The sequence below is a fragment of the Paenibacillus sp. J22R3 genome (assembly GCF_056269305.1).
Genome location: NZ_JBWDNS010000006.1, coordinates 403,701 through 519,043, shown reverse-complemented (window position 1 = coordinate 519,043; position 115,343 = coordinate 403,701). Strand labels below are relative to the sequence as shown.

General features: G+C 48.1%; 117 protein-coding genes and 1 tRNA gene (2 of these 118 cut by a window edge). 92 read left to right on the top strand and 26 right to left on the bottom strand.

Features of this window, described 5'->3' with window-relative positions; all coding sequences use genetic code 11:
* The 12 genes from rpmH to AC0YN4_RS25825 all read left to right on the top strand — a co-directional run.
* Positions 1-49, top strand: the 3' portion of a protein-coding gene (rpmH, locus tag AC0YN4_RS25880) for a 50S ribosomal protein L34 (RefSeq protein WP_090574515.1). The gene continues 86 nt to the left of window position 1, outside the view; the window shows 49 of its 135 coding nt (coding positions 87-135); the start codon falls outside the window, past its left edge; its stop codon occupies positions 47-49.
* Positions 50-235: 186 nt separating this feature from the next.
* On the top strand, positions 236-583 hold the full coding sequence (rnpA, locus tag AC0YN4_RS25875) for a ribonuclease P protein component (protein ID WP_091224661.1): 348 nt from the start codon (positions 236-238) through the stop codon (positions 581-583).
* A 140-nt stretch (positions 584-723) separates the two neighbouring features.
* Positions 724-1,500: a YidC/Oxa1 family membrane protein insertase gene (locus AC0YN4_RS25870; protein ID WP_090980636.1), complete on the top strand. Its 777-nt coding sequence runs from the start codon at positions 724-726 to the stop codon at positions 1,498-1,500.
* On the top strand, positions 1,497-2,168 hold the full coding sequence (gene jag / locus AC0YN4_RS25865; RefSeq protein ID WP_475837143.1) for an RNA-binding cell elongation regulator Jag/EloR: 672 nt from the start codon (positions 1,497-1,499) through the stop codon (positions 2,166-2,168). Before AC0YN4_RS25870 ends, jag begins: the two co-directional genes overlap by 4 nt.
* 78 nt (positions 2,169-2,246) lie before the next feature.
* Positions 2,247-3,626 (top strand): tRNA uridine-5-carboxymethylaminomethyl(34) synthesis GTPase MnmE, encoded by a 1,380-nt coding sequence (mnmE, locus tag AC0YN4_RS25860; protein ID WP_475837156.1) that lies wholly within the window; start codon positions 2,247-2,249, stop codon positions 3,624-3,626.
* Positions 3,627-3,658: 32 nt separating this feature from the next.
* Positions 3,659-5,548 (top strand): tRNA uridine-5-carboxymethylaminomethyl(34) synthesis enzyme MnmG, encoded by a 1,890-nt coding sequence (gene mnmG, locus AC0YN4_RS25855; protein WP_475837142.1) that lies wholly within the window; start codon positions 3,659-3,661, stop codon positions 5,546-5,548.
* 2 nt (positions 5,549-5,550) lie between these two features.
* On the top strand, positions 5,551-6,273 hold the full coding sequence (rsmG, locus tag AC0YN4_RS25850; protein WP_475783336.1) for a 16S rRNA (guanine(527)-N(7))-methyltransferase RsmG: 723 nt from the start codon (positions 5,551-5,553) through the stop codon (positions 6,271-6,273).
* Positions 6,274-6,431: 158 nt separating this feature from the next.
* Positions 6,432-7,253 (top strand): nucleoid occlusion protein, encoded by an 822-nt coding sequence (noc, locus tag AC0YN4_RS25845; RefSeq protein ID WP_475783306.1) that lies wholly within the window; start codon positions 6,432-6,434, stop codon positions 7,251-7,253.
* 94 nt (positions 7,254-7,347) lie between these two features.
* Complete coding sequence (locus tag AC0YN4_RS25840; protein ID WP_475837141.1) at positions 7,348-8,121, top strand: ParA family protein; 774 nt, start codon at positions 7,348-7,350, stop codon at positions 8,119-8,121.
* The gene (locus tag AC0YN4_RS25835; protein ID WP_475783305.1) at positions 8,102-8,953 is read left to right on the top strand and encodes a ParB/RepB/Spo0J family partition protein; all 852 of its coding nucleotides are present in this window, start codon (positions 8,102-8,104) and stop codon (positions 8,951-8,953) included. The genes AC0YN4_RS25840 and AC0YN4_RS25835 overlap by 20 nt, the downstream gene beginning before the upstream one ends.
* Before the next feature lie 118 nt (positions 8,954-9,071).
* Positions 9,072-10,244 (top strand): aminotransferase class V-fold PLP-dependent enzyme, encoded by a 1,173-nt coding sequence (locus AC0YN4_RS25830; protein ID WP_475837155.1) that lies wholly within the window; start codon positions 9,072-9,074, stop codon positions 10,242-10,244.
* 30 nt (positions 10,245-10,274) lie between these two features.
* The gene (locus tag AC0YN4_RS25825; RefSeq protein WP_475783304.1) at positions 10,275-10,772 is read left to right on the top strand and encodes a DUF4446 family protein; all 498 of its coding nucleotides are present in this window, start codon (positions 10,275-10,277) and stop codon (positions 10,770-10,772) included.
* Here the strand turns inward: AC0YN4_RS25825 and yyaC are convergent.
* Positions 10,741-11,334, bottom strand: a complete 594-nt coding sequence (gene yyaC, locus AC0YN4_RS25820; RefSeq protein WP_090980616.1) for a spore protease YyaC — start codon at positions 11,332-11,334, stop codon at positions 10,741-10,743. The two genes, AC0YN4_RS25825 and yyaC, sit on opposite strands and share 32 nt — an antisense overlap.
* A 205-nt stretch (positions 11,335-11,539) precedes the next feature.
* Between yyaC and AC0YN4_RS25815 the strand changes: the two genes are divergently transcribed.
* From AC0YN4_RS25815 to AC0YN4_RS25805, 3 genes are all read left to right on the top strand, one after another.
* Positions 11,540-11,779 (top strand): putative Se/S carrier protein, encoded by a 240-nt coding sequence (locus AC0YN4_RS25815; RefSeq protein ID WP_090980614.1) that lies wholly within the window; start codon positions 11,540-11,542, stop codon positions 11,777-11,779.
* Between the two features lie 58 nt (positions 11,780-11,837).
* Entirely contained in the window at positions 11,838-12,080 is a 243-nt protein-coding gene (locus AC0YN4_RS25810) for a DUF951 domain-containing protein (protein WP_475783302.1), read from the top strand.
* Between the two features lie 60 nt (positions 12,081-12,140).
* Positions 12,141-12,231, top strand: a tRNA-Ser gene (locus AC0YN4_RS25805).
* 481 nt (positions 12,232-12,712) lie between these two features.
* On the opposite strand, the gene AC0YN4_RS25800 is transcribed toward AC0YN4_RS25805, so the two are convergent.
* On the bottom strand, positions 12,713-12,892 hold the full coding sequence (locus AC0YN4_RS25800; RefSeq protein ID WP_090980611.1) for a YjzC family protein: 180 nt from the start codon (positions 12,890-12,892) through the stop codon (positions 12,713-12,715).
* A 239-nt stretch (positions 12,893-13,131) separates the two neighbouring features.
* Between AC0YN4_RS25800 and rpsF the strand changes: the two genes are divergently transcribed.
* From rpsF to rpsR, 3 genes are read left to right on the top strand one after another with little or no spacing between them, the layout of a single operon-like run.
* Positions 13,132-13,416, top strand: coding sequence for a 30S ribosomal protein S6 (rpsF, locus tag AC0YN4_RS25795; RefSeq protein ID WP_475783301.1), 285 nt, complete (start codon positions 13,132-13,134; stop codon positions 13,414-13,416).
* Positions 13,417-13,457: 41 nt separating this feature from the next.
* On the top strand, positions 13,458-13,991 hold the full coding sequence (ssb, locus tag AC0YN4_RS25790; RefSeq protein ID WP_475783300.1) for a single-stranded DNA-binding protein: 534 nt from the start codon (positions 13,458-13,460) through the stop codon (positions 13,989-13,991).
* Between the two features lie 18 nt (positions 13,992-14,009).
* On the top strand, positions 14,010-14,288 hold the full coding sequence (gene rpsR / locus AC0YN4_RS25785) for a 30S ribosomal protein S18 (protein ID WP_090574546.1): 279 nt from the start codon (positions 14,010-14,012) through the stop codon (positions 14,286-14,288).
* A gap of 60 nt (positions 14,289-14,348) precedes the next feature.
* On the opposite strand, the gene AC0YN4_RS25780 is transcribed toward rpsR, so the two are convergent.
* On the bottom strand, positions 14,349-14,702 hold the full coding sequence (locus AC0YN4_RS25780) for a DUF4870 domain-containing protein (protein WP_475783299.1): 354 nt from the start codon (positions 14,700-14,702) through the stop codon (positions 14,349-14,351).
* 182 nt (positions 14,703-14,884) lie between these two features.
* Here AC0YN4_RS25780 and AC0YN4_RS25775 point away from each other — a divergent pair, with 182 nt between their 5' ends.
* The 14 genes from AC0YN4_RS25775 (at position 14,885) to AC0YN4_RS25710 (ending at position 31,457) form a co-directional block, all read left to right on the top strand.
* A complete protein-coding gene (locus tag AC0YN4_RS25775; protein ID WP_475837140.1) occupies positions 14,885-15,970 on the top strand; it encodes an LCP family protein in 1,086 nt (361 codons plus the stop codon).
* Positions 15,971-16,089: 119 nt separating this feature from the next.
* Positions 16,090-16,530, top strand: coding sequence for a CBS domain-containing protein (locus tag AC0YN4_RS25770; RefSeq protein WP_475783297.1), 441 nt, complete (start codon positions 16,090-16,092; stop codon positions 16,528-16,530).
* A gap of 167 nt (positions 16,531-16,697) precedes the next feature.
* The gene (locus tag AC0YN4_RS25765; RefSeq protein ID WP_475837139.1) at positions 16,698-17,600 is read left to right on the top strand and encodes a DUF2232 domain-containing protein; all 903 of its coding nucleotides are present in this window, start codon (positions 16,698-16,700) and stop codon (positions 17,598-17,600) included.
* Positions 17,601-17,619: 19 nt separating this feature from the next.
* Complete coding sequence (locus AC0YN4_RS25760) at positions 17,620-19,581, top strand: DHH family phosphoesterase (RefSeq protein WP_475837138.1); 1,962 nt, start codon at positions 17,620-17,622, stop codon at positions 19,579-19,581.
* Positions 19,578-20,021, top strand: a complete 444-nt coding sequence (gene rplI / locus AC0YN4_RS25755; RefSeq protein WP_475783294.1) for a 50S ribosomal protein L9 — start codon at positions 19,578-19,580, stop codon at positions 20,019-20,021. The genes AC0YN4_RS25760 and rplI overlap by 4 nt, the downstream gene beginning before the upstream one ends.
* A gap of 30 nt (positions 20,022-20,051) precedes the next feature.
* Entirely contained in the window at positions 20,052-21,413 is a 1,362-nt protein-coding gene (gene dnaB / locus AC0YN4_RS25750; protein ID WP_475783293.1) for a replicative DNA helicase, read from the top strand.
* 194 nt (positions 21,414-21,607) lie between these two features.
* Positions 21,608-22,894, top strand: a complete 1,287-nt coding sequence (locus AC0YN4_RS25745) for an adenylosuccinate synthase (RefSeq protein WP_475837137.1) — start codon at positions 21,608-21,610, stop codon at positions 22,892-22,894.
* Between the two features lie 147 nt (positions 22,895-23,041).
* Positions 23,042-23,701, top strand: coding sequence for a hypothetical protein (locus AC0YN4_RS25740; RefSeq protein WP_475837136.1), 660 nt, complete (start codon positions 23,042-23,044; stop codon positions 23,699-23,701).
* Between the two features lie 134 nt (positions 23,702-23,835).
* Complete coding sequence (locus AC0YN4_RS25735; protein ID WP_475837135.1) at positions 23,836-25,341, top strand: peptidoglycan DD-metalloendopeptidase family protein; 1,506 nt, start codon at positions 23,836-23,838, stop codon at positions 25,339-25,341.
* A gap of 194 nt (positions 25,342-25,535) precedes the next feature.
* Positions 25,536-26,291 carry a response regulator YycF gene (yycF, locus tag AC0YN4_RS25730; protein ID WP_475783289.1) on the top strand — a complete coding sequence of 252 codons (756 nt, stop codon included), beginning with the start codon at positions 25,536-25,538 and terminating at the stop codon, positions 26,289-26,291.
* Positions 26,288-28,123 (top strand): cell wall metabolism sensor histidine kinase WalK, encoded by a 1,836-nt coding sequence (walK, locus tag AC0YN4_RS25725; RefSeq protein WP_475783288.1) that lies wholly within the window; start codon positions 26,288-26,290, stop codon positions 28,121-28,123. The genes yycF and walK overlap by 4 nt, the downstream gene beginning before the upstream one ends.
* Positions 28,120-29,796, top strand: coding sequence for a YycH family regulatory protein (locus tag AC0YN4_RS25720; RefSeq protein ID WP_475837134.1), 1,677 nt, complete (start codon positions 28,120-28,122; stop codon positions 29,794-29,796). The genes walK and AC0YN4_RS25720 overlap by 4 nt, the downstream gene beginning before the upstream one ends.
* A gap of 57 nt (positions 29,797-29,853) precedes the next feature.
* Complete coding sequence (gene yycI, locus AC0YN4_RS25715; protein WP_475783286.1) at positions 29,854-30,576, top strand: two-component system regulatory protein YycI; 723 nt, start codon at positions 29,854-29,856, stop codon at positions 30,574-30,576.
* A gap of 74 nt (positions 30,577-30,650) precedes the next feature.
* Positions 30,651-31,457, top strand: a complete 807-nt coding sequence (locus AC0YN4_RS25710) for an MBL fold metallo-hydrolase (protein ID WP_475783285.1) — start codon at positions 30,651-30,653, stop codon at positions 31,455-31,457.
* Here AC0YN4_RS25710 and AC0YN4_RS25705 read toward each other — a convergent pair.
* Positions 31,426-31,647, bottom strand: coding sequence for a hypothetical protein (locus tag AC0YN4_RS25705; RefSeq protein WP_475783284.1), 222 nt, complete (start codon positions 31,645-31,647; stop codon positions 31,426-31,428). The genes AC0YN4_RS25710 and AC0YN4_RS25705 overlap by 32 nt on opposite strands.
* Positions 31,648-31,808: 161 nt before the next feature.
* Here AC0YN4_RS25705 and AC0YN4_RS25700 point away from each other — a divergent pair, with 161 nt between their 5' ends.
* From AC0YN4_RS25700 to AC0YN4_RS25645, 12 genes are all read left to right on the top strand, one after another.
* Complete coding sequence (locus tag AC0YN4_RS25700; protein WP_475837133.1) at positions 31,809-33,218, top strand: S1C family serine protease; 1,410 nt, start codon at positions 31,809-31,811, stop codon at positions 33,216-33,218.
* Positions 33,219-33,450: 232 nt separating this feature from the next.
* Positions 33,451-33,618 (top strand): CxxH/CxxC protein, encoded by a 168-nt coding sequence (locus tag AC0YN4_RS25695; RefSeq protein WP_090980575.1) that lies wholly within the window; start codon positions 33,451-33,453, stop codon positions 33,616-33,618.
* A 3-nt stretch (positions 33,619-33,621) separates the two neighbouring features.
* Positions 33,622-34,101 carry a 23S rRNA (pseudouridine(1915)-N(3))-methyltransferase RlmH gene (gene rlmH, locus AC0YN4_RS25690; RefSeq protein ID WP_475783282.1) on the top strand — a complete coding sequence of 160 codons (480 nt, stop codon included), beginning with the start codon at positions 33,622-33,624 and terminating at the stop codon, positions 34,099-34,101.
* Positions 34,102-34,713: 612 nt separating this feature from the next.
* The gene (locus tag AC0YN4_RS25685; protein WP_475837132.1) at positions 34,714-36,132 is read left to right on the top strand and encodes a DHA2 family efflux MFS transporter permease subunit; all 1,419 of its coding nucleotides are present in this window, start codon (positions 34,714-34,716) and stop codon (positions 36,130-36,132) included.
* A gap of 541 nt (positions 36,133-36,673) precedes the next feature.
* The gene (locus tag AC0YN4_RS25680) at positions 36,674-37,414 is read left to right on the top strand and encodes a hypothetical protein (RefSeq protein ID WP_475837131.1); all 741 of its coding nucleotides are present in this window, start codon (positions 36,674-36,676) and stop codon (positions 37,412-37,414) included.
* 2 nt (positions 37,415-37,416) lie between these two features.
* Entirely contained in the window at positions 37,417-37,794 is a 378-nt protein-coding gene (locus AC0YN4_RS25675; protein WP_475837130.1) for a GntR family transcriptional regulator, read from the top strand.
* Between the two features lies 1 nt (position 37,795).
* Positions 37,796-38,500 (top strand): ATP-binding cassette domain-containing protein, encoded by a 705-nt coding sequence (locus tag AC0YN4_RS25670; protein ID WP_475837129.1) that lies wholly within the window; start codon positions 37,796-37,798, stop codon positions 38,498-38,500.
* Complete coding sequence (locus tag AC0YN4_RS25665; RefSeq protein WP_475837128.1) at positions 38,497-38,934, top strand: hypothetical protein; 438 nt, start codon at positions 38,497-38,499, stop codon at positions 38,932-38,934. Before AC0YN4_RS25670 ends, AC0YN4_RS25665 begins: the two co-directional genes overlap by 4 nt.
* 76 nt (positions 38,935-39,010) lie before the next feature.
* A complete protein-coding gene (locus AC0YN4_RS25660) occupies positions 39,011-39,694 on the top strand; it encodes a response regulator transcription factor (RefSeq protein ID WP_475837154.1) in 684 nt (227 codons plus the stop codon).
* Positions 39,691-41,070, top strand: coding sequence for a sensor histidine kinase (locus AC0YN4_RS25655; RefSeq protein ID WP_475837127.1), 1,380 nt, complete (start codon positions 39,691-39,693; stop codon positions 41,068-41,070). The genes AC0YN4_RS25660 and AC0YN4_RS25655 overlap by 4 nt, the downstream gene beginning before the upstream one ends.
* Before the next feature lie 66 nt (positions 41,071-41,136).
* Positions 41,137-42,264, top strand: a complete 1,128-nt coding sequence (locus tag AC0YN4_RS25650; protein ID WP_475837126.1) for an ABC transporter permease — start codon at positions 41,137-41,139, stop codon at positions 42,262-42,264.
* A complete protein-coding gene (locus AC0YN4_RS25645; RefSeq protein WP_475783279.1) occupies positions 42,261-42,947 on the top strand; it encodes an ABC transporter ATP-binding protein in 687 nt (228 codons plus the stop codon). The genes AC0YN4_RS25650 and AC0YN4_RS25645 overlap by 4 nt, the downstream gene beginning before the upstream one ends.
* Before the next feature lie 411 nt (positions 42,948-43,358).
* Here the strand turns inward: AC0YN4_RS25645 and AC0YN4_RS25640 are convergent, their stop codons facing one another.
* A complete protein-coding gene (locus AC0YN4_RS25640) occupies positions 43,359-45,104 on the bottom strand; it encodes a sensor histidine kinase (RefSeq protein WP_475837125.1) in 1,746 nt (581 codons plus the stop codon).
* Complete coding sequence (locus AC0YN4_RS25635) at positions 45,101-46,684, bottom strand: response regulator (protein ID WP_475837124.1); 1,584 nt, start codon at positions 46,682-46,684, stop codon at positions 45,101-45,103. Before AC0YN4_RS25635 ends, AC0YN4_RS25640 begins: the two co-directional genes overlap by 4 nt.
* A gap of 228 nt (positions 46,685-46,912) precedes the next feature.
* Here AC0YN4_RS25635 and AC0YN4_RS25630 point away from each other — a divergent pair, with 228 nt between their 5' ends.
* The 10 genes from AC0YN4_RS25630 to AC0YN4_RS25585 all read left to right on the top strand — a co-directional run bounded on the left by AC0YN4_RS25630 (position 46,913) and on the right by AC0YN4_RS25585 (position 61,615).
* Positions 46,913-47,881, top strand: a complete 969-nt coding sequence (locus AC0YN4_RS25630; RefSeq protein ID WP_475837123.1) for an ABC transporter permease — start codon at positions 46,913-46,915, stop codon at positions 47,879-47,881.
* A gap of 30 nt (positions 47,882-47,911) precedes the next feature.
* Positions 47,912-48,853: a carbohydrate ABC transporter permease gene (locus AC0YN4_RS25625; RefSeq protein WP_475783275.1), complete on the top strand. Its 942-nt coding sequence runs from the start codon at positions 47,912-47,914 to the stop codon at positions 48,851-48,853.
* A gap of 102 nt (positions 48,854-48,955) precedes the next feature.
* Positions 48,956-50,611: an extracellular solute-binding protein gene (locus tag AC0YN4_RS25620; protein ID WP_475783274.1), complete on the top strand. Its 1,656-nt coding sequence runs from the start codon at positions 48,956-48,958 to the stop codon at positions 50,609-50,611.
* A 146-nt stretch (positions 50,612-50,757) separates the two neighbouring features.
* The gene (locus AC0YN4_RS25615; protein ID WP_475837122.1) at positions 50,758-52,821 is read left to right on the top strand and encodes an alpha-galactosidase; all 2,064 of its coding nucleotides are present in this window, start codon (positions 50,758-50,760) and stop codon (positions 52,819-52,821) included.
* Positions 52,822-52,878: 57 nt separating this feature from the next.
* Positions 52,879-55,431 carry a glycoside hydrolase family 97 N-terminal domain-containing protein gene (locus AC0YN4_RS25610; protein WP_475783272.1) on the top strand — a complete coding sequence of 851 codons (2,553 nt, stop codon included), beginning with the start codon at positions 52,879-52,881 and terminating at the stop codon, positions 55,429-55,431.
* A 198-nt stretch (positions 55,432-55,629) separates the two neighbouring features.
* On the top strand, positions 55,630-57,369 hold the full coding sequence (locus tag AC0YN4_RS25605) for an ABC-F family ATP-binding cassette domain-containing protein (protein ID WP_475837121.1): 1,740 nt from the start codon (positions 55,630-55,632) through the stop codon (positions 57,367-57,369).
* A gap of 367 nt (positions 57,370-57,736) precedes the next feature.
* Positions 57,737-58,792, top strand: a complete 1,056-nt coding sequence (locus tag AC0YN4_RS25600) for a phosphotransferase enzyme family protein (protein WP_475783270.1) — start codon at positions 57,737-57,739, stop codon at positions 58,790-58,792.
* A gap of 201 nt (positions 58,793-58,993) precedes the next feature.
* Positions 58,994-59,155: a DUF1328 domain-containing protein gene (locus AC0YN4_RS25595; protein ID WP_475783269.1), complete on the top strand. Its 162-nt coding sequence runs from the start codon at positions 58,994-58,996 to the stop codon at positions 59,153-59,155.
* Positions 59,156-59,218: 63 nt separating this feature from the next.
* Positions 59,219-59,623, top strand: coding sequence for a YflT domain-containing protein (locus tag AC0YN4_RS25590; protein ID WP_475783268.1), 405 nt, complete (start codon positions 59,219-59,221; stop codon positions 59,621-59,623).
* 234 nt (positions 59,624-59,857) lie between these two features.
* The gene (locus AC0YN4_RS25585) at positions 59,858-61,615 is read left to right on the top strand and encodes a glycoside hydrolase family 36 protein (RefSeq protein ID WP_475837120.1); all 1,758 of its coding nucleotides are present in this window, start codon (positions 59,858-59,860) and stop codon (positions 61,613-61,615) included.
* Positions 61,616-61,721: 106 nt separating this feature from the next.
* Here AC0YN4_RS25585 and AC0YN4_RS25580 read toward each other — a convergent pair whose 3' ends face one another.
* Positions 61,722-62,150, bottom strand: coding sequence for a MarR family winged helix-turn-helix transcriptional regulator (locus tag AC0YN4_RS25580; RefSeq protein ID WP_475783266.1), 429 nt, complete (start codon positions 62,148-62,150; stop codon positions 61,722-61,724).
* 119 nt (positions 62,151-62,269) lie between these two features.
* Between AC0YN4_RS25580 and AC0YN4_RS25575 the strand changes: the two genes are divergently transcribed.
* Complete coding sequence (locus AC0YN4_RS25575; protein WP_475837153.1) at positions 62,270-62,857, top strand: NAD(P)H-dependent oxidoreductase; 588 nt, start codon at positions 62,270-62,272, stop codon at positions 62,855-62,857.
* A gap of 122 nt (positions 62,858-62,979) precedes the next feature.
* Here AC0YN4_RS25575 and AC0YN4_RS25570 read toward each other — a convergent pair whose 3' ends face one another.
* Entirely contained in the window at positions 62,980-64,068 is a 1,089-nt protein-coding gene (locus AC0YN4_RS25570) for a sensor domain-containing diguanylate cyclase (RefSeq protein ID WP_475837119.1), read from the bottom strand.
* 197 nt (positions 64,069-64,265) lie between these two features.
* On the opposite strand from AC0YN4_RS25570, the gene AC0YN4_RS25565 reads away from it, so the two are divergent.
* Positions 64,266-64,589: a hypothetical protein gene (locus AC0YN4_RS25565; protein WP_475837118.1), complete on the top strand. Its 324-nt coding sequence runs from the start codon at positions 64,266-64,268 to the stop codon at positions 64,587-64,589.
* Between the two features lie 84 nt (positions 64,590-64,673).
* Here the strand turns inward: AC0YN4_RS25565 and AC0YN4_RS25560 are convergent, their stop codons facing one another.
* The 7 genes from AC0YN4_RS25560 to AC0YN4_RS25530 all read right to left on the bottom strand — a co-directional run bounded on the left by AC0YN4_RS25560 (position 64,674) and on the right by AC0YN4_RS25530 (position 69,342).
* A complete protein-coding gene (locus AC0YN4_RS25560; RefSeq protein WP_475783264.1) occupies positions 64,674-65,372 on the bottom strand; it encodes a YheC/YheD family protein in 699 nt (232 codons plus the stop codon).
* Positions 65,373-65,499: 127 nt separating this feature from the next.
* Entirely contained in the window at positions 65,500-65,931 is a 432-nt protein-coding gene (locus AC0YN4_RS25555; protein WP_475783263.1) for a hypothetical protein, read from the bottom strand.
* Positions 65,928-66,134, bottom strand: coding sequence for a helix-turn-helix transcriptional regulator (locus AC0YN4_RS25550; protein WP_475783262.1), 207 nt, complete (start codon positions 66,132-66,134; stop codon positions 65,928-65,930). Before AC0YN4_RS25550 ends, AC0YN4_RS25555 begins: the two co-directional genes overlap by 4 nt.
* A 214-nt stretch (positions 66,135-66,348) precedes the next feature.
* Positions 66,349-67,530 carry an NAD(P)/FAD-dependent oxidoreductase gene (locus tag AC0YN4_RS25545; protein ID WP_475837117.1) on the bottom strand — a complete coding sequence of 394 codons (1,182 nt, stop codon included), beginning with the start codon at positions 67,528-67,530 and terminating at the stop codon, positions 66,349-66,351.
* A gap of 50 nt (positions 67,531-67,580) precedes the next feature.
* The gene (locus tag AC0YN4_RS25540) at positions 67,581-68,015 is read right to left on the bottom strand and encodes a DUF1641 domain-containing protein (protein WP_475783260.1); all 435 of its coding nucleotides are present in this window, start codon (positions 68,013-68,015) and stop codon (positions 67,581-67,583) included.
* Positions 68,016-68,201: 186 nt separating this feature from the next.
* Positions 68,202-68,963 carry an SDR family oxidoreductase gene (locus tag AC0YN4_RS25535; protein ID WP_475837116.1) on the bottom strand — a complete coding sequence of 254 codons (762 nt, stop codon included), beginning with the start codon at positions 68,961-68,963 and terminating at the stop codon, positions 68,202-68,204.
* Position 68,964: 1 nt separating this feature from the next.
* Positions 68,965-69,342 carry a MerR family transcriptional regulator gene (locus AC0YN4_RS25530; RefSeq protein ID WP_475783258.1) on the bottom strand — a complete coding sequence of 126 codons (378 nt, stop codon included), beginning with the start codon at positions 69,340-69,342 and terminating at the stop codon, positions 68,965-68,967.
* A 181-nt stretch (positions 69,343-69,523) separates the two neighbouring features.
* Here AC0YN4_RS25530 and AC0YN4_RS25525 point away from each other — a divergent pair, with 181 nt between their 5' ends.
* Positions 69,524-70,108 (top strand): Crp/Fnr family transcriptional regulator, encoded by a 585-nt coding sequence (locus tag AC0YN4_RS25525; RefSeq protein WP_475783257.1) that lies wholly within the window; start codon positions 69,524-69,526, stop codon positions 70,106-70,108.
* A 21-nt stretch (positions 70,109-70,129) separates the two neighbouring features.
* Here the strand turns inward: AC0YN4_RS25525 and AC0YN4_RS25520 are convergent, their stop codons facing one another.
* Positions 70,130-70,837, bottom strand: coding sequence for a DUF4386 domain-containing protein (locus AC0YN4_RS25520; RefSeq protein WP_475783256.1), 708 nt, complete (start codon positions 70,835-70,837; stop codon positions 70,130-70,132).
* Between the two features lie 128 nt (positions 70,838-70,965).
* On the opposite strand from AC0YN4_RS25520, the gene AC0YN4_RS25515 reads away from it, so the two are divergent.
* The 3 genes from AC0YN4_RS25515 to AC0YN4_RS25505 all read left to right on the top strand — a co-directional run bounded on the left by AC0YN4_RS25515 (position 70,966) and on the right by AC0YN4_RS25505 (position 73,259).
* Positions 70,966-72,306, top strand: coding sequence for an aminoglycoside phosphotransferase family protein (locus AC0YN4_RS25515; protein WP_475837115.1), 1,341 nt, complete (start codon positions 70,966-70,968; stop codon positions 72,304-72,306).
* A gap of 106 nt (positions 72,307-72,412) precedes the next feature.
* On the top strand, positions 72,413-72,877 hold the full coding sequence (locus AC0YN4_RS25510) for a phage tail protein (RefSeq protein WP_475783332.1): 465 nt from the start codon (positions 72,413-72,415) through the stop codon (positions 72,875-72,877).
* Positions 72,878-72,902: 25 nt separating this feature from the next.
* Positions 72,903-73,259, top strand: coding sequence for a VOC family protein (locus tag AC0YN4_RS25505; protein ID WP_475837114.1), 357 nt, complete (start codon positions 72,903-72,905; stop codon positions 73,257-73,259).
* Positions 73,260-73,362: 103 nt separating this feature from the next.
* Here the strand turns inward: AC0YN4_RS25505 and AC0YN4_RS25500 are convergent, their stop codons facing one another.
* The 6 genes from AC0YN4_RS25500 to AC0YN4_RS25475 form a co-directional block, all read right to left on the bottom strand.
* Positions 73,363-73,992 carry an HD domain-containing protein gene (locus AC0YN4_RS25500; RefSeq protein ID WP_475783253.1) on the bottom strand — a complete coding sequence of 210 codons (630 nt, stop codon included), beginning with the start codon at positions 73,990-73,992 and terminating at the stop codon, positions 73,363-73,365.
* Between the two features lie 236 nt (positions 73,993-74,228).
* Complete coding sequence (locus tag AC0YN4_RS25495; protein WP_475783252.1) at positions 74,229-74,522, bottom strand: Dabb family protein; 294 nt, start codon at positions 74,520-74,522, stop codon at positions 74,229-74,231.
* 59 nt (positions 74,523-74,581) lie between these two features.
* A complete protein-coding gene (locus tag AC0YN4_RS25490) occupies positions 74,582-75,352 on the bottom strand; it encodes a TIM barrel protein (protein WP_475837113.1) in 771 nt (256 codons plus the stop codon).
* 43 nt (positions 75,353-75,395) lie between these two features.
* Complete coding sequence (locus tag AC0YN4_RS25485; RefSeq protein WP_475837112.1) at positions 75,396-76,235, bottom strand: AraC family transcriptional regulator; 840 nt, start codon at positions 76,233-76,235, stop codon at positions 75,396-75,398.
* Positions 76,236-76,261: 26 nt separating this feature from the next.
* Entirely contained in the window at positions 76,262-77,326 is a 1,065-nt protein-coding gene (locus AC0YN4_RS25480; protein WP_475837111.1) for a zinc-binding dehydrogenase, read from the bottom strand.
* A 174-nt stretch (positions 77,327-77,500) separates the two neighbouring features.
* Positions 77,501-77,854, bottom strand: coding sequence for a DoxX family protein (locus tag AC0YN4_RS25475; protein WP_475837110.1), 354 nt, complete (start codon positions 77,852-77,854; stop codon positions 77,501-77,503).
* A gap of 322 nt (positions 77,855-78,176) precedes the next feature.
* On the opposite strand from AC0YN4_RS25475, the gene katG reads away from it, so the two are divergent.
* The 29 genes from katG to AC0YN4_RS25330 all read left to right on the top strand — a co-directional run bounded on the left by katG (position 78,177) and on the right by AC0YN4_RS25330 (position 111,233).
* On the top strand, positions 78,177-80,351 hold the full coding sequence (katG, locus tag AC0YN4_RS25470; RefSeq protein ID WP_475837152.1) for a catalase/peroxidase HPI: 2,175 nt from the start codon (positions 78,177-78,179) through the stop codon (positions 80,349-80,351).
* Positions 80,352-80,513: 162 nt separating this feature from the next.
* Positions 80,514-80,912 (top strand): DUF1398 family protein, encoded by a 399-nt coding sequence (locus tag AC0YN4_RS25465; RefSeq protein WP_475783247.1) that lies wholly within the window; start codon positions 80,514-80,516, stop codon positions 80,910-80,912.
* A gap of 274 nt (positions 80,913-81,186) precedes the next feature.
* Positions 81,187-83,604, top strand: a complete 2,418-nt coding sequence (gene helD / locus AC0YN4_RS25460; RefSeq protein ID WP_475783246.1) for an RNA polymerase recycling motor HelD — start codon at positions 81,187-81,189, stop codon at positions 83,602-83,604.
* 228 nt (positions 83,605-83,832) lie between these two features.
* On the top strand, positions 83,833-85,302 hold the full coding sequence (locus AC0YN4_RS25455) for an S-layer homology domain-containing protein (protein WP_475783245.1): 1,470 nt from the start codon (positions 83,833-83,835) through the stop codon (positions 85,300-85,302).
* A gap of 128 nt (positions 85,303-85,430) precedes the next feature.
* Positions 85,431-85,793, top strand: a complete 363-nt coding sequence (locus tag AC0YN4_RS25450; protein WP_475783244.1) for a DUF1304 domain-containing protein — start codon at positions 85,431-85,433, stop codon at positions 85,791-85,793.
* 186 nt (positions 85,794-85,979) lie between these two features.
* On the top strand, positions 85,980-86,354 hold the full coding sequence (locus tag AC0YN4_RS25445) for a GntR family transcriptional regulator (protein ID WP_090980452.1): 375 nt from the start codon (positions 85,980-85,982) through the stop codon (positions 86,352-86,354).
* 3 nt (positions 86,355-86,357) lie between these two features.
* Entirely contained in the window at positions 86,358-87,080 is a 723-nt protein-coding gene (locus AC0YN4_RS25440) for an ABC transporter ATP-binding protein (protein ID WP_475783243.1), read from the top strand.
* Complete coding sequence (locus AC0YN4_RS25435; RefSeq protein WP_475837109.1) at positions 87,080-87,823, top strand: hypothetical protein; 744 nt, start codon at positions 87,080-87,082, stop codon at positions 87,821-87,823. Before AC0YN4_RS25440 ends, AC0YN4_RS25435 begins: the two co-directional genes overlap by 1 nt.
* Positions 87,824-87,825: 2 nt before the next feature.
* On the top strand, positions 87,826-88,920 hold the full coding sequence (locus tag AC0YN4_RS25430; RefSeq protein ID WP_475837108.1) for a DUF4097 family beta strand repeat-containing protein: 1,095 nt from the start codon (positions 87,826-87,828) through the stop codon (positions 88,918-88,920).
* Positions 88,917-89,846: an ABC transporter ATP-binding protein gene (locus tag AC0YN4_RS25425; RefSeq protein WP_475783240.1), complete on the top strand. Its 930-nt coding sequence runs from the start codon at positions 88,917-88,919 to the stop codon at positions 89,844-89,846. The genes AC0YN4_RS25430 and AC0YN4_RS25425 overlap by 4 nt, the downstream gene beginning before the upstream one ends.
* A complete protein-coding gene (locus AC0YN4_RS25420) occupies positions 89,839-90,780 on the top strand; it encodes an ABC transporter permease (RefSeq protein WP_475783239.1) in 942 nt (313 codons plus the stop codon). Before AC0YN4_RS25425 ends, AC0YN4_RS25420 begins: the two co-directional genes overlap by 8 nt.
* Positions 90,781-91,003: 223 nt before the next feature.
* The gene (locus AC0YN4_RS25415) at positions 91,004-91,948 is read left to right on the top strand and encodes an ABC transporter permease (RefSeq protein WP_475783238.1); all 945 of its coding nucleotides are present in this window, start codon (positions 91,004-91,006) and stop codon (positions 91,946-91,948) included.
* A 15-nt stretch (positions 91,949-91,963) separates the two neighbouring features.
* A complete protein-coding gene (locus AC0YN4_RS25410) occupies positions 91,964-92,893 on the top strand; it encodes a carbohydrate ABC transporter permease (protein ID WP_475783237.1) in 930 nt (309 codons plus the stop codon).
* A gap of 93 nt (positions 92,894-92,986) precedes the next feature.
* Positions 92,987-94,495 (top strand): ABC transporter substrate-binding protein, encoded by a 1,509-nt coding sequence (locus AC0YN4_RS25405; RefSeq protein WP_475783236.1) that lies wholly within the window; start codon positions 92,987-92,989, stop codon positions 94,493-94,495.
* A gap of 156 nt (positions 94,496-94,651) precedes the next feature.
* Positions 94,652-96,412 carry a sensor histidine kinase gene (locus tag AC0YN4_RS25400; protein WP_475837107.1) on the top strand — a complete coding sequence of 587 codons (1,761 nt, stop codon included), beginning with the start codon at positions 94,652-94,654 and terminating at the stop codon, positions 96,410-96,412.
* Entirely contained in the window at positions 96,387-97,148 is a 762-nt protein-coding gene (locus AC0YN4_RS25395; RefSeq protein ID WP_475837106.1) for a response regulator transcription factor, read from the top strand. The genes AC0YN4_RS25400 and AC0YN4_RS25395 overlap by 26 nt, the downstream gene beginning before the upstream one ends.
* 7 nt (positions 97,149-97,155) lie before the next feature.
* A complete protein-coding gene (locus tag AC0YN4_RS25390; RefSeq protein WP_475783234.1) occupies positions 97,156-98,685 on the top strand; it encodes an ABC transporter substrate-binding protein in 1,530 nt (509 codons plus the stop codon).
* Positions 98,686-98,831: 146 nt separating this feature from the next.
* Positions 98,832-100,451, top strand: a complete 1,620-nt coding sequence (locus AC0YN4_RS25385) for an ATP-binding protein (RefSeq protein ID WP_475783233.1) — start codon at positions 98,832-98,834, stop codon at positions 100,449-100,451.
* Between the two features lie 287 nt (positions 100,452-100,738).
* Positions 100,739-101,824 (top strand): ABC transporter ATP-binding protein, encoded by a 1,086-nt coding sequence (locus AC0YN4_RS25380; protein WP_475837105.1) that lies wholly within the window; start codon positions 100,739-100,741, stop codon positions 101,822-101,824.
* The gene (locus tag AC0YN4_RS25375; RefSeq protein ID WP_475837104.1) at positions 101,817-102,689 is read left to right on the top strand and encodes a carbohydrate ABC transporter permease; all 873 of its coding nucleotides are present in this window, start codon (positions 101,817-101,819) and stop codon (positions 102,687-102,689) included. Before AC0YN4_RS25380 ends, AC0YN4_RS25375 begins: the two co-directional genes overlap by 8 nt.
* Before the next feature lie 17 nt (positions 102,690-102,706).
* A complete protein-coding gene (locus tag AC0YN4_RS25370) occupies positions 102,707-103,525 on the top strand; it encodes a carbohydrate ABC transporter permease (RefSeq protein WP_475837103.1) in 819 nt (272 codons plus the stop codon).
* A 36-nt stretch (positions 103,526-103,561) separates the two neighbouring features.
* On the top strand, positions 103,562-104,905 hold the full coding sequence (locus AC0YN4_RS25365; protein WP_475837102.1) for an ABC transporter substrate-binding protein: 1,344 nt from the start codon (positions 103,562-103,564) through the stop codon (positions 104,903-104,905).
* 28 nt (positions 104,906-104,933) lie between these two features.
* Entirely contained in the window at positions 104,934-105,884 is a 951-nt protein-coding gene (locus AC0YN4_RS25360; RefSeq protein ID WP_475837101.1) for a CehA/McbA family metallohydrolase, read from the top strand.
* Positions 105,885-105,963: 79 nt separating this feature from the next.
* Complete coding sequence (locus AC0YN4_RS25355; protein ID WP_475837100.1) at positions 105,964-106,740, top strand: DeoR/GlpR family DNA-binding transcription regulator; 777 nt, start codon at positions 105,964-105,966, stop codon at positions 106,738-106,740.
* Positions 106,741-106,776: 36 nt separating this feature from the next.
* Positions 106,777-107,580 (top strand): histidinol-phosphatase HisJ family protein, encoded by an 804-nt coding sequence (locus AC0YN4_RS25350; RefSeq protein ID WP_475837099.1) that lies wholly within the window; start codon positions 106,777-106,779, stop codon positions 107,578-107,580.
* 495 nt (positions 107,581-108,075) lie between these two features.
* Positions 108,076-108,591 carry an RNA polymerase sigma factor gene (locus tag AC0YN4_RS25345; protein ID WP_475837098.1) on the top strand — a complete coding sequence of 172 codons (516 nt, stop codon included), beginning with the start codon at positions 108,076-108,078 and terminating at the stop codon, positions 108,589-108,591.
* Positions 108,572-109,435 carry a DUF5666 domain-containing protein gene (locus tag AC0YN4_RS25340; protein WP_475837097.1) on the top strand — a complete coding sequence of 288 codons (864 nt, stop codon included), beginning with the start codon at positions 108,572-108,574 and terminating at the stop codon, positions 109,433-109,435. Before AC0YN4_RS25345 ends, AC0YN4_RS25340 begins: the two co-directional genes overlap by 20 nt.
* Before the next feature lie 195 nt (positions 109,436-109,630).
* Positions 109,631-110,827: a ParM/StbA family protein gene (locus tag AC0YN4_RS25335; protein ID WP_475837096.1), complete on the top strand. Its 1,197-nt coding sequence runs from the start codon at positions 109,631-109,633 to the stop codon at positions 110,825-110,827.
* A gap of 28 nt (positions 110,828-110,855) precedes the next feature.
* The gene (locus AC0YN4_RS25330) at positions 110,856-111,233 is read left to right on the top strand and encodes a hypothetical protein (RefSeq protein ID WP_475837095.1); all 378 of its coding nucleotides are present in this window, start codon (positions 110,856-110,858) and stop codon (positions 111,231-111,233) included.
* A 171-nt stretch (positions 111,234-111,404) separates the two neighbouring features.
* Here AC0YN4_RS25330 and AC0YN4_RS25325 read toward each other — a convergent pair whose 3' ends face one another.
* Positions 111,405-112,109 (bottom strand): DsbA family oxidoreductase, encoded by a 705-nt coding sequence (locus AC0YN4_RS25325; protein WP_475837094.1) that lies wholly within the window; start codon positions 112,107-112,109, stop codon positions 111,405-111,407.
* Positions 112,110-112,148: 39 nt separating this feature from the next.
* On the bottom strand, positions 112,149-112,790 hold the full coding sequence (locus tag AC0YN4_RS25320; protein ID WP_475837093.1) for an NAD(P)-dependent oxidoreductase: 642 nt from the start codon (positions 112,788-112,790) through the stop codon (positions 112,149-112,151).
* Between the two features lie 146 nt (positions 112,791-112,936).
* Here AC0YN4_RS25320 and AC0YN4_RS25315 point away from each other — a divergent pair, with 146 nt between their 5' ends.
* Positions 112,937-113,299 (top strand): winged helix-turn-helix transcriptional regulator, encoded by a 363-nt coding sequence (locus tag AC0YN4_RS25315; RefSeq protein ID WP_475783225.1) that lies wholly within the window; start codon positions 112,937-112,939, stop codon positions 113,297-113,299.
* A complete protein-coding gene (locus tag AC0YN4_RS25310; RefSeq protein ID WP_475783224.1) occupies positions 113,296-113,892 on the top strand; it encodes an ankyrin repeat domain-containing protein in 597 nt (198 codons plus the stop codon). The genes AC0YN4_RS25315 and AC0YN4_RS25310 overlap by 4 nt, the downstream gene beginning before the upstream one ends.
* 61 nt (positions 113,893-113,953) lie before the next feature.
* On the opposite strand, the gene AC0YN4_RS25305 is transcribed toward AC0YN4_RS25310, so the two are convergent.
* Together AC0YN4_RS25305 and AC0YN4_RS25300 are read right to left on the bottom strand one after the other, a co-directional pair.
* Entirely contained in the window at positions 113,954-114,250 is a 297-nt protein-coding gene (locus AC0YN4_RS25305; protein WP_475783223.1) for a hypothetical protein, read from the bottom strand.
* Positions 114,250-114,801, bottom strand: coding sequence for a hypothetical protein (locus AC0YN4_RS25300; protein WP_475783330.1), 552 nt, complete (start codon positions 114,799-114,801; stop codon positions 114,250-114,252). The genes AC0YN4_RS25305 and AC0YN4_RS25300 overlap by 1 nt, the downstream gene beginning before the upstream one ends.
* Before the next feature lie 199 nt (positions 114,802-115,000).
* Here AC0YN4_RS25300 and AC0YN4_RS25295 point away from each other — a divergent pair, with 199 nt between their 5' ends.
* A protein-coding gene (locus AC0YN4_RS25295) for a GTP-binding protein (protein WP_475837151.1) crosses the window boundary here: on the top strand, positions 115,001-115,343 show its 5' portion. The gene runs 1,616 nt beyond the window's last position; the window shows 343 of its 1,959 coding nt (coding positions 1-343); its start codon is at positions 115,001-115,003; the stop codon falls past the right edge of the window.

Below are 115,343 nucleotides of genomic sequence, written 5' to 3'. Positions count from 1 at the left end.
AGTGCTTAGCGCCCGCCGTCAACGTGGAAGAAAAGTATTGAGCGCGTAAACCTTAAGACCACATTACGTGGTCTTTTTTTCTTTTTTACGGCAAGAAAGAGGTAGAAGAAACGTATTGTGCGCTTCCTTAATGAGGAAGAGACGGTCGGTCGCATGATAATCTTAGGAGAATTGTGTGGGATAGAGAATCTTGTTCTTACTGATATATAAATAAAGGTCCGGTGAAGGTGTACCCGTGCAAAGAAAATTGCGATTGCGTAACCGCGAAGATTTCAGCCGGATTTATCGAAACGGCAAATCATTCGCAAACAGCCAATTTGTCGTCTATTGGTCGCGCCAGCTGCAGGCGGATCCATTACGTCTTGGTGTTTCGGCGAGCAAGAAGATCGGGAATGCCGTCGTTCGCAATCGAATGCGGCGTCTTGTGAAGGAAATTGTCCGAGGGCAGAAGGACCGTATAACCGGGCAGCTGGATCTGATCGTCATTGTGAGGAAACCGGCAGTTGGTCTGGAGCTCAAGGAACTCGAAAAAAGCATGCTTCATGTATTGAAACGAGCAGGGCTTCTGAAGACTTCGCGTTAAGGCGTGTAATCGCTTTTACGTGAGCAGGAGGCTTGTTTCTTTGTGCCATAAAATGTGATATAGTTTACGTGAATATGAAAATGCAACTGGTCCTTCTTTATCCGGACCTTACGCTATCGGTATGCAGAGAGGAGATTTACATGTTGTCCCGTATTTCGAAACGAACATGGCTGACGGCAATTGCATTAATTGCGGTCATGCTTTTTCTGAGCGGCTGTTCTTCAGCTACTCACACGGTATCAATGACTGACCTGGAACACGGCAATTTCTGGCAGAGAAACGTAGTCTATTATTTCTCATTAGTGCTCGAGAATTTTGCCAAATGGTTCGGCGGCGAGTATGGCATTGCGATCTTGCTAATGGTTATCATCGTCAGAACTTTGATTCTCCCGCTTACGATTAAACAATACCGCAGTTCAAAGGCGATGCAGGCATTGCAGCCGGAGCTTGCGAAATTGAAAGAGAAGCATAAAGACAATCCGCAAAAGCAGCAGGAAGAAACGATGAAGCTGTTCCAACAGCACAAAGTTAACCCGCTAGCCGGCTGTCTGCCGCTGCTCGTGCAAATGCCGATTTTCATTGCGCTTTACAATGCGATTTATATGAATGAAAACATTCGTGAGCATACATTCCTGTGGCTGGAGCTTGGAGAGAAGGATCATACGTACGTGCTGCCTATCCTGGCTGCTATTACAACGTTCATTCAATCTAAGATGATGTCTTCGCAGCAGAAAACAATGCCAGCGATGCAAGGGATTATGATGATCTTCCCGGTTTTGATCTTCGTTATGGCGTTGTCATTCCCGGCTGCATTGCCGCTTTACTGGGTATTCAGCAATATCTACACCATTGTGCAAAACTATTTCCTATATGTACGCAACTCACCTAAGGGCAAGGAGAGTGTACCTGCGAAATGAAGAAAATCGTAGCATCGGGCAAAACGATCGAAGATGCTGTACAAAATGGTTTAACGGAATTGCAAGTGTCAGCGGATCGCGTTAATGTAACTGTTCTGGAGAAACCGTCCAAAGGTTTATTCGGCTTGATCGGCGCGCGAGCTGCGAAAGTGGAGCTCGTGCTTGTACCTCTGGTGGTCGAGCAGGCAAAGACGCCATCGGTTACTGCTGCAGCAGCCAAAGATCCGCTCCTTGAAACGGAACGATTCATCACCGAAGTGGCAAGAACGATGGGGCTTGACATTACGATTGCTCGTAACGATTCGAAAGACGGTTTAACTCTCGCGTTATCGGGAAGCGGCGATCTTGGCATGCTGATCGGACGTCGAGGCCAAACGCTTGACGCTTTGCAATACCTGGTCAACATTGTGGCCAACCGTTATGCCAACAGCCATCTTCGCATTGTGCTTGATGCGGAAGATTTTCGCGAGCGTCGCCGGAAGACGCTTGAGGATTTATCCGATCGGTTGGCGGGACATGTTATCCGTACACGTAAGGAAGTTGTACTGGAGCCGATGTCCCCGCACGAGCGGAAGATCATTCACTCGCAATTACAGAACCACGCTAAGGTTAAAACATTCAGTAAAGGCGATGAACCGAATCGCCGTGTCGTGATTACGCTTAAGTAAGAAGCATACAGCTCTTTTTCAGCAATGGCTCTTTAATGGTCATTGCTCATTTTTTTAAATATGAGGGAAAATAACATGATGATTCAAGACACGATTGCCGCCATTTCGACTGCTGTCGGAGAGGGCGGCATTGCCGTTATACGGGTAAGCGGACCTGAGGCAGTTGCAGAAAGTGCAAAATATTTCCGATCCAAATCGAATATTGTCACGGCTGATTCGCATACCGTCCATTATGGCCATATTGTGGATCCGATCAGTGGCGAAGTTGTAGAAGAGATTTTGCTGACGATTATGAGGGGGCCGCGTTCGTTTACAGCGGAAGATGTCGTTGAGCTTAGCACGCACGGCGGTGTTGTCGCGGTGAAACGCGTCCTGGAGCTGCTGCTTCGCTCTGGTGACATTCGAATTGCAGAGCCTGGTGAGTTTACGAAGCGTGCATTCCTAAACGGGAGAATCGATTTGACGCAAGCGGAGGCAGTCATTGATTTGATTCGCTCGAAGTCGGATCGCGCTTTCTCGGTTGCGATGAAGCAGGCTGAAGGGATGTTGTCGAAGAAGGTTAAAGCGCTTCGTCATAATTTGATTGAGCTGCTTGCACATATTGAAGTGAATATCGATTATCCAGAGCATGATGTCGCTTCCATGACGAGTGATTATATTCGTGAGCGCTGTGGTGAGTCATGTGCCGAAATCGATCGTTTGTTAAAAACGGCAAGCGAAGGCAAGATATTAAGAGAAGGCATTATGACGGCAATTGTGGGCCGGCCCAATGTCGGTAAATCCTCGCTGCTTAATGCGCTCGTACAGGAAAACAAAGCGATTGTGACGGACATTCCGGGTACGACACGCGACGTTATTGAAGAGTATGTGACCCTTGGCGGAATTCCACTGCGATTGCTGGATACGGCAGGTATCCGCGAAACTGCGGATGTGGTGGAACGAATCGGGGTGGAACGATCACGCTCGGCGCTTGAGGAAGCGGATCTGATCTTGTTCGTGCTGAATGTGAACGAGGAGCTTCATCCGGATGACCGTTTGCTGATGGAGCAGTTTCGAAATCGACCTGTTGTCGTATTATTGAATAAGACGGATTTGCCGGTAGTGATGGACACCTCTGAGGTTGAGGCGATTTTCTCCCCGGAACAAATCGTTCGTTTGTCGGTTCTGCACGAACAGGGGCTAGAAACACTGGAGGATGTCATTAAGCGTATGTTCTTCGGTGGTGAGCTGGAATCCGCGGATTTGACTTATGTCAGCAATGTTCGACATATTACGCTGCTCGGTCATGCCCGACAGTCGCTTGTAGATGCGATGGAAGCGACAGATATCGGGATCCCGATTGATATTGTGCAAATTGATGTGCGTACCGCTTGGGAGCAATTAGGTGAATTAATAGGGGATTCGGTATCCGATTCGCTTATCGATCAAATTTTCTCACAGTTCTGTTTAGGTAAATAATTGTAATTGTAAAGGTAAGGAGGGATAAAGTAATGGAATATCATGCAGGAGATTTTGATGTCATTGTAGTCGGTGCCGGTCATGCAGGTGTAGAAGCTGCACTTGCTGCTGCGAGAATGGGCTGCGAGACGCTGTTGCTTACGATTAACTTGGATATGGTGGCATTCATGCCATGTAATCCATCGATCGGCGGCCCGGCAAAGGGCCACGTCGTGCGTGAAATCGATGCGCTTGGCGGAGAAATGGGACGAAACATTGATAAAACGTTTATCCAAATGAGGATGCTTAACACAGGTAAAGGGCCGGCTGTTCACGCACTGCGTGCGCAAGCGGATAAGTTCCTGTATCAGCATTTCATGAAGCAAACGATTGAAGAAACCGATCATCTGACACTTCGCCAAGGGATGGCGGAGGAGCTAATTATTGAGGATGGCGCTTGTGTAGGGATTATTACGAAGACCGGTGCAGCGTATCGGGCAAAAACCGTCGTTGTGACGACGGGAACTTATCTGCGCGGAAAAGTGATTATGGGTGAGCTGATGTACGAGAGCGGGCCTAACAACCAGCAGCCTTCCGTTAAGCTGTCGGAGAGCTTGCGCTCACTTGGTCTGCAGCTCGTACGTTTCAAAACAGGCACGCCGCCACGCGTGCATAAGGATACGATTGATTTCTCCAAAACAGAGATTCAGCCCGGTGACGAGAAGCCGAAATTTTTCTCTTACGAAACGGAGTATTCCGATAATGAGCAGCTGCCTTGCTGGCTGACGTATACTTCGGAGGAAACGCATAAGATTATTAACGATAATCTCCATCGCGCTCCTATGTTCTCCGGTGCTATTGAGGGAACAGGTCCAAGATATTGCCCGTCTATTGAAGATAAAATTGTGCGTTTCGCTGATAAACCGAAGCATCAAATCTTCCTAGAGCCGGAAGGAAAGAACACGTCGGAGTATTATGTGCAAGGACTCTCCACTAGTATGCCTGAGGATGTGCAGCTCAGTATTCTCCGATCTATTCCAGGTTTGGAAAAAGTTGAGATGATGCGTACGGGCTATGCGATTGAGTACGATGCAGTTGTGCCAACACAACTGTGGCCATCGCTTGAAACGAAGGTTGTTCCGGGGTTATTCACAGCTGGACAAATTAATGGTACATCCGGTTATGAGGAAGCAGCAGGGCAAGGTGTTATGGCTGGTATTAATGCTGCACGAAAAGCGCAGGGAAAACCACCGGTTATCATCGAACGTTCGCAAGGCTATATCGGAGTACTCATTGATGATTTGGTGACGAAGGGTACTACAGAGCCGTACCGCCTACTAACTTCGCGTGCAGAATATCGGTTGTTATTGAGACATGACAATGCCGATATGCGTTTGACACCAACCGGTTATGAGATCGGGTTAATCTCAGAAGCGCGTTATCAGAAGTTTACACAGAAGAAGCTGCTGGTGGAGCAGGAAATTGAGCGTCTGAAAACAGTCAAGATTAGACCTGATGAATTAACGCTTCAACTGCTGGAGGAAGCACAGTCTACTCCGATTCAACAGACGACAGACGGACTTTCCATATTAAGACGTCCGGAAGTATCCTATGATATCATAGATCGACTGTCTCCATCGCCGGATGTGCTTACGGATGATATGAAAGAGCAAGTTGAAATTCAAATTAAATACGCTGGTTACATTGAGAAGCAGCAACAACAAGTTGAGCGTCTTGCTAAGATGGAGAAGAAACGCATTCCAGACGATATTGATTACATGGTGGTCAACAATCTCTCTAAGGAAGCGAAAACAAATTTGTCCAACATTCGGCCGTTGTCGATTGGGCAAGCATCAAGAATTGGCGGTGTAACGCCGGCTGACATTTCCATTCTTCTTGTTTATTTAGAACACTACAATAAGGTTATTGCAGCACGGGGGTAATGATGAACGCTACCGAAACTTGGTTTACTGATTTATTGCAAGAGCAAGGAGTGGCACTTTCGCCGCTCCAGCTTGAGCAGTTCCAAACGTATTATGAACTGCTTGTAGAATGGAACGAGAAAATGAATTTAACAGGCATTACGGAGAGAGAAGCGGTGTATGAGAAACATTTCTACGATTCCGTGACTCTCTCTTTCTTTGTCAAAATGGACAAGGTGTCATCGTTGGCCGATATAGGTTCAGGTGCCGGATTTCCAAGCCTGCCATTGAAAATTTGTTTCCCTCATCTTAAAATTACGATTGTAGATTCCTTGAATAAACGGATTCAATTTCTGCAGCATGTCGTGCAATCGCTTGGTCTTCAGAACGTACAATGTGTTCATGGTCGTGCTGAAGATATTGCGCGCCTCGCTAGTCACCGCGATGCCTATGATGTTGTTACCGCAAGGGCAGTTGCAAGGCTTAGTGGATTAAATGAATTATGTCTCCCTTTTGCTCGTAAGGGTGGAGTGTTCGCTGCAATGAAGGGTTCCGACCCTGCTGAGGAAGCGAATGAATCAAAACGCAGTATGATCGAGCTGAAAGCAAAACTTACTTCTGTTGAACATTTGAAGCTGCCTTTCGAACAATCAGATCGGCACATCCTCCTGATGGAGAAACTCAGCAGTACACCAGCGAAGTATCCAAGAAAAGCGGGTTTACCTCTGAAACAGCCTATTATGTAGTGATTATCGATTGATTTTGTTTCACGTGGAACATTTTACAGGCAGTCACAATTGTTTCGATAATAAATGCCTGTCAAGCAGGAAATCAACTTACAGCCGGCGAATTATAGTAAGAACGACAATACTCGGCACTTTGAAATCGGGTGGTAGTTGACGATATGAAAGAACAGTTCTCTCGTTTATTCGGATTGAGTGAAACTAAAAGCACTAGTCAAGATGAAGTGAAGCAGCTTCCAATTGAAGATGTGGATACAAGTCCTTATCAACCGCGGACTGTCTTCGATGATGATCGTATTGAAGAACTCAGTCAAACCATCCGTACACACGGCATCATACAACCGATTGTTGTAAGGATACGTGGTGGAAGGTATGAAATCATCGCAGGTGAACGGCGCTATCGTGCAGTTAAAAAACTCGGTCTTGAGACGATTCCGGCTATCGTTCGTGAATTTAATGATTCTCAAGCCGCTTCAATTGCTCTAATTGAGAACCTTCAACGTGAAGGACTCACTTCAATTGAAGAAGCGGTCGCGTATCAGAAGCTCATTGATCTTCATAATCTTACGCAAGAAAGCTTAGCTCAGCGTTTAGGAAAGAGCCAATCTACAATAGCAAACAAGATCAGACTTCTTGGTCTGGGTGATACAATTAAGAATGCGCTGATGGAACGCAAAATTACGGAACGTCATGCAAGAGCCTTGTTATCACTTGATACAGAAGCACTGCAGCTGAAAGTGCTAGACGACATTATAACGAAAGAGCTCAACGTGAAACAAACGGAAGCTCGTGTAGCGTTCTATAAAGAAGCTACTAAGTCTAAGAAGCCAAAGCGGATTTCCTTTACGAAGGATGTACGTTTGGCACTGAATACAATAAGACAATCTATTGATATGGTTTCGGGATCGGGCTTGCAAATTAAGACCAATGAACAAGATTACGAGGATCATTACGAAATCGTAATTAAAATTCCGAAACGATAATAGCGATTCAAACAGCCGTCCGAACCTGGGACGGCATCGTCATTTAATCGTTTTATATGGCATCATTAAAGTAATCAGCATAGAGGTGAACGGTTTGTCTAAAACGATAGCAATAACGAACCAGAAGGGCGGTGTCGGAAAAACGACCACGTCCGTTAATCTGGGTGCTTGTCTAGCGTCGCTTGGCAAGAAAGTATTGCTCGTAGATATTGACCCGCAGGGTAATACGACGAGCGGAATTGGAATTAATAAAGCAGATGTCGCGCATTGTATTTACGATGTGCTTATTAATGATGTTCACCCTAAAGATGCTACTTGTTCTACTAATATTGAAGGACTTAATATTATTCCAGCTACGATTCAGTTGGCCGGAGCGGAGATCGAGCTTGTTCCAACGATTTCTCGTGAGCAGCGCTTGAAGAAGTCACTTGCCCTGGTGAAGCACCAATATGACTACATTCTTATTGACTGCCCGCCGTCTTTGGGTATTCTAACAATTAATTCTTTAACTGCTTCTGATTCGGTTATTATCCCTATTCAATGTGAATATTACGCGCTGGAAGGCTTAAGCCAGCTGTTAAATACAGTACGTCTTGTTCAGAAACATCTAAATACTACGCTTCAAATTGAAGGTGTTTTGCTTACGATGTTTGATGCCAGAACAAATCTGGGCATTCAAGTTATCGAAGAAGTGAAGAAGTATTTTCAACAAAAGGTTTACCAAACCATTATTCCAAGGAACGTCCGTTTAAGCGAAGCTCCTTCACATGGACAATCCATCATTACTTACGATCCAAGATCCAAAGGGGCAGAGGTGTATCTTGAACTCGCGAAGGAAGTGATTATGTATGAGCAAGCGGCTAGGTAGAGGACTTGATGCGCTTATCCCATCGCTATCTGTAAGCGAAGATGATAAAGTTGTAGAAGTTTCGTTAACGCAGCTTCGTCCCAACCCATATCAACCGCGTAAAACGTTTGATGATGATGCGATAAAAGAACTCGCCGAATCAATCAAACAGCACGGTGTCATTCAACCGATCATTGTACGTACCGTCCTTAAAGGGTATGAAATCATCGCCGGTGAGAGACGATTCCGTGCATCCCAGCTATGTGGCAATCCGACTATACCTGCAGTAATTCGCAATTTCTCTGACCAACAGGTAATGGAGATTGCGTTAATAGAGAATCTTCAACGTGAAGATCTCAATGCAATGGAGCTCGCAATTGCTTATCAAGCACTCATGGATAAATTCGAGTTGACTCAAGAAGAACTCTCCATGAAGGTAGGCAAGTCGAGATCGCACATCGCAAACTTCCTGCGATTGTTGTCATTGCCGGAGCAAATCAAAGATAATGTTTCACGTGGAACAATTTCAATGGGACATGCAAGGGCAATTGTGGGTGTGAAGGAAGATGCACGCAAAAAGGAACTTGCTGAATTGACCATTACCAATGAGTGGAGTGTACGTCAATTAGAAGAGGCGATTAAAAACTTGGATCAGCCATCAGCTGAGAAAACGAAGCCGCAGTCTTCTAAAAAACGCGATCCATATATTGATCAACTGGAAGAAACGCTGCGTGAACAATTCAAGACGACGGTGAAAATTAAGCAACAGAAGGATAAAGGTCGTATTGAACTTCTCTATTATAATAAGCAGGACCTAGAACGGTTACTGGAATTGTTGCAACAGCTATCTTAATACCAAACTTAAATAGCATACTCGATTGGGAATCCCCGTTTGAAGTAGGGGTGCCAATCGAGTATGCTATTGTTAGAATAAAAGGTATTTCGGCTCGTTGGCTAGAGGGGGAGTAATGATGCAGCAGACAACGGATAAGGGATTGATCTATCTCGATCATGCAGCGACGTCATGGCCTAAACCGGCTGAAGTAATTCAAGCTGTTGTGGGAGCGATGGAACATGACGGGGCAAACCCAGGGAGAGGTAGTCACGCGATGGCTGTTCGGGCGAGCAGGATTCTATTCAATACGAGAAAAGCGCTGGCTAAGCTGTTCGCCGTATCAAACCCTAATGATATTGCATTTGCATTAAACACAACCATGGCACTTAACACCGCAATAAAAGGAATGTTAAACAAAGGCGATCATGTGATAGCCACTGCTGTTGAACATAATTCCGTACGTAGACCACTGGAATACCTGAAGCGTGTAAGTGGCATTGAGGTAAGTTATGTTGAGCCGAATGAAGCAGGTGAACTGGATGCGAAGCAAATTGAAGCTGCAATGCAACCTAACACCAAGCTTGTTGTTGTAAATCACAGCTCGAACTTGTTAGGGTCGATACTGCCTGTAGCTGATATTGGAGAAATTACACGCAAACACGGAATAAAGCTGCTAGTTGATGCTGCGCAAACTGCTGGGCTGTTGGAGATTAATGTGGAGCGAATGGGTATTGATATGCTCGCGTTTCCGGGCCATAAAGGGCTGTTGGGGCCGCAAGGAACCGGTGGTTTATACATTCACCCCAACTTGGAGCTAGAGCCTCTCCTGCACGGCGGTACGGGCAGTCAGTCCGAGGCGATTGAGCAGCCAACGGTGCGGCCAGACCGCTATGAGGCGGGTACTCAGAATGCAGCAGGAATTAACGGGCTGAAGGCTGGCGTGCAGTATGTTCTGCATGAGACGGTGCAAAATATCCATACTAGAGAATGGATGCTGACACAGCATTTGATGGAGGGGCTTCATGCTTTGAATGGCGTTCATATCCTGGGCCCGGAGTTCGGTAAACCTCGGACAGGAATCGTGTCCTTCGTTTTGCCGGGGGCAGATCCGTCGGAGATTGGATTTATTCTGGATCAGCATTATCAGATTGCAGTCCGCACAGGATTCCATTGTACGCCACTCGCACATGAAATTGCAGGGACGAAAGAAACAGGGGCAATACGCGCAAGCGTCGGCTGCTTCACAACGAAACAAGAGGTTGATGCGCTTATAGCGGCTGTAAAGGAAATAAAGCAGCACTACAGCTAATGGGCTTTAAACGGGGGAGAGTAAGACATCATGAATGAACTGATCGAAAGACCGTCCGATTGGGTAACGGTTGGACTGCTTATTGTTGTTCTGATCTTGTTAATACGCAGTCTCGTCATCAGCAGTAAGCTGAAACGACTACGTAAGAGTTATACGCAGTTTATGAGCGGCGCAGGAGTAGAAGAACTGGAAAGTGTAATTGTGGAACTGAAGCAACGCCTTAATGCTCAGGAAGAAGAACAGAACAAATTAAAGCAAAGCGTTCATACGCTGAATGATACGTTGAAGAAGAAGAAAGGCAATGTCGGTATTCATCGTTATAACGCTTTTGCAGAACGAGGCAATGATCTGAGCTTCTCAATAGCAGTGATTGATGATGCTGAAGACGGAATGGTGCTAAGCGGCATTCACGGTCGAGAGAACACCTTCGTCTACGCCAAGCCGGTGCAAGAAGGTCAATCGAAGTATCCGCTAACCCCGGAAGAAAAAGAAGCGATCAGTCTTGCGTCGCAGCGGGAATCGAAGTAGGGCGTACGCATTTCATGATCGATAAGAAGAGACTGTGCGCAATAATATCAGACATTCGCATAACAAGATGAAGACGAGTATTCTGCAAAACAAAATACTCCATAAAGCCGCCGACATTTACGATGCCCGTGATGTGGATGTCACCGACGGGCGGTAGATCTTTATTCACACCGGCACCCGGACGGACAGGACCAGAACCGACTTGAATACAGCCAACACTAGCGGCTTGACCCAAGCAGGCATCGATACCAATGACAAATGGTTTGCGGACAAACTTATTGATGTCGATTAACGTTTCGTCCAAGTTCATCGCATGGACAGGTTCCTCGAGGGTACCATAAAGATCGAAGAAGGGACTCCGATATTTGCTGAGAGAAGTGCCGACAAGAGGGCCGAGTGAATCGCCTGTGGAACGGTCAGTACCTACACATACAACAACAAGCCTACGATCAGCGGGGACGTTGTCCAAAAGGTACGTAATGCGGTTCATCAGAAGTCCTGTAATGTTAGGTTCTGTGTACGGTACTTTGAGCGGTGTTTCTTTCATTCCCGGCAATTTCATAGATTCTCCTCCCGCCAACTCTATGAATTCCAACAACACAATCGATAGAGAAACGTTGTTATCACTTGGTTACTAGTATATGGATGGGACAACCATTTTATACTTGGAATATAAGAAAGGTTGAGTTTCGCTGTATAAGGTTACAGCCGTTTCACCTTGCTTAACTAATGAACCTGCAATAAATACAAGTAGGAGGTACAGATGCATGCTTATTGCCTTTGATTCCACCCAGCAGGCTCTGCGGGCGGAAATGCTATTAGAATATGCGGATATTGAAATAGACATCTGTCCAACGCCGAAGCAAATAACAGCCGGCTGCGCATTATCCATTCATTTTCCCGAGAGTGATTTGCTAGTTGTGAAGGATGTCATAAGCCAAGAGAGTGTTGAGATAAGGGGAATATTTAAACAGATTGAGGATCGGTACGAGCCCATTGAGTTATGAGGCTTAAAGGGATACGATAGAGAGTAGAAACAGCTTTAGGGGAAAGGGGCGGACTGTTATGGAGAGGAAACAGTTTGAACTTGGCGATGTTGTGCAAATGAAGAAGCAGCATCCTTGTGGAACAAATGAGATGGAGATCATTCGTATGGGGATGGATATCCGAATCAAATGCGTCGGCTGTAAACACAGCGTTCTCATACCACGTGCGAAGTTTGAGAAAAACTTGAAAAAGGTGCTCCGATCGAAAGCCGAAGAAGGCTTAAATGGGGGAGAAAGCGCCAATGGAATATCAAGCAATTAATGCTTGCAATTGGACGAGCACCATGGTAAGATAAATTCTGTTCTGCTGATTCACCTTTATGGAGAGGTACCCAAGAGGCCCAAGGGGGCTGACTCGAAATCAGTTAGGCGTGTCAAAGCGTGCGTGGGTTCGAATCCCACCCTCTCCGCCATATTTAATCAATCAACGACCCTTAGGGTCGTTTTTTTGTTTATACACAAGAGGTTGTTTGAAAGGCTTGCGTTAGGGCATGTGCAGCTTCAACGAATCAACATTACGAAGTGCCCATATGTAGGACTAATAGAGTCAACACTGATAAGGCTGCCGGTTAATTTAGGTCATGCAACGCCATATTCAGTTACTCATTAACAAAGGAAAAAAGGGCTCTCGCGAGCCCTTCTCCGACGGCGTTTGATTTAGAAAACAGTCATCACTACAAGCTCTTCGTAAGAAACCTCGGTTCACCGGTCTTTAGTCGGTGTGCGTGTGTTACAGACACTGGTCTTTGGCACATCCCTCCGCTTCTATGCTGAGTGGACAAAATCTCCTTGAGGTTCGTACATGTATGGGTTCAACGGAACCACACCTCTCTTTACACCGTCACAACTATAATGCGCAGCTTGCTTATCTTCTATACAACTGGTTTGTAAAAATCAATACATTCGTTTCCACTTGCGATCCTTATTCGAAAGGGACGGGAACTTGTCGCCTTTCGCCAATCTGACCTTCTGCGGATTGTTTACACCCATATGAAAAGAAGCTTCGCCGATTTCAATATACATCCCGTCGTTTGGCGCACGGTCGCCTTCTCGAAATTCTGTCCATTCACCCATTAATGAATTACACCTCCAGTGCGGTTGCACAAATGAGGACGACGCAGAGATTCCGTCCTGATCATTAGTGTGCAACAAATGAAGGAGGAACATGAACGGAAGAAAGAGGTAGGCGAACAACCATAATTAACACTTGTCAAGAAGGGACTAAGTTTGGTATAATATTCGGGTATGCGAGAAATTAACTCGCTCCTTGCTCCCTTTAAGGGGGCCGCATAGTCCAAGAGGAGGTGAAACATATGCGCAAATACGAAGTGATGTACATTATTCGTCCGGATGTGGAACAAGAGTCGGTACAAGCTTTGACTGACAAGTTCCAAGCAATCATCGGAAACGGTGGAGAAGTCACAAAGCATGACGTGATGGGTAAACGCCGCCTTGCGTATGAAATCAACAAGATTCGTGACGGTATCTACGTACTGGTACATTTCAATGCAACTCCTGATGTTGTTGCTGAACTTGACCGCGTCATGAAAATTACGGATGAAGTTATCCGTTTCTTAGTTGTTAAAGATGTAGCTTAGTCTCATCAACGCAAGGATGTTTCGATTGGAGGCGATAAACGATGTTGAACCGTGTTATTCTCATCGGTAGATTAACAAAGGATCCTGAAATGCGCTATACGCCTGCAGGTGTTGCGGTAACGCAATTTACACTTGCGGTGGATCGTCCGTTTACGAGCGGTGGTCAGAACGAACGGGAAGCGGATTTTATTCCGATCGTTACTTGGCGTCAGCTTGCTGAAACTTGTGCGAACTACTTGCGCAAAGGCCGCCTAACAGCGGTTGAAGGCCGTATTCAGGTGCGGAATTACGAGAACAACGAAGGCAAGCGGGTCTACGTGACTGAAATTATTGCCGATAACGTGCGTTTCTTGGAATCCGGTAACCGCGAGAATGGTCCGCGTGATGAAGGTGCAGCAAGTTACGGAAGCGGAAACGGTAACTACGGTGGAGGCAACCCACAAGGTGGCTCCAATGGTGGTAATCCACAAGGTGGAGGTCGTTCGGGAGGCACACCAAGGAACAACAATAGTCGTGATCCGTTCTCAGATGACGGACGCCCGATCGATATATCGGAAGATGATTTGCCATTCTAACTGAAAGGACGGATGAACATGAGCTTTAAGCAAAGAGATGGTGGCGACGAGCGTCCAGAACGCAAATTCGGCGGTCGTAAAGGCCGTAACAAACGCCGTAAAGTATGTTTCTTCACAGCTAACAAAATTACGCACATTGACTATAAAGATACGGACCTGCTTCGTAAATTTATCAGCGAGCGCGGCAAGATCTTGCCACGTCGTGTAACTGGAACAAGTGCAAAGTATCAACGTCTTCTGACTGTAGCGATCAAACGCTCCCGTCAAGTAGCGTTGTTGCCTTACACAACGGAATAGGACGTAACGAAGAGGCAGCCAATACGGCTGCCTTTTTTTGCGTTCATATAAACAGGTCCTTTAAAACTTACTTGCTTGCTGCTCTGCATAATCGCCGATAACAGGCAGCTTGAACCTTTTGCCCTGCAAGGCGAGGAGCATTAATGCAACCCATAATATAAATGACAGCGGAGCAAGTAAAATGCCAAGCAGCCAGCCGATAAACGGGATAAAGCCGAGCACAATATTAATGACAACCAGTACGACAGACACAAGGATCGATTGCATGGCATGGAATTTCACGTAGCTGCTTCGCTTCTCCAGCACGAGAAACAAGATGCCGGTTACAAAGCTGCCTAAATAGCAAAGCAACCCCACAATCTTAGGGTCAATACCTGTTGATGATGGATCAGGTCCAAATAACGGTGCTTGCATAATGACGCTCCCTCCCTTTCTAGGTATGTATTCAAGCTTGGTTCAAACTATGCTTGGTTGAATTCACCAGAATTAACAAAGGAAAATCGTTAACCATTTGTAACTTTCGGCTCCGCATAATCGTTTAGAATTAGGAAATCACGTGTAAATAGATTTGTAGAGAATGGGGCGTTACAACGAAAATGCAACCGAGAAAAACACGACGATCGCATAAATGGCTGGCAGCTATTCTCGTTATCGTAGTACTTGCAGGGACAGCCGGCTATTTGAATCGAAATGCACTGGCGATGTGGGGCTTTGATGTGTTCTTATCCGGATCGGTCAAGGACAGGCTGGAGAATTCGTATCAGCCTCTGGAGGGCCACGAACCGGTTAAGACAACTTATAAGCCGGAGGAGCCATTCTCTATGCTGCTGCTCGGCGTCGATCAACGGGATAAAGAGGTAGGTCGTTCAGATACGATGATCTATACCGTCATCAGACCGAAAGATGGCGCCATTCTAATGGTATCCATCCCCCGTGATACGTATGTCGATATCGTAGGCAAAACAACGAAATCCGGGAACCAATGGGAAGATAAAATTACACATGCATATGCTTTTGGCGGCGCGAAAATGTCGGTTGAAACCGTCGAAAGGTTATTCAGCAATACTATCGATCATTATGCTACAATAAACTTTACCGGCTTCCGTGAAGTAATCGACGCTATGGGCGGGATTGCGCTTCCGATTACGGAGGATCTGGTCAATGACGACCCGGATCACGAGAAGTTCGTTGTTAAGGCCGGTAAAGAGCTCTACAATGGCACTGAGGCGCTCAACTTTGTTCGGTACCGTGAAGATGCAGGCGGCGATACAAGCCGTGCAGGACGTCACCAGCAGTTCTTAAATGCGATCATGACCAAAGCTTCGCATGTCCAGCAGTGGACGAAGATTCCTGAACTTATTTCCATTATGGGCGAGAATTTCACAACCGATCTAACACCGCAGCATATGATTGATCTGGCGAAGAGCATGCTGCAAAGCGACAACCGCACGATCTATAGTCATACGCTGAAGGGCAATGGACATCGTAAAGTAAATCACGGCGCTTGGTACTATTTTGCGGATGAAGAAGATTTAGCTGCAACGCAACAGTTGATTAAGGCATGGCTGGATCCAGCGAAAACGAAAGCAGAGCTGCCGCTTCCGGAGGAATACCAGGTTAAAGATCAGAAGCCTGTGCAGTCGTTGTCGTCCAAAACGAAAGCAGCATCAGAGAAGCATTAACGGCAATGCGGCGCTTAGAGCAACTCATAGGCGCACGTCAAGCACGTCAAGCTGCAGCTAGGCCCGGAGCTCTTCACGAACACAGGAAAGACAAAGTAGAAGGGAATGGGAACATCAACATGAATATTGCTTTTTTTCTACTGCCTAAGCAAGAGGTGGTATGGTTGACGCTCGATGCAACACTGCGTCAAACACTCGAGAAGATGGAGCATCATCGTTATACAGCAGTACCGATTCTCGACAGTCAGGGCGGCTATGCAGGCACATTAACTGAGGGCGATCTGCTGTGGTATATGAAGAACAACCCCCAAGTGACCTTTGATCAGACGAACAAAGTGAAGTTGACGGATGTCCAAATGCGCATGGCCAATAAGGCCGTTCAAATTGATGCCAATATGGAGGATTTGATTTCACTGGCGAAGGTGCAGAACTTTGTGCCTGTGGTGGATGACATGAACCGGTTTATCGGCATTGTTCGTCGAAGCGACATCATCGACTATTGTGAAGCCATTATCCTAAACCAACATAAACAAGCCAGCACAGAAATGGCAGCCGGCTAAATCAGACGCCGTCCTCGATCCAAGAGGGCGGCGTTTTGTCTTACTTGCAGAGCGGGATTCTAGAGCTCCTACTGGACAAGGTCCCCTGTGTTGCCGGAATTGTTTTATGCTATAATGGGGAGTAAATCATTAGTTCTGTACTAGTAAATCAGCAAGAGGTGAACGGTTTGAAAACCGGCTTAAAGTCAATTTTATGGAGCTTCTCAGCGTTAATTCTACTGCTTATGGTAGCAGTCCCCGTATTGAATGCGCTGGCTGCGGCAGTATTAATGGTGCCAACGGTAATCTTGTACACGACCTTGTCTAAACGGGCATTTACGCTGCATATGGCAGTCGTATATGGAATTGGCGTCATCATTATGGGACTGCCCGCCCTAATCGTGGGACTGTTCTTCTTAGTTCCATCGCTTGTGATGGGGCATTTCTACCGGAAAGGGGCTCCTGCCCGGAAAGTTCTAACCGCTACCGTATTAACGGTGCTTGCTCAGCTTCTGCTTGAGCTGGTTGTGTTTGACCTCGTATTCGATTTCTCCTTAATGCATGAAATCCGTGAAATGATTACGAAAACAGTGGACAATTTACGGGAACAAGGACTTATGCCTAGTGTGTGGACGGCAACCGTCACGGAATCGTATGTGCAGAGCTTGATTCATTCCATTCCAATGGCGCTTATTACCGTTTCATTCCTGCTAGCGATTATCACGCATGCGATTGCAGAGCCGGCTCTGCGTTCCAGCGGTTTAACGATTTCGCGTTTGCAAGCGGCTCGTGAGTGGAGATTACCGCGGATTTTTGTGTTTTACTACCTGGTCGTACTCATAGCGGATATGGCTACACCGAACACGGGCTCTTCGTTCATGACGGTGACGCTTCATAATTTGGTACCGCTGATGCAGCTTGCTTTCTCCATTCAGGCGATGGGTTTCTTCTTCTTCGTGGCGCATGAACGCAAATGGAACAAAGCGATACCGGTGCTTCTCTCGGTAGTTGTCGCGATTTTCCAACCTTTAAGCTTGATTGGGGTCATTGACGCAGCCTTCCCAATCCGTAAAGCGTTTAAGAAATCGTGATACGGAGGCGAATGAAACGATGCCAAAGTTTTTAATTAATCGCTGGCACGGGATGCACCATTTCTGGGCATTCGTGCTTATGATTTTGCTGACGGTCACACTTGCTTTCTATGAATGGAAGCTCGGCATGCTGGGACTGCTGCTCTGCGGCGCGGTCGGCTTCTACTCCGTAATGGCCGAGCGGGCCTTTCGCCGCGATTTAAAGGTCTATCTGGGGACACTATCGTATCGGGTGAAGAAGGCCGGCAATGAGGTTATCAGCGATTTACCATTCGGTATTATTCTCTATAACGAAGACAAGACCGTAGAATGGCACAATGCGTTTGTTACGCACATGCTGGAGCGGGAATCTGTTGTCGGGGAGTCATTGGAAGATCTGTTCCCGACGCTGTCGCAGGCCAAAGAACGCGAAGGCACAGTAGAAGCGCATGTCGGCAATTCGGTGTACGAGCTGCAGTTCAGATTCGATGAGCGCCTGCTCTACATTCGTGATATGACGCAGCGCTGGCAGCTGGCTAAGCGGTATGAAGAAGAGAAGCTTGCGCTTGGCATCGTCATGATGGATAACCTCGATGAGGTTACGCAAGGCATGGACGATCAACAGCGCAGCACGCTGCTTTCGAAGGCGACTGCGGAAATTACGGATTGGGCGAACAAGTTCCATGTGTATTTGAAACGGCTCACGTCTGACCGATACTTGGTTATTACCGACATGCGTACGCTCAAGCAGCTGGAGCTGTCGCGGTTTGTCCTTCTCGATGAGGTGCGGGAGATTACCGCGGAGAATAAGATTCCGATGACGCTCAGCATCGGCTTCGCTGCAGGCGCTGAAAGCGTTGTGGAGCTCGGGCACTGGGCGCAAACGAGCCTCGACTATGCGCTTGGACGCGGTGGCGACCAGGCTGCTGTGAAGGTCGGACAGCGGCAGTCATTCTATGGCGGGAAGTCCAACGCCGTTGAGAAACGGACGCGCGTTCGGGCGAGGGTTGTCGCGCATGCGCTGCGTGATTTGATCAAGGACAGCGACCGTGTCGTCATTATGGGGCATAAAATGCCGGATATGGATGCGATCGGCGCTTCCATTGGCGTACTGAAGGCTGCTATGCTCTTTAATAAAGAAGCGTACATCGTGCTGGAGGGCGTTAATCCTTCCATCCAGAAAATGATGGAGATGCTGAGAGAAGAAGAGCGGATTGCAAAGAGGTTCATAACGCCTGAACAGGCCAAAGAGCTGATTAACGGAAACACGCTCGTCGTCGTCGTCGATACGCATAAAGCATCGATGGTGAAAGAGCCGAAGCTGCTCACGCAAACCGACAAAATCGTAGTGGTCGATCACCATAGACGCGGAGAAGAATTTATCGCGAATGCAATTCTGGTCTATATGGAGCCCTATGCATCCTCGACTTGCGAGCTTATCACGGAGCTGCTGCAATATATTAACGATCGTGTGCTCCTAGATGTTAGAGAAGCGACAGCGCTACTAGCGGGGATTACCGTGGATACGAAGAGCTTCTCGCTTCGCACAGGCTCGCGCACCTTTGAAGCGGCATCGTTCCTGCGCCGCAATGGAGCGGATTCAACCTTGATTCAGCGGATGCTGAAAGAAGACTTGACCGAATACATTAAGAAGGCAGAGATTATTAAGCAGGCTGAAATCGTATATGACCATATCGCCATCGCTATGACTGAGCAAGGCCGGCAGTATTCGCAGCTGCTCATTGCTCAGACGGCAGATACGCTGCTTAATATGACCGATGTGCTCGCATCTTTCGTCATAGGAGAGCGGCCGGACGGTTTGATTGGCATCAGTGCCCGTTCACTGGGCCACATGAATGTGCAAGTGGTCATGGAGCGCATGGGCGGAGGCGGACATTTAACGAACGCAGCCGCGCAGCAAGAAGGAACTGTAGTGGAAGTAGCACAGCGACTGAAGCAGGTGCTGCAAGAACTTGATAAGGAAGAGGGGTTATTCGAATGAAAGTAATTTTTCTGCAAGATGTGAAGGGGCAAGGTAAGAAGGGTGAGGTTAAAGAGGTGTCGGAAGGGTATGTACGCAACTTCCTATTTCCGAAGAACTTGGCGAAGCTGGCTTCCGATGGCAACCTGAAGACGCTTGATGTGCAGAAGGCGTCCGAGCAGAAGAAGAAAGAGAAAGAAAAAGAAGATGCCAAGGCGCTTGCAGAACGTCTGGAAGCGATGAAAATTATTGTGAAAACGAAAGCCGGAGAAGGCGGCCGTCTGTTCGGCGCTATCACAAGCAAACAAATCGCGGAGTCGCTTGAGGCGCAAGGCGTCAAAGTAGACAAACGTAAGATTGAACTGGAAGAACCAATTCGCACGCTTGGCGTTACGCAAGTTTTGCTAAAGCTCCATCCAGAAGTGAAAGCGAAGCTTAGTGTACATGCTACAGAGGAATAAAAGCAATCAAAAGGGGAGTCATGCGGACCAATGAGTAATGAGATGAGTTTTGACCGAATACCGCCGCAGAATATGGAAGCAGAGCAAGCGGTACTCGGTGCTGTCTTATTGCAAACGGAAGCGTTAATAACGGCGATGGAGCGGCTGCGCAGCGAAGACTTCTACTTGCCGTCGCATCAGCTGCTGTTTGAAGCGATGGTGGAGCTTGGTGAAGCGAGCCAGCCGATTGACTTGGTAACCTTGACTGCTTATTTGCAAGATCGACAGCAGCTGGAGGAAATCGGCGGCGTCAGTTATCTGGCCAAGCTGGGTAACGCGGTTCCAACAGCTGCAAATGTCGATTACTATGCGCAGATCGTTGAAGAGAAATCGATGCTTCGCCGCCTCATTCGGACAGCGACGAACATCGTTTCGGAAGGCTATGCCGCGGCTGAGAATGTCGGAGCGATGCTTAGTGAAGCGGAAGCCCGCATCATGGAGCTGTCGAACCGTCGTTCAAGCACCGGATTCATATCCATTCGCGACGTGCTCATGGAAGTATTCGAGAAAGTGGAGCAGCTATATTCGAATAAAGGCGGCTCAACAGGCATTCCGTCCGGATTTACCGACTTGGACAAGATGACCGCGGGCTTTCAGAAAAATGACCTTATTATTGTGGCGGCACGTCCATCCGTAGGTAAGACGGCTTTCGCCCTTAATATTGCGCAAAACGTCGGTGTACGGGCGCGGGAAACAGTCGCCATCTTCAGTCTTGAGATGTCGGCTGCCCAGCTGGTGCAGCGTATGATTTGTGCGGAATCCAACGTAGATGCGGGCCGATTGCGTACCGGGTATTTGGAAGGCGACGATTGGGAAAAGCTAACGATGGCGATCGGTTCATTATCTGAAGCGCAAATCTTCATTGATGATACGCCGGGTATTACCGTATCGGATATTCGGGCGAAATGCCGCCGACTTAAGAAAGAGCGCGGACTTGGCATGATTCTGATCGACTACTTGCAGCTCATTCAAGGGCGCGGCAAAGCCGGCGAGAACCGTCAACAGGAAGTATCCGAGATCTCCCGTACACTGAAGCAAATCGCCCGTGAGCTTGAAGTGCCGGTTATCGCACTGTCACAGCTCAGCCGGGGTGTTGAGCAGCGGCAGGACAAGCGTCCGATGATGTCTGACCTTCGGGAATCCGGATCAATCGAGCAAGATGCCGATATTGTAGCGTTCCTATACCGGGATGACTACTATGATAAGGAATCCGAGAAGAAGAATATCATCGAGATCATCATTGCTAAACAGCGTAACGGTCCCGTAGGAACCGTCGAACTGGCCTTCTTGAAGAACTTCAATAAATTCGTTGGTTTAGACCGTTCGCACCAAGAACCGGGCCACGCCTCCTAATAAGGAAGGGTTCTGTCCCACATTTATCGAAATTCCGAACAATGCGATATAGGACCTTACAATTGTTCGCTTTTCGTTGACTTTACCACTGCAGACTGCTAAACTAATCATGCTGTCTAAAGCTGGTAGCTATTATGTTGCTTTTATAATTTCACCTCGGCAGTGCGTGCTAAACTTGTAATGGGGGTATATCCATGTCAACGGTAGTTGTAGTCGGAACCCAGTGGGGAGACGAAGGCAAAGGAAAAATCACCGACTTTCTGGCGGACGGTGCTGATGTTGTAGCCCGGTACCAGGGGGGAAACAACGCAGGTCATACCATTATGATCGGCAATAAGAAATATAAGCTCACGATGATTCCATCGGGCATTTTCAATGAAAATAAAGTGTGCGTCATCGGTAACGGTATGGTTATCAATCCGTCCGCACTGATTGATGAAATTAACTATATACATGACAATGGATTCTCCTCGGAGAATTTGAAAATCAGTGACCGCGCGCATCTGATCATGCCGTATCACCTTGTGCTTGACGGCCTTGAAGAAGAGCGTAAAGGCGATAACAAGATCGGAACGACTCGCAAAGGCATCGGCCCTTGCTACATGGACAAAGCAGCGCGTAACGGTATTCGTGTCGCCGACCTGCTTGATGCAGAAGAGTTCGAAACGAAGCTTCGCCGTATGGTTATCGAGAAGAACCAAGTCATCGAGCAAGTTTACAACGGCGAGAAGCTGGACGTTGACACGATTCTTGCTGAGTACTTGGGTTATGCTGAGACGCTTCGTCCTTACGTAACAGACACTTCCGTTGTGCTGAACGATGCAATCGACGAAGGCAAACGTATTCTGTTCGAAGGTGCACAAGGCGTAATGCTTGATATCGACCAAGGTACTTATCCGTACGTTACGTCTTCGAACCCGACAGCTGGCGGCGTTTGTATCGGTTCCGGCGTTGGACCTTCGAAGATCCAACAAGTTATCGGTGTTGCCAAAGCGTACACGACGCGTGTTGGTGACGGTCCATTCCCAACCGAGCTCAGCAATGAGACCGGCGATTGGATCCGTGAGAAAGGTTTTGAATACGGTACGGTTACAGGCCGTCCGCGCCGCGTAGGCTGGTTCGACACAGTTGTTGTCCGCCATGCACGCCGCGTTAGCGGAATTACAGGCTTGTCCTTGAACTCGCTTGACGTGCTTTCGGGTCTGGAAACGGTTAAAATTTGCACGGGCTACAAACTGCGCGGCGAAATCATTAATCATTATCCTGCGAGCTTGAAGCTGGTCTCCGAGTGTGAAGCGGTGTATGAAGAATTGCCAGGCTGGAGCGAAGACATCACTAATGCGAAGACCTTGGCTGATTTGCCAGAGAACACGCGCCGCTACGTGGAGCGGGTATCCGAGCTTACAGGTATTCCGATTGCGATCTTCTCCGTGGGACGTAACCGGGAGCAAACGAATCCGGTTGTACCGATCTACGTTTAATTAAATACCTATTCAGAGGACTGCGAGAAATCGCGGTCCTCTTCTTTTTTTGCCTAATTGGGGGCTGCAAATGTGAATGGTTCCTGTACCACGTGCCCATACTAAGAAGTATGGGCGAAAATGCCCTTGCATAGGAGGGTGATAATCATGTGGAAAATGACAGGGTGGCTGGCGAAAACGATCGCAGCGGGACTGCTGATCAGTTTTCTATCGATCTGGACGACAGGCTATATCGTTAACAGCTATGTCGAGACGCTGCTGAAGCAGTTTAATGTGCCGCTCGAACAGAAGCCTTTTGCGCTGAACGGCGTTTGGGGCGGGTTATGGGGAGCGGACCCCGTCGTGAAGCAGAAAGGAAACTCAGCGGATACGGATTCTTCAGCGAAGGATAAAGATGCAGATGTGAAAACAGGAAGCAGCTCGGATAAGAACGATGATTCGACGTCAAAGAATAGCGATTCACCAGCTTCGGTCGATGCGTTTGAGCAGACTCCGAGCGGTGAACTTAGTGATATCGGTGGCGGGAGCGGGACGAAAGCAGGCAGCGGCGTTGCTTCTTCATCGGATGACGAGGTTGCAATGTCGACAGATGAGATTAACTCAGCGAAATCGCAAATCAGCGATTCCGATAAGGAGAAGCTGTTCGATACATTGACGAAGCTCCCGCAGGACGCATGGCAGAACATATCGAAGTTGATGGAGGATGGGCTGACAGACGGAGAAATGACCCAGGTCCAACAGCTCATGGCGCAATACCTAGATCGGACAGAATACGACGCAATGCTGGCAATTCTGAGCAAATATTAATGTCAAGCCCAGGGTCGTTTGGTTGAATCGGAATGCAGCGTTATGATAAAGTAGAATTCGTACCCTGGCAATGTAGGTTTTACATTGCCCGATCCCAACAAAGTTATGGACCATAACGCGAAAAGGAGACGATCATGGCCTTTTTTAATGAGAGGGGTCGCATCCGGAAGGTATGGAACTCATTCCGACAGACTTTTCGGACCGTCAACCCAAATAGCACGCAAGGCAATACGAAACACCGATTACTGAGCAAGAAACCGTTATTTCTAGCGGTAAGCGCAGTAGCTTTATTGACGATTGCAGGCTTTAGCGGCAGTCATTATGTACAAGCACACACCGTAGATTATGTCGAAGTTTATCATAATGGCAAGCTGATTGGAGAAGTAGGCTCAGAGACCCAGGTTGAAGAGTGGATTAGCAACAAAGAGAAGCAGATTCAGGAGAAAAACACAGGCATACATATGGTGCTTGATGCAGGTACGATCACATACAGCGATAAAAGCGCTTACAATGCCAAACCGGATTCAGCGGCGACTTTGCAGAAGCTTGAAGGGCTGCTTGCTTCACATGCTACGGGCGTAGAGCTCGTTGTAGACGGCAAACGAATCGGCGTTGTGAAGGACAAGGCTACGGCTACTGCGCTGCTCAAGCGGGTAGAAGGTAAATATTCGCCGAAAGTGAAAGCCGGTAAGGCGGAAGTGACCGCATTAGCCTACTCCGCTGACGGCAGTCTGAAGTCCAAATCGGCATTGAAATCCGTGAAATTTGTCGAGAAGGTTGCGACTAAAGAAGCAGAAGTGCAGCCGGCGGACATTGCGGATCCTGAGCAGTTGTATTTGCAGCTTATTAAAGGAACTGTGAAACCGACTTCGTATACGGTCCAAGATGGTGACTGTGTAGGGTGTATCGCACACAAGTTCGATATTTCGCCTCAGGTCATCTACGAACGTAACAAATGGATTAAAGATGATATGATTAAAGTCGGGGACGTGCTTGATCTTACGGTGCTTCAGCCGCAGGTGACGGTCGAAACGGTCGAGAATGTCACGGAAACCGAATCGATTGAACCGGCTACGGTCGTGCAGAAGAACAGCAATATGAAAGCAGGCCAGTCGAAGGTCATACGCCAAGGCCAGAGCGGGAAGAAGCAATTGGTGTACCGCTTAGTGAAGCAGAATGGCTACTTGATGAGTGAAGAGCTGATCAGTGAAGTTGTTCTGAAGCCATCCGTTCCGGCGATTGTCATGAAAGGAACGAAGGTTATGCTTAGCGAAGGCAGCGGTCGCTTCAGCTGGCCGGTAACCGGCGCGCGTCTCACTAGCAGCTTCGGTCAGCGTTGGGGCGCGTTACACCGCGGCGTTGATATGGTAGGAAACAAAAACATTATGGCAGCAGACAACGGTACAGTCAGCTTCACCGGTCAACGTCCGGGGCTTGGCAACTGTATCATTATCAATCACCATAACGGCTATGAAACAGTTTACGGCCATCTTAGCAAAATTTCCGTCAAGCGTGGTCAGACGGTTGAGAAGGGTCAACGGATCGGCATTATGGGTAATACAGGGCACTCCTTCGGCACGCATTTGCACTTTGAGGTTCATAAGAACGGCGCATTGCAAAACCCGCTTAAGTACCTGTAAGCGAAGCAATCGCAGACCATACGAAACACTGCTCGGCCTTTATGGTCCGGCAGTGTTTTTGCGTTCAGAGGAAAGTCACAAAATCCGCGGAAAATCGACCAATTCTCCCCTCATATGAGGGAACTTTCATTGGGAACTAAGACAGTTCCTATGGTAGAATAGAAGGAGATTGCTAAGCGACAGGCGGTGTAGCGATGCACGGAAAAATATTAGTCGTTGATGATGAACAACCGATTGCGGACATTATAAAATTCAACCTCGAGAAGGAAGGCTATCAAGTCATTTGCGCCTTCGACGGTGGTGAAGCGGTAAGGCTCGCGTTCGAAGAGCTGCCGGATTTAATATTGCTTGATTTGATGCTGCCCGTAAAGGATGGCATGGACGTGTGCCGAGAAGTGCGCGCGCGTCTGCAAACGCCGATCATTATGCTGACAGCCAAAGATACCGAGCTGGATAAGGTGCTTGGCCTTGAGCTTGGGGCGGACGATTATGTAACGAAGCCGTTCAGTACACGTGAGCTGCTTGCCCGAGTGAAAGCGCATTTGCGGCGTCAGAAGAATGATGCTTCTTCATCTGCGGCTGCTGCGGCAGGTAACGGCGCTTCGGCTGCTGCTGAGGACAAGCAGGGGCTGGGGATTTTCAACTTGTTTATCGATACCGATATGTATGTCGTCTATAAAGACAATGAACCGCTCGATCTGACACATCGCGAGTACGAGCTCGTTTATTATTTGGCCCGCAACTGCGGGAAGGTGATGACGCGCGAGCATTTGCTGCAGGCGGTATGGGGATTTGAGTATTTCGGCGATGTCCGTACCGTGGATGTTACGATTCGGAGACTTCGGGAGAAGATCGAGGATGATCCGAGCCGGCCGGAATATATTTTGACCCGACGTGGACTCGGTTACTTGATGCGTAATCCGAAATCCGGAGGGTTCGGGTACGGATGAACGGGATACGGTTTTTCCGAACCATTCAAGTTAAACTGATTATTATTTATGTGCTGCTGATTCTCATAGCCATGCAGCTGATCGGTGTTTATTTTATCAGCACGATGAAGACCTCGCTGACATCGACATTTACGAATAACATGAACGAGCAGGCGAATCTGCTCTCGAAATTATCGGCGCAAACGCTGTCCAATCGGTTGGACAAAACAGGCAGCTCCGAAGAGAACTCGACTGAGGAGTATCTCAGGGTGCTTGTTAGCAGCTTGTTCAGCATTAGCGAAGCTGAAATTCAAATCTTAGATGCGAGCGGGAAGGTGCTGGCCACCTCCATGCAGTCGCATCAGTCCTATATCGGCAAGAAGAATACGTCGCTTGCTGTCAGCCGGGCGCTGCAGGGGATTCGCGATAACGAAGAGGAAATTATCGATGAGGATGGTTTGCGCAAGAAAATTATTGCCAAGCCGATTGTAGACGGGGAGAAAACGGTAGGCGCGATTTATCTGGTCGCTTCGATGAAAGAGCTCTATTCGACGGTTGACCGGATTAACCGCATCTTCATGTCCGGGATGCTCTTCGCGCTTGGATTGACAGGCGTACTCGGCATTCTGCTCGCCCATACGATTACGAATCCGATTAAAGCACTGACCCGCCAGGCTGCGGCAGTTGCGGAAGGTCGGTTCGATCAGCAGGTACCTGTACTCGGCAATGACGAGATCGGCCGATTAAGCGAAGTGTTTAACGATATGACGATGCGCTTACGCGATGCGCTATCGGCAACGGAAGAAGAGAAAGAGAAGATTTCTTCGATTCTGGCCAATATGAGCGACGGGGTTGTGGCCGCCGATGAACGCGGTATTGTTATTATCACGAATCGGCGAGCTCAGGAAATGCTGCGCCGGGATGATTGCGAAGGCATTCGCCTGACCGACTTGTTCGGTATGGACGAAGCGCAGCTTACGGGATTGCAGAAGGGGAATGAGCCGTCGGCTATTCTCTATCATCTGGAGACCGAAGGCGACGAGGAAGAGCTGATGCGTGTGACGCTGACGCCGATTCATCGCCGAGATCAAGGCATAAGCGGTACGATTGCGGTGCTGCAGGATGTCACGGAGCAGGAACGGCTTGAGCAATCGCGGCGCGAGTTCGTAGCGAATGTATCGCATGAGCTGCGAACACCGCTCACGACAATCAAGAGTTATGCGGAGGCGCTTGACGATGGCGCGATGGATGAGCGAGAGCTTGGTCAGCGATTCGTCGGCGTTATCCGGAATGAGACAGAGCGGATGATTCGGCTCGTAACGGACCTGCTGCATCTCTCGCGGCTGGATTCCAATCAAGCTCCCTTGCGGCGGCAGCAGACGAATGTGCCGGATATGCTGGAGGAAGTGGCTGACCGTTTCTCCTTCCAGCTGCGGAAGAAGACGATTAAGGCGTCGGTTCGCGTAGAAGATGCGATCACGTCCATCTGGCTCGATCGTGACCAGATCGATCAAGTGCTTGATAATCTCGTTTCAAACGCGATTAAATATACGCTCGACGGTGGACGCATTGAAATTATGGCACGCCGACTTGAGCCGGCATCTATTGCAATTAGCGTGAAGGATACGGGAATCGGTATCCCGAAACGGGATCTTGGCCGAATCTTCGATCGGTTCTATCGGGTCGACAAAGCCCGCTCGCGCAACATGGGCGGTACCGGTCTGGGCTTGTCCATTGCCCGGGAAATTGTGAAGGCACATGGCGGCTCCATTGCGCTTGATTCTGAGCTTAATGAAGGCACGACGGTAACGGTCATCCTGCCTGTGCAGGCCGGCGGAGGTGAGAGCGCATGATGGACAAGCTGAAGACCGCGTTGCTCACAGCGCTCGTTATTCTCAGTCTGATTCAAAGTTATATGCTTGCATACAGCATGCCCGGCCTCGGTGTAACCACTTCGCCGCAGCAGGATTACGTGCCGGCCGAGCCTATGGGGCAAGAGGAGAAGATCGAGAACGTTATTTTTCCGGAAGACATGGTGCTGCATCTGGGCAAAGGGAAACATACGCTTCTGTACCCGGCCTCGAATTTCTATAACTTGATCTTCGGCAAGATCAAAAGCCGTGAGTTTAAAGGCTTCCAGCGGAGCGCGGCTGTCGTTGTCGATTGGGATGAAATCCGCAATCGCGATGAGGGGCTTGAACTGCGGTTCGGGCGCGGCGTTCCCGTTGAGCTGTTAAGCAAAGTATTGAAGCTGGAAGGCGATGCGACATTTATGGATGATGTCGTCAACCGGATCTGGATTTATAAAAGCAGTGATCGGGATGAAATCCGAACGTATTTCTTCAGCAGCGATAACTTGACCGTCTATGAGTCGGTGAAAGCGGATTTAACGGCACAAGACGTACAGATGTATGTCGGTTACGGCGAGTATCAGACGAACTACAGGAAAGTCGGCGATGATCTCTATACGCCGGATGGACCTGTGGAGTCGATGCAGCAGATCGTGGGCTATGAAACGTATTCACCGGAGCAAATGCAGCGGTATTTGTTCGTTGATCCCGGCGTTACGCGGGTAATCAGTGACCAAGGCGGGTCGCAGATCTATACAGATGGCAAACGCGGGCTGCAGGTGGAACAGAATGGACGATGGATTAGCTTTACGGACCCCGTATCGGTGCAAGGTCAAGACGATAACGAGAGTCAGAACGTATATGCGGCCATTCAGTTCATTAACAAGCATGGCGGCTGGGATGGTATGCATCGCTTCACGCATGCGGGCACATTCGAGAGTGTACAGGTGCTGCGATTCCAGCAGTATTACGGCTCGTATCCGATTATCCCACAGGAGCCGTTCATGTTCGGCAGCATGAGGCTGCGGTTGCAGCAAGGTGTCGTTTCGGAGTATGAACGCTCACTGCTCACTCTGCAGAAGAAAGCGCAACAGCGGGATATCCGCTGGCTGCCGGGCGGCGATATGCTGGAGAATGCGTTTAAGAACTACAAACGCAGATTGGAAGTGACTGCGATCTACCCTGCGCTGCTGGCTATATCAACCGAGAAGAATGTGATGAAGCTGGAACCTATCTGGGCTGTCCGTCTCGTAGACGGCACCCAAGAGAACCTGCTTCAAGCGATTCCCGGCGGTTACAAGCCGAAGCCCGGTGAGCCGGGCGGTGCGCCGCTACAGAAGACGAGCAATGCCGGCGGTGCCAGCGGCAGATTGGATGAACCGGTTGATAATGCCGCTTCGAGCGGTATTGCACAACTGAGTGACGGACCATTATCCGGACATATCAGCAGCTTAATCAGTCTTGAAGGCACGAAAGCAAGCGATGGACAAGATGGAAGTGAAGTGGGAGCGGGTGCTGCCGGTGAAGTCACGGACGCAAGTGCAGGAAGCGGCAGCGCCGTCCCAGCGCATGATGATATAGCAGGAATGCCGGGTGCTGCAGATAATAAGGCTAGCGGCGGAGGGAATGCGAGTATTGGCGGCAGTAATGTCGGCAGTTCTGCGGAGAACCCCTAAGCGAGGCTAAGATCATATCGAGAGCGTATTAGGATCGTAGTTGAAGGAGATGAAGGAATGGACTGGGGCAGGGCGAAAAGTGTGTTGATTTTTGCATTTTTGCTGCTGAATCTCGTGCTTGGGTACCAGCTCTGGTCCAACATCCGGGAAGGGCTGCGAACGAGCGCGGATGTGAGTGATTTGCGGCAGGAAACGCAGGCTCTTATGGAAGAGAAGAAGATTAAGCTTGCCACAAGTATCCCGTCGGAGACACCTGAACTGCGGGATTTGACGTACCAGATCCAAACAAAGCTCGGTAAAGGCGAGCGTCATGAACTGAAGAAACCGGTGGACAGTAAAGTCGTCTTCGAGGAGAAAGAGCTGCAAGCGAGCCTGGGAGGCATCATTCCGGAGCTTGAGAATTATGCGCTTGGAACGGTTCATGAGGATGAGTTTATTTTGTACAGGATGGTTGAAGGGCGACCCATGTTCGATGCTAAGCTTGAGCTCTATTACGACTACAGGAACCAGAAGATTACGGCTTACAGGCAGGACCTTGTCGAGCTGCTGCCGCCACAGAATTCGACTTCACAGTCGGTTTTGTCGGCCACTAAAGTGGTGACAAGCTTAATTGAGAATCAGCTGCAGAACGGGGCCGTCATTGGGGAGATCAAGCTGGGCTATCACGGACAGATTTTTGACTCCAATACACAGGTTTCGGCGCCGACTTGGCGCGTGCTGCTGGAAGATGGCGGACAGTACTACATGAATGCGATCAGTGGGGAAGTTGTGACGGAATAAGTGGGGTTTCGCAGTGCCTCGTCGAAACTTCGGCGGGTTTGGGGAGCAGGGGAAAGGGCAGGTTTAGAAGAAGTATGGGACTTCGATTTACGGTACTTGGGAGCGGTTCGACAGGAAATGCCACGATTGTGCAGTGCGAAGATGCTACCGTGCTTATTGATGCAGGTTTAAGTGCGAAGAAGCTCGAGGAGCTCATGCGGGAGCGGGGTGTCGCCGGTCATGAAATTGATGCGATTCTCGTTACGCATGAGCATTCCGATCATATAAAAGGGCTTGGTGCATTTGCTAGGAAGCACAATGTGCCAATCTATGCGAATGAAGCGACATGGGGGGCACTTGAGCGCCATGTCGGTACCATAACAAGCGAACAGCGTGTCATTATGGAAACAGGTGAAACCGCGAAGTTCGGCGCAATGCGGACGACATCGTATGCGATTTCGCATGATGCGGCCGAGCCGGTCGGGTATGTTTTCCAAGATGATGATGTCAAGCTGAGTCTGGCAACAGACCTTGGCTATGTCAGCGATAAGGTAAGACGGATGATAGAAGATTCCGATGTGCTAGTGCTAGAGTCGAACCATGATGTCAACATGCTGCGGATGGGGCGTTACCCGTGGAACATTAAGCGGCGGATCCTAAGCGATATCGGGCATTTGTCCAATGAAGCGGCCGGAGAAGCGTTATGTCAGCTGATGACGGATCGAACGAAGCGGGTTTATCTGGCGCATCTGAGCTTGGACCATAATTTGATGGACCTGGCTAAGCTGACGGTAAACGGCATCTTGGAGAACAACGGCTTCTTCTTCAAACGGGATGAACATCCGCTGCGTGAGACGTACCATGACCGGCCTACGGCATGGGATGAAGTGCGCCGACGATAAGCTCGTCCAGCTCGGAATCGAGCGAAGTGATTTTGCGTTCAAGTTCGTCTTGGGTGAGTATGCCTTTATCCATGAGCAGTTCTGTCATCGCACTGAGGGTAAGCAGGGTGCGGTAATGATCTTCTTTGAGGTCGGCAAGCTTGGCTACCAGATTGAGATGGTCAAGGGCTGAGGAACTTCTGGATTTCATGAGATTCGCTCCTTCATCTATTCGTTTATTAACAATTAACGGACGGCAGCAGCCGTTTCACCTTGTTCTATTATTATTGTAGACCGTTCTACCGATATCATTCCTAGATTCGTAAAATAATGGTCTTGATGTCAGGATGACATCGAGAGGAGCGATTATAGATGAGCTTGTTTGATGATGATTTCTATTCAACACGTGTATCGCGTCGAATTCGGTCTACGAGCCGTGACGTTTCGTTTAGCAAGCGTGGGAGCGGCATCCGTTGGACGCCTGTGCGTGTGGCCGTAGCTTCTTCGGTGGTTAGTGCACTGGCTGCGGTGCTGGTATTTGGTTTGTTTACGGGCTTTGATCGCAGTGAAGGTTCGATATCGGCGGTAGCAGGCGTGACTAATGTGGGCATGAGCAATGATCCGCTTGAGAAGACGATCTCGGCTGCGGCGAAGATGCGGCCGGCTGTCGTTAGTATTATTAATGAGCAGGCTCAGCCTGAAAGCGATGCGCCCGGCGGTACTTCAGACGGCAATGATGCGGCAGGGACTGACGGCGGAGATGGCTCTGCTCAACTGCAGCAAGCAGCACTGGGCTCTGGGTTTATTTTCGAGAAGGTCAAAGGCAAGGCGCATATCATTACGAACAATCACGTTATTGAAGATGCGGTTGCGGTAAAAGCCGTGCTGAGCAATGGCGAAACGCGGGATGCGAAGGTTGTCGGTACCGATGCGATTACGGATCTGGCTGTGCTGGAGATTGATGCGGACGGCATTGATACGGTAGCGGAGTTCGGGGAATCCGAAGGCTTGCGCGCCGGTCAATGGGTCATGGCAATTGGAAATCCGCTTGGACTCAGCGATTCATTGACGATGGGCATTGTGAGCAAGACGAAACGGATTATTCCGGTGTCGCTCAGCCAAGACGGCAACTATGACTGGGAACAGGAAGTTATTCAAATTGACGCGTCCATTAATCAGGGCAACAGTGGCGGTCCATTGATTGATCTGGACGGCAACGTAGTCGGCATCAACAGCATGAAGATTGCGGAGTACGGTGTGGAAGGCGTCGGTTTTGCGATTCCTTCGCATATTGCGATGCCGATTGTGCAAAGCTTACTGGAGTATGGCAAAGTGAAGCGTCCTTACTTAGGCGTATATACGATGGATCTGGGCTTGTACATGGCACAGCAGTCGGCTGTAGCTCAGGGTAATGGCGATGCTGATGACAGTGCAGGCGGCGCGGATCAGGAGCCGTCTACGGAAGGTTCTGAGTCCGGCGATGGTGCTGCTGTGGGCGGAGAAGACGAAGGCGTGATGCTGCCGCAAGGCGATCTGAAGCTTCCGGACGATGTGAAGCAGGGCGTTATTGTTCTGCAAGCGGTCGGTCCGGCGGAGGAAGCGGGTCTTGCGTTCAACGATGTCATCGTGAAGCTGGACAATGAGTCGATCAGCAGCACGATGGAGCTGCGTAAATATTTGTACGGCAAGAAGACGATCGGCGATAACATTGAAGTGACCTTCTACCGAGACGGTAAGAAGCAAACGACAACGTTTAAGCTGGCGGAGAAGACGGAAGAATAACGGTATAGTCGCGAAGCGGATCAGCTCGTGCAAGCTCGGAAGTGCGGGCTTGCGTTACGACGGGCTGATCTCTTTGCGTGGATATGGGGCAAAAACCGAGCATTAGGCGGAGAATCGGGAAAGAACAAGGCATGAACAAGGCACGAACCGAGAATAGGGAAAGAACAAGGCATTAACCGAGTATAGGGCAATGGCATAATAGGATACAGACTACAATTGGGGGATCTGGCAGATGTATTGTGTGTGTAAAGAGCATGTGGAGCTGGCGATTGATAAATTTGTGGATGAATACGAGGATGCACCGGATATCGTGGATTTGGTGACGACGAAGTTCACGGAATGGGAAGCGCCAGCCACTTGTGAGCTGTGCGATCACATTGCCGAGTATTTGGTGGTGTAGCCGGTGCATATTCAAATCGCTGCTGTCGGAAAGCTGAAGGAAAAATATCTCGTGCTCGGCATCGCCGAATACGCGAAGCGTCTTGGCCCGTACGTGAAGCTCACGCTCACGGAAGTAGCGGACGAGCGGGCGCCCGAGACGATGAGCGCCGCCGAGGAAGCCATTGTTCGCGAGCGCGAGGGTGAGCGCTTGCTCGCGGTTATTAAGCCAGACGCGCATGTTGTCGCGCTGGCGCTGGACGGGGAGCTATGGTCGAGCGAGGACCTCGCCGGCCAGCTCGATCATTTAGCCACGTATGGGCGGAGCCACGTGGCTTTTGTTATTGGCGGGAGCAACGGCCTCGCGCCCGCCGTGCTGAAGCGCGCCCAGCAGAAGCTCAGCTTCGGGCGCATGACCTTGCCGCACCAGCTCATGCGGTTGGTGCTGCTGGAGCAGGTGTACCGGGCGGTGAAGATCAACCGGGGGGAACCGTATCACAAATAACGGCAAGTTTTTTGAGTTGTTTTGAATTCTATAAATAATTAAATCCTTATTGCAGTCTTTCGATTACATGTTCCGCATGCCGATAGTATTCGAAGTTGTGGTTAACGCTATCTTGGTTAAGCCCGCTATGAAGCAACCCCCAAGCGAACTCTCTCAGCATATTCATGTATTTCATATCTTGGAGAATTACATATTGCTCTTCTTCGTAAAAGACAAAATACGATTTCAACCAGAGTATCTCTTGTGCCTGTGTAAATATATTGGTGAAGGGAATGGAGGCCAAATCGAAAAAGGCGGTCGCTCGCGAATTAATTGCGCCGAACGACCTGATTTGGCTGTACGAGGAGTTACGGGGAGAATGGGAAGTTTAGAGCTTTTTAAGAGAATTTCACTCTGGACTTATGAATAAACGCTACCTATAATCTCTTTAGAGAGGAAGTGACCCGGTCTATGAACCCGCTCATCATCTATACGCCAGAGCAAACCCATTCGACGAATTTGAATTTGATGGGCCTCAGGCGAATAGCATAATTCTACATTGACCTTCACGTTGAAGTAGAACGTTTTTGTGGATTCGCTTTTTTCCTTGAGGTTCCGCCTGGAGGAGAAAACATGAAACAAGAAACGCAGAAACGGCTGGTTATTCTGGCCGTATTGCTCGGAACGTTTACGGTAATATTAAATACAAGCCTGCTTAATCCGGCCTTGCCGGCTTTTGCCGAGCAGTATAAGGTTGATGAATTAAGCATCAGTTGGTTGATTAACATCTATGTGCTCGTAATGGGCCTTACTCTTCCGCTAACCGGTTTTTTCAGCAGACGTTTCGGTTCCAAGAAGACGTATTTGACCGGCCTGGTTCTTTTTCTAATCGGTTCCGCCGCAGCGGCGACGGCTGGGAATCTAGCGGCGCTTATCGCTTGCCGAGGATTGCAGGGATTCGGCGCGGGACTTTTGACTCCTTTATCGATTACGATTATTTTTTCGGCTGTCTCCGTTGAAGAAAGAGGGAGGGCAACCGGAATCTGGGGCGTAGTAAGCATGCTAGCCCCGACAATCGGTCCCACTTTGGGAGGATTGATTACCGATCATGGGAAGCCGGAGCAGTTGTTCTTGATCAACCTTCCTATGGGATTGATTGGATTGATAATGGCGATATTGTTCATTAAGCCTTCTGCTTCCGAAGCTGGACGATCATCTCCTTTCGATGCAAAGGGGTATGTATTGATAGCAGTCGGTATCGGATTGTCTTTATATGCGCTTGGGGCTATGAATACGATTGAAGGGGTTATGAACGGGCTTCATTGGGGGATACTGGGAGCGGGAATAGCCAGCCTATTTCTTTTTATAGTGGGCAGGCGAAAGGGTTCGTATTCTTTATTGAATTTGACCTTGCTGAGAATCCGGGAGTTTCGGATCGGAACCGCGGTGACCACTTTGATTGCCGTGGGCTACTATATGTCGTTCTTCTTAATCCCGATCGTTATTCAGAATGCGTATCATTACAGCGCGACGTATACCGGTATATTGTTTATTCCCGATGCGGTTATGACCGGAATATTCATGTTGATCGGAGGAAAATTTCTAGACCGTAGAGGTGCGCGGGGGGTAGTTGCCTGGGGCTTGGGTATAACGGGGGTAACGACGCTACTGCTCGGATGTCTAACTCCGGACTCTCCATTCTGGTATGTGACCTTGTTAATGGCGGTACGCGGAGCGGGGTTCGGGCTTTCAAGTATTCCCGCCACTACCGCCGGAATGGGAGCTTTGCCTGAGGATAGTCTGGTAGAGGGATCCGTATTGAACGATTTGATCGAACAACTCGCCTCTTCCGTAGCGATCGTCGTTTGTTTATTGACCTTTGTCGCTTGTAGAGACGTTTCCGTTGCTACGGGGCATCTCTCAATGGAGGCAGCCGACTTGAAGGCGGCTAACGGTTTGTTCCTCTCGCTTGGCATTCTCATATTCGTCGTGCTATCGATCTGTTGGTTTTCTTCCAATAAAAAGGTTGCTACGACATTGGAAAATAGATAATTAAACGCCTTAATGCATGATGCGAATACCGCAACGTGCATAAGGCTTTTTTTAATTGCGCTATGCGCCTTGGACGAGATCCCGCCGGTCGACGTGATTTAATTATCCCAATCGCACTATGATCATCTGCACACCGGTTCTTTGAAGAAAATAAAAGGTTCTCCCGTTGTGCTCGTGCCCGAGGGACTCGGACGCATGATGCTCAAGCTTATGAGGGGGAAAGAGTACGCTAACGGATACGAATACGTCCCCTTGGGGCGGACTTAATGTAGTCTTCCTTGTTACAACTTGCCGTTACAGACAGCGCGGAGAGCCGTACCACAAGTAGGGCGAAATCCGAAAAAGCTGCATGGATGTTGAAATCTGGCGTTTATGCTGGTTCAACCACGGAGATTTGACCTGAAAGGATGCATATAAATGTGAAGGCAAAGGAGGGTAACCTTGTTTGCTTTTTTAATTGCCTATTTACATGTATTAATGTCTTGGTGTACTATTACATTAATACAATTATTCATTACATTTCATAAAGGGTGAATCGATTATGAGGCAATGGTCGGCTTTATTAATTAAGGATTTCAAGTTATCAAGAACCGTGTTCTTCATCGGACTCGTCATCAACGTATTGATGGCTCTGTTGACGCTCTATTTGGGGAGGGTAGCGGGCGATACGTTGCTTATGTTCGTGCCATTGGCGATTGTTGTCGCTCTTCATGCCGTTTACGTACCGATTGTAGTATTTTTCAGTTTGAAGCGGGAGAGCAATCATTTGCTTTTATGGTTGAGCAATCCTCAACCGGCCGCTAAATTGCTCATGAGTAAGATCGCGAACGGTATGATGATGATTGTCATTTCGCTTGGCATGTTATATGCGTTGTCCGGAGCGCTGATCATCCCCAATTTTGACTTAATTGAACCCTATTGGACGGATGCTTGGAAATTGGCAACGTTCGTCTTCGTCCACATTATTTGGATATCCATTGCGATTTGCGCTTGGATGATGGGACTTTGGGCTTCATACCAGTACCTCAGATTGAAGTTAGGAAGATGGAGTCGGGCAGCTGTTGCCGCCGCGGCCATCTTATCTGGAGGGATATTTGCCTGGTTCACCTCTTCCGCGCCATATAGGTCCATTACGGAATGGGGAAGCATTACCTATAAGTTACCTGAGATATTTAAGGATCCCCTACAAACCTACGTAGGAGAGTATCTATTTGATGTCGTTATTATCGCAGGATTATTCATACTAACCGCGTGGCTCGTGGATAACAAAGTTGAGGTATAACGATGGATGAATTTAATGCGTCAAAGCCGATCTATTTACAATTGGCGGAACGGATACAGCGACAGATCATTAGCAAGGAACTGAAACCGGGCGAGAAGCTGCCTTCTGTCCGCGATATGGGAGTCAAATACAGTATGAACCCCAATACTGTTCAACGTGCGTACAGTGAGTTGGAGCGCGAAGGTGTTTTGGAAACCAGGAGAGGGCAAGGAACGTTCGTTACGGAACAACAAGATCGCTTGGTAGGTCAGCGCGAAAAGCTGAAGCATGAACAGATCGAACAGTTCGTCCACATCATGCAAGAAATGGGCTATGACGCAGCAGAGATCCTATCGGGACTGCAAGAATATTTGAGCGACATTGAAAAAGGAGACAAGTGAAGTGATTGAATTGACGAACGTTTCCAAACTACATAGGAAGCAGGTCGCACTTAAGGACATTTCTGTATCGGTACCTATGGGTAAAATCATTGGCGTCGTAGGCGGGAACGGCAGCGGCAAGTCGACGTTATTGAAGTTAATGGCTGGACTTTCGCTTCCCACTAGCGGTCGAGTGACCATAAACGGAGAGAAGGCTAACCGAAAATCCGGCAAAACCGTTTCTTACTCCCCCGAGATAGCCGTCTTGTATCCAATCTTCACGGTTAGAGAAGCAATTGCGTTTCAGGCTTCGCAATTTCCGGACTTTAATCTGGCTAAAGCGGATGAAATTTTACACCTTATGAAGCTGGATTCTAACATGAAAATCAAGGCGTTATCGAAAGGAAATCTCGGCAGATTGCAAATCGTGCTCGCTTTGGCTAGGGAGGTCCCCTACATTCTATTGGACGAACCGTTGTCTGGTCTTGATCCTATGGTGCGAGAGACGATCGTTAAAGGAATGATTTCATATGTGGACCTCAGCGCTCAAACCTTGATCCTTACAAGCCATGAGATTGCGGAAGTTGAAACGGTGATAGACGGGTTCATCGCGCTTAAGGACGGTTCCTTGCTTAAAATGGCCGAAGTGGAGGAGCTGCATGAATCAGAGGGTCTTCGTCTCGGGGATTGGATGAAGAAGGCTTATCATCTAGAGGAAAGGGAATGATGAAAATGATGGAAGATGGTCAAAAAAAAATTGCAGGCGGAGTCTCGTTATTGCGTCTTAATCTGCTCAGGGGGCTTTACCTTCTTGTCGTCGTAGGGCTTGGCATCACGGTGTTGCCTAACGTCTTTGACCGATCGCAATCGTGGGAACTGATGGAGGGTGTCGTGCAATGCATGCTCGTCGCCTTCTGGGTGCTGTGCATATTGGGGCTGAGGTATCCGTTGCAAATGCTCCCCGTACTCCTGTGGGAATTGGCTTGGAAGTCGGTTTGGCTGATCGTCGTTGCGTTACCGATTTGGACTTCCGGTCAGATGGACGACACAACTATGGAGACGGTCATTGCCTGCTTATTGGTTGTCATATTTCCATTCATAATCCCTTGGCGCTTCGTGTTTGCAAACTATGTGAAGAAGCGCGGAGATCGATGGATGTAAGCTGGAATATTCGCCGATAGACCCGTTAAGCTGAACCGTACCACAAATAGGGCGAATTTTTTTGAAATGGGAGGTTATCACGTTGAACCACCTGCTGCTGGCAGACGATGATCCAAATATTAGAGCGCTGGTGCGTTACGTCATGACCCGTGAAGGATATAGCGTGCATGAAGCTCGCGACGGGGCCGAGGCGGTAGAGGTTATGGAACGTTCAACGATAAATATCGCTATCATAGATGTGATGATGCCGCATATGGACGGGTTTGAGTTGTGTGAGCATATTCGACAGCATTACGACATCCCGATTATTTTGCTCACTGCCAAGGACCAGCTATCAGATAAAGAACGAGGCTATCTAAAAGGAACGGATGACTACGTGACCAAGCCATTCGAGCCGGAAGAGCTGCTCTTCCGGGTTAAAGCGCTGTTCCGCCGCTATAACCGGGCGGCGAATGACATTATTCGAATGCATCGTATTACCATAGATCGCAAAAACGTGGAAGTGAACGACGGTCAATCTATTATTTTGCTGCCGATGAAAGAATTTGAGCTGCTGGCCCAGCTGGCCCATTACCCAGGGCGTCTATTTTCCCGTGACGAGTTGATCCGTCTCGTATGGGGCCAGGATTACGAAGGTGACGACAATACGGTTAATGTACATATCAACAGGCTACGCCAGCGTTTTGCCGATTACGCGGATGATTTTGTTATTCAGACGGTTCGAGGCATCGGCTACAAAATTGTGGTGAGAGCCAAATGAAAAGTCTGTACTCTCGCGTGTTTCTGATTATAATAGCTGTTATCTTGGCCAGCAGTATGTTGGGATTCATCGCTTCTAATATTTATTACCATATAAAGCTCAAACCATTTAACGATGAGAAGCTTGTATCCATTGCCGAGCATATGAAAAACTTTATTGAATCTGATCCGGAGGATATGGAGCGATATCTTGGTAATGCGGCCGCTTTAGGGTACGAGATCTATGTGACGGATGGGCAAGAAGAGTCTCGTTTTTATGGGAGAACCTTCCGGGAGCAGAATCTAGACAAGCAAGACATCAGGATCGTTCTTGGAGGCGGAATCTACCACGGTGTGGCGCAGTTTCCAAATAAGCCGTTCATCACGGGCTTCTTCGATAACCGCTTAAGCAATACGGTAGGCGTGCCCATACAAGCATCGGGAAAGACTTACGCTCTGTTCATGCGACCGGATGTACTGCTGCAGTTCGGAGAGCTTCGTACCTTCTTTGCCTTAGTCGGATTGCTGACCATCATCATCAGCCTATTATTCTTCTTGGCGAGCACTCGCTATATTGTCAATCCAATTACGAGGTTAACCGAAGCGACCAAACGTCTTGCACAAGGAAACTACAATCTTCGTCTAACGACGGGAAGACGTGATGAAATTGGTCAGCTAGCTGAGCATTTTATGACGATGAGCCGGGAACTGGAGCGGGTCGATCTGGCACGCCAGCAATTTGTATCTAATGTATCGCATGAAATCCAATCGCCGCTTACCTCCATCCAAGGATTTGCTAAGGTATTAGCGCAAGGGGATTTGCCGGAAGAAGAACGCCAACAATACGCTTCCATTGTTGAGGCTGAAAGCCGCCACCTCTCCATGCTGAGCAAACAGCTGTTGCTGCTCTCTACGCTAGAACAAGGAGAAGAGGCGCTGAACAAGAAGCACTTCTCCTTACGCCGACATATCCGTCAAGGCGTGGAAATGTTGCAATGGCAGCTGGATGGGAAGGAATTATTACTAAAGCTATCCGTTCCGGAATCCATTTCGGTTTATGGCGATGAAGTGCTTCTGATGCAAGTATGGACAAATTTGCTGAGTAATGCGGTAAACCATATTCCATTGGGCCGAAGCATCGAAGTGCGTGCTGAGGAAATGCAGTCGCATATCCATGTGGTTATTTCGGATAATGGAGAAGGGATTGCTTCCGAGCATTTACCCTTTCTATTCGATCGGTTCTACCGTGTCGATCGCGCTCGGGAACGTACTTCGGGTCGAACAGGCTTGGGTCTGGCCATTGTGAAGAGGATTGTGCAGCTGCACGAGGGAACTATCGAAGTGAGCAGCATACAAGGGGCAGGCACCAGCTTTACGGTGACGATTCCCAAATTGTAATTTGTTATTTATGCGCCATTTATATTCGCTTCCTAAACTGGAGACATCCAAGAGGAGGGAAGCAACATGTATCTGGCCATTCGAGAAATGAGGTTCGCTAAAGTCCGTTATTCGCTAATCGCGATTATTATGCTGCTTGTCACGTTCCTGGTTCTGTTCGTTACCGGGCTTGCGAGAGGGCTCGCCTATGATAACGCGGCATCGATTCAAAATATGGACGCTACACATTTTATTATGGAGAAGGATTCGAATCATCGCTTCACCCGGTCACGTCTCAGCGAACAAGTACGGATACAAGCGGGCTTAATCACAGGACAAGAGAACGTGCAGCCACTTGGCGTCAAGATGACTACCATGACGGCGGAGGGGACAACTGGGAAGCTAGACGTGACGCTTCTTGGAATAAATCCGGTGGGCTGGCTGATGCCCAAGGCGACCGAAGGCGAGCCTATCACATCGGGCGGGGCTGGAAGTGTACTTGTAGATCGCAAACTGAAGGATTCAGGGATTGGCCTCGGTACTGTTCTAGTAGATCAGGCTTCAGGCTTGAAATGGACGGTTAGCGGTTTTGTCAGCCATGAATCTTACAGCCATTCGCCGGCGGTATTTCTGAATGAGCACGACTGGCAGCAGCTTCAGTTGGAGACTGCAGCGCGAACGGAGTCAGGAGAATCCGGAGACGGCAAGACCTATAATGCGATAGCCGTAAAGGCGAATAAGCACCAAGCAAAGCAGCTTGCTGCAACCTTGCCGGACTCAGAGATCGTTACCAAATCACAAGCCGTTATGGCCATTCCGGGTTACAAGGAGGAGCAGGGCTCGCTTTGGATGATGATCATCTTCTTGTTTCTGATTTCTTCCTTTGTCCTAGCAGTGTTCTTCTATGTCATCACGATCCAGAAGAGTAGTCAATTTGGTGTTTTGAAGGCGATCGGAACACGAACTGTTTACCTTGTGCGAAGCGTTTCCCTTCAAGTGTTGCTTTTATCGACAGGGAGTCTAATTATCAGCATACTGCTTATCCAAGTAATTAAAGCTCTCTTGCCTGGCGGCATGCCGTTTCTGCTTCAACCCTCCACATTGGCGTTTACTGGCGGTGCGTTTATTGTGATGTCGCTTGCCGGATCACTGCTTTCCATTTGGAAAGTAACCAGAATTGACGCCGTGGATGCGATAGGGAGGAGTGCAGCATGAGACACAGACTTATCCTGGACAATATTACGCATACCTTCGAGGATGGCGGTATGCAGCGAACGGTACTCGATCGCCTGAATTTGCAAGTTTCGGAAGGGGAACTTGTGGCAGTTATGGGACCGTCCGGATCCGGCAAGAGCACGTTTCTATCGATTGCTGGCGCACTCCTTGAGCCTACGAGCGGTGGAGTATTGCTGGATGGAGAGGCGATAGCCGGTAAACAGAAGCAGGCGCTGTCCGATATACGCCTGAACAAGATTGGATTTATTTTTCAAAGTGCCAACTTGATTCCATACTTGAAGGTGGAAGAACAGTTGATGCTGGTCGCAAAGTTAGGGAACATGAACAAAGTGAAGGCGAATGAACGCATCAAGAAGCTGCTTCATAAGCTGGGTTTAGACCACCGTAGAAGTGCTTATCCTCACAAATTATCAGGTGGTGAGCGTCAGCGCGTCGCAATCGCAAGAGCACTCATGAATGATCCGGCCGTGCTAATGGCGGACGAGCCGACGGCGAGTCTGGATGCCTCAAGAGGAATGGACATCGTACGGATGATTGCCAGAGAGGCAAAGGAACGGGGTAAGAGCGGAATTATGGTTACGCACGACGAACGGGTACTGCCGCTGTGTGATCGTGTTCTTTATTTAGAGAACGGTCGTCTAATTGAAAATAAACATAAGTAGGGCATGCGGCAGATGGGGTATACTTGTTAGAAAGCATAATAAACAAAGAATTCTAAATAGATGGAGATGCGAAATGAGTAAAGGCAGAGTATGGAACAGAGGTAAGCACAATGGTAGAGGCCTTCCTCCTCGTAAAGAAAATAAGGGACCTGATAATCCGAGTGGTAATAACGCAGGGGGCCAGGAAGTAGAGCCATCCGGGCTAACAAAGGACAATATTTCATCTCGCATAAACACAGTAAAATTTATGAATAGGGATCATTGGATCAGCCGCGTCAATCCAGTGAAACGCGAGGACTTGGACAGTAAGACCCGTAAGTGATGATGCGATACATCTTCGAACTTGTAAATAAACCCCTAGACTTGAACGCAACGTTCGAGCGCTAGGGGTTGTTTGTTGCGTACAATTGTTTAGATACTATGTTGTAAAGGCAGCATGATGATAATTTTCGTGCCGCTTCCGACTTGACTGCGAATGGTAACACCATAGCTTTTTCCGTAAGCAAGCTGTACGCGTTCATGTACGTTTTTTATCCCATAACCGGCTTTCGATTCTTTGGATAACAGTGTTCCTACTTGATCGGAAGACATACCGCAACCATCGTCTTCTATTTCAAGGAAAAGCGCTGGAACACCGGCGACTTGTATGGATTGATAAACCCGAATGGTAATGTTCAAGCATGTATGATCATCAACTATGGCGTGATTAATAGCGTTTTCCACAAAAGGTTGTAACAACAATTTTAACGTTTCATGGGATGATAAGCTTTGGTCAATTTCCCAGTGTTCGATAAAGCTATCATCAAAGCGCATATGCTGGATGGCAAGATAGTGTTTGGTAAGGGCAAGTTCTTTATCCAACGTAATATATTGATGCCCCATATTCAGCGAGGTTTGATAGAATCTTGCGAGATGGTTCACGATTTTGCTTACTTCAATATCGCTGTTTTGGATGGCCAGAGAGGAAATACCCGACAGCGTATTATAAAGAAAATGCGGATTGATCTGACTTTGCAAGGCATAAAGTTCCGCGTCGCGCTTGGCAATTTCCTTGACGTACAGCGTATCGATCAACTCTTTGAGACGTGCGCTCATCTTATTGAAAGCCGTGCCTAATTGACCGATTTCATCCTTGCTGAAATCATCGGCCAAGATGATGAAATTTCCTTGCTCTACTCTCAATGCTTGACGGTTTAACTTACGCAGACGGTGCGAGAAATATTTGGCGATGACAACGATCATTAAGAGAGAAAGGCCGAGACTAAAAGACGCAATGACGACGATTTGCATAGCCGTTTTACGAGATGAACGCATGATTTCGTCAATTGGCGTGAGAGAGACTGTTTTCCAACCATGCTGCATGGTGTTATATACGAGCAAATTGGGATGTCCATTGATGGTGACGACTTTTTGATTGCTAGACAGGTCAGGGCCGATGGCTTCGCTGAACGGTAGGTTTAAGAGCGATTTATCGGATGCGGAGATAATTTGATTTTTTTCATTGAGCAAGTAGACGCTTTTGTTTTGCTCTTCTTTTTCGATTAACCTGTAGAGCAGTTCTTCATAGAGACCGATCGTCAACATCCCGTAATGTTGGTTTTGATTATTAAAGTTGAGAATTCGCCCAAGATAAATCACGTTTTTCCCGCTTTTGTCCTGGATTACGTTGCTGAATATATTGTTGCCATAGGTTTCAAGCAATTGAGTGAGATACTGAATCGGCAGATTCTCAGGAGTGATATGTTTGAGAAACAGACCATCCTCCGGGAGTGTTTTATTGTAGACATAAAGGTTGATGCTAGCAAGGTTGTTGTTAGCGGTCAGCATGCTGTATAAGAGTCCATCGATATATCGGTAGGCTTCGACGGTAGAATAGTCGGTTGTGTAGGTTTGCGTTAGATAAACTTGTAGGGCTTCATCCGTATAAATCAGAGATGAAATTTGGCGAAGACTATCTAATTGAGCATTTACGTTGCTGTTGATTTGTTGGTTGCTGCTCGACATATTCTCGTATGTCAATTCCAACAGCCGTTGCTCTGTACGATCGTAGAAGAATATCGTAATGAACAATAGAGGGGTTATCGTTACCGTAAGAAACATGAGTAATAACTTCTGTAGCAAGGATAAATTTTTGAAAAACTTCTTCAGCGTATTCATGATAGTGATCCCTTTTTCGCGTGCGTACGATATTGGTTAGGAGTGAGCCCGGTGCGTTTGAAAAAGGTAGCGCCGAAATAGGAGGGGCTTTCAAAGCCGACTCGTTTGGCAATCTCGTGAATCCTAATATTCGTTTCCTGCAGCATAATGCAAGCGTTATCTATTCGGATCTGAGTTACGTATTCAAGTAATGTTTTTCCGGTAATATCCTTAAAAATAGTGCGGAGATAGTTGGGTGAAAGAAAAATAAGTTCTGCCAGCGCATCAATCGAAATAACCTGTCCATAATTTTTCTGTATAATACTGCAAACTTCATTGACGATCTCGATGTGTCGGTCGACGGGAGATGCCTGCAGCTCGTCCATCATAAGGTTTAGGATTTGCCGCATGTGCGTTTTCATAGATTGCATGCTTTCCATAAGGGAAAGGCGTCCGAGAAACTGGGCATCCTTCTCGATAATTTCTTGCAAATGGCGGTTGTTGGCTCCGGTCGCCGACAACACGGAATCAAACACTGATATGGTATCTACAAAAACTTGGCTGACATTTCCGGGAGGGAGACCGCCATCGTAAAAGTCATGGAGCCATTCTTCGACTTGGTTTCTGCGGTTTTGTTGGACGGCGGCAATCAAGTGCTTTGTTTCGGGAAAGGGTTCCTTGCGCGAAGTAGCGTTCATGGTTTCCCAGCTGTCGCTAATAAGTCCCGTGCCTTGAGTTGCAACCAGATGATTGCGAATTTTCAGCATCTTTGGCCAATTTTTCGTAAAGGAAAGTAGTGTTTGCGGGTAGTTTGTCAGGAAAAGCGATATCCAACGTTCAGCATGCGCCGACTGATTCCGCCAATTCGTAAACGAGGTACTGACCGATTCCTGCGTGACAAAAATCCATTGGCCATCCCGCAGCTTGGTCAGTACACCGGGGAAAAAGCTGGGCAAACCGGCGATGAAAAATTCTAATCTCTCCGCGGTGGAAAAATCACCGGAAGGCGCATCGATAGCAAGAGGATTCTCAGCCAACAGCGTATACTCGTCTATGCTGATAAGTACAAAGTAAAATGTTTTGTTCTCGGCAGGAAGATGTAAATAGCGGTTGTAAATAGAGGTCACTTCATCCGCTAAGCCGGAGAGCAGATGACCGCCGATTCGGAGAAGTTCACGCAGATATTCGCCAGCTGTCAAGACGGTGGAATTGAGACGGTTTTTCTGCTCTTCGCAACGTTGATGGACCATCTTCATCGTGGCAGCCAGTTCTTCGTTGTCGATCGGTTTCAGCAAATAGCCGCAGGCGCCATGCTGCAGTGCGGCACAAGCATATTCAAACTCATTGTATCCACTCAGAAATACAATCTGAATAGCAGGAAAGCGAGCATGTACTTGTTTACAGAGTTCGATGCCATCCATGACAGGCATTTTGATATCGGTAATGAGGATATCCGGTTGCAAGGCTTCAATCTTATTCAGTGCATCTCGTCCGTTGCTCGCAGTAGCAATGACGCGGCAAGACATCTTGTCCCATTCAATATAATTGGCCAAAGTGTCTAATGTGAGTCGTTCGTCATCCACTAAGATTATCGTGTACATGCATCGAGCCTCCGCAATATGGTTTCGTTATCGCACGATAATTCCATTACTTAGAACAAAGTATAGATTCGCGTACATGTACTGTCAATTACAATAGCTTCTGTAAAACGGACAAAACGAAAGTTCGTTTTTTTCTGATATAAATCGGAAAATCGAGAGATAGCGGAAGAATACGGGATACCCTAAGATGAACTCATAAACCTAATTTGGATATGAGGAGTCGGGAGAATGGAATGTGATGTCGATGGAAGCAACGAGAAAATACCGCTGCTGAAATATCCCACAATAAAAAAAATGCTTCGGCAGCGATACTTATTTATGCTCTTGATGCCGGGAGTTGTATGGGCCGTATTGTTTGCTTATGCGCCTATGGCTGGTTTGTACATGGCGTTTATAGATTACAAACCTACCTTAGGGGATTTCTGGGGCTCTCTTTTTAAAGCGGATTTTGTGGGATTGCAGTGGTTCGAATACTTCTTTACCGGACAAGATTTTGTGCAAGTGATGCGCAATACGTTGGTTTCGAGCGTGTTAACGCTGTCCATAGGGTTTATGGTTCCTATTTGTATTGCGATAACGTTGAACGAAGTCAGAATAAGTTGGTTCAAACGGACGGTACAAACAGCATCCTATTTACCGTTCTTTATTTCATGGGTTGTTGCTGCGAGCATTGTGATTACGTTCTTGTCGGCTGAAGGACCTGTCAATCAATTGTTGATGAAACTCGGTATTGTAGAACAAGGCGTTTTGTTTATGCAGGAAGGAAAGTTATTCTGGATCATCATCGCCTTGTCGAATGCGTGGAAAGATATGGGATATAACTCCATTATGTATTTGGCGGCTATCGCAGCAATTCCGACGGAGCTATTCGAAGCGGCAAAGGTGGACGGCGCCGGTCGTTTGAAGCAAATCTGGTATGTGTTACTGCCGATGCTGCGGCCTACAATTATTATTCTTCTGATTTTAAACATCGGCAATTTGCTGAATACCGGCTTTGATCAATTTTTCCTACTGGGAAATTCGCTGAACAGGTCGTATTCCGATGTAATCGATACCTATGCGTTCCGTTACGGCATTCAGAATGGCATGTTCTCGTATGCATCTGCCGTAAGTATGTTCAAATCGGTAGTCGCGTTTATTTTGGTGGTAACTGTCAACCAATTATCTAAAAAAATGAGCGGAACGCGTCTGTTCTAAGCTGTACGTACAGCTGGAAGGAGGAAGAGGATGGAAAACGAAGTTGCGCGGGCTAACAAGTCAAGCGCTATAAGCAATCGGTTACAACGTTATACGCTGGCAACCATTACAGGGAATATGTTCGTTTACGGATCGTTGATGTGCTTGTTTATCATTACGTTTTTTCCGTTCTGGCATATCTTCGTTTTATCCCTGAACGATGCGTCCGACCCTACGTATGGACAATTTATGCTGTGGCCGAATGATTTCAGCCTGGACAGTTATAAAACCGTTCTGAAGGATTCAGAAATTCTGAATTCCATTATAGTAACGGTCGGTCGAACGGTCATTGGAGTACCTCTTACACTGGCTTGTATTTCGATGCTGGCTTATACCCTTAGTAAAAGAGAACTTGTGGGCTGGCGCGGAATCAACTTGTTTTTTATATTTACGATGTACTTCGGCGGGGGGTTGATTCCCACGTATATGGTAGTACGCAGCTTGAATCTCATCGACAGCTTTTGGGTGTTTATTTTCCCCGGGGTAATAAGCGTTTTCTGGATGATATTGGTTCGCACCTACATGGAGGGTTTGCCCAAAGAAATGGAGGAGGCGGCGCAAATGGAAGGCGCAAACGATATTCAGATTTTTCTGAAAGTCATTCTGCCCGTGTGCACGCCGGTGCTTGCGACCATCGCCTTGTTCTCAGCCATTAGCCATTGGAATGCATGGTACGACTCTTATATTTATACCTACGACGCTTCTTTGAAAACATTGTCGGCGGTTTTGGTGAAAATTCTGAATCAGTTCCAGACGAACGATATGTTAAACGAGGCAGAGCAGCTTGCCAATGAACAGCGGAAAATGCCGGTTTCCAGCGAGACGATCCGTATGGCAGTGACCATGGTAGCAACGCTGCCGATTATTCTTTTATATCCACTACTGCAGAAATATTTCCTGAAAGGGATGCTTATTGGGTCAGTGAAAGGCTAAGCGATACGAATCATAGAACGTATTTGCTCCATCTTTCCGAAGCTTTGTTCGTTCGGAAGGTGGTTTAAATAAAAGCTATTTCATTCAATGAGGGGGATCTTAATGAAAAAAAGACTCATCTTGGCAGGGGTACTAGCAAGCATTATGCTTCTGAGCGCGTGCAATACAGGCAACAAAAATGCGGGAAATAACGCATCCGAAGCCGAGAAATCAAACGAAGCATCGAACGAGACATCAAGCGCGGGATCAAACAACACGCCGAAGAAACCCATTACGCTAACGTTGTTTGACAAAAACGTGGGCGATCCGTTTACTAACCCTGTAGCAAAGGAAATCACGGAACGTACAGGCGTGACTATCGAGATTCAGCAACCTACCGGCAATCCGGACGAGAAACTGAATTTGATGTTAGTCAGCGGGGATTTGCCGGATATTGCCCTGATTGACAGACGCGTAGCTACCTTGAATAAATATATTGCCGGCGGAGCCTTGATTCCGCTGAACGATTTAATTGACAAGTATGCTCCGAATATCAAGAAGCGCTATGGTGACGTGCTTTCCAAAAGCGTGTACGAGGATGGCAAGAATTATTATTTGAACAACTGGTACGGATTGGATCCCGATCCGAACTGGGCAATCAGTATGCGCATGGATGTCCTGGAAGAGTTCGGATATGGCGAACGCGCTAAGGCCGGGGACTCCTTTTCGCAGGAAGAATTCCTGGATCTGCTGAGAAAATTTAAGGAGAAGTATCCGAATGTAGATGGCAAACCTTCCATACCAATGACAGTGAACGCAGAACAAATGCCCGCCATTATCGGTTCATTCAAGGCGATGTACGGGATGAAAACGTATTATGAGCATGATGGCCGTCTCGAATTCATAGTCCGAGATCCGCGTTACTTGGAAATGATCAAATATATTAACACGCTCTATACGGAAGGTTTACTTGACCGTGAATGGGGAATCAATAAAGCTCAAAATTTTGAACAGAAAACGGCCAGCGGACGTGTGTTTGCAACGGGTGGCGGTATCGTGAATGAAGCCAACAATGCATTCCGCACGCAATACGGCAAGGATACCAATCAACTGTTCTACGCGTTTAAAGTAACGGCTCCAGGCGTTGATCCGGAGAAGACGACATACGGCCCTCGTAGTTCTTTGGGTTGGGACGGAGTCGGCATTACGGTAGCGAATAAGCATCCGGAAGAAACGATCAAATTTCTGGACTTCCTGGCAAGCGAAGAAGGCCAATATTTGCTGATGTGGGGTAAAGAAGGAATGAACTGGACCATGGAGAACGGTGTTCATGTACCGAAACAAGAAGCGTTGGATGCCATCAGTAAAGATTGGGCGGAATTCTCGAAAACGACAGGCGCGCGCAAATGGACTTGGATGATTCGTAATGGATTGGGCGAAGACGGCACTCCTTATGACTTAATGTTCCGTTACAACAGGGATAACGTGAATCAACATGCATTGAAATCAATGGCAGGATCCACTTGGGATACCGCGCTTTATGATGATCTCGGTCCAAAGGGAGGCACGCCTGACGCGTTGAGCGAACAAAAAATCAAGGATATTATGGACAATGGCTTCTCCGCTATGGTGTATGCAACATCAAATGATGAAATCGACGGTATGTATAAAAAGATGATTGCCGAGATCGATGCAAACAGCGCAGTGAAAATCGAAGATATTTACTCGACTAACTATAAGGCTCGTATGGAATTGTATCAGACTGCCGAAGGCAAATAAGCATGTAGCAATACCGAAGAGCATCGCTTGTATCATGGGGCAGAGTGCGGCAGGCGTACTCTGCCCCATGTATTCCAGGAGTATGAAATCTATATGCAAGGAGACGGAGAATGGCTATTTTCATTGGAGAGAACAATGTCTTTTTGTTGAATACCAAAAACTGTTCGTATAGCTTTAGCGTAGATCGGGAAGGGCTGCTGCGGCATCTTTATTGGGGCTCGCGCATCGATTCCATTGAAGATTTCAAGAATGAGCCCTATGTATGGGAACAGGGTTTTCACTCCATTAATGACGTGAAGAGAGAGGAATGTTCCTCTTTCGGAACCATGAGGTTCAAAGAAACTTCTTTCAAAGTAACTTATGCCGATGGCACGCGAGATTTTCGTTATCGTTATGTGAAGCACACCATCCAAAACGACGAACTCACGGTGATCTTGGAAGATACGGTGTTTCCGCTTCAGATGATCTTACATTATAAGGTGTATGAAGATGTGGATATTATTGAGAAGCGCCGCACGGTCAAAAACTGCGGCAGCGAAGTCGTTGTAGTGGAACGTTTGCATTCAGGGGAGTGTTCATTACCTGGAGCGGGTTGGAATCTGAAAAATTTTAACGGCATGTGGAATTCCGATTTTGATGCTTACGAGCAAAAGATAACAGGTGGAAAAACGGTGCTGGAAAGTCTGCGGGGCGCAACGGGTCATGTGGCAAATCCCAGCTTTATTCTCTATCAAAATGCGGGAGAAACATACGGAGAAGTCTATTATGGCGCGCTGGCATGGTCGGGGAATTTCAAAATCGTATTGGAGCAAACGCCGTACGCGTATTTAAATATTCTGGCCGGCATCAATGATACGGATTTTGAATGGCGTTTGACGGCGGGGGCAACTCTGGAAACGCCGGCTCTTTATCTAGGGTATTCTCCGGATGGATTCGAAAGAATGTCGAACGCAATGGGTGAATTTTCTAGAAAATACGTGATACCGCAGCCTTTGGCAGGTAAGCCTCTTTCCGTTTTATATAACTCCTGGGAGGCAACGTATTTCGATGTGAATGAACAAGCGCAGCTCCAACTAATAGAAAAGGCAGCCCAAATCGGTGTAGAGCTATTCGTCATGGACGACGGATGGTTCGGACAGCGCAGCGATGACCATGCCGGCTTGGGAGATTGGCGTGTAAACGCCGTAAAGTTTCCTAACGGACTGGCACCGTTGACCCAGAAGCTGAAGAGCTACGGCATGCAATTCGGTTTGTGGATCGAGCCGGAAATGGTCAACCCCGATAGTGAATTGTATCGCACGCATCCCGACTGGGTTTACCGTTACGCAAGTCGTCCGGTGATGGAAGGTCGCTATCAATATATGCTGGATCTTACAAGGCAGGATGTACAAGATTATATTATTGGTGAAATCGATCGATTACTTGCGGAGAATGAAATCTCCTATATCAAATGGGATATGAACCGAGGGTTGAGCGAGGTTGCTTCCGCGATCTTGGATCGTAGTGAATTCAAAAGCATTTGGTACCGGCACACGGCAGCATTTTATCATATTATTCAATCGTTGAGGGGGCTGCATCCCGAGGTAGAGTGGGAAGCTTGCGCAAGCGGCGGCGGCCGAGTAGATTATGGGACGATGCGTTATTTTGACGAATTCTGGCCAAGCGATAACACGGATCCTTTGGATCGTTTGTCTATTCATGAGGGATATAGCTATCTATACCCGATCAAGTATATGCGTGCCTGGGTAACGGATTCCGGAAATAACGGCAAACGAGCCATGCCTTTGTTGTTTCGTTTGCATTGCTCCATGTGCGGCGCGCTTGGGATCGGTCTCAACCTAAATGAGTGTACGGAAGAGGATTCGAAACTCCTGGAGAAATACGTGGCGCTCTATAAAGAAATTCGTTCGATTATTCAGTTCGGGCAATTGCACCGCTTGGCATCGTTGCCGGTGGATGGGTTGCAGGCCTTGCAGTATGAAAACGGGAAGGAAAGCGTATTGTTTGCCTTCTTGGATCACCCCTCTCGCTGGCGTACCGTATTTACCGTTCGTCCAAGAGGATTGGATGCGAAAGTCTCCTATCGCGTAGAAATAGAAGGGCAGCAACGGCAGACATATTCCGGTGCGTTTCTGATGAACAGCGGTCTCCCTATTTCATTAAATCATGATTATGCCAGTTGCATGGTGCGCTTGCTGCCGGAAAGCTAAAGATAAATGTTTGTTACCGTTTAAACTTATAAATACGACGTACAGGAGATTGTATCTATGTGGAAACTGTATTCGCCTAATCATGCTGTCTGCATAACGATTTTTGAAAATTCAGAAAAAGAGTTATGGTACGAGGTCGAGCGCAATGGCAAAGCGGTAATTGAGCAAAGCAAGCTCGGGTTCGAAAGCGATTTGGAAAATTTCACGAAAGCCTTTCGGTTTATAAAGGAAACACGTGCCGTTATCGACGAGACCTATTCGTTGCCAGCGGGTAAAAAGGCAGTTTATTCGAATTATGCGAATGAGCTGACGTTAGAGTTTGAGTGTGGAGCGTATACGTTCGTACTGTGCGCGCGTGCTTATGAAGATGGTGCTGCTTTCCGCTATCAAGTACTGTCCGACGTAGAACAACCTATGAAAGTCATGCGCGAAGCAACGAATTTCAATTTGGCAGAGGCCTACGACGATTTATGGTTGCAGCATTTGACAAGCAGTTATGAAGCTACCTATGACCATACCGGATGGGAAGACAAAGCGGGCAGGGATTATGGAATGCCAAGCGTATTCCACGCCGACAATGGCGGTTGGGTCATGCTTACGGAAGCACAGGTGTATAACACGAACGGCAGCTATTGTTCTAGTCACTTGCGCGGAGCCGGAGGCCGCAGCATGTCTTTGGAGTTCGCCCCGGAAGAAATGGGAAAGCCGCTTTCCTGTAAACTCCCGTTCTCCTCTCCTTGGCGCGTCATCGTGGCGACGGACGATTTAAACGAATTGGTCAATACGACAATAAACTATAACTTGAATCCGCCTTCCGTAATCGAAGATACAAGCTGGATCAAACCGGGGCGTTGTTTATGGGCTTGGTGGGAATATATGAATAGCGCACAGCTGTACACGGAGCAGAAACGTTATGTGGATTTTGCGGCAGGGATCGGATTCGAAGGGCTCACCGTGGATGCGGACTGGGATATTACGTGGCTGAAAGAGTTGTGCGATTATGCCCATTCGAAAGGGATTGTCGTATGGCTGTGGAGCGCCATGCAATATATCGATACTCCTGAAACGGCACGGGAGAAAATTTCGCTGTGGGCCAGTTGCGGGGTAGATGGTCTCAAGGTGGACTTCTTCCAGAACGATTCTCAGCACACGATGTGGCAATACGAGATGATTGCCGATATGATGACCGAGCATCGGCTGATGATTAATTTCCATGGGGCAACCAAATGCATGGGCGAAGGACGCACATGGCCGAATTTTATGACGGCTGAAGGGATTTTGGGCCTTGAACATTATATGTGGAGCGGCTTGCCGGACGCACGACATAATTGTACGGTTCCGTTTACGCGCAATGTGGTCGGTCCGATGGATTATACGCCGACCGGATTTTCGAACACGAACCGAAATACAACGTTAGCGCATCAAATGGCGCTTTCAGTCGTATTTGAATCAGGCGCTTCGCACGTTGCCGCTTCCATTTATTATCTAGAAGCGTGGAGGGGGACGGATTTTTTACGCCGCATGAAGCCCGCTTACGATGAAGTAAAGGTGCTGTCCGGATTTCCGGGTCATCATGCAGCCATTTTACGCCGCTCGAAAGAAGAATGGTTGATTGGCTGCATTACGAACGAAGCCATGATTTTGCGTCTGCAAATGGATTTCCTGCCCGAAGGCGAGTTCGTGGCCGAAATTTACGAGGATGACTCCAGCGGCGAAATGATGAAAGTAAGGCGCTGCAAAGTGACTTTCGACTCGGTGTTAGAACTTCCGCTTCTAAAAAGCGGCGGTGCGGGCATTTATATCGCAAAAGAGATGTTGCCATTGCCAAAAGGGATTGCTTCCGGTTATATGAGCGAAGCAAGAACGGAATATTGGGCGCAAGCGGCACGAACGCTGCAAGGAAGCGAGCCCGTGGTTTATGAGAATGAACAGGAAGCCGTATTGCTGAATGGCAGTGTTGTTTTTTCAGTAAAAACAACCGCCGCACCCCAAACAATAAGACTGTTCTATGCAGCAAAGGAGCCTTGGACACTGCGTGTAAGCGACGGAATCAACAAGGTGGAAATGGAAATGCCACAAAGCGGCTCTAATAAAATATTCCTTGCCAAAGACGTGGTATTTCCCTTCGCTGACGGCGAGAGTGCTTTGTTCATCGAACGTATTGCAGGAGCTGTGCCCGCTTTGGAAAGAATCCATATTATCGATAACAAACCGCAGAAAGAATTATATGTTCCTGTCCGGAAAGGCAGCCTGAGCGGTGGCGCAGAATTTGTTCTGGATGCGTCAGGCAGCGAGAAGGCTACAGGTCTTGGTAACGGAGGCGAGCTTAAGTTTGACCACATTATGCTGCCTAAGGATGGCTACTATTTAATGCGCTTCGACTACTGCGCAGGGGAAAGCAGAGACCTCAGCATAGAAGTGAACGGAGGAGCCGACACGTACAGAACAAATTTGCACAATACGGCAGGCTGGGGTTTCCCGACTTGGGATATTAAAGATCAGCGTGAAATCCGCATCCGGATGCAAGCGGGTAACAATACATTGCGTCTATATAATGATCAAGGTCGGGCAGTTCATATATACGGCTTTGCGATTACGGCAGATGAATAAGAACCAAGAAACCACTCCTTGTCGGGAGTGGTTTTGTCTTTATATACTTCGGCCTCTATATACATGGAGCTTTGACCCCAAGGGATGGGATACAAATCCGATTGAAGTTGGTTGTAATCAGTGTTACTCTTACAACGGTAAACTCATCATTTATGTTTTCCAATACAACTAAATTTAGTTATCAAGAAAGGTAACACTATGATAAAAGTTGAACGCTTATCCTTCTCATTTCCGCAAAAAGAACTATATAACAACATTTCGTTTACGCTTGAAGAGGCACAACATTGCGCTTTCATAGGTACAAGCGGCAGCGGGAAAAGCACATTGATTGATATCCTGATGGATCCGGAAAGATATCTGTTCGATGGCAAATTAGAGATGGACCCCGATTGCACAATTGGATTTGTAAGTCAGTTCTCAGAACTGGATAACACGAAAGAAACAACCGTTTTTGACTATATCGGGGAACGCTTTATTAAGATCCAAAATGAAATTGCAGCTATTTGTACGGAAATGGAAACGACTTCGGATATGGATGCGTTATTAGAAAAGTATCAATCCGCTCTAGATGCATTTGATGCAATCGGCGGGGAAGATTACGAAAGCAACATTAATAAGAAATTAAATCTGGCAAACCTGATGAAGCTGAAAGATTATAAGGTATCCGATCTGAGCGGCGGGGAATTCAAACTTATTCAAGTGATGAAGGAAATGCTTAATCGTCCTGACTTGATGATTATGGACGAACCTGATGTATTTCTAGACTTCGAAAACCTCAATGCGCTTAAAAAACTGATAAATGCTCACAAAGGAATGCTGCTGGTTGTTACGCATAACCGCTATCTATTGAATCATTGTTTCAACAAAATCATACACCTTGAAAACACGGAGATCCAAGAGTTTGATGGGCGATATTTGGAATATACCTTCTCCTTACTTCAGACAAAAGTGGAGTTGCAAGAAATCGCAGTCGCTGAACAGGAAGAGATTGAGAGAAACGATACCATCATTAATAATCTTAGAGTTATTGCAACTTATAATTCAGAAGCATCCAGAGGGAGAGCGTTAAAAGCTCGAGTTAGATTTCAAGAAAGATTGGAAGCGCGTAGAATTAAAGCGCCATTCGTTGAAATTAAGCAGCCGAATATCAGCTTTGGTATGGATCATAAATTGGAAGACACCATTGTTGTCAAAGTCCATAATTACAGTGCGGCCTTTGATGAGTTGCTTCTAGACAATGTTAACTTTGCGATCAAATCTACGGATAAAGTGGCCATTATTGGTCCAAACGGTACCGGGAAAACGACTTTACTCCGAGATATCTTTACCAATAGTCAGGATTCAATTGAAATCAATGCTGATGCTAAAGTGGCTTATTTATCTCAGATTCAAGGTGAAATGCTAAAGGATTCTAATACCATACTGGAAGAATTTATCGATGCGGGGTTTAAAACCTACGATGACATTAGATCGTATCTGTTGGACTATGGTTTTGAAGGCGAAATCGTCAGTCAGAAGATAAAATCGTTATCAGGTGGAGAAAAAAACATCCTTCAATTGGCTAAAGTTTCTGCCAGTAAAGCAAACGTATTGCTTCTTGATGAACCGACAAGCCATTTGGACACCTATACGCAACTAGCACTGGAGAAAGCCATTGAAGACTATCAAGGTGCGATTCTCATGATTTCTCATGATTTCTATTCTGTAGTAAATGGCATGGATTATGTGTTAATCATTGAAGATAAGAAGATCAGAAAAATGAGTATGCACCATTTCAGAGAGATGATTTATGCCAGTCATTTTGATAAAGACTATCTGGAAAAGGAACAAAACAAGAGATCAGTTGAAATGAAAATAGAATTGGCTTTAAAAGAGACTAATTTTGAACTTGCAAAAGGTTTGGTTGATGAGCTAGAAGGGTTGATTAAGTTGCTTTAGATTTCAACCGACTAATGTCGAATAGGCGGAGGATTTACAAGAGTCGCATCGGAAATGTAAATGTTACCTTGGTCATCGACGGAAGCGAAGAAGATATCGTCTTGGCGAACGCTTTTCGCTTGTAATCGCGAATTCAGCCAGGTGGTATCTTTCTTTATATAAGAAAGCGTAGTTTTGTATAAGAAATTTCCTCCATTTAATGGATAGCGAGGAAACAATCCGCTGCAGTAGACCGATCAATATGATTGCTATTGCGATTTCCATCCACATGCAAGCGTGACCGCCTTTCATCAAATCAAGATATTCAGTTCATAATCCTATCGTACCCTATACAATATCAACGTTATACGAAAAGAGGCGACGACAGATGAATGATGCGATTGACTTCTCGACAAATGAGAAAGGGATTCGGCAGGGGATTCGTGCGCAGCCTACACAAGAATTATTGGCCTATATCCAATCTGTCTATGACTTAGATACTTCGAGTTCATTTACCGATCTTGGTGGGGGATACAACTTGAATGTGTTGGTTTCCCACAGGGGAAAACCTCATGTTGTACGAATATATCTGCCATCCGTTTCTAGGGAGCGATTAGAAGGGATACATCAAGCTATGGCGGCGCTGCAAGGCAAGGTGCCAAGTGCTGTATTATTACCCACTTGTAATGGTCGGACCTATTGCGCATGGGGAGACCGTCTAATAACAGCAGAGGAATTTGTGCCCAATAATGAAACAATGGATACGTGGGAGCATTTGACGATAGGTTTACCTGTATTAGGTCGTATTCATTCTATCTTCGCATCCTTGTCTGTGCATCATGATGTTGGATTTAAACCCTTCGCCAATCATATAGCAGCTGAAACTGCTCTATCTATGACCCGTAAAGGGGTTGCTCGCATGCGTACTTGGGCAAATATGACCGATTACGAACGACAGGTTGCAGATACGGCTGAAGAGTTGGCAGTGCGTCTGGATAAACTTGAGCAGCGCCTTCCATGTCAACTGGTTCATGGCGATTTTTGGGATAACAACGTGCTTTTTCAAGATGACCGACTTGTTTTCGTAGGGGATTTTGACTTTATGGGAATGCGTCCACGCATTGATGATGTAGCATTGACGTTCTATTTCACAGATGCCAAATATACACTGTTTCATCCAGATAACAGAAATCGGTTCATGCAATTTCGTAAGCTTCTACAAGCCTATAACGAAGGACTCGATACTCCATTATCCGCCAATGAACGTGCTGCGTTACCGTTAGCTATGGCTAGACAACCTTTGTGGGGCATAGGAGGCTGGGTGACACGCTTGGAAGATGATGATGCCGCTCGAAAGTATGCTTCCGACATGTTGTGGTATGTCAAATGGGGATTATCAATAGTAGATTCGCTGGATGAATGGCGTGAAGCATTTCAGCCGTGAGCATTTTTACACAGCTTGGGCAGATCTGAAACAAGCTAATTTCGTTGTAAAATGGTTCGAAAAAATCCTTTCGATTAATAGCCGTAAAGCACACCAGTTATGGTGGGCTTATTTGCCATGCGGTTGTTTCAACTCTAACCAACCCGGTTAATCCAGTATCAAGCAAGGGAAACAAGTTATTTGGAAGAAGAGGTGATTGTTATGCTAGGATGGGCAATGGTGTTTTTCATCTTCGCAATCATCGCCGGCATATTCGGCTTTCTCGGTATCGCATCAGCGTTAGCCGGCATCGCGAAGATTTTATTCGTAGTCTTCCTGGTTATGTTCTTGGTTTCATTGATTTTCGGAAGACGACGAGTCTAGGTACAAACTGCTAGTCTCAAGCTTCAATCAATTCTAATCATTTATGAACAAGGAGGAATTACAATGACAATTCAAACGATGACGACGAAGGTACACACGGTGGACAACTTGAACGAGGTTCAACGAGAGGTCAATCGCTTCCGCACTGAAGGCTACAATCCAAACAACATCTTCGTATTGGCCCATGACAAAGACAGGACGACCAGAATCGCCGAGAACACGGATGCCGAGCAGATTGGCGTAAGCGTTGAGGGCGTCGGCACGGCGATTGCTAATGTGTTCCGCTCAACCGGCGACGAGCTTCGTGCTAAGATGAGGTCACTCGGAATTTCCGAGCCCTATGCCGAGCATCTCGAAAGTGAGATGGATGGCGACAAAATCCTCGTCATCGCCTGGGGCGGAAGAGAATACCTAAACGATGAATATGACGATGCCATTTACTACTACCCGGGATATACGCCTTTTTAAGGCTAACAGACTAGACCTATAGAGATCAAAGACCTGCCCCTGAGGGCAGGTCTTTAATCTGGTTGACCACGTTTAAGTATGCTAAGATGAAAACAGCTCACGAGGGATTTTTCTGGATGAAATGACAGGTTATGTCCACTTTCATTTACACGAAATCCATTCGTGGGCTTCTTTGTTTTGCCTAAACGCGAACCTTATTACTACTGCTACCAATTGATGTCGGAGGATGGAACAATGGGCGAAAACAGATTTCATTTGAACCAGGCGGATGGTGTAGTTAGGCTGATGGGAGAAAGGTATGAAGCCCCTCCTCCTAATGTCCAGCTGCAGACGGAGTGGAATGGGGACAGCTGCTCTTCCAAGGTGATCAATCACGGGCTTGAAGATTATTGCATTAGAGAGATTGTACTTTTTCAGAGGGATTTGCCTTTCGATGCAGATACGACTGTCTACGGTGAAGGCTATAGCATGCTATCGCAATACGTCGGTACGATCAATAGCGTTAGTACCATTACGGGTTATAGTGATCATGATCACTACAAAATTCCGCAAGCTGAGGGCTTCCAAACCGTTTACAATCTCGCATTACTCTCGCCTAAGGAAGCCAATCCGATTCTTATGGCATTTACCTCTTGTCACCGATTTAACGGAGAAATTCGTCTGGGTCAAGGAACAATTGAAATTGTGCTCGTAACGGATGGCGTTTGCTTGGAAGCGGGTCAAACATGGCAGCTGGAAGATTTCATTATAATCGAAGGCCCAAATCAGAATGCGCTATTCAAACAAGCAGCCAAGGCTATTCGTACGCATCATCCCCTCTTAACTACGGAAGAAATACCGACGGGGTGGTGCTCCTGGTATTGGTATGGCACTGAGGTAAGAGAAGAGGATGTTGAAGCCAATATGGCTGTAATGTCCACCGAGTATCCGGAACTCAAGTGTGTCTTAATTGACGATGGGTATCAAGCCTACATGGGGGACTGGTTAACTCCGGGCCCGGGTTTTACGAATATGAAGGAGCTTTGCCGTTCAATTCTGGACAAAGGGCTGGAGCCGTTCATTTGGGTTGCTCCCTTTATTGCGGAGAAGGATTCGAGCTTATTCAAGAGTCACCCGGATTGGTTTATTAAAGACGCAAGCGGGAAGCCGCTCCCTTCGGATGAAGTTTCTTTTGGCGGCTGGCGCAACGGCCCGTGGTACATGTTGGATGGCACGCATCCGGATGCACAGAACTACTTAACGCATGTATTTAAGACGATGAGGGAAGAGTGGGGCTGCAACTATTTTAAATTAGATGCGAATATGTGGGGCGCTCTCCATGGCGGTACTTATTATCAGCCTAATACCACAAGGGTAGAGGCTTATCGCGAAGGGATGAAGGCTGTGCTCGAAGGGGCAGGAGCCGATAGTTTTATTCTCGGTTGCAATGCGCCGATGTGGCCTTCTCTTGGCGCAGTTCACGGCATGAGAGTATCCGACGACTGTTCAAGAACATGGAATACAATAAATAAGAATGCTGCGGAAATCTTCTGGCGGAGTTGGCAGCATGACTACTTGTGGGTTAATGATCCGGATTGCGTATTGCTTGAGAATAAAACATCGGAGCAAATCGGTCCATCGGATGATGAATTTCTCTTTCATGCGACATCGATTTATTGCTCAGGAGGAATGGTTCTATCAGGCGATAGTTTGTTGGCGTATTCCGGGAAAACAAAAGCAAGGCTTCGGAAGCTGCTCAAACCGACTAACGTTCCGGCGCAATTTGATGACACGAGCTTCACGGTCGGCAGAATCGAACTTGGCCACCGCCAATTGATTGCTGTGTTTAATCGGGAAGATACCCCCGCTATCATGGAAGTGAGCCTGCCTCAGCCTTGTCGGATCCGCGACTTCTGGACGGATGAGGAGCTGGGGTTTCATGCTGAGCATCTAACGGTTGAACTTCGTCCACATCATGCCAGACTTTACGTTTGTGCAAACAAAGGGTCATAAGTAGGCGAACCCTGTGTAAAGAATATAAACGAAAGAACCTCTTCGAAGAAGTATCGGAGAGGTTCTTTCGTTACGGTCTGAAAGACGCAAGGCGAACCGACTTTCATCAATAAAAAACTTTAGAGCTCAGAAGATCGAGCGCGCGCTCAATGTCCTTTCGTTCTTGATCGGAAACCGTTTCAATTCGTTTGAGAAATTGGGCTTCCGCGGCCTGAAAAGACGATGTCATTAACGCTTCCCCTTTTTCGGAAAGCCGAATAGACTGTCTGCGCTTGTCCTCTGTTTCCGCAGCTTTTTGGCAAAGCTGTTTTTCGCTTAGTTTCCTTAGCTCTCGGCTGGTGTTTGGCATGGACATATGCATGCAATCGCTGACTTCGCTAAGAGTGACAGGTTGATTAATGGCAACGTACTCCAGAATTTTATATTGAAGGGCCGTAATTTCAGTTGATCGAGCGTCCTTTGTCATCTCATGCGTCGTTTGATGGACGGCAGATATGAAGGTAACGAATTTTTGAAATAACGCGTTCGTAAGCATCAAATCACCTCTTTAAGAAACAATAGCAAACTGATTATCAAATAACAATTATCATTTGACAACAAAAATAACAATGTGCTATTTTATTGTTATCAAATGATAAGTAAGAGGTGAGCTTTATAAAAACGTTGGTTATTTTTACACACCCGAATCATCAGAGCCTGAGTTATGCTTTTTTGCAGGAGGTCGTTAACGGATGCAATGGGAATGGTCGGATCGCAGAGGTAAAGGTACTGGATTTGTACGAAGAAGGGTTTAATCCGGTTCTGATTTTTAACGAGAATAAGCGCAGGAGAGACATGCACATGGACCCGGATCTTGCCGTGTATAGAGAGCAGCTTCTTTGGGCCGACAAAATTGTACTCATCTATCCGATTTGGTGGGGGCGTCCCCCGGCTTTGCTTCTGGGCTATATCGATCAGATGTTTGCTTCAGGATTTGCTTATAGGGAGAAAGGCGGTGCTTTTCCGGAAGGTCTTCTGAAAGGCAAGTCGGTCGTTTGCATCTCCACCATGAAAGGACCGGCTTTTTATCCTATGATCTGGCTTCATAACGCCCATAAAATAATAATGCGAAGAGCGCTCTTCAACTTTGTGGGCATTAAAAATGTAAAATTCTTTGAGTTTGGCAATATGGAGAGTTCACGAGGCAAGCATAAGGAGAAACTGAACAAGGTTAATCGTTATTTCCTCACGATTAACCAATAGACGGGTATAGGATACCAATGGCGTATTCTTGCTTTGATGTGGGGCCGGCTGTCCGGGCGGGATCATTGCAATTGCGCTGTTACTGTATGCGCCGATGGCCCAAGGTGGATGCTTGTTACTTGTTACGGGATGAGTTCCCCATTAACCGCAATCCGATTGGTGCCGCTCGACTTGGCGAGATACATCGCTTGGTCCGCCGCACGCATGAGGTCGAGCTCCGTCTTGCCCTCTGCCCATAACGTACAGCCAACGCTGGTGGTCATGGGGAGTTGAAGCTCCTTAATCTGCATGGGTGACTCCAGTTGCTCAATTAACCGTTTGGCAACTTGCATCAAGCCATCAAAGTCGTTCTGCAGCCATACCGCCACAACGAACTCATCGCCGCCTACGCGCGCGACCAGATCGGATTCGCGAATGACATGCTTGATGCGATTCGCGAATTCTACAAGCACGAGATCGCCGACTTCATGGCCGTAAGTATCGTTGCATTGCTTGAATTTATTCAAATCGAGGTAGAACACGCCGAATAAGCCTTCTTCTTGACCGACGCGATTCATCCAGCCTTGGATGCGAACGCTAAAGCCTCTACGATTAAGTAACCCCGTCAGAATATCGCGCTCTGTCAATTGAATAAGCTCGTGCTCTAGTTTCTCGCGTCTTTCTATTTCGGCTCTTAATTGAACCAATAATTGCTCGTAATCATTCAGAATCCGAATTTTGTCGTCGTAGTTGACTTGTTTACCCAGCTCGGAACCCAGAGCGAGCGATAACAATTGCAGCGTCTCGATATGGCGGCTCGAGAAAGCATCAGGTCGGCCGGAGATGACTTTCAACACACCGACAGCGTTGCTGGATTCAAACAAGGGAACGCAGACCATGCTTCGCGCGCCGACTTTCATACACGCTTCCTTGTTGACGCGATCATCCTGCTGCGTATCCGGGGAATACAGAATATCTTTCTTCGTTACGCACAATCCCGACAAACTGCCGTTCTTATTCAGTCGAATGCCAATATGAGGCTGCAAAGTACCGCTGACGGCAGCATACACCATTTCGTCTCCCGCCAGCATCTCGATGGTAGAACCGTCGGCTTCTGTTAATAGGCACATCCGATCGCATATTGTATTCATAAATAGCTTTAAATCAAAGTTAGACAGCAGCATCTGCTGTTGAACTTCCATAATGACTTTCAGGCGACGGTTCTCTATCATCGACCCCATATCCCTCCATGCTCGCATAGTAATCTGCCGATTATTTAATAACATGCTAGCACGTTTAAATAGGTTTGTCAGCCGAGACGCAATCGTATGGGCAAACGCACTTTTTAATTCTTGTCCACATTTATACCTTACCAAAATGATAGAGATGCATTTAATAAATAATCTCAATCATAAGGGAGGTTTTGAGGATGGGAAATAGAGGATCCATTGGGTATGACCCTGTTCAGATTTATAACTCCACTTCGTATACTGCGTTTGGGAAGGTTGAATATGCATCCATCTTTTGTAGTGACGACAATTATAGGGTTGCGAGTAATACGACTTGGAGAGCTTCCAGCCGTGGTGTCTGTTTGTTGACTAGAATCACCGCAACGGTTATCACGCCGAGTGGAAATATTGATGCGCAACCTTATACTTCTTCCGGTACTTCTTTCAGCGATTTCGCCATTATACAGGTAGGGGCAAATCGGTTCCAAGTGACGCGCGTTGTAAGTGCCAGAAGACGTAAGTAACTACCAAAGCTGCATACTCCAAAATAGGTAGCAAACATGACAAGACGACTAGCCGAAGTTTAATGGCTGGTCGTCTTGTTCGCTTTAATGGTTCTTATACCATAATATTCGGCGAAGCATCGAGGTATCTTTCAAGAGCCGGAAAGGGCGCAAATCCGGTTGATAATTGCCTTCAATAATCCAAATCCGGCGGTTCCGGTCGATGCCTATATCGAACCCGACTTGTCTAAGCTCAGGGTAACGCTCCCCCAATCGTTTGGCAGCCAATAGTGCGATCCGTTCCGCTTTGGCCAGCATGCGCCGATCTCCGATTCGGGCTAATTTAAGCGCCTGAAGCACCGGAATGGTGCGACTGGTCACATTCGTGACCAAATATCCTTGCGCCGCCACTTTCGCGTAGGAGCCGGTTATTTGCCAAGGGGAAGAAGAGCCTTTTGTTCGCTGGGCCATGATTCGAAGGTCGAATGGCTTGTGCTGAATTTGAGCAAGCTGCAGACGCCTTTGGACAATATATCCGCGAGCTCTGTTTCTTTGACGGAGCCATTGGAGTAACTTATCGGTGCCTCTCATGGTGACCGCATTCTTCTCGTTTTGCATACGATAGGTGTTCACGCCGTTCCGTTTAATGAACACGATATCCCTGCCATAACTCCCGTCGCGAGGTTTCAGTACGACGCTGCGATAGTGAAGCAGCATCTTCGATAAAGCGTTCTTCTTCAGCAACTGTGTTTCCGGCAACCGTCCGGCGAGAGAAGGGCGAATGCGAAGGAGGCGATATTGCAACCATTTGTCTCTTTTGATTAACAATACAATCACAGCCTTTTTCAATCTTATATATGGTAATTCTAAGTCAAATCAGCGTTCAGCATAAGCGAGTATTCGTCTATATTTATGAGCCGAAAGCCGTTCACTACATTTCTTTAAAGTACTTGTAACGGTAATAAGAGTTATAACCAAGAATAACCATATAAGCAACAACTAATAGCACGACCATGATTAAATCGATACCCATCAAAGCAAAGGATGTAATTAAAGCGCCAAGCACAAAAACCATCATGTCATAGGCTTTCGCCTTTGCCCGATTAGCGATGGCTAAGTTACGCTCATCGTTCTGATCAATCTCCAGCTGCTTTGCTGCGGCGGGATTCTTCTTCATAGCGCTTCGGAGGATTATTTCTCCCATAGCATGACCGAATAGGCCGCAGCCAAGCCCGACGCAGATATAAGGCAACGCTCGCAGCAAACCTTGTGGATCTTCCATGGTTTTGATGAAATACACACCAACTGCCAGTAGTCCTATGCCTGCAACGGTCAGAAAATAATACGAAATCGTTTTATTCATACAAGTTCATCCTCCTCATAAATAAAGATTTCTTCGATGCGCATACCGAAAAAACGAGCAATCTTGAACGCTAAAAGAATGGAGGGATTATAACGCCCGTTTTCCAGCGAACCAATCGTTTGTCTAGAAACTTCAAGAGCCGTTGCTAATTCTTCTTGTTTAATTCCGCGTTGCTTGCGAATTTCTTCTAAACGGTTGTTCAATGCGTTCATCCTCCTTATGGAAAGCTAGCTTCCCATAAGGGGAGTATAGGGTGCGATGTACGGAATGTCAAGCACGCTTTCCATTTCTAGAAGCAAGGAGTCATCTACAGTCTGGGCAGATCAAATAAACAAAACAAAAACGGTTGCCCTTCCCGCACCTATGCAGGAAAAGCAGCCGTTTTCTTGTCGCGTTATTGCCCAGCACTAGCTAGCCTTAGAAATAAGCGAGAGAGGATAATCCGTTAATGTGCGTTAGATAACGGACATCGCTTGCTTTTTTCATCAGGGTGGCCGGCAGACCTTTCAGTTCGATGCCTGTCTCGCCGATAAAGCCGACGGCGTCCTTGCGGCCAAGGCTGGCAAGCGTACCGGAGAATACATATTGGAATTCCTTCATGCGGATACCCTTGAAATTTGCCGCGATATTCGCGCCCGCTTGCTCGCCCATCTGCCACGCCAGCTGCGCGCTCTCCGGAAGCGGGTTTCCTTGCGGGCCTATAACAATTCCGCAATCGCCTGCCACGAATACATCGGGATGAGAAACGGATTGCAAGAACGGATTCAGGACCGCCCGCCCGCGATTCACCTCCACGCCGCAATCGGCAACAAGCGGATGGCCCTTCACGCCACCGGTCCAAATCAAGGTATTGGCATCGATCCTTCTTCCGTCCTTCAAGCTTACAGTTGCCCCGTTGACTTCGGTGACCGCGAGCCCGGTAAGAAGCTGTACGCCTCGCTTCTCAAGGCTTTCCGTCGCCCGCTGAACTAATTCCGCGGGAAACCCTTTAAGAATAGCCGGGCCGGCCTCTACCAGTAACAGCGAGATGTCCGCATAATCGACATTGTATTGGCGACATATACCCGGGAGTTCGTCGACAAGCTCGCCGATGACCTCTACGCCGGTGAGGCCGCCGCCGCCAATGATGAAGGTTGCATCTGCCTTGTTCTTCGTCCGCGCATATTGGCTGATTCGTTCAATGATGTGCTTGTTGATCCGGTGCGCGTCGCATACCGACTTAAGGCTCAGGCTGTTCTCCTGAAGACCCGGAATCCCGAAATAATTGCTTTCGCTGCCTAAGGCCAAGACCAACGCATCATAGCTCAGCAAAGAACCGTCTTCCAATACGACCTTGCGGGCCACGGGGTCGATTTGTTGAACCGTCCCGATTTTCACTTGGATGTCTTTATTTCTCAGAAGCTTATTTAAAGGCAAGGCAACGGCCTGATCGGTAACGTTTCCTGCGGCAAGACGATGCAGCTCGGTAACGATTTGGTGCGTCGCAACGCGATTAATAACGGTAATAGCAGCATCTTCGGCTGTTAAATGGGCTCGTGCGGAGAGGGCGCTCAGTAGTCCCCCGTAGCCGGCGCCGACAATCACGATTTGTTTTCTCATCTTAAAGTCCTCCCCATGGATCAAGATAATTGGACGACGTGCGGTGCGGTTTATTTCTTTCTCTCACCTAGAATATCCAGATAGGCCTGACCGAACCGAAGCATCCTCTGCAGCTCCGGGTTTTTCAGCAACTTCAACATGCCAAGCAAACCGATCGTTTCATTGCTTTTCTCAGCCCGGTCAGAGGCCTCGATAGCCGCGGTCGCAATGGCCTTGATCTTTTCTTCAATCGGAATCGCTAACTCCTTCATGCTCTTCGCGGTATCTGCGAGAAGCACGCGGTCTGAAAGCACCTTCTGGGTGAAATCGTAAGTCTTTATAAGTTGAGTAGAAATTTCGGCAAGTTGGGGCAAATGAAGAATCAGTGCAGTTAAGGCTTCCCGTACTTCCGGTTTCGCCAATTGTTCCATCACATCCGGATTGACGTTACCTTGTGCCTCCGCTAAATTCCCTTGATCGGACTCGAGTATAGATGTATTCGACATGCCAAGTTCCCCCTTCAAGCAGTGTAGGTTGTCCTGCTGTATATATAACGATTTAAGGACGGTTTTTGTGATGATTATGGGGATAACAAGGTTATCCAGTTGGAGTTATTATTCAAAATACACGCGGAAAACATACAGCAAAAATCCCAGCAACTTAACCGGTGGCTGGGACTGCTTGCGTTCTGGTTATTCAATTGTTTTTCTCAAAGACTTATACATAGCGGCTACATGTTCATCGACTTCATCCCGTGACATGCGTAAGCGATTTACAGAAGTACCATATCCAATCTCGGTGTCGCCTGCCGTTAATCCCTTGAAAATGCCATCTGCGAAGTCATTTAGCGGTTCACCATGCGTATGCAGTCCCGCACCGCCTAAATCGGTATTCACCGCCGGGGGAGCGACTTCAATAACTGCTACAGAAGTGTCAGCAAGCTGGTGTCTTAAACTCATCGTAAACGAATGAAGTGCGGCTTTCGTTGCTGAATAAATCGGTGCAATCGCAAGTGGAGTGAAGGCTAAGCCCGATGTCACATTAATGATTGCCGCGTCTTCTTTGGTCGCAAAATAGGGAGCGAACAGCATAGAAAGATGGATAGGCGCTTCTATATTTGTTGTAATTTCTTGGTTGAACTCACGCCAACTATTCTTAGCGTCCGCCTTCAATACATGAAAGCGTTGCTGGATCCCTGCATTGTTAACTAACACATTGACCTCCGGATAACTCGCCGTCACCCAATCAAATAATGCTGCGCGCTCGGATTCCGAATTCAAATCGCTTACTCGCGTGATCAGCGCTGGATATTTTTCTTTTGCCTCCTGAAGGACATGTTCGCGCCGTCCAGAAACAATGACTGTATTGCCGGCTTGAATAAAGCGTTCTGCAAAAGCTAATCCGATTCCGGCACTTCCGCCCGTAATGAGTATTGTGTTCCCTGAAAGGTTCATTCTAATCCACCTTCTCTATAGATTTTCCGTTTGTATATCGAGCAATTTTGTCGTCAATTCCTTTTAACGCTTCAGTCATCAACGAAATTTCAGCCAGCACAGCTTGCTTGTGAGCGTTCATCATTTCAAGTCGGAGTGGAATGGTGTTTGCCCCTTCCATAATCCAATCCATGTACTGCTTTATACCGCTTATGGGCATGTGCGTGTTCTTTAAACAAATAACGGTCTCAAGTAGTGCCATTTGTTTTTCTGAAAATAGCCGCCTGCCAGCTTCATCGCGCTCGATCAGGGGGAGCAGTCCTTTTTTTTCATAATACCGTATCGTAGATTCCGGGATCGTTAATTTCGCTGCAGCTTCGCCAATAGAACGGTACTTCATCCGGAGACCTCCATAATCTATTCCTGTCGACAGGAATAGAATACGACTTAAACCATGGTTTAAGTCAACATCGAACGATTCATTTCGGCAGGCCTTTATTTATGCCTTCTCTTTATCAATCGCCCGTATTCGTGTAGTACAATGGGGATAACAGCCGTCATTGTAGAAGGAGAGAGTGATCATGGAACACATTTTATTCACCTATATGACGAAATTGACCTCCTTAAGTGAAGAAGAACAACAAGCGATCGTGAACGAAATTCATATCGAAGAATTTAAGAAGGGAACCATCCTCCTTAAACAAGGAGAGGTACCTGCAAAATGTTATTTCGTTCTGAAGGGATGTATCAGGCAGTACTCGAACGATGAAGAGGGGAACGAGGTTACATCGAACTTTTATACCGAAGAGCAGGCGATTGCTTTTTTCAATCATCATAAGGCAGACAAGTCATCCGACTACACCATTGCGTGCCTAGAAGACTCTGTGGCGGTGGTTGGCGACCTGGATATTGAACAGGACATGTATACCAAATACACGCAGTTGGAGTCGATGACTCGTAAGATGATTGAAGAGAACTTTAGTCAGGTGCAGGCGGAATTTGCGGCGTTCATTGCTTCTTCACCTGAGGAACGCTTCAAGGCGCTGCTAGTGAAACGACCTTCTCTAATCGACCGGGTACCGCAGCATCAATTGGCGAGTTTTCTCGGCATGACCCCGGAGTCTTTAAGTAGAATTAAGAAGAGAATGCATCGCGAATATACATAGCTTAAAATCAGGTGAATATGTCTATTTTCCTCCCCTGAATAGCAACCATAACCCAAAGCCGAGTTCTCCCGCTGTCATGGGGACAGTAAAAACAATTTCGAGTATCTTCCCGACTTCCTCATAATCCGCAAAAAATAGTTTACTCATGTGAATCAAGATATAGCCAATAGAAGCTAGAAGCAGCAGGATGCCGATCCATCGTGGTACGTTGTTTGATTGGAGAGCCAATATTCCCAAAATCAGCAGATGCGCGCCAAAGACGATTAAACCAAAGGACCAAATGGAATCAAAGGCCTGTAAATGTAACATCACTTGTGCTCCAAGTTGATTGGAGGTATAAGGTGATACATAATCGGTGCTGTACGTAGTCATCGGCAGCACGAATAATAAATTGGCGATCGCTATTCCTAATAGGGTCGCATAAACAAGACGGAGCCATGCGCTGAGCAAGGCTAGATATTTATTGGTTGATTTCAAGAACACGTAGCATGACCAAGCGACCACAATATCGCACAGCAGGATGATAATCCAACCGAAGATTTCGGCTTTGAATAGATGTTGATGCGAAATCATGTACTGGAGTACGGCGCTTGCATCCCCCTGTTTCAAAATCCTTGCATGCACAAAGCCATACGAAAAAATGGCGGCAAGCGTCATGATCATGAGCGCTGTACCGCCAGTTAAAGCCGACTTTCGCTGATCCGATATCTCTCTTCCTTGGCTAACCATTAGAGACCCTCCTAGATGTACGTGGTAATTTCATTGTATCTGGGAGGGTTTTTGCTTGCATTGACTTAAGTCAATGCATCGCCGACGGATCGTTGATCCGATCACCTCGTACAAGGAGTTATGATCACATGGACAATGTTAATGTAATTTATGGCATATTGCCGCACCCGACGCTCGCGGGCCGGGTGTTTGTGCAGAAAGAAAATGACGAGTGGTGTCTCCCGGGTCTGCGAGTGGAAGAACAAATTTCCTCGACTTCAGCAACACGCGAGATGTCGCGTATGTTCGGTCAGCCGGTGATCGCGTACAGATACGTATCTATTTCAGAAGACCTACAACGGGGTCGAATAGAAGGCATCTTCTTATTAGACAATCTTGGCAGCGACAAATTAACGCAAGAGGGAAAATGGGTAAGACGGGATGACTTGCCCCATTTACAATTCAAACGATTGGACCATCTCGAAGTCCTTAACAATCATTGTTTTGAACCGGAGACCGTTGATCAGCCAAAGTACCGCCGGCCATGGGAGAACAGCGGTTGGTTTACCGGAGTCATGACGTGGATACAAGAGATTGTCGCCTCATTGGGCAGCGAGGTTATTGCGCAACCGGAGCCCATGAAATGGTGGAGTCTGTCGTGTGTCCTCCGGGTACCCACCACACAGGGAAATGTCTACTTCAAAGTAAATGCCGAACAACCGTTGTTTGTGGATGAAGCGAAGTTTCTTCAACTCATAGGTAACTTCTACCCGGGGCGTGTACCGGTCGTCCTTGGAGCTGAACCGCGATACGGATGGATGTTATCAAGCGATAGCGGAATGAGCATAAGAAATAGCGTTACAATGGAACAGAAGATGGAGTTGCTGCGAATATTCGCAGGCATCCAGCTTGATTCCATCAACCATATAGATGAGTTGCTGGAAGTAGGCTGTGCCGATCGCAGACCGCATCGATATATTCCTTTCATTGCCCCGCTTTTGGATGACGAACTAATGATAGCCCGGCTAACGCCGGAAGAAATTAGCGATCTTCGAAAGCAACTGCCCAAAATCACGGAGATGTGCTTGAAGCTCTCGGAGTACGAGATTCCATCCACGCTGCTGCACGGCGATCTTAATCTAGGGAATGTGACAAGCGCACAAGACGACAGGCTGAGCCTCATCGATTGGACGGACGCATCCGTAGGCCATCCCTTCATGGATATGTTCCTCATCTTTGATGAAAGCGATATAAAGCTGCGTGGTCAACTTCGAGACGTTTATTTGGCCATGTGGAGCGACTTCGAGCCGATGCACCGTCTGTTGGAGCTCTGGTCGCTCTGCGAGGTCATCCATGCCATCCATCACGCCATTAGCTACCAATCTATTCTGCACCACACCGAGGAAAGGGCAAGACCCGAGCTGGACGACGGCCCTCCGTTCTACCTTCGCAAGGCATTGCGATTTCTTCATGAGCAAGCTGAACAATAATTCAAAAACACCCGTTCCGGGGAGCAAGTGGTTCTTACGCCTCTAGCCTAATATTTGGTATAATATCGGGGATAATAGGATTATATGGAGAGAATGAGGGATGACAATGTCGTATGTCGTTGATTTTAAAAATGTGTCTACAGTTGGTTTAGAGTCTTCACCGGTAGCAGAGACGCTTGCCGGCTTGCGCGCGAATGAAGCCCGTTATTTTATGAACAAATACGAACATGTGTTTACGACTGTCCCGGCAAGCGAAAGTCAGGAAGATCTCGATTATGCGAACCGAATTCTGAAGGAGGAACGCAATATCGAGTTTGCGGCCAAGCCTTTAGAGACCTCGCGTTTTCAAGTGGAAAACATTCAATTTACCTACGTCTTCTATGAGGATGGCCTTTCGATCAATGTGATGTATACGGTCGATGACCCTAAGAAGCGGGCTGTTGGGTTTAAGCTGTCTGAAGGAATGGAGATACCGAAGGAGCTGGAACCGAAGTTTAAATTCGCAAGGCAGAAGTCCAAATTAGCCGGCACCATTCGGGGTTCGTTCTTCGTTATTAAGGGCGAATATTAAACAGAAGGGCAGTGAAGTTGCCGCTATGATCAATGCTGCACATATTATTTTGTATAGCACGGACGCGGATGCAGACCGGGTTTTCATGCGAGACGTACTCGGATTAGCAGGTGTGGATGCCGGCGGCGGGTGGCTTATCTTTAAACTTCCCCCTGCAGAAATTGCTGTACATCCTACAGATGGACCAAGCAAGCACGAGTTCTACTTTATGTGCGAGGACATCGAGAAGACGCTAATGGATTTAACGGCAGCAGGTGTTGAAATCTCGGCGCCGATCAGCGATCAAGGTTGGGGCAAGCTGGCCTCCATTAAGTTTCCAAGCGGTGCGGATCTTCCGATTTACCAACCGCTTCACCCCGTAGCCTACGACCTGGAGAGCTGAGTCTATACCAAAGTTAAGGCCATCCCGCAGCGGGATGGCCTTTAACAATTCGACGGATGCATGAATAACTGATAAGGCAATGCTAACGGAAATGAGGTCAGCATTAGGACGCCAATGCTTCCTTCGTGATCTGCTCGATGTCGATTGGAGAGCGAGCTCCTTCGCTTACGAGGTCGGGCAAAATGTGCTGCAGGAAGTAATCGACGCAGTGCAGCCGAATGCCTTTGATCTTAATGAGCGCATATCGGTACATGACGATGAACTCTTGCTCGGAATTTCCCTTCTGCAGCTCGGCGAACGCTTCGTAGATCTGATCCATTTTATCGGCCACTTCGAGGATTTGCCCTTCTACGGAATCATCCTTGCCTTCGCGCAGCTGTCTGCGGAAGATGGACTTAAACTCTTCAGGGATATGCTCATCGATGAAATGGGCCACCATTCCTTCTTCGACTTGCTGTAACATGGAGCGCAGCTCCATGGAGTAGTGCTTGACGGGCGTCTTAATATCGCCGATGAAAATTTCACCGTAGTCGTGACTGCTGGTGATTTCATAGAGCTTCTTCCAGTCGACAGTGACACCGTGGCTTTCTTCGATATCGGCCAGAGTTTTGGCATACTGGATCACTTTCCACGAATGCTCGGCAACGCTATGTTCCTGGAATTTGAATTTGCCGGGACAACGAATAATTCGTTCCAAGTCGGTTAACGATTGGAAATACGCATGAATGCCCATACTATCAGATTCCTTCCTTCGATAAGAGTTGGCTTGCTGCCGTCGTAGGTTCAGTATAAAAGCGGATTGTTTGCGGATCGTTAACTCGAGATTGGCAATCGGTGGACGTAAGTCACCCAGTGCACCCATTATGTACGGAAGAAGGCCGCAGATGACTGAAGATGAAAAAAATGGCGCCACAGATAGGAGATCTGTGGCGCCATTTTTTAATTTACCCTTTAGAATAAACGTTATATCTAAACTGCAATATCCACGCCGATACTGTCTAATCTGCCAACTTCACGAATGTAGGAGACGACAGCCTGATGGTTTTCATGAATCGTGTATGCATTCACTGCATCTTGATTCTCGAATCTCACCATAAGCACAACTTGGTATTCTTTGCTTTTCTCCGCCATGTTGAGTCCTGCCTGAATTTCGACGATTCCAGAGATGGTATCTTGCAGTGCCTTGAAGCGTTTCGCGACCTCTTGAAGCTGTTCATGTGTGGTCGTTTCAGCAAATTTCAAAAGTACAGTACGTTGAATCATGTATGATTCCTCCTATAAGGCAGCGGTAGTAGTTCTTGTCCATTTTACATGCGACAAGCTTACACTTCCACTCGAGACAAGATTTCGTCTTTAAACTGTTGAATGGCAGCATCTGTATCGATCGTGTAGCCGCCTTCCAATCCGACAAAACCGGAGAAGCCGGTACCTTTGATGGCATTCAGGATATTCACGTAATTTAGCTCGCCCGTGCCCGGCTGCTTGCGGCCGGGGTTGTCCGCGATATGGTAGTGGTTGATGCGTTCCATGTAACCGGTCGCGTTACGGATGACGTTGCCTTCTGTAATCTGCTGATGGTAGACGTCGAACACGAGCTTCACGTTCGGGCTGCCCACTTGGTCGACGACATCCACGGATTCGTCCGAACGCTGCAGGAAATGTCCTTTATGATCTACGAGTCCATTAAGCGGCTCCAACTCCAATACGACACCTGCTTCCTCAAGCAGAGGTGCCAAGCGCTTGAGCGTCTCCACCATCGTTGCTCGTTGAACGTCGCGAGGGACGCCATCTATTTCGTTGCCTGTTTGTGAAATAATCGACTTCACGTTCAGCACCCGGCAAGCTTCGATCGTCTGCCTAACGCCTTCGATGTAAGCGTCCCGCTGCGACTCGTCGACCAAGCTGATGAACTTCGTGCACGTCGCGCTGATGCCGACGCCAATCCGCTCTTGTTCCTTGGCGAAAGCCTTAAGGTCCTCCAGCTCCCACCAGGCGTAGTATTCGAGCCCTTGAAAGCCGTGTTCTTTGATTTTCTCCAGATGATAGACGGCGTCTTTGCCTTGATAAGCCCCGATACACAATGAATATTTCATGCTGCCAATTCGCTCCCCTGACCATTTATGGTGATCCATACCTTCACTTCGAAACCCGCCATTTGCGATTGAGCTCGCGAAATTGGGTAGGCGCTATGCCGACGTAGGACTTGAATAGTCTCGTAAAGTTCTGTAATTCGCTATAGCCTAACCGTTGCGAAATTTCCGTCACGGACAGATCGGATGTCTCCAGCAGCGTCTTCGCTTTCTGAATCCGCATTTCGCGTTGTACTTGGAGCGGGGGTTTGCCGAATAACTCCTTGAACCGGTTGCTAACATAAGTGGGATGCATGTGAAGCTCATCTGCCATCTGCTGCAGCGTGAGTGGTTCTTCGGGCGATTGTACGACCCGTGAGAGCATAGCCAGAAACACATCGGATTTGGCGACGTCCTTCTGGGCGTCTTTCTGACTGAGTGCGCTGTTCAAAATGATGTATAAGAGCTCGAGCGACTTCGCTCGCGTTAAGATCGAACGCGGCAAGGAGGGCATGCGGGCATCCGCCGAATCGATGAATTCCATGAACACTTTCTCGAAATAGACATGATCTTGCAGCGGGAACACGAATGGGATGCGGAACATCTTCATGACATCCATGACGCCTTCAATTTCGAATGTGAAATGCCACCAAAGAAACTCGGTTTGGTCGGAGGTATCTTTATAATGATCATGCACCACATGCGGGGGAATAAAGGCGACGGTCCCCGGTTCGAGTGCCATCTCTTCTCCATCGATTCGGAGCTTGGCGCTGCCCGACTTCAAATAAGACATGACGTAGAAGGGAAGTGTGCGGTTCAGCGTCTTCATCTCGCTGCGGCGATGCACATCGAATTGGCTGACCTGCAGCTCGGCATGTTTTAGAAAATAGCTCAAGCTATCGCTCATCACACTTCCCCCTTCTTTGTTACAGATTAAAACGTGACGCCAAGCTTAATGCTCTGCTCCGGACTTTGATCCACGTAAGTCTCATATCCCTCGGCGGATTCCTCGAAAGGGATGACCGGGTAAATGATATTCTCGCAATCGATACGGCCGCTCGAGAGGATATCCCAGCATACGTCTTCGATTCTGCGCCAGCTCCAACGCGGATAGTCCGGGTTCGGCTCGCTGCAAGCACGGGAGAAGACGATTTTGGCATTGTTGAAATGCGCTTCGCGGCCCAAATCGAGCCCGCCTTTGAACGCTCTGGCCCAGCCGAGGAAAGCGATTGTGCCGCCGTAAGCCAGCCCGCGGAGCCCTTGCTGAAGCGCAAATTCGTTGGCACTTGTCTCCAAGATCACATCGACGCCGAGCTTGCCTGTCGCTTTCTTAAGTTCGAGCCCCACATCATCCGTGATGGGATCGAATGCCGCATCCGCACCGTTCTTAAGCGCGACTTCGCGCCGTCCTGCGATCGGATCAATAACGGCCACCCAGCTGGCGCCCGCCAGCTTCGCCAGCTGTGCAGCGATTTGACCAATTGCGCCGAGGCCGAATACTGCGACACGGTCGCCCGCCCTAACGTGTGCGTCGCGAATGCCGCCAAGCGCAAACTGAGCGGGATCGAAGCACACCGCGTTTTTCCATGACATGCCTTCGGGCATTTTTTTCAAATAATAGTTGTTAACCGCGTTCACGATATGCGTTTCACGAATGCCTCCGTAACAAGATACACGGTCCCCGACGTTATACTCCGTTACTTCGGAACCTGCCTCTGTAATGACGCCCACCCAGATGTTGCCTAGGTTCCAACGTCCGAAGCCGCCGTCCGTTTGAATATCCTTCGGATCTCTCGGCAAGAACAGATTCCAACCTTCTTTATCATCGAAGTAATCTGCCGTATGCGGGCTTTCACCGCGGAAGCCTGCAAGATCAGTGCCGTGCTTGGGCGAAGCGTGGTCGACGCGCACCCTCACCTCGTTCGGCAGAATAGCACGATCTTCGTAAGGGATAATCGCCGCTTTACGCGGGGCTGATGCGATCAATTGTTTAGGCATGTTTCATCCTCCTGATTGTAAGATAATAATCACTTATGAATAAGAGCATAATCTCGGTTGTTATCGCTTACAGCTTGATTATATAGCATGTTATTCCATGAACCATTATCAATAACCGATGGATACTTATCACTTTTACAGGTTTATTGAAAAAAGCTCCCCAAATGAGGGGAGCTAGAAACGACCGATCGCGACCATCAAGGCCAGCGCGATGAAGACAATATTCACGCCGATTTCCCGATACTCCTTACGCCCTATATGGAACAAGGCGCCACAGAGGACGATTACGGCAAGCGCGGTAGCGGCTATTGGCGTTAACACCGGTACGATATCCAACGCTTGAGGCAGGATAAGTGCAACTGCGCCGAGTAATTCTGCTATCCCAATAAAGGCTACGAAGGCTTGTGGAACGTCTTTCACCCAGCCCCATGAAGCTTTGGCCTTCTCAAACTGAAAGGCCTTCAACCAGCCCGAATAAATAAAACCTAATGCGGCAACACCTTGTACGATCCATAATGCAATATTCATGATTGATCTCTCCCCTGATTACGGATTAGTTGACTGCTATACGTAGGATAGCCCCTGGGGTCGACGGTAGGAAGTAGGCACTTTTTTTAAACCTAGTATTTAAAAGTGACCTTAAACGGGTAATGGGGGAAGCGGGATTGTCCGTATTTGGCACCGTTGGACATAGGGTAGTGTGGTGGGACATATATATTTGGTAGAGTCTTAACGACGTGAAGAAAGCCCCAAAAAAACAATTGATTTCTGCTGTGATTAGCTTTATAACTAGTATTAGAATAATTATCATTTAGTACTAATTTTAGTTTATGGGGTGATAACGATGAATATGGAAAATGCTAACGCAGGGAAGTGTCCGTTCAATCATGGAAGCGCTACGAGTCCTGCATCTAGCGGTACGTCGAATAGAAACTGGTGGCCTAACCAACTGAATTTGAACATTCTTCATCAGCATGACCAGAAAACGAACCCGATGGGCGCAGCGTTTAACTATGCAGAGGAATTCGCCAAGCTGGACTATCCGGCACTTAAACAGGATCTTCGTGATCTGATGACAACCAGTCAAGATTGGTGGCCCGCTGATTACGGTCATTATGGTCCATTCTTTATCCGTATGGCGTGGCACTCGGCAGGCACATATCGTACGGGCGATGGCCGTGGAGGGGCCGGAACCGGCACGCAGCGGTTTGCTCCTCTTAATAGCTGGCCAGACAATGGCAACCTGGATAAAGCGCGTCGACTGCTGTGGCCGATTAAACAGAAGTATGGCAACAAGATCTCTTGGGCGGACTTGTTTATTCTGACGGGGAATGTTGCCATTGAGTCCATGGGCGGCAAAACCTTTGGTTTCGGCGGCGGCCGTGAGGACGTCTGGCATCCGGAAGAGGATATCTACTGGGGTGCTGAAACGGTATGGCTGGGAGACAATCGCTATAAAGGTGATCGTGAGCTCGATAATCCGCTCGCGGCTGTTCAAATGGGCTTGATCTATGTTAATCCGGAAGGTCCTAACGGCAGTCCGGACCCGCTTGCAAGCGCCCGAGACATTCGTGAAACGTTCAAACGGATGGGAATGGACGATGAGGAGACGGTCGCTCTCGTGGCTGGCGGGCATACGTTCGGCAAAGCACACGGAGCGGGAGATGCCGCACTTGTCGGGGCTGAGCCGGAAGGAGCTGCTATTGAAGCGCAAGGCTTGGGCTGGTTGAGCACGCACGGCTCAGGCAAAGGCCGTGACGCCATCACGAGCGGTATCGAAGGCGCATGGACGGCGAATCCGACGCAGTGGGATAACGGCTTCTTCGAGCTGCTGCTCGGGTATGAATGGAAGCTCACGAAGAGCCCGGCAGGCGCGAATCAATGGACGCCTATAAACCCTGCTAAGGAGCATCTTGCACCAGATGCGGAAGATGCGGCCGTTCGCGTTCCGACGATTATGACCACTGCGGACATGGCGCTTCGTGCGGATCCGGCATACGAGGCAATATCTCGCCGTTACTATGAGAACCCGGAAGAGTTCGCGGATGCCTTTGCTCGCGCATGGTTTAAGCTTACTCACCGTGACATGGGGCCTCGTGCAAGATATCTGGGACCGGAAGTGCCGGAAGAAATTCTGATCTGGCAAGATCCTATATCTGCACCTGAGACGGAGCTGACAGACGCCGAAGTAGAAGAGCTGAAATTGAAGATCCTAAGCGCAGGACTAACAGTCGGCGAACTGGTATCGACAGCTTGGGCTTCGGCCAGTACATTCCGCGCCTCCGATATGCGCGGCGGCGCGAATGGTTCCCGAATTCGTCTTGCTCCACAGAAGGATTGGGAAGTGAATCAGCCGGAGCAGCTTGCGAAGGTTATTGCTGCACTGGAAGCCATTCAGAGTGGTCTGGATAAGCAAGTAAGCTTGGCTGACTTAATCGTACTGGGCGGCAGCGCCGCAGTGGAGAAAGCCGCTCGAGATGCGGGCTTTGATGTGACGGTGCCTTTCGCCTCCGGACGCGGCGATGCCACGCAAGAGCAAACGGATGTAGAGAGCTTCGCTGTACTGGAGCCGGCTGCCGATGGATTCCGCAACTATCAGAAGAAGCAGTATAGCGTCAGCCCTGCTGAGCTTCTGGTGGATAAGGCACAGCTGCTGAACCTTACGGCACCGGAAATGACTGTACTCGTAGGCGGCATGCGCGTGCTGGGCACGAACTACGGGAATACCGGGCATGGCGTGTTCACCGATCGCGAAGGTACGCTCACGAACGATTTCTTCGTAAATTTGCTGGATATGGGCCTGCAGTGGAAGCCGGCTAATGCGGTGGTTTACGAAGGGCGTGACCGGAAGACGGGCGAAGTCGTGCGTACGGCTACCATCGTCGATCTCGTGTTCGGCTCAAACTCCGTACTGCGCGCCATTGCTGAGGTTTACGCGCAAGACGATAACCAAGAGAAGTTTGTGCGTGACTTCATTGCGGCATGGGTGAAGGTCATGAATGCAGACCGCTACGATCTTGCATAACCGACACGAGAGTAGACAAAGCACTTATTGAATTTTATTTATAGAAGCTGAAGAGCGCTGCCTAATTCAGGTGGCGCTCTTCATTTTTGCCGGGCTTGTATGTATGCTATTATGGCAATAAATCCAACTCGTACACTAACATCTCACAAGGAGAGGCTTCCTATGAATATTGAAGAAGTTAAACGAATTAGCTCGGTGTCCAAAAGCGAAAGATGGCCCTACCCAAGAACGTTTCAGGAATTGCTCCATGCAGGAGTGGTTGCTTATCGGACAAGCGTAGCCAACGACAACATCGTGTATATGGGGGCAGACAGTCAGTACGAGGAAACGAATTCGGCGGCGGTTTCAACCCTTGAGGTAGCGGAGCAGTTCCAAGCCGATGCCGTAAAGAGAGGACTGGTACATCATCAGCAGCATCGGACTCCTTTTTCAGAATTTCTTAGGGACATGGCAGCTGCAGGCGTACACTATTACGAAGTGAATATGATCGATCGTACGATTAACTATACGAGCGGGAGAGCCGGAGAGTCTTATGTGGAGGCTGTTCCGGTTTTCGAATAACCCCGAAGTCGAGGGGGCTGCCGGATCACAGGTTCAAGCGTAGTTTACAATAGAGACAAAAACACCCCGGGAAAATTTCCCGGGGTATTTATCGTAATCACCAATTGTGCTCGAAAAAGCAACATGCTATAATAAAAGAATTCTCTGCAGTTTTATGTATTAAGTCGTAGTTATTGCATCTTATTTATACCTTAATATTATCACAGGGAAGTGCGGGTTGTCAAATGTTCTTTTGCTTCTCCAAATTACAGTTTAAAGGAGTGTGCCCAGAAGGATGATACACGCAAAGGATTGGGAGAACGAACAAGAGCGGCTGGAGCTGACAATGAGCAAGCTCAATGAAGCAATCGTGGAGCTGGAGCCTAAAGTGGATCAACTGGGTCATCAAGCGGCGGACATCCGCAAGCGATTCTGGGAAGAAGTCACGGTGAATACGAGCACCCATGAGGATTTTGAAGAGACGTTCTTCACGATTCAGCAGCAGGCAGCCGTATTATCCGAACGGGAGCGGAGCCACCGGCAGCTGCAGCAGAAATGGAATAGCGTGAAGCGACTGTTGGTATCTCCCTATTTTGGACGTATTGATTTTCAAGAGGCTGGTCAGGATCTGATTGAGCAGGTTTATATAGGCGTGTCCTCTTTCGTCGAACAGGACGGCATGAATTTCTTGGTGTACGACTGGCGTACGCCAATTGCGAGTTTGTATTACGACTACTCCCCTGGCGAGGTTGCCTTTGACACGCCCGGGGGATCAATTAAGGGGATCATGACGCAGAAGCGGCAATACCAGATTCGTGACGGACGGATCCAGAACTTGTTCGACTCCAGCATAACGATTGGCGACGAATTGCTCCAGCAGGTGCTGGGCAAGGGCGCTGATACACAGATGAAGAGTATCGTGGCGACGATCCAGAAGGAGCAGAACGCCATCATCCGTGACGATAGAAGCCGCATGCTCATTGTGCAAGGTGTGGCTGGCAGTGGAAAAACCTCTGCTGCCCTGCAGCGCGTAGCGTACTTACTATATAAACATCGCGATAAACTGACGGCTGATCAGATTGTTCTCTTCTCACCTAATCCGATGTTCAACAGCTACGTGTCTACGGTTCTTCCGGAGCTTGGCGAGGAGAACATGCAGCAAACGACCTTCCAAGAATATCTGGACTATTGGCTTGGATCAATATTTCAACTGGAGGATCCCTTCGACCAGCTTGAATATGTGTTAACCGAAGATTCGACACAGGGGTATGCGCCCCGTCTGAGCGGAATCCAATATAAGTCTTCGGAAGCGTTCCTTCAGGCTCTTCATGGTTATGCGTCGTGGCTGGGGCAAGCAGGGATGCTGTTTAACGGCATTCGATTCCGCGATCGGGTTTTAATTACCGGCGATCAAATCAAATCGAAATTTTATAGTTATGAACCCTCGATTCGACTAACCAATCGCATAACTCTACTGCAGGAATGGTTAATGAAGGAACTGACTCTGCTGGAGAGAGAAGAGCTGTCGGCTTCGTGGGTTCAGGAGGAACTGAACTATCTGGACAATGAGCAGTATGCGGAAGTATTTGGCGAGCTGCACAAGGATCGCGGTGTGTTTGATTTCGCCGAGCAGTATGCGGAGGTACAAGAATTTGTAACGAAAAAGCGCCGTGGAGATGAAGCAGACTTCAACTTCGCCGAGCAAGAGGAAGAGATGCTCTGCCGCATGGTCGTGAAAGAGGCCTTCAAGCCGCTGAGACGAAGCGTAAAGAGTATGTTGTTTATCGATATGCAGGGCATATACACGCAATTGTTCAGCGAGAATGACAACGTGTATCTTACAAGGACGAACACTGCTGAAGTCCCCGAGCATTGGCCGCAAATCTGTGAGCAGACGAGGGAGAAGCTGAGTCGACGCGAGCTGTATTATGAGGACGCAACACCGTACCTCTATCTAAAAGAACTCATTGAGGGCTCTCGGGTGAATACGCTGGTTCGGTATCTCTTTATTGACGAGGGCCAGGATTATTCAATGTTCCAATATCAGTTTCTCAAGAATCTGTTCCCTCGTGCCCGCATGACGGTATTGGGTGATTTCGGTCAGGCGATCTTCACGCAGGCAACGAAATTACATGAGGCGGAGTCACCGCTGCTCAAGCTCTATGGCGAGGCCGAAACGAGCCGAATTCAATTGTCCCGCAGTTACCGCTCCACGCGCGAGATTGTAGAGTTCACCAGGTCGCTGCTGCCGGGTGGCGAGGGGATCGTGCCCTTCGATCGGAGGGGAAGGAAACCCCTTCTTATTCAGACGGGCAGCGACGTGATGAGGACGGCGCGAATGGCAGCGGACCTCGCGGCTCTTCAGGCGGAGGATTTCGGCTCCATTGCTATTATTACGAAGACAGCAGCCGAGAGCAGGGAGGCCTACGAACGCCTTGCCGCTCATGGTTGTCAGGGGCTGCGGCTTGTTACGAAGGAGACGCCTGTCTTCGAGAAGGGAATCATGGTTATTCCCTCTTACCTCGCCAAAGGGGTGGAGTTCGACGCCGTGCTTATCTATGATGCCGCTTCTTCCGTATACCATCGGGAAAGTGAGCGCAAGCTCTTCTACACGGCATGTACGCGTGCCATGCACCGGCTTCTACTATATACGACAGGTGAGTGGACACCGTATATCCAGGGTTTGGATTCCTCATTGTATGAAGGGGTATAAGCGAGCCGGAGTGGACCGCAGTTATAGGTTTAACACAGTAGACACGGTACCCGACTTGGGTGCCGTGTTTATTTTTGCTAATATCCAGTTTATTGAAATGGGTTATAGTTCGAAAGAATCTCGTTCTTTTGTAATTCTTTTTCACTTATAAGCTAAACAAAATAGGTCTGCATGCCGAAATAAATTTTAGAATAATTTACTAGTTTTTAATAAAAGGAGCGTTTGTTGATGAAGAAGAAGGCTTCAAAATGGTTGATTCTCCCACTTGGAATAAGCTTACTAATGCCAAGCTTAGTTGCGAATGCAGCGGATTCGGCCCCAAAGACGTCGGCAGATTTTCAAGATTTGAAGGATTTGGATGCAGCAACCAAGGCCAAATTTGATGCATTGATTTCCAAGGGTATATTTGATGGCATGGGCAACGACACGTTTGGAATTAAAGAAGAAATGAACCGTGCACAATTCGCTAAAGTGGCTGCTTTGATTTTTGGCCTCCAGGTCGACAGTACTTTAAAGACTTCCTCGTTTAGCGACGTGGGTGGCACCGATGGAACGAATGGTTGGGCGATTCCTTACATCGAAGCCGCGAAGAAAGCCGGACTAATTAACGGAGTTGGCGATGGTAAATTTGCTCCTGGCAACACCGCGACTTTAGGACAACTTGCTACTGTATTCGTTAGAGGCTTAGGCGGTACAGTAGATGTCAACAAAACACCATGGTACAGCGATGCCGTTAAACAAGCCATCGAGTTTAAAATCCTCGATGCAGGAGTAGACGGTTCAAAAGTCGCCACTCGTCGTGATCTGGTTGTTGGTGCGTATGGCGGACAGCAAGCTTATGAAGTGATTAAGAAAGAAAAAGAAGAAGAGAGTAAGCCAAAACCACCAGTAGTAATACCATCTGGAGATACAACTGCACCGAGCATCACCGCTGCTACCGTTAACGGCAGAGATGTAACGGTATCCGGTGGCACAACAGGTACGATCAGCTTTAAGAGCAGTGCGTATCTGACAGCGGGAACGCTTAGCGTGAGTGAAGCTTCGACGTTGACTATTACTGCAATTGAAGGTATCACTTTGACGGATTATCCGTCGTTGCCACTCTCTCAATCCCTAAATTCCGGCTCGAACACACTTGATCTGATTGACAAGCTTGGAGCGCTCGATCCACAAGAAGACGGCGTATCCATGTCGCTGCTTAATCAGTTGGATACCAACGATGACGGGCTAGTCATTACGGGAACGCTTCGAGATAATTCCAGCAACTCCCGCACGGTAACATTAACCATTAAAGCAGACGATGCGGCGCCTAACCTGACTGCAGCGAACGTCAACAATCTTGCTGTTACTCTTAATGACAACGAAGGCCAAATCACGATCACAAGCGGTTACCTGACTACGGGAAACATTACTTCCAATGAAGACGCCACTTTGACGATCACCGACATTCAAAACGTGAACCTGTCCTCTTATCCGTCGTTGAACTTCACGCAGCAGCTTGTCGGAGGAACGGCTTCATCCTTGGATCTAATCACAAAATTAGGTGTTTTGGATAAACAACATGACGGTGTGTCCGTTAGCTACTTGAAGCTCCTTGGCGGCAATGCCAATCAGATGGTTGTATCGGGTACGTTGACTGACGCTGCGGGCAATGCCAGCGCGGTTACTCTTACTTTTTACTGGAACAACATCGCATAACAAGATGGATGGTGAAGAGCGCATACCTTTCAAGGTGGCGCTCTTTTTTTGTAGGTAGAGCTTGTCCCGGGGTTCGGTAGGATGTATATATAGGATATAAACGCATACAGGCAGGGGAGAAGACGCAAATGACGATTATAGCTGCACTATTGGTTGCACTTGTCGCAGTGGAGCACATCTATATCTTAATACTGGAGATGTTTATGTGGACTACGCCGCGGGCATTAAAGGCATTCGGTACCACGAAGACGTTCGCCCAAGAATCGAAGTCCCTCGCTGCCAACCAGGGATTGTACAACGGTTTCTTAGCGGCAGGTTTGCTCTGGGGATTGTTCCATCCCGCAGCCGCAGTCGGGCATCAGATTCAACTATTCTTTCTCTGCTGCGTACTCGTTGCTGCTATTTATGGAGGCGTAACGGCTAAGAGATCTATCTTGATTGTGCAAGGTCTGCCTGCAATCGTTGCACTGGCGTTCGTGTTGATGACCTAAGTTAAGTTAGCCGTGCTAACACGCTGATGTCCTCAAATCGCGATTGTAAAAGCCGCTTCCCGCATAGGAAGCGGCTTTTTGGCGCAAATAGAAACAAAGCCATTGACAAGCGCCTCGGATTCCACATATATTATCGGTACACTAGTTTAGTAGTGCACTGGTTCGCGGTCTATAGGAGGGTCGGACATGCAACTTAATTTTGACAACCCGAAACCGATATATTTGCAAATGGTGGACGAGGTCAAGAAGGCGTTAGTCAGGGGTGAGCTGGCGCCGGGAGACAAGATCCCTTCCCTGAAGGAAAGGGCTCAAATGTCGCAGGTTAACCCGAATACGGTGCAAAGGGCGTATCAGGAGATGGAGCGGGAAGGATTGACGGAGACGTTGCGCGGCCAAGGCACGTTCATCAAGAACGACCCGGCTTTGCTGCTGCATATACGAGCGGAGATGGCCAACACGGCGGTACGCCAATTTATCGAGGAGATGCGGGGTCTGGGAGTCGAACCGGGAGAGACAGAGCTCTTGCTTCGCAAGCAATTATACGAAGGCGAGGAGGCTTAGAGCATGAGCATGAATGAACATTTCGACCAACCCTATATTGCAGAGTTACATGGCGTTCATAAACGATACTTGTTGAAACACGCGATTAACGGAATCGACCTCCAAATCCGCAAAGGAACGATAGTCGGCTTGCTCGGCCCGAACGGGAGCGGTAAATCGACTCTGCTTAAGATGCTGGCGGGAATGATCTATCCGACGTCAGGCAGCATTCTCGTAAACGGCAGGGAGCCCGGCGTTCGGAACAAAGCGCAGATCGCCTATTTGCCGGAGATCGACAATTTGTATGGCTGGATGACGGTGAAGGAAACGCTGCGTTTCATCTCCGGCTTTTATCCCGATTGGAAGGCGGACAAAGCGGCGGATATGCTCGCGAAGATGGAGCTTGATATCGACCAGAAGGTGCGCAGCTTGTCCAAGGGAATGCGCGCAAGATTGAAGCTGATCGCTGCCTTATCCCGCGATGTGCCGCTCGTCCTGCTTGATGAGCCATTCTCGGGCATCGATCCTTCCTCGCGCGCTAAGATCATCCGCTCGATCGCCAGCGAATTCGAATCCGGAGAGCAGACGATCATCTTATCCACTCATTCCGTGAAAGAGTCTGAGCCGATGTTCGATGACGTGATCTTCCTGCAAGGCGGACGAATCAAACTGTTCGACTCCGCAGAGAACCTGCGCGCGGAGTTCGGTTGTTCACTCGAGAACATATGGGAGAAGGTGTACGTGTAATGGCATTCCGCAATTTATTCCGCAAAGAGCTGAAGAGCGTCTGGCCCTTATACGGCGTTTTCTCGGTCGCGGTCCTTTTGATGGATCTCTTGCTCTGGTTCAAGAGTGGGGTATGGGAGGATGACGTGCTGTCGATGTTATCGTTGTTATTCCCTTATATCTTCATTGCTGTGGTCACGATCGGTGTAGGCTATTATCAGCTGCATTCGGAGTGGAGAACGAATTCGATTTACTTGCTGCTCTCGCTGCCTGTACGTGGATGGAAAGTGTTAGCGGCGAAGCTCGCAGCTACGATAACGTTGTTGATCGGAGTCATGCTGTGGATTGCAGCAAGCTTCTCGCTCACGCTGCTAATCGCCAAGTGGGATGAGTGGCAAATTGTCCACGAATTGCTGAGCTTCAAGCCGGAGATCGTGAACTTGATTCTGCACAGCTTCTGGCTCTACCTGTTCATCACGGTATTCGCGGTCGTTATCGTGCAATTCGCATTCCTTTGCGGGCAGCTCGTCGCGCGATTGAAGTGGCTCGTTGTTCTCATCGCTTTCGTCACGGCGCTCTGGGCCACGCTTCGGGTTAGCCCGCTCTTGTCGGCGCTGCTGAAATGGACGCCTGATATATGGATAGGCGGCGAAGGGCAGGATGGAACGTTTATGCAAACCGGACCGTTCATCGTTGTGGCGCTTATTATCGTCGGATTAACGTGGCTGAATGGGTATATTTTCGAACGGGAAGTGGAGGTATGAAGATGACGTTACGCTCTAAGAGAACGCTTCTTCTCTCCGTGGTCTTCGTCCTATTCGTGGTGATGATTCTGGATATCGGGATTCGCAAAGAGGAGCCTTTCAAACGCTTTAGCGATCAATTCGTTAATGAGGCGCGAACGCAGGCCCGTGAGCAAGCGGACCATGGCGTGACAAAGACGGACGAGAGGCAGCTTGAGATTACCGACCCAGTGACGCTGCAGGAGCTTCAGCTCACCGGCGCAGGTGGTCCGATAACGGTGCAGCGAGCAACCGGCGGCATCGTAAGTCTGCAATACGCGGTTACCGTGTTCGCATCGGACGCAGAGGCAGCAGATCGGATGAACAAGGCGGTAAGCATCGAGCAGCATCATGAAGCAGGTAAGGTCAACTTGGTTGCAATGGCCGGCGGGAAAACGCTTGATCAAGATGATTACGACATCGCCTACACGCTGCTCGTGCCGGATGGCATGAAGCTGCGACTGAGCGCTGAAGAGGAATCCATTCGGCTCGAAGGCATTCATGGCGATGTTGATGTAACCTCAAGAGGCGGCCTGGTGGAGCTCGTTGGGGCCACCGGAAATTTAACCATTAATGGCTCCTATGGCAATGTGTACGCTTCTGGCATAAACGGGGATATCACGCTAAACAACGAGTCGGGAGTCGCAACGATTGAGGACGTTCGAGGCCATGTATCGGTGAGCGGCAGGTCCGGAAGGCAGTTTATCCGCCGCGTTCAAGGAGCAGTAAGCGGAGTTACCGAAGGCGGCCCCGTGAACGTGAGCGACATCTCCGGCAACGTTAATTTGAGCGGAGTAGACGGCGATATTCGAATGGACGGTATTCGCGGTGACATCAAAGTGGATTCACAATCCGGAACAACGGATGTGGTGCTGCCGCAGGATGGCGGATTTAGTTTAAACGTTGAGGTTAAAGATGGGTCCATTCTCACGAGTTTGCCGTTTATAAGCACAAAGCCGGACAACGACAATAGGACGCGATTAACAGGTGCGACCGGTACCGGCAAATGGAACGTCGACATTACGTCGAGTAACGGAGAGGTTATTATCCATTCCCCAATAGAGGAGGCACAACCATGAGCGATACGCCGGTTGTAAGCTTGCGCAATGTGACCAAGAAGGTCGGCAAGACAACGATTATTGATAATGTAACGTTCGACGTGCCCAAAGGCGAAATATTCGGTTTTCTCGGTCCCAACGGAGCCGGCAAAACGACCACCATTCGAATGATGGTCGGCTTGATGTCCATCACCAAAGGTGAAATTCGCATCCAAGGCCATAACATTAAGAACGAATTCGAGAAGGCTATCCGCCACGTCGGTGCAATCGTCGAGAACCCGGAAATGTACAAATTTCTGAGCGGCTATCGTAATTTGGTCCATTACGCACGTATGGTCCCGGGAGTGACCAAGGAAAGAATCGATGAAGTGGTCAAGCTGGTGAAGCTGGAAGACCGCATTCACGATAAAGTGAAGAAGTATTCCCTTGGTATGCGGCAACGGCTAGGCGTCGCTCAAGCGATGCTGCACAATCCGTCCTTGCTCATCCTGGATGAACCGACGAACGGTCTTGACCCTGCGGGAATTCGCGAGCTGCGCGACTATTTGCGGTACTTGACACGGACCGAAGGCATTACGGTTATCGTATCGAGCCACTTGCTCTCCGAGATGGAGTTGATGTGCGACCGCGTGGCTATTCTGCAAAAGGGCAGACTGGTGGACATCAAACCGATTCACGAGTTTATCGGCTCCGATGAGCAAAGCAAGTCCTATCTCATTGAAGCTGACTTTACCGATGAAGCGGTGGCGGCGATCAAGCGGATGGAAGGCGTCAAAGAAGTGAAGCTTGTTGAGGGAGGCGCCGAAATCGTGACCGGACGGGAACGGATCCCGCGTATTCTGTCTTACTTAATGGGTAGCGGGATTGACGTCTTCGGTGCACATCCAATTAAGGTGTCGCTCGAAGATCGGTTCTTGGAAATGACGGGAGGCGAGCAGGTTGGTTAACTTAATTCAGAACGAAAATATGAAAGTATACCGCCGCTGGCGAACTTGGATCATGGTCGGGTTCATGATCGCGATCGTGTTTACCGCCAGCATCCTGGACTGGTATTACGACAAAGACACCAATTCAGAGACGTGGCAGAAACAAGTCGAGCAGCAAAAAGACACCATGGTGAAGGAATTGGCCGATCCGAAAACAGACGAGGGATCAAAGAAATATTATAAGGATCGAATCGCACTAATCGATTATAGGCTGGAGCATGACATCAGGCCGGAGGTCGGCACCATGTGGAGCGGCATTAACGGTTCCGCGACGTTAGTCATCTTGATTACGCTGTTCACGGTCATTATCGCCGGAGACAGCTTGGCCGGTGAATTCTCGACAGGGACAATCAAGCTGCTCCTCATTCGGCCCGCTAATCGGCTCAAGATCCTCATCTCTAAGTATGTATCCATGATTATGTTCGGCATCTTGTTACTTATCGTGCTGTTCATAGTATCCGTGTTGATTAACGGATTGCTGTATCAGTTCGGCGATATGAACTTGCCGCTGGTCGGCATGGATTCGAATGGGGACATCTTCGAGCGGAACATGCTTGTTAACTTGTGGAAAACCTATCTGCTAAACGGTGTATCCACCGTGATGTATGTCACGATCGCGTTCATGATATCTTCAGCGTTCCGCAGCAGCGCAATGGCCATCGGGTCCTCGATCTTCTTATTGTTTGCGGGAACCATAGTATCGGAGCTTATTCAGCGTTACGATTGGGCGAAGTACGTGCTGTTTGCCAACCTCAATCTTGCACAGTATCTGGAGGGTCGGCCGTATCAGGATGGCATGACGCTTTCCTTCTCCATCATCATGCTGGTCATTTACTTTATCGTGTTCAATCTTGTTTCTTGGCTTGCGTTTACGCGCAGAGACGTGGCGGCCTAAGTCGGTCCACAATTTAGCTTAACATGCAAAAAGCTTTCAAACCGCCAAATGCTGGCGGTTGAAAGCTTTTTTATTTTGCACATTCACCCCCAAACCTAACGTTTGTTGACTGCGGTCTTATGTTTGTTGTCTGGAATGAGGCCTGCAACATTCTATACAATGACATCAGTTAGTTTGAAAGCGCGTACACGCTGAACGTGAACAAACGGAAGGAGTGGCTGACATGGACATGAAGAGCGGGCGTAAACGCTTACGAACACGCTGGCGCACGCAGGATACAGAACTGACGTTTCTGGCCCTGCCGACGACCATTTGGTATATCTTATTTTGTTTCTTACCGATGTTTGGTCTAATTATTGCCTTTAAAGATTTCAAGATTCACGGTGGCTTTCTCAGCAACGTCATCAACAGCGATTGGTCAGGTTTCAAAAACTTCGAGTTTCTGTTCAAGTCGAACGATGCTTGGGTCGTGATGCGCAATACGCTGGGATACAATTTGATATTCATTATCCTAAGCATTGCAGTACCCGTAACTTTGGCACTGATGATTGGCCAACTGCACAGCAGTAAAGCCGGCAAAATCTATCAAACGATGATGTTCTTGCCTTATTTCTTATCTTGGGTCGTTGTATCCGCCATTGTTTGGGCGTTTCTAAGCTTCGATAAAGGGATCGCCAATCAATTCCTGGCAGACCTCGGCAAGGATCCTGTGAACTGGTATATGGAGCCTAAATACTGGCCGTACTTTCTGGTTTTCATGAATGTATGGAAGGGCTTGGGCTACGGCATGGTTGTCTATCTAGCGACCATCACCGGTATCGACAGCACGTATTACGAGGCCGCCGTAATCGATGGCGCTTCCAAATGGCAGCAAGCTCGGTTTATTACATTGCCGCTTATGAAGCTGGTCATCGTGATGATGTTCATCCTGGCCGTAGGGCGAATCTTCTACACGGATTTCGGATTGTTCTTCCAGGTGCCGCGGGATTCTAACTCTCTCTTCAACGTAGCGACTACCATCGACGTTCTCGTCTATAAGCAGCTGAAGACGGCAACGGTAGGTATGGCTTCTGCTTCCGCATTCGTACAATCCGTAATGGGTTGTGTGACCATTCTGATTGCCAACTGGGTCGTTCGTCGTGTAGACCGAGAGAGCGCAATGATGTAAAGGAGGAAGCGGGAAATGAAAGCAAAAGCGAAATATGAATCAGGTCTCGACAAATTCAACCGAATCGGGACCGCCACGAACGTAAGTTTCAATCTGATTTTCATTATATTGGCGTTGGTTTGCCTCGTGCCCGTCCTAGTGGTACTGTCCGTATCGCTAGCCAGCGAGGATTCCATCCGTAACGATGGTTATCATCTCATTCCGACGGCCTTTTCCGGAGAGGCTTATCATTATATTGTCAAGCAAGGGAAGATGATTAGTCAGGCGCTCGGCATCTCCGTACTCGTTACCGTCGTAGGTACCGTGCTTGGCGTGATGCTTACGACTTCGATGGGGTATGTCCTTTCGAGGCCCAATTACAAGCTTAATGGGCTGCTGACTTGGGTCGTATTCATCCCGATGGTGTTCAATGGAGGTTTGGTGTCCAGCTACTATATCAACTCGAATTTGCTGGGTCTGAAAGATACGGTGTGGGCACTTATTCTGCCGCTGGCCGTCTCCTCTTTCAACGTAATTATTTGCAAAACCTTCTTCAGAAGCACGATTCCGGACGCTCTGATCGAATCTGCCGAGATTGACGGCTCGAGCCAGCTGCGCATCTTCTTCTCCATCGTGCTTCCGATATCGCTGCCGGTACTGGCTACCATTGGATTGTTCCTATGTTTCTCCTATTGGAACGATTGGTTCCAATCCATGCTGTACATCAACAACCAGAACCTGTACTCGCTGCAGGCGCTGCTGAACAGCTTGATGAGTAACGTGGACGCTCTGGCGAAGAATGCTTCCAGCATGGGCATCAGCTATGCGGAGCTTGTCGCCACGATGCCTAAGGAATCCGCGCGTATGGCCGTTGCCATCGTCATTGTGGTTCCGGTGGCCGTTGCCTACCCGTTCTTCCAGAAATATTTTATTTCCGGTCTGACGGTCGGCGCTGTTAAAGGTTAACCCGAAATAAGCCTGGATTCGTCCGGTTTATGATAGCTGCCGCCTGATACAGGCGGTGGAAACAAAGATCGCAATCAAAGGGAGGAAATGGGTATGAAAAAGACAAAGAAGCAATTGCTTGCAATCGGGGCCGCGGCGCTTTTGACAACAACAGCACTAGCGGGCTGCGGAAACTCGAATTCCAATTCCGAGTCGAGTAACAACACGCCTTCTAACACAGCTACAAACACGGAGGCAAACAAACCTGCTGAATCGGGCGAAGTGCCGACGCTGGTATGGTGGACAATCGGTGGGCAAACGCCTGCTAACTTCGACAAAGCAATCGCTGCGATGAACGAATACACCGCTGAGAAAATCGGCGTGAAAGTCGACATCAAAGTAGCAAGCTGGGGCGACTGGGATACGAAGATCAATACCATCGTAAACACCGGCGAACCGTTCGATATTATGTTTACGAATAACAGTAAGTACAGCCAACAAGTTAACTTAGGCGCATTTGCGGATCTGACAGATTCCGTACAAAGCGATTCGCCTGATCTTTACAAGCTCATTCCTGAGAAGGTATGGGACGGAACGAAAGTCGGCGGTAAAATTTACTCCGTACCGACGTACAAAGATTCTTCATTGACTCAATATTGGGTATTCGACGATAAGTACGTACAGAAATATAACATCGACGGCGCTAGCATCAAGACGTTGAAAGATCTCGACAAACCTTTCCATGATATGAAGGCCGGCGAAGGCAAGAGCTTCTACCCGCTGTCCCTCACGCAAGGCGACGGATTTAACGGATTCTTCAACGGTTATGACGATATGACGCTGGGTCTGCCGCCGATCGGCGTGAAAGTCGACGACGCTTCCCGTAAAGTCGTATCCGTGCTGGAGCAGCCGGAAGTCATGGCAGATCTGAAGACGCTGCACCAATGGTACAAGGATGGCATCATCAATCCGGATGCCCCGACGAAGACGGAAGCTGACAAGGCTCGTCCATTCTTCGCGGCGCAGGCATTCCCAGGCGCGGAAGCAGGCTGGCAGATCACTGAAGCGGTTGCGAAGTACGATATGTTCCAAATCTTCGGGCCTATTTATACAACGAGTACAATCCAAGGTTCTCTGAATGCGATCTCGGCTAACTCGAAATATAAAACGGAAGCTCTGAAATACCTGCAGTTGGTAAATACGGATCCGAAGCTGCGTAACATGCTGGCATTCGGTGAGCTCGGTGTCGACTACGACAACGTAGACGGCGAGAAAGTCGTTGAGCGTAAAACAGATACATGGCCATTGGCTGCTTATACGCAAGGTACATTCTTCGACTTGGCTGTAACGAAAGGCGCTCCGGTCGATCAATGGGATCAAGTGCGCAAGCTGAACGATCAAGCTACTTCGTCCACGAACTTGGGCTTTGCGCTAGACATCAGCAAGCTGGGTACTGAAGTGTCCAACACGAAAGCCGTATGGGATAAATATCGCTATGAGCTGATGACAGGTGCTTCTGATCCTGAGGTGATGGTACCGAAGATCGTAGCAGAATTGAAAGCAGCCGGTATGGATGCGATTACAGCTGCTGCTCAAGAGCAAATCAATAGCTATTTCAAATAAGTTACCGCAAGTAATCGAGTAAAAGGCATACAGAAACCCGAACGGAGATAGCCGTTCGGGTTTTCTGCCACGAAATACCTGATTGCTTTTGGAGGCAACGACGTTATAAGGTTGAGAGTGGGTACGACAAAAGGCTTACTGCAAAGGAGACGCCGCATGCTTTCATTTATGCAAATCAAGATCTATCGCGGCAAATTCATTGCATATGCGGTATTTGTGGTGTTCATCGGCCTGACCATAGGCGCACTCACTTGCGCGGTACTGCTGAGTCAGTGGGTGGGAAATGCTCGTAATGAAGCCGATGGCGCATTCACTCGGGTGGAAAATACCCTTCAATATGATGCCGACCGAATCGAAGCCTTCATGCAGCGTGTCTATTCGAATAGCGGATTGGTATCGGATGTGCGCAGCTTCTTGGGAAACACCGCAGAAGGTTATCTGACGAGCAGGCTGCAGAACAGCCATTATAATCGACCGCTCGTTTCCTTTCCCGAGGACATTAAATCCTTTCTTAGCAACGGGGGAAAGGGAGACATCACTCAAATTAGTTTGCACACCTCACTTGAAGGTAATGTAGTGAGCTTCGATAGTAATGGGAATACGAGTTTTCAATTCCGTTTGTCCAATTCGGATCAAATGTTCCGCGAGACGATTCAGAAAGGTTTCGTCTACCATAAGAAGCTGTCCGATCCGAATCAGATCGCTCGCCAGCTGGGCGAATTCCGTTTCCTGGTCAGCAGCGACCGCATATTTAAGACTGTGCAGAATTATCATCTGAGCGAAGCAGCAGCAGTCAGTCCTTCCGGGGAAGTATACCAGATTGCCGGCAGCGGCCGAAACACAGAGGAGCTGGTTCGCAGAGTGATGGCGGACGGGCGCAGTCATGGTTTTCTGAAGACGGGATTTGCGGATGCGGTTTACTTTGTGTCATTCAACTCCGCGGAGTTCGATTATCGGTTTGTCAGTATGGTAGACATGGCACCGCTTATTCGTCAGAAAGCAAGCGTACTGCTCATGGTGTTTCTCATCGTGCTCGTTGCGATGATCAGCGTATTGCTGCTCATTGTTTACAATTTACGCGAGGACGCTAACTTCCTGCGGCGGATTATTCTTTCCATCGGACGAGCAAAGACCGCTGATTTCACACTGGTTAATCCGGCACGCTATCGCAGGAACGAATACGGCATGATCGCGCGTGAGCTGGACGATATGATTCATCAGCTCGATCGACATATTCAAACGAATTATTTGCTCAAGCTTAAGCAACAAGAAACCGAAATGAAAGCGCTTCAGCATCAAATCAATCCGCATTTCTTATATAATACGCTAGAGGTTATCCGTTCCTCTGCACTAATGAATCATGCCGACCACACTTCCGATGCGATCGCCACTTTAGGGGCGCTGTACCGGGATATCGTGAAGAACGAGAACATCATTCCGCTTGGCAGCGAGCTGAACCTGCTTCAGAAGTATCTGAAAATAATGGAATTTAAATATCCGGAACGATTTTATTATCAGCTTAATGTGGAACCGCCGCTGCTATGCTTGCCTACCGTGAAATTCTGGCTGCAGCCGCTGGCCGAAAACTTCTTCATCCATGGCTTTAACCCTGAGAGTGAGTTCAATCTGCTCATCGTTAACGGTTGGGAGGAAGAAGATCGTTTCGTGCTGGAGATCATGGATAATGGCAATAAGATCCCTGAGGAGCGTCTGGCCGAAATCAGGAACAAGCTTGCCAGAGGTGACGATGCCGAGACGGATCACATTGGGTTACGTAACGTGTATACAAGACTGCACTTCTTCTACGGAGTCGGGTTCTCGATGACAATCGACAACAATGAGGAAGCTGGCGTTAAAATAAGTGTATTCCTATCCAAGGAGGCTACTTTCGATGTACAAGCTACTGATCGTAGATGATGAGCCGCAGATTCTGGAAGGCGTGAAACGCACGCTGGATTGGGAGAAGTACGGCTTTGGCCAAATCGAGACCAGCGAAACATATGAAGGTGCAATCTCGAAGGCAGTGGAGTTTCTGCCCGATTTGGCTATTTTCGATGTATGCATAGGCAAACAACGTGGTTATGATGCTATTCAAAAGCTGAATGAACTGCGTCTTCCTTCCAAATATATAATGATGAGCGGCTATGGCGAATTCCAGTACGCACTGGAGGCCATTCGCTGCGGCGCCAAGGATTATCTGCTCAAACCCGTCGACCGTACGAAGCTGCAGCAATTGGTCGAGAAGATTATTGTAGAAGATCTGCACGGCACAATTGAAGGCTCGGATCGCGATGATCTGGACATCGACCCGGTGCTCGGCGTTCGCTATGATAGTTTGTCCAAGCTGACCAATCGCATTCTGCTGATTGTCAAAGCGGAATATGCGCAGAACCTAAATTTGAAATCGGTTGCAGAACGGTTTCGCATGAATGGAACGTATCTCGGGCAGCTGTTTCTTAAGGAGACGCAGAAGAAGTTTTCGGAGTATCTCATGGCCTATCGGATGCTTCGTGCCCAGGAGCGCATTCAGACTACGGACGAGAAAATTGTCAGTATCGCGCTTTCTGTCGGATATCCGAACCTGAACTACTTCTACTCTCATTTTCACGCTTATTTCGACAAATCACCCTCGGACTTACGGAGAAAGGAATAGGACCGTCATGCAACGACAACAACGGAATCCAAGGCGCCTCGTTGCAACCATCATGCTCGTCCTGATGCTGACGCTGCTTGTATCCGGCTGCTTCTCCTCATCCGGTAATGGCAAGAATACCGCAATTCCCGGTAATACGGTGAACTTGATCTATTACACGATTGGGGATCCCGATGCAGACCTGCAGATGGTCAATGAGAAGATCAATGAGGTGCTGGCCAAGAAAATCGGCGTCACGATCACTTATATTAAAGTGGGCTGGCAGGAGTATGAAGATCGGCTGAATACCCTCGTATCTGCGGGTACGCCGTTTGATATCGCTTTTGCACCGGAATACACGACCTATGCGCAACGAGGCGCCTGGCTGAAGCTGAATGATTATTTATCCAATGTGGGTAAGGATATGTATGATGCCATCGATCCGAAGTTCTGGCAAGGCGTGCGGATGGATGATGGCAGCATCTACGGTGTGCCGACCAATAAGGAATTGGCGGTGCGCGACCAGTGGATGTATCCGGAAGAGTTGGTGAAGAAGTACCATATTGATATTTCGAAGTACACGACGCTTGCTTCCCTTAAACCGCTGCTGCAGATGATCAAGGAGAAGGAACCCGATTATCAGCCGATGGAGCTCGACAAGGACTCCCAGAATTTCTTCGCGCTGGACGGTTACGAATATGTATCGGAGAAGGGGCTTCCGCTGATGGTGCGCGTGCTGGATCCCAGCTCTCGGGTAGTGAATATATTCGAAACGAAGGAAGGCCGGAACGTGCTGGATATTCTTCGGGATTACTACGAGAAGGGATATATTAACGAAGATGCGGCTATGCGCGAAAGCCAAGGCCTGAAGCGGGGCGTGAAGGTGTTCTGGAAAGCTGCCGGAGGCGGACCGCTGTCGGAGAATAGCTGGAGCAAGGATCGCGGCTATAAACTTGTGGCTTACCCGGTAACACCGGCACTGATTACAACGGAATCCATGCGCGGCGGGGTAATGGCTGTCAGCGTGGATACGAAGCATCCCGTAGAGAGCGTAAAGTTTCTCAATCTGCTGAACACTGACCCTGAGGTGCGTAACCTCTTTAATTTCGGCATTGAAGGCGTGCACTACACGCTCGATCGTAACGGTCAGGTGGTACCTAAACCTCCCGAAGACAGCGACGGTCATCCGATCCAAGGCGCGCAGCCAAGCTATGGAGGCGTGCAGTACACGCAAGGCAACTGGTTTATCTTGAAAACGATGGGCGGCGAATATCCGGATCCCTTGGACAAATGGAATCAGTTCCGCGCCGGCAACCGGGAGGCCGTTAATTCGAGTACGCTCGGATTTACGCCCGACTTGTCCCGAGTGCCGATTCAAGTGCAGAACATTCAGATGGTCTGGGAGAAGTACTTCCCAAGTTTGATGACCGGCAGCGTAGACGTGGATGCCGTGCTGCCAAAGTTCAATCAGGAGCTTCGGCAAGCAGGGATTAATGAGGTGCGGATTGAAGTGCAAAGGCAGCTTGATGCTTGGCGAGCTGCCCATTCCCAGCCTTAATTTAAGGTGTTGCTTCTGTTTTTGAAGTTGTTTATACTTCGAAGAGTGCACCTATTCCAATAATTAGGTGGTCTTATACTACGAGAGTTCTAGAGCGAGCAGCCTTCATGTCATGGACATCAGTGACTTCATAAGGGTGGTGCGAATTGATCGTATTCGATTACTTTGTTAATCTCTCCATTTTCTCGCTTATGGTTAGTACTCCCTTGGTCATCCGTTCGTTCATTATTCGTCCATCCCTGAAACAGATGCGTCTGTGGGTCGGCGTTTATGCGGGGCTTGTTTCCGTTATTCTCGTCATCCTCTCCGTCAAACAACAAGGGTATTCCTACGACATTCGATATGCGCCTGTCATTCTGGTATATGCCTATCTTGGGCCTGTACCCGGTATCATTGCAGGCTCTTTTTCCTTGATTACCAGACTGCTATCCGGCGGCAATTGGCTGCCGGCCATAGTAGGCTGGGTCATAAACATCGCGATTCTCACCGGATTATATAGGTACATCCCCCGGCTTACACCAATTAAGAAAAGTGCGGTACTATCCTGCGGCTACATCGTTGGTTATTTGTGCACCGTGTTTACTTTTCAAATTCTCATAGCTTGGCCGCTCTTTCACCTGCAATATTTGTTATTTGTCCTGTTAGGCGTCTTCATCGGCGGGCTGCTTATTGAATCCAATGAGAGACTCCGTCGAATTATCGCAGAGAAGAACTACATGGAGAAGACGCTGGAAGTCAGTGAATCCCAATACCGGCTCATTGCGGAGAACACCTCGGACCTCATTGCGCTAATGGATAAGGACTATTCCGTTAGTTATTTCTCGCCATCCCATGAGCACATATTGGGGTACACCCGTTCTGAATTAGAAGGGGTCGAATTGTGTTCGTTCGTTCATGAGGACGATGTGGTGATGTTCCGAAGCGCGATCAAGAAGATGTTTGCAGATAGTGAATCACACGCCATGGAATTCCGGCTGAGGCACAAGGAAGGTCGATGGGTCGAATTTGAGTCTCGCTGCAGACCCGTTGTGGGAGCGGCGGGGAGTATTGATCACGTCGTCATTATTAGCCGAGATATTACGGAACGGAAGAAAGCCGAGGAGTTTCTGCTGCAATCGGAGAAGCTGTCCGTTGTCGGGAAATTGGCAGCCGGCGTAGCTCATGAAATTCGCAATCCGCTGACAACCATGAAAGGGTTCCTTCAACTATACAGGAGGGAGAATCCTTCAATGAGGAATAGCGACTTGCTCCTGAGTGAGCTTGAGCGGATCGAAATGATTACGAATGAGTTTCTGTCGCTCGCCAAACCTCAATCCATTCAGCTGACCGATACGGATCTCAAAGAGCTGCTCGAGAACACGGTCGAATTTCTGTCGCCGCAGGCTCTTCTGAATAATATCGAGTTTATCCATGGGTTCGCAGGAGCCCAATTCCCTATTACATGTGAGAAGAATCAGCTGAAGCAGGTGTTTCTCAATATATTAAAGAACGCCATAGAGTCTATGCCGGGCGGCGGAGAGATTCACATCAGCTTACGGGTAGAAGCCACAGAAGCATACATTATTTCGATCAAAGATCATGGCTGCGGGATTCCCGAGGAGCTATTGCCTCAGTTGGGACAGCCTTTCTACAGCTTGAAGGAGAAGGGAACAGGTCTCGGACTTATGGTCAGTCATCGCATTATTAAACAACATCATGGCAGTATTGCCTATCAGAGCAAGGGCAATGAAGGGACCTTAATTGAGATTAAGCTGCCGATACGATGAGTAGAGGTTAAGAACAGTAGTGAAGATCGGTGAAGGATCGTCGTTCAATATTAGCAAAACGCCAAGAGGCAAATGCCCCACTCTGCATGCAGATGAGGTATTTGCCTCTTTTTTTATTTCTTGCATAGCCAAAAGAAACACAAAAGAACAAAAAAGGTTGCTAAAAGTAAAATTAACAATATATTCATTCGCAATTGATCTCCATTTTACACAGCATGGTTATCATTTGAAGTGTAGAACAGGTTGTAAAGATAAGGTGTGCTTGGGAATAGGAGGGAATGAGAGCTGTGGCTGCAATTCACTTGAAAGACATCGCAAAAACATATTCAAATGGAAAAACCGTGATCGAGGATTTGAATCTTGAAATTAAAGATCGTTCTTTTACGGTGTTGTTAGGTCCTTCCGGCTGCGGTAAAACGACAGCTTTACGCATGATTGCAGGACTTGAAGAGGTTAGTGCCGGGCAGCTGTACATTGGCGATCAGAATGTCACCAAGAAAGAGCCGGGGGAACGAGGCATCGCCATGGTTTTTCAAAACTACGCGATCTACCCTCATATGACGGTGCGCAGAAATATCGAATTCGGTTTGAAAAATATGAAATATCTCAAGGATGAGATCGAGAAGCGTATTAAGCAAGTGGTAGGCATGGTTGGGCTGCAGGAGTATGTGAATGCGAAGCCTTCAACCTTATCAGGAGGGCAGAGACAGCGAATTGCGCTGGCGAGGGCAATCTCGAAGAAGCCCGAAGTGTTTCTGATGGACGAGCCGTTATCCAATTTGGACGCCAAGCTGCGCAATCAAATGCGCAGTGAGCTCATCGAGCTGCACCGTAGTTTGAAATCAACGTTCGTCTTTGTTACGCATGATCAAATCGAAGCAATGACGATGGCGACGGATATTGTGATTTTCAATCACGGCCGCATTATGCAGCAGGGAACACCTAAGGAAGTGTACGAGAATCCGGCCAACCTGTTCGTTGCAACATTTATCGGCGATCCGGGCATGAATACATTTCAATTGCCTGGAATCGGTACAGTTGGTTTTCGCCCTCAGAAAGTGAAGTTAACGATGCAGGCGGATTTTCGAGGTGCAAAGGTTGCTGGGGTGGTCATGACCAAAGAAATGCTGGGGATGGATCACTTGTATCACGTTGCAACCAGTCTTGGCACGATCATTATGAAAACAGAGGCGGACTTGAGCGTCGACGAAGCCGTCCAGCTCTACATATCCGAACAGGATCTGTACTTCTTCGATAGCAATGAGCAGCGAACAGCAGATGAAATGCTCATTGATTCCGTGTTGAACACAGTTAAGGCGATGGATGGCATCACCATGACTAATCATCATTTGGTGGGCAATGTCTATGGTTAATAAAATCTTTCGTAACCCCTATGTCCTTATTGCACCGGCTGTCATTCTCGTATGCGTATTTTCCTTATATCCGGCCTTCTTCGCGATTAAAGTCAGCTTCCTCACTTGGGATACCGTGTTAGGAACCAAAAGCTTTGTCGGATTTAAAAATTACATCAACATTTTTCACGACCCCGTGTTCTGGAAGGTGCTGAGAAACACGCTTTATTACAGCTTTTTTACCGTCGTCATCGGTATTGTACTTGCCTTCCTGCTGGGGATTTTCTTTCAGGAGAACAAGTGGGTCGACAATTTTGTGCAGAGCATCATCTTTACGCCGCATATTCTTTCGAGCGTTTCCATCACCGTGATGTGGATGTGGCTGATGGATCCGGGCAGAGGGATTCTCAACTATGTGCTGCATGAGCTGGGGTTGCCGACGCTGAAGTGGATGATGAGTGCGGATACGGCGCTGATGTCTATCATCATCGTCTCCATTTGGAAAGCGCTCGGTTACAGCGTGATGATCGTAATCGCCGGCCTGCAGTCCATACCCGGCTATATCTATGAAGCCGCTAAGCTGGACAATGCGGGCAGATGGACGAGGTTGTTCCGCATTACCCTTCCGCTGCTGTCGCCAACGTTGTTCTTCATGTTCATTACAGCGACGATCGCTTCCTTCAGTTCCTTCGATATCGTGAGCTTGATGACCAAGGGCGGTCCGGAGAACTCAACGAATTTGGTCGTATATTGGATTTATCAAATTGGTTTCCTCCAGTTCAATATCGGCAAAGCAAGCGCAGGTTCGGTCCTATTCATGTTGCTGGTAAGCATCATCGCTGTGGCTAACTATTACTATTTCGCTAAGAAAGTTCACTATCAGTAGAGGAGGATTATAGAACGATGAGATATACGGCCAAAGTCATGCGTATCCTCCTGCTCCTTGCATTAGTCCTGATGTTTGCGTTTCCGTTCGCTTGGGTCGTGAGTACGTCCCTGAAAACGTATGTGGAATCCATTCAATTCCCACCGGATTTGATTCCGAACGTCCCGCAATTCATCAACTATAAGACGGCATGGGTACATATTAACTTCTTCCATTACGCGACGAACTCGGTCATTATCACGCTCTCTGTTGCATTCGGACAATTGCTCGTCTGCGTGCCGGCTGCCTATGCTTTTGCCAAGAAGAAGTTCAGGTTCTCCGGTATTCTCTTCGCGCTGGTGTTGGTCGACCTGGTACTGCCCACCCAAGTGAGCTTCGTCCCGATGTACGTGCTGATCAGTGACTTGAACTGGCTCGATACCTACTGGGGCTTAATTATTCCGTTTGTCTTCTCATCCTTCACCATCTTCTTCCTGACTCAGGCGTTCAAGCAGATTCCTGAAGAATTACTGGATGCCGCTAAGCTCGATCAAGCATCGGAGCTGCAAATCATTACCGGGCTCATGGTGCCAATCTCGAAGCCCTTCCTGTTGACTACCTTGTTGTTTACCTGTATCGGCAAATGGAATGACTACTTCTGGCCGCTCGTCTTAACCAATTCGGAAGCGGTGCGAACATTGCCGATGACGGTCAAAAGTTTGGTTGCCGATACACGCGGCGTAACGCATTGGAATGAAGTCATGGCAGGCAACATGATGTTGATCATCCCGGTTCTGGTTCTCTATCTTGCGGCGAACCGCTTCATTAAGAGTGCATTTGTATACGGTATTAAGTAACCCTTAATATAAAAATCGAGTGGAGGCTAGAGACAAATGAAATGGAATGCGAAACATGCTGCAATGATGGGGATCTTGGCAACGACAATCACGGTAACCGGCTGCTCTGCAAGCACAACGAACGAAACGAACAATAATACACAAGCAAGCACCGATGCCAATACGAATGGAACCGCACCAGCTGGGGAGAAAGTGAAGGTCGACTTCTGGTCGATCTGGGATCCTACCAACGGCAACGGTAAGCTAATTGCAGATGAAATTATAAAATTCAATGAACAAAACCCGGATATTGAAATCGTCATGTCGGGTCAAGGCGGCTATGACGGCGTAGCTGAGAAGCTGGAAGCTGCACTCGTCGCTAAGAATACACCGGTTATCGTTCAAATCGAAGAGTCCTTCCTGGCTCGTTACAATCCGATTGCAGCCGATTTAGGCAAATATATGTCCGCAGATACAATTGCGAACTATAACGAAGGTTTGACTCGCTCCAGCTATGTAGATGGCGTGTTCAAAGCAGCACCAATGAACCGCAGTACACCGATTTTGTATATGAACGCTGACTTGCTGAAGGCGGCCGGACTGGATCCGAAAGGGCCCAAAACATGGACGGAACTTCAAGAGTACGCCAAAAAACTGAGCGATCCGGCTAAAGGCGTATATGGCTTCTCCGGGTATTGGGATACCGATGCATGGTACTGGGAGTCTGCGGTGTATTCCTACGGCGGCGAGATGGTCAACAAGGACGGATCGCAGGTCGTGTTTGATAACGAGAAGGGAACCGGAATCATCAAGCTGTTCCAAGATATGGTTAATGATAAAACGATGCTCAACGCCTACAGTGCACAAGACAATCAATCCGATCTCATCAAACAAAACTTCTTTGACGGTAAGGTAGCGATGGACTTGGATTCAATCGGGTCCATGGGAGAGCTGATTAAGAATGCCAAGTTCAACGTTGCGGTAGCGTTCCAGCCGCAAGAAGGCGGTAAGAATGTGGTCGTAACCGGAGGAGCGAATTTGATCGTTCTCGACAAAGCGACGGAAGAGCAGAAGAAAGCGGCAGGCAAGTTCCTCGATTTCTTGGCGCAGGACGACAATGTAACGGAATTCTTCCAAACGACAGGTTACCTGCCAACAACGAAGTCTTCGCTTGAAACACCGGAAATGAAGCAATGGCTGCAAGAAAAGCCGCAATACCAAGTGGCGATTGACCAATTGCAATTCGCGCACAGCCGCCCTTGGCAGAAAAATTGGAAAGCCATGTACACTGCTATTATTGAGGATCTGAAAGGCGCCTTGATTGATACGTCCAAGGATCCGAAGGAAGTTGTGCATCATGCCGCACAAGCTGCGCAGCAGATTATCGACGAGAATAATTAAGGGAAATAAGAGAGGAGCATGAATAATCATGGTAACCAAGAGCATTTTCATGAACGGCGGAAGCTGGTATAAAGGCAACTTGCACGGACATTCCACACTATCTGATGGGGCGCTTACGACAGATCAACTGCGCGCAGCTTATAAGGAGAAGGGTTATCATTTCTTCGCGCATTCGGAGCATGATTTCTTCTCCAACTTCGAGAACGAGAATGAACCGAATTTCATCACATTGCCATCGAGTGAAGTCGGAATTACGATGCCGGCAGGCGATGTCCGCATTTTCCACCTCCATGTCATTATGGGGACGGATATGCACATGGCTGCAGCGACCAAAGAGCAGTTTAAGCATATGGAGCCGATCCGTTGGCCGGATTTTGTAAGCTTCGAAACCGCACAGGAGTTCATTGATGATATGGTAGCACGAGGCAACATTGTGATGTTCAACCATCCGCATTGGTCGACGGTGGAGTGGGAAGACGTTTATGCGCTGGAGAACCTGTTCGCGCTTGAAGTCTACAATCACTGCTCGGAGTGGATGGAGAACATGGGTAATTCCCGCGTGATGTGGGAGACGCTGCTGCGTAAAGGCAAGAAGCTGTGGGGCACCGCGACTGACGATAACCACAACCGTTATCCGCTTGACTCCAAGTATTGCGATTCCTTCGGGGGTTGGGTCGTGGTCAAAGCGGCTGAACTGACACGCAATTCCGTTGTCCAAGCCTTGGTCGAAGGCAGCTTCTATTCCTCAACAGGCCCGGAAATCTATGATTTCCGCATCGAAGACGGCGAAGTGATTTTCGAGTGTTCACCGGTAGAGCGCATCTATATGAATGGTGATCTCCGTCAGTATCAAATCGAATTGGGCGATAATCTAACATCACTTCGCAAAAAGTTACGCGGAGACGAGAAATTTATTCGTATCGAATGTTATGATAAGTATGGTAAATTCGCGTTTACCAATCCTATTTACTTAGAATAGTCGCAAGATCTGTAGATCAACCCGAAATGCAGATCGGCTGTGTTTCGGGTTGATTATAGGAATGGAGTAGGTGAGCCTTGTGCTGCAGGTTGAAAGAATGAGCATGATCGTAGCGGAATTGAATGCGAAGGGCAGAGTAACGGTTAACGAACTCGCCGATCAATTGAACGTGTCCAAGGTGACCATTCGTCGTGATCTGGATGCGTTAAGTCGAGAGAATAAGCTGGTTATCGTACACGGGGGCGGCATCAAGCCTAACTTCACGCTTTATGAAGCGCCTTACAGCCATCGCAACTCGATCTATATTCAAGAGAAACAGCGGGTTGGCGTGAAAGCGGTTGAATTGATCCAAGATTATGATGTGATTGCACTTGGCGTAGGTACGACGACCATTCAAATCGCCAACCACTTATTTAATAAAAAGAACCTGACAATCATCACCGGATGTATTCAGGTATTGAATAGTCTTATCGAGCGCAAGAAATCCGGGTACTTCACGGGTAAGCTTATTTTTCTAGGCGGTGAAATCGACACGGATCAAATGTTTGCTTCGGGCTCGATGACAATCGAGCTGCTGGAGAAGTTCCACATCGACAAAGCCTTCATAGGGGCGAATGGTTATTCAATTACAGATGGCATTACGACCTATGACATTGATGAAGGCAATTTTCTGAAAAAAATGCTCCAACGCTCCAATAAAGTGCATGTCGTCATTGATCATTCGAAGATCAACGTAAAATCCATGTACAGATACGCAGAATATAACGATATCGATTATGTAATATGCAATGAAGATTCGCCTCAAGAATGGAAGGATAAGCTTGCCCAAGAAAACGTAGGCTGGGTCATTGCATAATTTCGCGGCTATCATCAAGAAGGAAGGTTAACGTTCATGCAAGTACCTCAAACCATAGTGGATCAGCACGTGCATTCCTATTATTCGCCCGATTCCGAAGAAACGTTGGAGCATATTGTTGCTAACGCGGTGAAGCTCGGCAAACAAGCCGTTGTGACGACGGATCATTTTGATTATGACTGCAAGTATTTCAAGAAAGACGTTCTGATTGATATGGACAATTATGAACGTGAGGTTGATGCATTACGTCAGAAGTACGATATTGAGATTCGAAAGGGTATCGAGGTCGGCTATCGCAAAGACTATCACGAGGCAATCAACCGTTATGTGGAGAGCTACTCGTTCGATTTGGTGCTGCTTTCCGCTCATAATAACGGTGTCCTCGACTTTGCCGAGGAGGCCTTCCACAATCAGCCGATGGATGTGCTCCTGGCCAATTATTTCACCCATGTACGCGATGCCGTCGATCGGATGGATAATTACGATGTGGTTGCCCATCTCGATTACGTTGCTCGTTATACGAAGTCCATGGTAAGCCGTGCGGATTACGAGCGCTGCAGCTCGATTCTATACGATATATTGACAACGATGATTCGCAAGGAGAAAGTGCTCGAGCTGAATACGACCGGGCTGTTCCGGCAAGGATGGATTCATCCGCATACGTACTTAATCGAGATGTACTTGGATCTTGGCGGTAAATTATTCTCACTGGGGTCCGACGCACATCGACTCAGCAGTATTGAGCAAGGCTTCGGCGAGGCAATCGCATTATTGAAGTCTTATAATATTCATGAAGTTGTGCAGTTCAGTAATCGAGCTCCGCAGATCGTACTGTTATAAGATGACAAGCAAAGGGAGGGTACCCATTAGGGTGCCTTTTTTGCTGTTAATAGGGGGAACCACATTTGATATAACATCGGTTTTTTAGGTTCCGGCACGGCACTGGTGCATGCTTTGTCGTATTCCGATTCTAACGGTTGTGACAGCGGTTATTAGGCCTAAATAGCCGCTTTTTAGCGGCTAACGGTTGCCAGAGAGCTTATTTCAATGATTTCCATGGGGTATCGGGCATTTTGCTGCAAATAACGTCTGTCACAACCGTTAGGATTTCAAAAAGGCGTATATTTATCAAATAGCCACGCTGACAACCGTTAAAGTTTTGTCCATGAAGCATAGACAATAAAGTAGCTGTCGGGACTTTCTCGGGCAACCTGAGGGTACCTATTCGGGTACCCTTTTTTGTTTGCGTATCAGACATGATTTCACCCAAATAACCGCATGCTAAAAAAAAATTCGCGCTAATGAAAAATACGGGCGTGCTCAGTTGTATTACTAGTGAAAGGAGGTGCTGAGGTGTACGATTCATATGAGCTCAATGAATCTGTGCGACAGGCCTTGGATCTATATTCGCAAAGCATGATCAAAATTGCTTTTGCCTACTTGAAAAATATAGCAGATGCAGAAGAAGTGACGCAGGAGGTGTTTCTCACCTATTTGCAGAAGCGCCCTGTATTTGTATCCAGTGAACATGAGAAGGCGTGGCTGATTCGAACAACCATTAATAAAAGCAAGAACATGCTTAAAGCAGGGTGGTTTAGAAACAGGAATCCCGTCCCAGAAGACCTAAGCTACCTCCCGAAGGAAGAAAACGACGTTCTGATGGCAGTTCTGGCTTTGGACAAGAAGTACCGCATTCCGATTCATCTGCACTATTACGAGGGCTATTCCATTCAGGAAATCGCAGAAATAATGCAGGCTAAACCGGCGACGGTCGGAACCTGGCTTGCAAGAGGACGCTTAATCTTAAAAGAGAAGATTGGAGGTCTCGAGCGTGAAGAAATCTGTTTATAAGTCTGCGATGTCCCACGTGAAAACAAGCGAGGATTTCAAAGAAGCAACATATAAGAAGTTGATGCAGGAAATGCAGCAAATGGACAAGGAACAAACCAATACAATTAACCCAAAGGGGCGAGTGAAAATGGAAAAAGTAATGACGAAAAAAGTAACAGGTTGGACAGTTGGAATTGCAGCATGTGCGGTGTTGGCGGTTAGTATCTTCACATTGAACAATGATGCGACACCTACTACTCCTCCTCAGACTGCAATCGTAGATACAGCGAAGCCGCCAATCATGGGTAAAGTAAGAGTGAATATTGATGGCGTGATCTCTGAAGTGAGCGCAGACGGCAAAAGCTTCAAAGTAGGCGATCTGTGGGTTGAAGTAACGGATCAAACGAAATGGGGCAGCAATGAACCAACGGCAACTGCACCGTCTGAAGATCTGCTGTCGAAAGAATTTAAAGTCGGCAATATCGTATCGGGCTTCACATCGGACGATGTAAGCACAGGTAAAGTGAAAGCAACTGTGCTCTACAATAACATGGCTCCACAGACAGGTGAGGCAGGTCAGTCAACAAAACCGGCTACTACAGGCAAAATGATGGCTAACATCGATGGCGTGATTACAGAAGTTAGCGCAGACGGCAAAAGCTTCAAGGTTGGCGACCTATGGGTAACGGTAACACCGGAAACGCAAATGGGCATTGATGGCCCGACAGCTGCCGCACCATCGGAAGATCTGCTTGCAAAAGAATTCACAGTCGGTAATATCGTATCCGGATTTACATCCGAAGATGTAAGCACAGGCAAAGTGAACGCTACACGCATCTACAACAACATGGTTCCACAGAAATAAGCTGGTTGCATGCAATTGCGCCTCTCCAGAAATGGAGAGGCGCTTTTTGTTATAGAAATCCCCGAATTTCCGACAAATTCATATGAGAGAAGACTAATGTTCGGTGGGACTCTGGTTCGATGCTAACTCATACTTGGTATGTCAAAGTAATACCTAGGGATGCATTTCAGCATTCACCTAAGGGGGAAATCGATAATGAACTATCATTTCTTTGTAGGCAACGATAACGGCAACAGCGAGCATGATCTGATCATTGACGGCAAATTGATTCAGCAGCCCAATGTGAATTGCAGAGTGGACGAGCTTCCATGGAGCGAGGAGCAAGCACCGGAGAGTTTTGTGCGAATCCTGCAGGATCAGCTGGTAGTCACGGTGGATTCGCCTGCCGCGAGGCCGGGGATGTACTATGTCGGGAAGTTTGCGCTGGAGAGCGGCGAGATTATTGATACGATTCAGATTGGCATCGATTCGAAGAGCGATATGGATTTGCCGATCATTAATACGCTGGCTCAGATCGCAGCGCTAGCCGTGCAGAAGGCTTTCGAAGACGAGAAGAAGATTCCGGCGCAAATCGATGTGGAAGTCGATATGGCGACCGCACTGCCTGTAACGCAGCATACCGATGAGACCTCAGCTAAGTTTGAGAAACGGTTTACTTCCGACGTGCATCATGTGACGGTGCATCTGGGCGTGCAGCGAGTAGCCGTCAAAATCAGCTTCCCATTCGTGAAGGTTGTGCCCGAAGCGACACCTGTTATCTTCACGCTGCAGAAGGATGCGGCAGGGAACTGGCGAGAAGGCGATATCTTTGCTGATTTTGCCGCGACTTATGGCATCGAGAAGAAGTTTAACGGCAGCTATTTCAAAGATAAGCGGATCCTTCATGTCGATATTGGCGACGGCTCGACGGAATATCCGATTACGGAGGGCAATAAGTTTCTGCGCCAATTCATTCACGGCAGTCATCACGGTGCCGGTTACGCCATAGAGGAGGCGCTGCAGGAGTTTAATCGACTCATTCATTTGCCGGATAGTCCGAGGCAGTTCTTCAGCGATGTGCTCAAGAATCCGAAGCATAAATACCATGCGCGGGCGCTCAAAACGTTACGCAGGCCGCTGGAAAGCCAAGTGAAGCAAATCGTGCAGCATGTGAAGAAGCAGCTGACCAAAGCGCGCAATGAGATCGATCTCATCTGTGTATACGGCGGCGGAAGCATTCTTATGCGCGCCGTCCTCTACCCGTATCTGAAGGAGGCTTGCGACGAAAGGGAGATCAAGCTGCTCTATATTCCTTCCGATTACGCGGTTGAGCTGAACGCATCGGGGCTGGATGCTTTCGTACGGGGCAAAATCTATGAAGCGCTGAAGAGTAAAGCGGAGCAGCCGGCATAAGCGAGCTGGATAGGTCGAGGTGACTTAGATGAAGAAGATGAAGCTTCCCGGCGGCAATATCAGCCTTAAGACGAAGAAGACAGAGGACCCGCTTGTCATGGCCTGGCTGAATGCGCAGTCGAATCTGATGGATTCCTTTCGCTATTTGGTGGAGAAGGAGATCGTGCTGAACGGGGTTCGTAATTTACAGGCTTATATTCCTATGGAGAGAACTAGCTTGCAGGACTCCTCGGACCCGCTGGGAGCAGGAGTTTATCGTCAGATAACGACAGATCGACAACAGATGGCGGCGACGATTGAGGAGGAAGAAGAGGCCGGCAGCGACGAGCTCGATTCTCTTCCCGAGTCGGAAGAGGTAACGGATGCGGAAGATATCGATGATGGCGACATTGAGGCGTGGAGCTGATATTGCATGTTGCGAAGTGATACTAAGTAATACTTAATATTACTGAGTATTACTTGGTAATACTTGATTTTACCGAGTCATGCCGAGTCACATTTCGTGTTACTAGGTACTACGAAGTATGACAAAGAAAGCCCCTTCCATCATCTGAGGAAGGGGCTTTCTGCTTGGATACTACTGCTCCGGAACGGCGCAGATACCGTCGATACAGCCGTCGCCGACCACCTCTGAAGACGCTAAGGGCTGCCGATTGCTCCATGCTTGCTGCAGAGCTTTCAGAAACATATTCTCTTGCTGGGCGCCGGACAAGGTCTGCTTGCGGTCGATGATGTAGTACGGAACGCCGCGTATGCCGAGCGAGCGCCCATCCCCTTCTTCAGCGCGTACGCGGTCGGAGAACTGCTCTCCGGCCAGCATGGATAGCGCCTCATTACGATCGAGGCCGACCGCCTCCGTAATATCGGCGAGCGTATCGTGATGGCTTACATTTTTATTGTCGCTGAAGTAAGCTCGGAATAACAATTCGGATACCTCGGCGCCTTTGCCGGCTGTCTCGGCGAAATGTCTGAGACGATGCGCGTCGAATGTATTCGTCAGCACCAAGCCGGCGAATTGAAAATCCAGCCCCTCTGCAGCCGCTTGCTGAGCCAAGTTGTGATTCATCTTGATCGCTTCTTGACGGCTCATGCCGTATTTGCCGGATAACATGTCATACACGTCATGCGGTACATGCTTCGGCGAATGAGGGTCTAATTCGAAGCTGCGATATAGCACCTGAACCTGATCGCGATGCTCAAACGCGGCCAGCGCTTTCTCGAAGCGGCGCTTACCGATATAACAGAACGGACATGCGAAGTCCGACCAAATCTCTACTTGCATAACAGTTGCCTCCAATCGAAATTCGAAGTTCTTAATGGTTTATTCGGCTTCGCCCACGAGCGTAAACCGCTCATTCACATGCTTCGGCTGTTCAATTTCGTCGATTACGGCGATTGCATAGTCGGCGTAGCTGATATAGCTTTGACCCTGGCGATTCAAGATCACATGATCTTTCCCTAATGTATAAGACCCTGTGCGTTTGCCATCGGGATTGAAGAAGGCAGCCGGGCTGATGTATGTCCATGTAATCGAGGTTGTATTTCGCAATTCATCAAGCTGTTTCCCCGCATTGGAAGCGGTCGGATACACGAAATCCGGGAAGCCCGGCGTATCCATCAGCTTGGTCGTGTTCGTTTCGTCGATGAAGAGGCTTCCGGCACCGCCAACAACGATCAATTTGGTGCTTGGCGTTTCTTCGAGCGCTTGAACCAGCGCTCTGCCGGCATCGATGTACAGATGTTCCTCTCCATCCGGCGCTTTATACGTATTCACCACGACGTCAAAGGATGCCAGATCAGAGCCGGTAAGTGCGAAAATGTCTTTCTCAAGCACGCCATTGTTTGTATCTGCAAGTCGAGCTGCATTTCTTACGATGGCCGTCACTTCATGACCGCGATCGGATGCTTCTTTTGCAATAAGACTTCCGGCCTTGCCTGTAGCGCCGATAATGGCGATTTTCATGGTTGATTCCTCCGATTTCTTTCGTGCATCAGTTGTGTTTTGCTTTATAGTCCAATATTATAGGGATAATTCGATTTATGGTAGTAGGCACTTTTATATAACATAGTCACATAAATAAGACCATGAGAGCAGAGGGGGGATTTACGATGGCCCGAACCTTATTCGAGGGAAGCATCCCCGAGGAGCAAATCGAGGTTTGCCCGGTAACGGAAACGCAGAACGTCATCGCTGGTAAGTGGAAAATCATTATTTTATGGCATTTGAGAGAAACAAGGCGCTTCGGAGAGCTGCAACGATTAGTACCCGGCATTTCCAAAGGCATTCTGACCAGCCAGCTCAGAGAGCTGGAGAAAGATCGAATGATTCACAGAGAAGTGTATCAGGAGGTCCCTCCGAAAGTAGAATATTCCCTGACGGAAGCAGGGAAGAGCTTCATTCCGATTCTGGAGAGTATGGGGGAATGGGGAAAGAAATACACCAAAGGCAAGAAAGGTGGAGACATCGTATGAGCATAGAGCTGATAGCTGCTGCTGAACGAGGCGATAGGGCGAAGGTGGCCCAGCTTCTGAACGAGGGGGCAAACATCAATGAGCAGGACGCCAGGGGAAGAACGGCAATGATGGCCGCAACGCATGCGAACAAGCCGGATGTAGTGCGAGTATTGATTGAAGCAGGTGCGGATATTCATTTGCAGGACAATATGCGCGATAATCCCTTCCTCTATGCAGGTGCCGAAGGGCTGCTCGATATTCTCAAGCTCCTAATTGATGCAGGTGCCAATACCAAGCTGACTAATCGATATGGCGGCAATGCACTTATTCCTGCTTCGGAGAAAGGCCATGTGGAGAATGTGAGCGTGCTGCTTGCGACCACGGATGTGAACGTCAACCACATCAACAATTTGGGCTGGACGGCGCTGCTGGAAGTGGTCATTCTGACAAATGGCGGACCGAAGCACCAACAGATCGCTAGGCTGCTCATCGATCATGGCGCCGACGTGAACATCGCGGATCGAGATGGTGTTACACCGCTGCAGCATGCGAAGCGTAATAGTCGGTTTAAGGAAATCGAACAGATGCTGCTGCAAGCAGGAGCGCGATAAACCCTATCTTATGGGAAAGAGGAGCTGCCGCGGCAGCTCCTCTTGTGTACTAGCAATTATGTTAGGGCTTTTTAAGCACATCGTCGTGATGTCCGACATTTCGAAATAAAATGAAACGATAGTCTTGTTCCCGTTGATACTGCCAACTTATACGCAGCTCTTTATTTGCTCTTGCTTCCCACACTGTGGGTTTAATGTGTTTTGCAGATTCTATTTTATCAATTCCAAGTCCAACTGTGAATTTTGGAGCGGTTTCTAGCATCATGTTAACAGCGCTTTTTACAGCATTCTGTTCGTTTAAATGAAGTTTAGCAAAGTTTTTTTCATATAGCTCCGAATATTTAGCTCCGTATCTCATTATTGATCATTGATGCGGTCCAATGCAGCCATCGCATCTTGAACAGTTCGATACGTAGGTGCTTCCTTCAGGCCACCGTTTTTAATCCACTCTTCCACTTCATTCTCTTCAATATCGTGAGGGGAATAATTTGATTCAATGTATTTATATACGGGGAGTTCAAACAATTCTTTTTTATCCATTAGCGAAATTTGTAAAAGGTAAAAGATATCATTGTGGCGTTCTTTCACATAACGGTTAAACTCGCTATACATATCTCCCACCAGGTACGTAAGATGGTCGACTAAATTATCGACAGCCTCTCCGACTGATTCCCCATGTCCATAAGTCCCTTTAATTCCTGATAAATGAACCGCGTACATACCGTCTTCTTCTTCCAGGAAAATAATAAGTTTAAAATTGATTTTAAGCAGTTCCTTAATCATTGGTGAACTAAATAAAAGATTAATTCGATCGTTTTTCTCGATTAACTTTGGACCATTATAAAAAGCTTCGTCAAAGGTAGTCGCCCAGTTATCTCTTACTTTTGATGATGCAATTGTCTCCATCATTCTCACCTCACTTCACCTCCATTGTAGTACATATCGTACGATACGTACAACAATTATGTGCCGGATTCTAGTTAATTATACTTTTTATCTGTAGTATTAATGATTATGAAGGAAAGAGCACCACTTTGGAGGACGTAATTCGGTTCGCCACCCTGCGTGGTGTGATATGATAATGGGCAGGTGTGAGGTGATAAATATGATGAAACGCAAAACGATTGGCATGTTTGCTCACGTGGATGCAGGCAAAACCACATTGGCTGAGCAGCTGCTGTACCATACGCATAGCATTCGGGAGCGCGGCAGAGTGGATCATAAGGATGCCTATCTCGACAGCCATGAGATCGAACGGGCAAGAGGCATTACGGTGTTCGCAGACCAAGCCGTCATGACCTATAAGGGAACCACCTATTACTTAATCGATACGCCGGGGCATGTCGATTTCTCGCCGGAGATGGAGCGGGCGGTTCAGGTGATGGATGCGGCAATACTCGTCATCAGCGCGGTTGAAGGCATTCAGGGGCATACCGAAACGGTATGGCAGC

Excerpts from the sequence above, each read along its gene's own strand:
- AC0YN4_RS25490 (WP_475837113.1), bottom strand. The coding sequence starts at position 75,352 with ATGAAATATTCATTGTGTATCGGGGCTTATCAAGGCAAAGACGCCGTC.
- AC0YN4_RS25760 (WP_475837138.1), top strand. The coding sequence starts at position 17,620 with ATGCCAAAGTTTTTAATTAATCGCTGGCACGGGATGCACCATTTCTGG.
- AC0YN4_RS25480 (WP_475837111.1), bottom strand. The coding sequence starts at position 77,326 with ATGCCTAAACAATTGATCGCATCAGCCCCGCGTAAAGCGGCGATTATC.
- AC0YN4_RS25515 (WP_475837115.1), top strand. The coding sequence starts at position 70,966 with ATGGACAATGTTAATGTAATTTATGGCATATTGCCGCACCCGACGCTC.
- AC0YN4_RS25775 (WP_475837140.1), top strand. The coding sequence starts at position 14,885 with ATGCAACCGAGAAAAACACGACGATCGCATAAATGGCTGGCAGCTATT.
- AC0YN4_RS25565 (WP_475837118.1), top strand. The coding sequence starts at position 64,266 with ATGGGAAATAGAGGATCCATTGGGTATGACCCTGTTCAGATTTATAAC.
- AC0YN4_RS25465 (WP_475783247.1), top strand. The coding sequence starts at position 80,514 with ATGAATATTGAAGAAGTTAAACGAATTAGCTCGGTGTCCAAAAGCGAA.
- AC0YN4_RS25620 (WP_475783274.1), top strand. The coding sequence starts at position 48,956 with ATGAAAAAAAGACTCATCTTGGCAGGGGTACTAGCAAGCATTATGCTT.
- AC0YN4_RS25635 (WP_475837124.1), bottom strand. The coding sequence starts at position 46,684 with ATGTACACGATAATCTTAGTGGATGACGAACGACTCACATTAGACACT.
- AC0YN4_RS25530 (WP_475783258.1), bottom strand. The coding sequence starts at position 69,342 with ATGAAGTACCGTTCTATTGGCGAAGCTGCAGCGAAATTAACGATCCCG.
- AC0YN4_RS25745 (WP_475837137.1), top strand. The coding sequence starts at position 21,608 with ATGTCAACGGTAGTTGTAGTCGGAACCCAGTGGGGAGACGAAGGCAAA.
- AC0YN4_RS25665 (WP_475837128.1), top strand. The coding sequence starts at position 38,497 with ATGATGAAAATGATGGAAGATGGTCAAAAAAAAATTGCAGGCGGAGTC.
- AC0YN4_RS25815 (WP_090980614.1), top strand. The coding sequence starts at position 11,540 with ATGCTTATTGCCTTTGATTCCACCCAGCAGGCTCTGCGGGCGGAAATG.
- AC0YN4_RS25870 (WP_090980636.1), top strand. The coding sequence starts at position 724 with ATGTTGTCCCGTATTTCGAAACGAACATGGCTGACGGCAATTGCATTA.
- AC0YN4_RS25435 (WP_475837109.1), top strand. The coding sequence starts at position 87,080 with ATGGCATTCCGCAATTTATTCCGCAAAGAGCTGAAGAGCGTCTGGCCC.
- AC0YN4_RS25450 (WP_475783244.1), top strand. The coding sequence starts at position 85,431 with ATGACGATTATAGCTGCACTATTGGTTGCACTTGTCGCAGTGGAGCAC.
- AC0YN4_RS25410 (WP_475783237.1), top strand. The coding sequence starts at position 91,964 with ATGAAAGCAAAAGCGAAATATGAATCAGGTCTCGACAAATTCAACCGA.
- AC0YN4_RS25595 (WP_475783269.1), top strand. The coding sequence starts at position 58,994 with ATGCTAGGATGGGCAATGGTGTTTTTCATCTTCGCAATCATCGCCGGC.
- AC0YN4_RS25350 (WP_475837099.1), top strand. The coding sequence starts at position 106,777 with ATGCAAGTACCTCAAACCATAGTGGATCAGCACGTGCATTCCTATTAT.
- AC0YN4_RS25770 (WP_475783297.1), top strand. The coding sequence starts at position 16,090 with ATGAATATTGCTTTTTTTCTACTGCCTAAGCAAGAGGTGGTATGGTTG.
- mnmG (WP_475837142.1), top strand. The coding sequence starts at position 3,659 with ATGGAATATCATGCAGGAGATTTTGATGTCATTGTAGTCGGTGCCGGT.
- AC0YN4_RS25440 (WP_475783243.1), top strand. The coding sequence starts at position 86,358 with ATGAGCATGAATGAACATTTCGACCAACCCTATATTGCAGAGTTACAT.
- AC0YN4_RS25835 (WP_475783305.1), top strand. The coding sequence starts at position 8,102 with ATGAGCAAGCGGCTAGGTAGAGGACTTGATGCGCTTATCCCATCGCTA.
- AC0YN4_RS25705 (WP_475783284.1), bottom strand. The coding sequence starts at position 31,647 with ATGAAATCCAGAAGTTCCTCAGCCCTTGACCATCTCAATCTGGTAGCC.
- AC0YN4_RS25320 (WP_475837093.1), bottom strand. The coding sequence starts at position 112,790 with ATGAAAATCGCCATTATCGGCGCTACAGGCAAGGCCGGAAGTCTTATT.
- AC0YN4_RS25545 (WP_475837117.1), bottom strand. The coding sequence starts at position 67,530 with ATGAGAAAACAAATCGTGATTGTCGGCGCCGGCTACGGGGGACTACTG.
- AC0YN4_RS25710 (WP_475783285.1), top strand. The coding sequence starts at position 30,651 with ATGGGACTTCGATTTACGGTACTTGGGAGCGGTTCGACAGGAAATGCC.
- dnaB (WP_475783293.1), top strand. The coding sequence starts at position 20,052 with ATGAGTAATGAGATGAGTTTTGACCGAATACCGCCGCAGAATATGGAA.
- AC0YN4_RS25475 (WP_475837110.1), bottom strand. The coding sequence starts at position 77,854 with ATGAATATTGCATTATGGATCGTACAAGGTGTTGCCGCATTAGGTTTT.
- AC0YN4_RS25570 (WP_475837119.1), bottom strand. The coding sequence starts at position 64,068 with ATGATAGAGAACCGTCGCCTGAAAGTCATTATGGAAGTTCAACAGCAG.
- AC0YN4_RS25525 (WP_475783257.1), top strand. The coding sequence starts at position 69,524 with ATGGAACACATTTTATTCACCTATATGACGAAATTGACCTCCTTAAGT.
- AC0YN4_RS25520 (WP_475783256.1), bottom strand. The coding sequence starts at position 70,837 with ATGGTTAGCCAAGGAAGAGAGATATCGGATCAGCGAAAGTCGGCTTTA.
- AC0YN4_RS25395 (WP_475837106.1), top strand. The coding sequence starts at position 96,387 with ATGTACAAGCTACTGATCGTAGATGATGAGCCGCAGATTCTGGAAGGC.
- AC0YN4_RS25330 (WP_475837095.1), top strand. The coding sequence starts at position 110,856 with ATGAAGAAGATGAAGCTTCCCGGCGGCAATATCAGCCTTAAGACGAAG.
- AC0YN4_RS25315 (WP_475783225.1), top strand. The coding sequence starts at position 112,937 with ATGGCCCGAACCTTATTCGAGGGAAGCATCCCCGAGGAGCAAATCGAG.
- jag (WP_475837143.1), top strand. The coding sequence starts at position 1,497 with ATGAAGAAAATCGTAGCATCGGGCAAAACGATCGAAGATGCTGTACAA.
- AC0YN4_RS25610 (WP_475783272.1), top strand. The coding sequence starts at position 52,879 with ATGTGGAAACTGTATTCGCCTAATCATGCTGTCTGCATAACGATTTTT.
- AC0YN4_RS25405 (WP_475783236.1), top strand. The coding sequence starts at position 92,987 with ATGAAAAAGACAAAGAAGCAATTGCTTGCAATCGGGGCCGCGGCGCTT.
- rpsR (WP_090574546.1), top strand. The coding sequence starts at position 14,010 with ATGAGCTTTAAGCAAAGAGATGGTGGCGACGAGCGTCCAGAACGCAAA.
- AC0YN4_RS25510 (WP_475783332.1), top strand. The coding sequence starts at position 72,413 with ATGTCGTATGTCGTTGATTTTAAAAATGTGTCTACAGTTGGTTTAGAG.
- AC0YN4_RS25555 (WP_475783263.1), bottom strand. The coding sequence starts at position 65,931 with ATGAATAAAACGATTTCGTATTATTTTCTGACCGTTGCAGGCATAGGA.
- AC0YN4_RS25640 (WP_475837125.1), bottom strand. The coding sequence starts at position 45,104 with ATGAATACGCTGAAGAAGTTTTTCAAAAATTTATCCTTGCTACAGAAG.
- AC0YN4_RS25430 (WP_475837108.1), top strand. The coding sequence starts at position 87,826 with ATGACGTTACGCTCTAAGAGAACGCTTCTTCTCTCCGTGGTCTTCGTC.
- AC0YN4_RS25535 (WP_475837116.1), bottom strand. The coding sequence starts at position 68,963 with ATGAACCTTTCAGGGAACACAATACTCATTACGGGCGGAAGTGCCGGA.
- AC0YN4_RS25305 (WP_475783223.1), bottom strand. The coding sequence starts at position 114,250 with ATGAGATACGGAGCTAAATATTCGGAGCTATATGAAAAAAACTTTGCT.
- AC0YN4_RS25810 (WP_475783302.1), top strand. The coding sequence starts at position 11,838 with ATGGAGAGGAAACAGTTTGAACTTGGCGATGTTGTGCAAATGAAGAAG.
- AC0YN4_RS25485 (WP_475837112.1), bottom strand. The coding sequence starts at position 76,235 with ATGAGCGATAGCTTGAGCTATTTTCTAAAACATGCCGAGCTGCAGGTC.
- AC0YN4_RS25630 (WP_475837123.1), top strand. The coding sequence starts at position 46,913 with ATGGAATGTGATGTCGATGGAAGCAACGAGAAAATACCGCTGCTGAAA.
- AC0YN4_RS25335 (WP_475837096.1), top strand. The coding sequence starts at position 109,631 with ATGAACTATCATTTCTTTGTAGGCAACGATAACGGCAACAGCGAGCAT.
- AC0YN4_RS25780 (WP_475783299.1), bottom strand. The coding sequence starts at position 14,702 with ATGCAAGCACCGTTATTTGGACCTGATCCATCATCAACAGGTATTGAC.
- AC0YN4_RS25720 (WP_475837134.1), top strand. The coding sequence starts at position 28,120 with ATGATGGACAAGCTGAAGACCGCGTTGCTCACAGCGCTCGTTATTCTC.
- AC0YN4_RS25400 (WP_475837107.1), top strand. The coding sequence starts at position 94,652 with ATGCTTTCATTTATGCAAATCAAGATCTATCGCGGCAAATTCATTGCA.
- AC0YN4_RS25445 (WP_090980452.1), top strand. The coding sequence starts at position 85,980 with ATGCAACTTAATTTTGACAACCCGAAACCGATATATTTGCAAATGGTG.
- AC0YN4_RS25600 (WP_475783270.1), top strand. The coding sequence starts at position 57,737 with ATGAATGATGCGATTGACTTCTCGACAAATGAGAAAGGGATTCGGCAG.
- yyaC (WP_090980616.1), bottom strand. The coding sequence starts at position 11,334 with ATGAAATTGCCGGGAATGAAAGAAACACCGCTCAAAGTACCGTACACA.
- mnmE (WP_475837156.1), top strand. The coding sequence starts at position 2,247 with ATGATTCAAGACACGATTGCCGCCATTTCGACTGCTGTCGGAGAGGGC.
- AC0YN4_RS25675 (WP_475837130.1), top strand. The coding sequence starts at position 37,417 with ATGGATGAATTTAATGCGTCAAAGCCGATCTATTTACAATTGGCGGAA.
- rplI (WP_475783294.1), top strand. The coding sequence starts at position 19,578 with ATGAAAGTAATTTTTCTGCAAGATGTGAAGGGGCAAGGTAAGAAGGGT.
- AC0YN4_RS25585 (WP_475837120.1), top strand. The coding sequence starts at position 59,858 with ATGGGCGAAAACAGATTTCATTTGAACCAGGCGGATGGTGTAGTTAGG.
- katG (WP_475837152.1), top strand. The coding sequence starts at position 78,177 with ATGGAAAATGCTAACGCAGGGAAGTGTCCGTTCAATCATGGAAGCGCT.
- AC0YN4_RS25695 (WP_090980575.1), top strand. The coding sequence starts at position 33,451 with ATGTATTGTGTGTGTAAAGAGCATGTGGAGCTGGCGATTGATAAATTT.
- yycI (WP_475783286.1), top strand. The coding sequence starts at position 29,854 with ATGGACTGGGGCAGGGCGAAAAGTGTGTTGATTTTTGCATTTTTGCTG.
- AC0YN4_RS25700 (WP_475837133.1), top strand. The coding sequence starts at position 31,809 with ATGAGCTTGTTTGATGATGATTTCTATTCAACACGTGTATCGCGTCGA.
- yycF (WP_475783289.1), top strand. The coding sequence starts at position 25,536 with ATGCACGGAAAAATATTAGTCGTTGATGATGAACAACCGATTGCGGAC.
- AC0YN4_RS25625 (WP_475783275.1), top strand. The coding sequence starts at position 47,912 with ATGGAAAACGAAGTTGCGCGGGCTAACAAGTCAAGCGCTATAAGCAAT.
- AC0YN4_RS25540 (WP_475783260.1), bottom strand. The coding sequence starts at position 68,015 with ATGTCGAATACATCTATACTCGAGTCCGATCAAGGGAATTTAGCGGAG.
- AC0YN4_RS25505 (WP_475837114.1), top strand. The coding sequence starts at position 72,903 with ATGATCAATGCTGCACATATTATTTTGTATAGCACGGACGCGGATGCA.
- AC0YN4_RS25735 (WP_475837135.1), top strand. The coding sequence starts at position 23,836 with ATGGCCTTTTTTAATGAGAGGGGTCGCATCCGGAAGGTATGGAACTCA.
- helD (WP_475783246.1), top strand. The coding sequence starts at position 81,187 with ATGATACACGCAAAGGATTGGGAGAACGAACAAGAGCGGCTGGAGCTG.
- AC0YN4_RS25800 (WP_090980611.1), bottom strand. The coding sequence starts at position 12,892 with ATGGGTGAATGGACAGAATTTCGAGAAGGCGACCGTGCGCCAAACGAC.
- ssb (WP_475783300.1), top strand. The coding sequence starts at position 13,458 with ATGTTGAACCGTGTTATTCTCATCGGTAGATTAACAAAGGATCCTGAA.
- AC0YN4_RS25375 (WP_475837104.1), top strand. The coding sequence starts at position 101,817 with ATGGTTAATAAAATCTTTCGTAACCCCTATGTCCTTATTGCACCGGCT.
- AC0YN4_RS25580 (WP_475783266.1), bottom strand. The coding sequence starts at position 62,150 with ATGCTTACGAACGCGTTATTTCAAAAATTCGTTACCTTCATATCTGCC.
- AC0YN4_RS25455 (WP_475783245.1), top strand. The coding sequence starts at position 83,833 with ATGAAGAAGAAGGCTTCAAAATGGTTGATTCTCCCACTTGGAATAAGC.
- AC0YN4_RS25300 (WP_475783330.1), bottom strand. The coding sequence starts at position 114,801 with ATGATGGAGACAATTGCATCATCAAAAGTAAGAGATAACTGGGCGACT.
- AC0YN4_RS25830 (WP_475837155.1), top strand. The coding sequence starts at position 9,072 with ATGCAGCAGACAACGGATAAGGGATTGATCTATCTCGATCATGCAGCG.
- AC0YN4_RS25680 (WP_475837131.1), top strand. The coding sequence starts at position 36,674 with ATGAGGCAATGGTCGGCTTTATTAATTAAGGATTTCAAGTTATCAAGA.
- AC0YN4_RS25415 (WP_475783238.1), top strand. The coding sequence starts at position 91,004 with ATGGACATGAAGAGCGGGCGTAAACGCTTACGAACACGCTGGCGCACG.
- AC0YN4_RS25645 (WP_475783279.1), top strand. The coding sequence starts at position 42,261 with ATGAGACACAGACTTATCCTGGACAATATTACGCATACCTTCGAGGAT.
- AC0YN4_RS25325 (WP_475837094.1), bottom strand. The coding sequence starts at position 112,109 with ATGCAAGTAGAGATTTGGTCGGACTTCGCATGTCCGTTCTGTTATATC.
- walK (WP_475783288.1), top strand. The coding sequence starts at position 26,288 with ATGAACGGGATACGGTTTTTCCGAACCATTCAAGTTAAACTGATTATT.
- AC0YN4_RS25360 (WP_475837101.1), top strand. The coding sequence starts at position 104,934 with ATGGTAACCAAGAGCATTTTCATGAACGGCGGAAGCTGGTATAAAGGC.
- AC0YN4_RS25500 (WP_475783253.1), bottom strand. The coding sequence starts at position 73,992 with ATGGGCATTCATGCGTATTTCCAATCGTTAACCGACTTGGAACGAATT.
- AC0YN4_RS25495 (WP_475783252.1), bottom strand. The coding sequence starts at position 74,522 with ATGATTCAACGTACTGTACTTTTGAAATTTGCTGAAACGACCACACAT.
- AC0YN4_RS25390 (WP_475783234.1), top strand. The coding sequence starts at position 97,156 with ATGCAACGACAACAACGGAATCCAAGGCGCCTCGTTGCAACCATCATG.
- rpsF (WP_475783301.1), top strand. The coding sequence starts at position 13,132 with ATGCGCAAATACGAAGTGATGTACATTATTCGTCCGGATGTGGAACAA.
- AC0YN4_RS25425 (WP_475783240.1), top strand. The coding sequence starts at position 88,917 with ATGAGCGATACGCCGGTTGTAAGCTTGCGCAATGTGACCAAGAAGGTC.
- AC0YN4_RS25685 (WP_475837132.1), top strand. The coding sequence starts at position 34,714 with ATGAAACAAGAAACGCAGAAACGGCTGGTTATTCTGGCCGTATTGCTC.
- noc (WP_475783306.1), top strand. The coding sequence starts at position 6,432 with ATGAAAGAACAGTTCTCTCGTTTATTCGGATTGAGTGAAACTAAAAGC.
- AC0YN4_RS25590 (WP_475783268.1), top strand. The coding sequence starts at position 59,219 with ATGACAATTCAAACGATGACGACGAAGGTACACACGGTGGACAACTTG.
- AC0YN4_RS25365 (WP_475837102.1), top strand. The coding sequence starts at position 103,562 with ATGAAATGGAATGCGAAACATGCTGCAATGATGGGGATCTTGGCAACG.
- AC0YN4_RS25740 (WP_475837136.1), top strand. The coding sequence starts at position 23,042 with ATGTGGAAAATGACAGGGTGGCTGGCGAAAACGATCGCAGCGGGACTG.
- AC0YN4_RS25825 (WP_475783304.1), top strand. The coding sequence starts at position 10,275 with ATGAATGAACTGATCGAAAGACCGTCCGATTGGGTAACGGTTGGACTG.
- AC0YN4_RS25605 (WP_475837121.1), top strand. The coding sequence starts at position 55,630 with ATGATAAAAGTTGAACGCTTATCCTTCTCATTTCCGCAAAAAGAACTA.
- AC0YN4_RS25655 (WP_475837127.1), top strand. The coding sequence starts at position 39,691 with ATGAAAAGTCTGTACTCTCGCGTGTTTCTGATTATAATAGCTGTTATC.
- AC0YN4_RS25370 (WP_475837103.1), top strand. The coding sequence starts at position 102,707 with ATGAGATATACGGCCAAAGTCATGCGTATCCTCCTGCTCCTTGCATTA.
- AC0YN4_RS25310 (WP_475783224.1), top strand. The coding sequence starts at position 113,296 with ATGAGCATAGAGCTGATAGCTGCTGCTGAACGAGGCGATAGGGCGAAG.
- AC0YN4_RS25650 (WP_475837126.1), top strand. The coding sequence starts at position 41,137 with ATGTATCTGGCCATTCGAGAAATGAGGTTCGCTAAAGTCCGTTATTCG.
- rsmG (WP_475783336.1), top strand. The coding sequence starts at position 5,551 with ATGAACGCTACCGAAACTTGGTTTACTGATTTATTGCAAGAGCAAGGA.